This is a genomic window from Terriglobus sp. TAA 43, from assembly GCF_000800015.1.
In the GTDB taxonomy this organism is placed as follows: domain Bacteria; phylum Acidobacteriota; class Terriglobia; order Terriglobales; family Acidobacteriaceae; genus Terriglobus.
The window spans coordinates 1,093,970-1,209,312 of sequence record NZ_JUGR01000001.1 but is presented as its reverse complement, the minus strand read 5'-3'; the positions used below and the strand labels follow the sequence as shown (position 1 = coordinate 1,209,312).

Here is a 115,343-nt window from a genome sequence, read left to right as displayed (position 1 = left end):
AACTTCACCGGTAATGAATTCGCGGACTTCCTGATCGGTACGCCGAACACCACCTTCTATGACGTTGTGCAGTCGGACAACGACGGCAAAGCCAAGCACTATCACTTCTACGCGCAGGATCAATGGCGCGTGTCCGATAGCCTGACGCTGAGCTACGGCATTCGTTACGAATACCACCCGGCGTATCACGATCCGTCCGGCAACATCGGTAACTTCGATCCATCGATCGCGAAGTCGGGCCGCGTGATTTATCCAACGGGTAAGGGAGCACTGGTTTCCCAGGACTATCTCGCCAGCTTCAACTCCTGCGGACTGGGTCAGACCTCCGGCGTGCCAGCGCAAAATGGAGCGGCCTGCACACCGACGGTCGACAACACGCAGGCAGGGCTACCTGACGGTCTTCGTACCGCAGTTAAGTTTCGCTTTGCTCCGCGTTTCGGCTTTGCGTATCGGCCGTTCGGTAGCAATCGCACCGTTGTTCGCGGCGGCTACGGTCTCTATAACATCACGTTGCTTGGTTCCAACTTCTACTCGCTGACAGGCACGCTACAGTCCAACACGACGCAGTATGCCAACACGCAGACAGCAAGTGGTCCGTCCTATACCTGGCCTGCCATTTATGCAGGTGCCGGAACCAGCTCCAATGCTGTTAGCAACTACGGTCAGGCCTACTTCGGTACAGCGAATGATATTCACTGGAACGATCCGTATTCGCACCAGGTCTCGTTGTCGGTGGATCGCGATCTTGGAAAGGGCTATGGCCTGCGTGTTTCCTACATCGGCATGACGACGAAGCACCTTGTCTGGGCGCCGAACCTGAACGACCTGCCTTACTCAACGACAACCTCTGCATACAATCAGCCGTTGTCCGCGCGTCTGTTCCCGAACTGGGGTGTTATCAATACACGCTCTACGGGAGCCGACTCCAACTATCAGTCGGGCCAGATCAATTTCCATCGCGCTGCCAGCAATGGCCTGACGATTGATTCCACCTACACGTTGGCAAAGAACCTTGCCAACAATATGGGCCCAGGTTCCGCCAGCTTTGCTGGCGAAAGCGGCGGTTCACGTGCAAGCTATGGTCAGGATCCCAACGTGGATTTTGGTCAGGCCTACGGAACCCGCCGTCATCGTTGGAACACCACGCTCGTCTACGGATTGCCGTTTGGCCGTGGCAAGCAGTTTGGTGGAAAGATGAACCGCTACGCTGATCTGCTCGTTGGTGGATGGCAGTTGAGCAGCATCTTCGTTGTGGAGACGGGACCGTTCCTGTCGCCGTACTTCTCCAGCGGTCAGGGCGATCCTTCCGGTACCGGTTCGGGACTCAGCTCTTCCAAGATTGGCGCAGCTTATCCAGGACGTTCGCAGAAGGTGGACCGCGTGGTTGGAGTAAATGTTTCTCCCGCACAGCGTTCCGCAAACAAGTGGTTTAACTCTGCGGCATTCACTTGCCCCGGCACTCCCAACTGGGCGGCTGGAACACAGTGCCACACGGGACGCGGACAGGCAGGAGATCCAAATCCGATTGGTCGCTTCGGCAACGCGCAGAACGGCTCCGTCGTCGGACCCGGCCTGGTCAACCTGTCCACTGGTTTGAGCAAGCAGTTCAACATTACAGAGCGTGTATCACTGCGGGCCGAAGGAACGTTTACGAACGTGCTGAATCATACAAACCTTGGCAACCCCGCGATGAACATTGCCAGCACGACATTCGGTCAGATTACGACGACGACCGGTGTCGACTTCGGCGGCCCACGTACTGGACAGGTCTCCATGCGCCTGCAGTTCTAAGCGATTGGTAAAAACGACATACAGCGTAGTACTGAAGCGAGCCGGAGAACCTATCCGGCTCGCTTTACTCTGATAGCAGGGGAGTGGATGCATGAGTAGCAGAAGAGATTTTCTGAAGATGGCAGCGGCAACGGCGGGCTTGGGGATGACACCACCTGCAATTGGTCGTGCGCTTGCCATCGGGCCAGATAGCCGAACCGGCACGATTCAGGACGTAGAGCACGTCGTGATCCTGATGCAGGAGAATCGTTCCTTCGATCACTACTTCGGATCGCTGCGTGGTGTACGTGGTTTCAGTGATCCGCATCCGGCTCCCATGCCGAATGGAAAGAGCGTTTGGCATCAACCGACAGCACAGGTTAAGACAAAGCGCTATCACGATCGCGGCTTATCAGCCGACGCAACTCACGTACTGCCCTTCTATCTGAATCCAAAACAGACAACTGAATTTCAGGCCGGAACGGACCATGGCTGGAGCAGCGGTCACCTTGCGTGGAACCACGGCCACCATAACCAGTGGGTGAATCAGAAGCAGGACGTTTTAACGATGGGGTATCTGAAGCGTGAGGATGTGTCCTTCCATTACGCTCTGGCGGATGCCTTTACCTTGTGCGACGCGTATCACTGCTCCGTGCATTCGAATACGGCCCCGAACAGGATCTACCTGTGGAGTGGAACGGTCGATTCGCAAAACCGCCTTGGCAAGCGGAAGAATGGCCCAGGAATGGGAGAGCGCGGGGAGACCAACGGTTACACGTGGACCACGTATCCCGAACGTTTGCAGAAGGCTGGTGTGAGTTGGCGCGTGTATCAGGGTGGCACGGGCGTGCCGGGAACTCCCACGGACAACTACACAGACAACTCGCTCGAATTCTTCGCACAGTATCAGGTAAAAGAAGGAGCATCACCCAAAAGTGAGTTGGTGCAACGCGGCGTTACAGATCGCACGCTGGTGCAGTTTAAAGAAGATGTGCAGAAGGGAAACCTCCCGCAGGTAACCTGGGTTGTTGCGCCGTACAAGTACTGCGAGCACCCCGAAGCATCGCCGACCGATGGCGCATACTTCATCTCCTTGGTGCTTGACGCGCTCACGTCGAATCCCGAAGTGTGGAGCAAGACAGTCTTCTTCATCAACTACGACGAGAACGACGGTCTTTTCGATCACGTTGTCCCCCCGATGCCTCCATCAACGTTGCATGCCAATGGCAGTGGCATGATCTCAAACTCGCTTCAGTTGAATCTTGAGGATGAGTTTCTGAATCTCGATCTTCATCCCCACGAAATGCGTCCGTTGATTCCTGGTGCCGATCCGGGTGGACGTCAGCCCATCGGACTTGGGCCACGTGTTCCCATGCTCGTAGTTTCGCCTTGGAGCAGGGGTGGCTGGACATGCTCAGAGACTTTCGATCACACATCGGTCCTGCGTTTTCTTGAGAAGCGTTTTGGTGTGGAGGAACCGAATATCTCCGCGTGGCGACGTTCCATCTGTGGTGATCTCACCTCAGCCTTCGATTTCTCGAAGACGGCTGATCGTCGCATCGTGTCTTATCCCGCGCCGCAACCCATCGCGTCGTCGCATCAGCCATACAGCATTCCCGCAGTACAGAAAATGCCGGAACAGGAACCCGGCACGCGACCGGCACGCGCGATTGGTTATGCATTGGATACGCAGATTCGGCATGAAGATAAGAAGCTGTGGCTGGACCTGCGCAATGCAGGAAGCATCGGTGCGGCGTTCTATGTCTACGACCAGAAGACCCCGACAACACAGCCGCGCCGATACAGCGTCGCTGCGGGAGATACGTTGTCAGACTTCTGGGAAGTAGCCAACGACGATTCGTTTGACCTGCAGGTGCATGGTCCAAATGGTTTCTTTGCGCGCCACACAGGAATATCGCAGGCGAGCGGACTGCAGGTGGATATCCGTCAGGATCCTTCCAAACAGACACTGCAGGTAAATCTGAAGAATCCTTCAGGTACTCCTGTCAATGTGGCTTGGGAAGAAAGGCACACCAAGGCTGCAGGACATGCCGTGGCGGTTGCATCGCAAAGCAGCGCATCGTTTGCAGTTCCTCTCAGCGCCAGTTCGGGTTGGTACGAACTTTCAATCACCCACGCTGGTTCTCCTGCTGCATTGAAGCTGCAGCTTGCGGGTCATGTGGAGAGCGGTCACCCGAGTCAGACTCAGCCAATGCTTGGTTGACGTCGAAACAGAATAGATCGTGATTCCTGAACGATCAACGCAGGCACAAATCAAAGTACTTAGCGGCGGCTCGCTCATCCAGCAGATGTAGCAGTCGCCGCTTAAGCATTCACGCCATAAAGTGTCGTCTGCTAGCCTTCATAGTGTGAAGGTAAGTTATCTTGTTGATTCAACTCCCATTTTGGGGGCCACGCCAAATGCACGTAGTGATGAGTCGCTGCGCACATGGAGCAGTAATGCATTCGGGAACCGCATCCAAGATGGCATGAAGTGCGCATCATCCGCCGCCTTGAAATTTGCGGCCTTCCTGATTCTGAGTTCTTTGCCTGCAATCAGCCAGACATCTGCCGGAGCCACTGCGGCAGATACGGCCAAGACAATGCCTGCCGCAACAGCCGCCACGCCCACCATTGCCACGTCGCAGTCGGCGTCTCCGGCAAAATCGGCCACGCCTGCACAAACACTGCTGCAGCAGATCGCTACATTGCCACCGCTTGCAAATCCGGGGATTGATACCACGGCGCAAGGAAAGGCCATGCTGGAGCATCTGAATGACGTGCTTCGATTCTATCGCGCATCTACCACGCAGATTCAGAAGGTGGGCGAGCCGAGCGATGGGTTGTACGGTGAACAGGCAAGCCAGCATGCCGCACAGATTGGTCAGGCTGCGTTTCAATCTGCACGAAATCTCGCAGCGCTTTTCAACCGTCTCCAGGCCAACCGCACACAATCGGGCGGAACGCAAACAGCACCTACGGACGACGCCGACAATGACGACGAACAACCCCAGGAACCTACCACTGCACAGCGCTTAACAGCTGCGCGTGCACGGGTGCAGGCACGCATTGCCGATTTGGCCGCACAGGATGCGGCGCTGGATAAACAGATCAGTACAGCGAAGGGCAAGGCTCTTGCACCTCTGCAGCAACGCGATGAGCAGCTTGAAGGTCAGCTTGAATTGCAGAAGGCCATGCTTGACGCAATGACAAGAGTCTCTTCCATGGCAGATGCGCAGACAGCAACGGGGCTTGCTGGCGATGTGGAACGGCTATTGCGTGCTGCCCCAGAACTGGCTTCCGCTACAAGACCAGTGGCGGCGCCGCCCGTGCTAGAGAGCCTGTCGGCGGTGCGTGATTCGGGAGTCTCCACGCAGGCCATTGCATTGTTCCAACTGTTGGGCGCGCGCAAAGATATTGATAGCCGCATTCGTGATCTGGACGCATTGAAGAAGCAGGCTACGGATCTTCGTGCACCTCTTCTTTCTCTGTTGCGCTCCACGATTCAGCAGGGAAACGCAGCCATGCAGGCGCCTGCAAATCTTTCAGATGCTGAGGCGCTGCGGGCCACGCGCAAGCACTACGACACGCTGAGCTCCACCTTTCGCGTCTTGAGTACTGCAACACTACCCTCGTCGCAAGAAGTGTTGCTCCTGGAATCTGCGCGCGCAAACCTCACCGCGTGGCGCACTGTCGTCAATGCGGAGTACAGCACGCTCTTACGCGCATTGCTGGTACGTGTGGTGTCCATCGCAGTGGCTCTGCTTGTCTTGTTCATCGTCAGCGGAATATGGCAGCGGTTAACAGTAAAGTATGTGCGTGACATCCGGCGTCGCAGGCAGATTCTTATCATTCGCCGAATCGTTCTCGGATTTCTCACGGGCATGGTGCTGATCTTCGGCTTTGTCACGCAGTTCAGTTCCTTGGCCACGTTCGCAGGATTTATCACCGCAGGCATTGCCGTTGGGCTGCAGACGATTCTGCTTTCCGTTGCGGCATACTTCTTTATCGTGGGCCGCTACGGTGTGCGTGTGGGCGACCGTATTACGGTGGCAGGTGTAACGGGCGATGTGATTGAAGTAGGCTTGGTGCGCTTTTACATGTCAGAACTTACAGGCACAGGAACCGAACTGCATCTGACGGGCCGCGTAGCGGTATTTGCGAACTCGGTCCTGTTCCAAAGCGGCACGCCGCTTTACAAGCAGATGCCCGGCACAGAATATGCCTGGCACGAATTGACGGTAAGGCTAAAACCGGATGCTGATTACCGTGCTGCGACGGATGCCATCCTGAATGCTGTCACCGCAACCTACAACACCTATCGCGCGTCGATTGAAAGCCAGCATCAACGCGTGGAAGAGTGGATGGATACCGCGCTGGAAAAGCCAGGCATTGAGCCGCGCCTTCAGCTCACAGAGGCAGGTCTGCAGTACGCGGTGTTATTCCCGGTAGAAATCAAAAACGCGTCATCCACGGATGAGGCTATGATTCATACCCTGCTGCACGACATGGAGAATAATGACGCGATAAAGCATGGGATTGCTGGGTCTCCGCAGGTGAAGGCAGTAGTGAAGGGATGATGAAGGTCTCTCACCGAGCTCGTTGCATCGTAGGAAATTGAGATCAAAGATAATTTCATACGTTTCTCTGCTGAGAAAAAAGAGATGCCCTGCCATCGTCGTAACGATGGCAGGGCATAGTTATAGAAACGGCTGTTCCGCGATTAACGCGCTGCCTTCCACGTATAAGTAACCAGCGACGTTGCAGGTAACGATAGGTGCACCGTGCGTGCGCGCCACTGCACATTCACCGTCTTCGTCTCAGCGTTGTCGTTGTATGCGATCAAGACAATCGTCCCATCGGTATCTTGAAACGCTACCTGATCCACTCCATCCGTTGTCGTCGAAGATGCAATATGTACCGCGCCAGGATGCACATACTTACTGGCATGTGCGAGTGCATAGAAGTCCCCATTCCACGTGATCGATGATGGCTTCTGTGTTGAATCAATCGTCAGCAAGCCACGACAAGTTCCGCAGCCACCCGCATGAGGGTTGCCCTTCGGATCAAGCGCAATGCCCCACAGCGTAACAGCCTTTGCCCAGTGCTGCGTTGACGAAATCACGAGATGAGCCGTCACAGCCAGTGGCGCTTCCTTCTGCCACGTACCACCGGAGCACTCGGTCATCCAGATGCCCATCTGCGGATCTTTCGCGTGCATGTCATCCTGCACATCAGCCTTGCCGCCATAGCAATGCATAGCAGAGCCAGCCATGTAAGGTCGCGCAGAAGGATCAGCAATCACGCTAAGCGGATACTCTGGATGATCCCAGTTGTGGTCATACGCAAGCACGTGTGTTTTCAAGTTCGCTGCACGCAGAGCAGGACCAAGATCCTTGCCAATAAAGCGTGCTGCCTGATCTGCCAGCAATAGTGAACCAGGATAATTCTTCGTTTCATTCAGCGGCTCATTCTGAATCGTTAAATATTGTGGCGTAATGCCTTCCTTGGCAAACGCCTGAAGCGACCGCACAAGATACTTCGCAAACGCAGTCTCAGCATCTTGGCGCAATGCACCGCCATTCATCGTTGGCTTCGTCTTCATCCACGCGGGCATGCTCCACGGCGAAGCAATCAAAGTCATGCGCGGGTTTAGCTTCAACGCTTCACGAACGGTGGGGAAAACATCCGCGCGATCCTTTTCAACGGAGAAGTGCTGCATCTCCGGATCGCTCTGTCCTTCCGGCATGTCGTCATAGCTGTAATGCGTCCGCGAAAGATCGGTGCTGGCAATGGGAAGGCGCATTGCACTCAGGCCAATGCCGCGTTTCGGATCGAACAGGCGTGTCATCACATCGCTGCGTTGCTGCGGTGTCAGATCGTGTTGCAGAAGATAAGCGGAGCCCTCAACAAAGGCTGCACCGAAGCCATCGATTGTCTGGAAACGCTTTGTCTCGTCGACAGTTATGGTCGCGTCTGCATTTGCAGAAGAGCGTGTGAACTTCGCAGCAGGAAGTGGAGCGAGCATCTTACGAAGATCAACCGATGTCTGAACACCATGGACCGTCTGCGCGGCAGCGACGGAGAGAAGCAGGGACGACGAACACATCACCAAGAGGCGGTAGGGAATCACGCAGACATCCTTTGAACGAGTAGGAAAATAGTAGTGCAAGAAAGTATGGGCTGGCCGATGTTATGGCCAGCCCATTTGGGAAAAGGCTGCTGGTTTAGAAGTAGACCTTCGCTGCAAGCTGGATCACGCGCGGTCCGCCTGGTTCACTTGGATTGCGAACCGAGGTGGGCGTGCCCCACGAGTTGCTCTTGGCGATAGACAGCGGCGTGTACGTGTTAGTGCTGCTGTTGTACGAAGGCACTGTGATGTTCGCGCTGTAATCGCGACCATTGATGTTGGTGTGGTTCAGGATGTTGAAGAACTCACCGCGAAGCTGGATGTAACGGCCCTTGTCGCTCTTGCCCAGCGGGAAGTTCTTGAAGATCGAGTTATCCCACGTAACAAGAGCATCGTTGCGGATACTGCCCGGTGCGGACTGCGTCGGCTGACCAATGGTCGGCAGAAGCAGGTTGCCTCGTTCATCCACACCGACATATGCCGGTGCAATCTTGCTCCACTGACGAGCACCGGTCAGCACGTTTCCAGGAGACCACAGTGAATTGCGCACAGGGTTCCCACTCTGGAAATTAGCCAGACCGCTGATCTGATAACCATCCGTCACATAACCCAACCAACGCGGTCCACCAAAGTGCTGCGTGAACTTCGGCAGGTCATACACGTAGTTGATGGCGCCAATGTTGCGGCGATCAAAGCCTGCCGGACCATAGCTGTACTTCTTGGGGTTGAATGGATCCACGAAGGTTTCATCCGCGGTGGACGTCGTCATCGCCTTGGACCACGTGTAGGTTCCGCCGAAGGTCAGACCGCGTGCGAATCGACGCTGCACGGAAACCTGCAGTGAGTTATAACCCGCAGTGCCGTCGAACTTGTAGTACTCAAGCTGGTCATAGCCCTTGTACGGTGCAAGATAGTTCTGGTTGTATGCCTTGTCACCCGCGAAGGAGTAACCGGCAGCGGCATATTCCGGCGGCAGGTTCGGTTCCACGTTGGGCACAACGCCACCAGCGTACTGGCTTGGGTCCTGCGCTGCTTTGGTGAAGGTCGTGCCATACGGAATCTGGTTCAGATCGCGTGCCGTGACCTGGTGGCGCGACTGCGTTCCCACGTAGGCAACGTCGAGCGTAGTGCCAGGAGCCACTTCACGCTGAATACCCAGCGAGAAGCTGTACGTCGTCGGCACCTTTCCGGTGATGTCTGCGCCGTAGATGCCGCCCAGAACACCGGGGTTCGATTGTGCCGCGGTTGGAATGTTAGTGATGTTTGCGTTGTTGATCGTTGGCGTCGTCACCAGCGCGGGATTGCCGAACACGGTGTTGAATACCAGGTTGCCCTGCGAGCGGTCATGCGAGATACCGAAGCCGCCACGCAACACACCCTTGCGATCGTTGAACATGTCATAGCTGAAACCAACACGCGGCTCGTACTGAATGCCACGGCCGTTCCATCCGCCCTTCGGCAGCGTGCCGTTGTTGCTGTATGTCATGCCGTTCAGGCGATTGCCGGTGTTGCCCGTGATTGCGCCGCTGGTGGGATCAATCGTCACAGCACTTGCCGCGTTATAAGCCGACGGAGTGAACAATGCGATCTGGTTGTGCGCATCGAACTGCGGCGGAATCCATGCAAAGCGCATGCCGTAGTCCAGCGTCAGGCGTGGGCTGATCACCCATGTGTCCTGCGCGTAGAACTCCAGTTGGTTGTAACGGAAGTAGCCCGTAGGACGCGACGACGACTGATCGAAGCTGGTGAACGCACCGGCCAGCGCGCTGGCAAACGGCGAACCCTGATTGCTGTTGCTCGTCGAACCGTTCAAGCAGCCGGCAGGCGACGTCGAGCAGGAGTTAAAGCTGAACTGCCCGTTGGCATTACCCCATGCAATCTGATCCTTGCGCGAACGCTGATAGAAGACGCCAAACTTCATGGTGTGGTTCTTCAACGTCCAGGTAAGGTTGTCATTTGCATTGATGGTGGTGTTCGCCTGATGCCACGGTGTAGCACCCAGGTAGCTTGAAGGATAGTTTTGGCCATTGCCGCTGTACCCAAAGTCCGGGATCGACGAGTCAGAGGTAACAGGGAACAGCAGTGGCAGGTTGATGTTGTTTGCACCCACGCTGATGTTGCCGTTTACACCCTCGGTGACAGAGCGGTAGACGCTGGGGCCAACGCTGACCTCATTCACGATGGTCGGCGAAAGCGTGCTGGTCAGATCCACAGCCAGGTTCCAGCCGGGCTGACGGTTAGAGCAGCCGCCCGCGAACTGTAGGTTGCTGGAGCAGTTCAAGCCGCCAAAGCTGCCGAACGGGCCAACACTGCTGTCCTGGTTGTTGATGTAACGCGCAAACAGACGCTCGTTAGGAGAGATCTGCCAATCGATACGGCCAACATACTCCGTACGCGGATGCGAATAGCTAAGAGGATCCTGCCGGTTATAGGTGGACTGGCCGTTAACATTCGGCAGCGGATACAGATTCAGAATGCGCTGGATCTGCGCAAAGTTCGTAGCCTGTGCTGCGGTCAACTGGCCCGGTGTAACCGTGTTGTTCGCAAAAGGCAGTCCGGTGTTCGGGTTGTACACGGTGATCAGGTTGCCGTTGGAGTCGCGGCTCTGGCTGAAGTCACCATTGCGCTCCAGCGAGGTGGGAACGCGGTACTGATTCACGCTGCCCGGAATAAGCTGGCGATACCACTCGGTCGAGAAGAAGTAGTAAAGCTTGTCCTTCTTGATCGGCCCACCAATCTGCGCGCCTACCGTGTTGTACCGGTAAAGCTGCTGCGGTGTGTCGTTGTGGTTTTCAATCCACGAACGTGCGTTCATGCCTTCGTTGCGATGGAAGAAATGTACGTTGCCGTGGATATCGTTGGTGCCGCCCCGGGTGGTCACCACGATGGAACCGCCGCCTGCTTTGCCGAACTCGGCCTGGTAGTTGCTGGTCAGCACCTTCACTTCGGCAATGGCGTCGGTGTTCAGGGTCACCTGCGTGCCGCCGTTGTTGCCGGTATCCACATTGCTGGCGCCGTCCAGGGTGAACTCATGCTGATTGGCACGGGTGCCGTTGACGGAGTAGCTATCGAGACCGCCGGTGGCAGATGCGCCAAAGTTACCCGTACCAGAAACGCCGGGGATCACGCGGACGATGTCTAGAACGTTACGGCCATTCAGCGCGATGTCGTTCAACTGCTTACCGGTGATCAGATCGCTGCGCTCACCAGAGTTGGCCTGGATCTGCATCTGGCCGGTCTCAGCCGTGACGTTTACTGTGGTGCTCTCAGCACCCACTTGAAGCTGGAACGCTCCGGCGTTCAGACGGTCGGCGGAGTTCAGGATTACGCCATCCTTCTTCAACTGCTGGAAGCCGGTGCGCGTCACGGTGATGGTGTACGTTCCCGCCGGCAGGTTGGGGATGGAGAAGCTGCCGTTGCCGGTGGAGGTGACTGTGCGGGTAACGCCCAGAGCGGGCGCTTCAGCCTTCACGGTGGCGTCTGGTACCAGGGCTCCGGATGTATCCTGAACTGAGCCCAGAATGGTGCCCGACGTGACCTGAGCCCCCGCCGTCGAGACCGCACCGAGCGCCAGAACACATGCCACCGGAATGGGGCAGAGCCGGCTAAGCGGTCCTTGAATCATGGGATTACTGGCCAACAAGAATTTGGATCGAAACGATGTCACGGTTCTGCTACCTGCTTTCAACTGCTTTATCCGAACGCTCCACACGGTATGGACGCGAGTTAACGATTGTCCTGAGAGGGCGCCGAGAGTTCGCTGAGGTTTTTCTGATGGTTAACAAGTCATTCATCATCAATGATTTGATGAGTGCGTCAGCAGGCAAGTCGCGTTGAGTACCGAACACAGAGCGCCATTTCAGGCAGGCGATTGGATCGTTGAACCGGAGCTGAATTGCCTGCGGAAGGACGATCAGGAGAAGCATCTCGAGCCCAAAGTGATGAAGGTTCTGCTCGCGCTGGCAGACCACCCGAACCACGTCGTTGCCAAGGATGATCTGATCGCAGCGGTATGGCCGGGCACCTTCGTCAGCGACGACGTCCTCACCCGCTGCATCTCCGTACTGCGTCGTGTGACGCAGGATGACGCGACCATGCCGCACTTTATCCAGACGGTCCCCAAGGTGGGCTACCGCCTGCTCGCGCCCATCCATGAACTGCCTTCTGACCCGGTTAAGGAGCAGGATGAGGTATCGGTCCCCGCTCCCATCAGTGCCGAAATCCCAATCGCGATCCCTTCTGAACCGCTCCTCCCCGGGCAAGAGCGCCGCTTCGTACCGTACCCGGTGGTTCTCGCGGCGTTGGCAATTGTCGTGCTCGCGGTGGTGGCTCTGGCCGTGTGGCGTTTCCTCTGGGCCGGAACCCCGCGCGAGACCGTCCTGAAAACGCTGCCGTTCACCAGCCGCGACGGCGAACAATTACAGCCAGCCTTCTCGCCGGACGGCAAGACGATCGCCTACGTCGCCGTCCCGGAAGACGGTGGCGCGCAACATATATATATAAAGTCCATTACGGCCCAGACCTCCTCACCCGTGACATCAGGCCCAGGCGAAGACTTCAGCCCCACCTGGTCTCCCGATGGCACCCGCATTGCCTATCTTTCGAATTCCACCGAAGGCCTTGGCATCTACGTTGTGGACCTTCGAAGCCGCGCAACGCGCAGGGTCTTCGTTCCCCAATCCGCTTCACAGTGGGAGCAGGGCGCGTTAACGTGGTCGCCGGATGGTGAATCGCTTGCCTTCCCCGACCATGCGGGCAGTAACCCGTCTTCGTCCATCGTTCTGCTCAATATGAAGACGCTCCAGTCGCAGGTGCTCACCACCCCACCGGACGGTTGGGAAGGCGACCTGACCCCGGCGTTTTCGCCCGACGGCAAGCGCATAGCTTTCTCCCGCGCCAGTGAGACCGCCGTCCGCGACCTCTACTGGATCGCCGCCACCGGTGGGCCGGTCCACCAGATCACGCACGACAGCGCCGGGATCGACAGTCTCGCTTGGTTCCCGGACGGCAAATCAGTGGCCTTCTCCTCGAATCGGGGAGGCAAGAGCGCTCTGTGGCGTGTCTTCCTCCGTGGAGGTACACCCACCCGCATGCCCATTGGCACGGAAGACGCCGCCCAACCCACGGTCTCTCGTTCCGGCAATATCCTGCGCGTGGCGTACACACAAGGTTCCGCCATCTGGAGCATCATCGCTGTAACCCGCGGCGCGGAAGGCATCTCGCGCGAACTCCTTTCCTCCACGCAAGAGGACTCCGCACCGTCCTTCGCGCGCGACGGTCTCCGTTTTGCCTTCCAATCCCAACGTTCCGGCTTCCAGGAAATATGGATGGCCGCAGTCGACGGAACAGGCGCGCATCCTTTGACCCACGGCAACGGCCCACTCACCGGCAGCCCGTCGTGGGGGCATCAACACGACGAAGTCCTCTTCGACTCGCGAACCGGTGGCCACTCCCACATCTTCGCCATCCGCGCCACGGGCGGATCGCCCCAGCAACTCACAAACGGCGATTTCAACGACATCACACCGCGCTGGTCCAACGACGACAACACCGTCTACTTCCGCTCCAACCGCGGAGGCCGCTGGCAGCTCTGGCGAGTAGACCGCAACGGAGGATCGCCACAGCCCGTCACCACCGGCGACGGCATCGTCCCGCAGGAATCGCCAGACGGCAAGTTCCTGTACTTCGCCCGCGGTGGCGAAGCGGGCATCTGGCGCGTCCCCATCCAGGGCGGCCCAGAGACAGAGGTCGTGTCAGAACCCGCATCCGGATACTGGGGCTATTGGGAAGTCACGCCACACGGCATCGTCTTTCTGGACACCAGGCAAGCGTCCCTGCGTACGTACGATCCGGCCACCAAAAACACGACCAACTTCGCAAAGCTGAAGCGCTTACCGCCTCGATTCGCAGGCCTTTCCATGAACCCCAACGGCCAGCAGATTCTCCTAACAGACGAATCACACGCCAGCCGCCACCTCACACTCTCTGAGATGACAACCGGGCGGTAATCTCACCTTTCTCATCCAGCGGGGTTACTCCTCCCTCTGCTTTGCTTGTGTGTCGAATTTTCACTCCAGTAGAATCCCCGCTATGGCTGTTGAAACCTCACCGGACGTGCAGTTGGACATCGATCCGGCGATAGAGGAAGCGGTGCATCGCGCCCTCAACAGTCCGCAGTTCATGCGTGCGGAAACCCAACGCAAACTGCTGCATTACCTCTGGCTCAACCGCCATCTTCCGCTCAGCGAATACGCCATCGCAACCGAGGCGCTCGGCCGCAACAGCCACTTCGATCCCAACACCGACGCCAGCATCCGCGTTCACATCTCGCGTCTCCGCCGCAAGCTCAAGGACTACTACAGCGAAACCGGCGAGCATGAACTACTCGTCATTCCCACTGGCACGCACCAGTTGGTGCTGCAACCTCCAGCCCCGCCGGAAGAGCAGACGGACGCTCCCGTCGCCGAACCTGAGCCACCACCCACGGGCCTGGCCTGGATTCGCGTACACAAGGTCAACGTGCTCATGGTGTCCTGCATTGTGCTGGCGAATCTGTTAGTTGCCACAGCCGGATTGGCCATCTGGCAAAGCCGCCAATTAAAAGCCGCTGACCTGCGTCCGCCAGATAAGCCCAACAGCTTTTGGAAAGCCTTCCTGGAAGGCGATGCGCCGGTCAGGATCGTTCTCCCCACACCCATCTTCTTCAGCTTCAAAGAACGTCCGTCGCTTCGGATACGCTCGGTCCAGGTCAACTCGTTCGACGAGGTCAAGGACGATCCCAAGCTGCAAGAGCTGAGCAAGATGTGGGGACCGATCGGCCTTGAGCAGTCGTACACCGTTACCTGGGACACCCTCGCTGGCATTCAGATTTCGCGTTACCTCGACCGCATCGGGCAGGGCAGGCGGATCTCCTTCGAGGTCACCCGAGACTCATCGTTGCTCTCCCTCGAACAGGCGAACGTCATCGTGCTCGGAACCGACAACACACTCCGACCCATGAAGGAGTACACGGACACAATGAACTTCGTCATGACCCTCGGAGAAGATCGTGTCATCAATACGCACCCGGAACCCGGAGAGGAAGCGGCATACCGTCGTGTCTATAAGAACGACCCCATAGGTGGAATATCCGTGCGCCACGTGGAGCCATCCATCATCGCCCTGCTCCCCGGTCGCGCTCCCGGCCTCAAGGTCCTCATGCTTGAATCTCGAGATACCAGCGGCATGGTCTCGCTCCTCTCCTCCAACGCCGGATCGAATGCGGTTGAAGATATGTGGCGCAAACACGGCTCGCCGAAGTTCTTTGAGATGGTCACCATGACCGAACTGGAGGGCAACACGCCCCTTCGCAGCTGGCCCGTCACCATGCACGCCTACACCAAGGCGCCTCCGTCGAAGAGTATGTAAGTCACTGAATTCATTAGAAACATTCCCGTAACATACGCCTCGAAACGTCACGATTGCACACTTCAGATGGCAGTATGGTCAGCCATGATTGCATCCGCACGGTTTTTGGTTCCCTCGTTCCTCCTGTCCCTCGCAGCCTCTGCCTTTGCGGCGTCACCTGCTCCAAAGCCTGTCTCCGCCGATCTGGTGGTTTACGGCGGCACGGCGTCCGGCGTCATGACGGCCTACTCCGCAGCCAAGCAGGGACTCCACGTCGTCCTGCTCGAACCCACCCGCCATCTCGGCGGCATGGTCACCGGCGGCCTCTCCGCGACGGACTACGCCTATTTCCCCGTCATCGGCGGCTACACCCGCGAGTTCTATAAAGAGGCGGCTACCACCTACGGCAAGGGCGACCTCGACCACCCAACCGACTTCCTCTCGGAACCGAAAGTCGGCGAGGCCATCTTCAACCGCTGGCTCAAGGAAGCCAAGGTCGACGTCCGTTTCGGTGAACGCATCAAGGAGCACGGCGGCGTCGAAATGAAGGGCAAGCAGGTCACCGCTTTCGTCACTGAAGATGGCCAGCGTTGGGAAGGCAAAGTCTTCGCCGACTGCAGCTATGAAGGCGACGCCATGGCCGAGGCCCACGTCAGCTACGTGGTGGGTCGCGAAGGCGAAGAGGTCTACAACGAGAGCCTCGCCGGCGTCCGCCCGGAGACTCCGAAGCATCAGTTTCTGTGGAAGGTCAGCCCCTACGACGACTCCCACAAGCTCCTGCCGTACGTAGACCCCGGACCATTGGCCAAGGGCGGCAGCGGCGACAAGAAGGTTCAGGCCTATAACTTCCGCCTCATCCTCACGAACGATCCCGCGAACAAGCTGCCTTGGACGAAGCCTGCCGGGTACGACGCGAAGCAGTTCGCTCTGCTCACGCGCTACGTACAGAGCTACAAGGAGCACACGGGCAAAGATCCGGTGCTCGCCACCGTCACCAACCCCGTCTGCTTCGATCACGCCAAGTGCGACTTCAACAACAACGGCCCGTTCTCAACAGACTTCATCGGCAAGAGCTGGACCTATCCCGACGCCTCCTTCGTCGAGCGCCAGGCCATCTGGAAGGCGCACATGAAGTACACGCAGGACTTCTTCTACTTCCTGGCGACCGACCCTTCCGTACCGCAATCCCTCCGCGACGATACCAACAAGTGGGGCCGCGCCAAGGACGAGTTCACTGACTCCGACGGCTGGCCGCGTCAGCTATACATCCGCGAAGGTCGCCGCATGACTGGTGTCTACGTCATGCATCAGGCCGATCTCCAGACCGACCGCACCAAGCCTGACTCCATCGCCATGGGCAGCTACAACTCTGACTCGCACAACATTCAGCGTGTCGCCATGCCCGACGGTTCCGTGTTCAACGAAGGCGACGTTCAGGTGGCAGTGCAGCCTTACGAGATCAGTTTCGGCGCCATGTTGCCCAAGCCGGATCAGGTGACCAACCTGCTTGTCCCTGTGTGCCTGTCAGCATCCCACGTGGCCTATTCCTCGGTACGTATGGAACCCCAGTACATGATGATCGGGCAGGCAGCCGGAGTCACGGCGGCACTCGCCATCCAGGGCAACGTTCCCGTCCAGCAGGTGCCGGTTTCCAAGCTCCAGGACATCCTCCGGAAGGACGGAACCATCCTCCATTTGGACCAGCAAGCCCATCGTGCGCAGTCCCGCGTACACCCCCAACCCTAAGTAAAAGTGTTTTAAGTGGCTGATAATAAACGTCCGTAACAGTAACGTAACAGGCTGGAACTGGACGTTTGTTATCCCACTCAACAACACTCGCTGGCCTATCACCAAACGACGAAGATTCGTACGCGAACTTCGTTACCTTAACTAACTCTTACGAGGCCCTAGATGAAACATCTATCCAAGCTCTCCCTGGTTGCATGCCTTGCGGCGGGTTCAGTCGCCGCCATGGCGCAGGTTCAGAACGGAACCATCACTGGAACCATTACCGACACGACTGGCGCATTGGTACCCGATGCAGCCGTCACCATCTCTTCCAAAGCCACTGGTTTGGTCCTCCATGTTCAGTCGAACAAGTCCGGACTCTACACGGCGCCGCAGCTCATCCCAGGAACCTACACCGTCACGGTAGAACGCCCAGGCTTCCAGAAGACGATTTCCACCCTCGACCTCACCGTGGGACAAACGGCGCAGGTGGATCTCGCACTAAAGGTCGGCAACGAGAACGAAACGGTCGATGTCTCGGCAGAGAACGCGGCGGCTCTTGATAGTCAGACCTCGAATCTTGACTTCACCGTCCAGTCGAAGCAGGTAGACAACCTGCCACTGAATGGCCGCAATCCGTATGGTCTGGCGGTTCTCGCTCCTGGTATCGCTCCCGGAAACAACTTCGGTGTGGGCGTTACCGTTGCCCGTGGCGCTGTCGTCGCTGCGGCTACGAACAATTTCCAATCGAACGGCGGCCTCGGCGGATCGAACGAAATCCTTCTCGACGGTGTTTCACTCGTTGTTTGCTGCCAGGGGCAGCCAGCCGTTACGCCGTCCGTTGAGTTCGTCAACCAGTTCAAGGTTGTGACATCCAGCGCGCCGGCACAGTATGGACGTTCCAGCGGTGCTGTGCTGAACATCGTTTCCAAAAGTGGCACCAACTCGCTCCACGGCGACGTTTACGAATTCCTCCGCAACGACAAACTGGATGCTGCCAACTACTTCACGAAGCGCAACGGTGTGTATCCCTACCCCGGGCATAAAGACTTCCGTCCACCACATCGTGCGAACCAGTATGGCGTGCTCCTCACCGGTCCGGTTTACATTCCGAAGATCTACAACGGCAAGGACCGCACGTTCTTCACGTTCAACTACGAGGCGATTCGCAATCTGGCTCCCGGCGTTGGCAACACCACCGTGCCGACGGCTCTCATGCGTCAAGGCATCTTCACCGAAGGTTCCACGCCGATCTACGATCCAAACTCATCGAACTCGAACACCCAGGATCGTACCCCGATTGCAGCCGCCAGTTGCGGCGGCACCGCCTACGCTGCTGGATACTGCATCCCGGTTTCCACCTGGAATCCAGTAGCCGCCAAGTACCTTCAGTACATGCCTGCTCCAAACATTGCAGGCGCGGCATTGGGTGCGAACAACTACACCTACATCGCCAACACAACCAGCAAAGACGACCAGTACAACTTCCGTATTGATCAGAACATTGGCTCATCGCACCGTCTCTTTGTGCGCGGCACGCGCTCGAAGAATCTGTATACGAACAATGACAACTTCAACAGCCCCACCGGCCCTGGCGGCTGGACCCAGACGCTGGGTGCGTACCTGTTCGCTGTAGGCGATGTCTACACGGTGTCATCCAACAAGATCGTGCAGGTGTCATACGGTTTTGCCCGCCAAACGAACCTGCAGTTGGGCAACAACTTCTACAACTACAACGCGGGAGATTACGGCTATTCAAGCAATCTGCTCGGTCAGCAGCAGATCGCTGGTCTTCCTGTCGCCAGCTTCACAAACCTGGCTCAGATCGGCTTCCAGAGCAGCTTTAACAACTGGGCCCACTACACCCATTCGTTGAACGGAACCCTTCTCTGGACGCACGGCAAGCACACCATCACCACCGGCTACCAGGGCCGACTGAACATGGAAATGCAGTCGGGTCTCGGTAATCCCAATGGAGCCTTCTCGTTTGGAACGACGTTTACCGGCGCTGTAAGGCCGGGTGGCACCGTTGCAGGCACGCAGCAGGCCTTGGCATCGTGGGCAACGTTCCTGCTCGGCTATCCAACCGGTGGCAGCTTGCAGCGGCAGCTCACACAGGCGTTCAACCAGTTCGCACACGGCTTCTTTGTTCAGGACGATTGGCGCATCACACCGAACCTCACAATCAACGCGGGTGTTCGTTATGACCTGGAGACCGGCTTCAAAGATCGTCGTAACGCCTGGGCCGATTTTGATCCGACCGCGGCAAACCCCATCGGCGTAGCGGGCGGTGCTCAGTTCCTTGGAGCTGGCAACAATCCCTCGCGCACCTGGGCTACGTCGTATAAGGAGTTCGCGCCTCGCCTCGGTATGTCCTGGGCGGCAACGCCGACCACCGTTTTCCGCGGTGGCTATGGCCTGCTTTTCCTGCCCACCTCTGAGCGTGGATACAGCAACCCGAACATCGGATTCAGCCAGTCCACAAGCATTCCAACGTCTGCCACAGGCTTTACTCCTGTCGTGAAGACAGACAATCCCTTTACGAGCGGAGTGTTGCTGCCTGCCGGCGCCAGTGCGGGCTCACAGGTCAGCAATGGCACATCGATTTCGGGGCTTCAGTACCACAATCCTGTGTCGTACCAGCAGCAGTGGAACTTCGGTGTGCAGCAGGGCCTTGGCAACACGTTTACCTTGCAGCTGAACTATGTCGGTGGCCACGGTGTTCACCTGCCAATGAACGTTCGCTACAACGATCTGCAGCCGCAGTACTTCCTGCCCGTCGGCACAACGGATTTCACGCCGCTGACCAAGCAGGTAGCAAACCCGTTCTTCGGCAACCAATATGTCATCGCTCCGGGTGTTCTGAAGAACGCTACGGTGCAGCAGGTGCAGTTGAATGCACGGTTCCCCCAGTACACTTCGGGCGCCATCAATTCACTGCAGAACAACACCGCCAACGTCTCATACCAGGACATCGGCTCGACCACCTACAACGCCATGCAGGCAACGGTTAGCATTCATCGTCCGAACGGTGTGACCGGTTCGGTGTCGTATGTCTGGTCCAAGCTGCTGGGCAACGTCAGCGATCTCACCAACGGATTCCTCAACACCACGGGCAATCCGAATTACCAGAACTTCTACTTCCCGCAATACGAGCACAGCACACTGGCGACGGATCTTCGTCACCGCATCGTGGGCACTGCGAACTACGCCTTGCCGGTAGGCCGCGGCAAGCGCTTCGGTGGCGACATGCCTCGCTGGGCAGACATGATTGTTGGAGGCTGGGAGGTCAATACCATCATCCAGGTTTCCTCTGGCAATCCTCTCAGCATGGGTGTCAGCGGAACGGGTAACTGGGCAGGAACAAGGCCGATGTACAACTCCGGCGTCAGACCTCTCAACGGAGGCGGAACGAAGAGCCACATCTACGTCAGCGGCGGCACTGCAATTCCTTACCTGAACCCTGCGGCGTTCACACTGCCGACCAGCTTCCAGCTTGGCAATGTGCCTCGTTCGTGGTCGGCGATCCGTGGACCGCTGAACTTCTCGAATGATGCTTCCGTCGTCAAGCGGTTCGTGATCCACGATCAGGTTGGTTTGGAGCTGCGTGCGGAAGCCTTCAACGTGCTGAACAAGGTGCAGTTCTCGAACCCGAATGCAACCGTCAACTCAGGCGTGACCACATTCGGCTTCATCACGTCCCAGGCGAACCTGCCGCGTAACGTGCAGATCGCTGCCAAACTTCGTTTCTAAGTACCGAAACGATTGAACCATCCGTAGTGCCTTCCATCCACGGCCGCAGCCATCATGCTGCGGCCTTCTTTTTTTGAATATGCGTGCGGCCTGGATTCAGAAGGGTCGAATTGTTTGAGGCATAGTAACCACTTCGGCCCGATCAACTGTGCCCCGTTACAATGTGGGGAATATGCCCGCGAGGTCGTCCCGCTCCATAGTCCCCCTGGCGCTGTTTGCTGCGCTCATCGTTGTTGGATTGAATACATGGTTCGCTGTGTCGGCGGTTCGGTCGCTGATGCAAAGCGAAGCGTGGCTGGCGCATACGTGGGAAGTTATCGGCCAGGAGGAGCGTGTCATGCAGCTCCTGGACGACGCGGAAGGCTCCGTGCGCGGCTATGTGATGGCTCCAGAGCGGGAATCCATGCTCGCTCCTTACCGCGCTGCTCAGAGCGAGCTTCCTCAGCAATTGGAAGTCTTCCGTGATCTGACGGTAGACAACCCCGAACAGCAGAAAAATCTGGAAGCTCTGCGTGGCACCGTGGGGCGTCGCATGGCGCTGTTGCAGGACTTGCTGAACGCTCGAAAGACATCCGGTTTGGATGGTGCCGTGGCACTGATTAATTCCGGCGCGGGTGAAACAGAGATGCGCCGCGCGCGCCTGTTGCTCACCGCCATGGAAAACGAAGAGCGCAAGTTGCTCGCAAATCGTGCCATCGAAGTGCACCAGAGTGGTGTGCGAACCATGTTCGCGATTGGTCTCGCCTGCGTTCTCGACCTGCTGATGATCGGATCGGTCACATGGTATTTCGGGCAGGAACGCGAGCAGCGCCTGGCTGCAGAACAGTCAAAAGAAGAGGCGATTCGTTCCAAGGCGGAGGCAGAGCGGTCAGCTCAGGAAGTCCACCAGTTGAATACAGAGCTGGAGCATCGCGTTCAGGAGCGCACCGCCGAACTGGAAAGTACAAACAGGGAACTGGAAGCGTTTTCCTATTCCGTATCGCATGATCTTCGAGCGCCACTCCGAACCATCGACGGTTTTTCCCTGGCCCTGATGGAGGACTATTCCGAAGTTGTGGATGAGACAGGCAGGGACTACATCCGTCGTGTGCGCACCGGTGTGCAGCGCATGGGCCAGTTGATTGATGCGCTCCTGCAGCTATCTCGTATCACGCGGGCCGAGCTTGTTCGTGAAACGGTCTCTCCAGCCGAGATTGCTGACGGCGTCATCGATGTGTTGAAAGAAGAAAACCCTGAGCGCGATATCACCTTTACTGTGACTTCTGGCCCTGAAGCGCAGGCCGATCCGAAGCTGGTTCAGGTCGCGTTAGAAAATCTGCTGGGAAATGCGGTGAAGTTCACGTCGCGCAAAGAGCACGCGGAGATTTCCTTCGGGTGGGACGCAGAGAAGAAGGCATGGCGCGTCACAGACAACGGGGCCGGCTTTGATATGCATTATGCGGACAAGCTGTTCAACGCCTTCAACCGCTTACACGGCGACAAAGACTTCAAGGGCTCCGGTATTGGTTTGGCGACGGTTGCGCGTGTAATCCGGCGTCATCACGGGCGCATATGGGCGGATAGCGCCGTCGACAATGGCGCAACCTTCTGGTTTACGTTAGGATGACACCCATGCCCGACACGAGCCGTTCCATCCTACTTGTAGAAGACGATCCCGACCACGAACTTCTGACCATTCGTGCTCTGAAGAAGAGCAACATTGTGAATGAGGTCCGTGTAGCGCGTGACGGCGAAGAAGCACTGGATGCGCTTTTCGGGCCTGGAGCGACACGTCCTCAGCTTGTGCTACTAGATCTGAAACTGCCAAAGGTGGAAGGACTGGAAGTATTGCGTCGCATTCGCGAGGATGAGAATACGCGCATGTTGCCGGTTGTCGTTCTCACGTCGTCTGATGAAGAACGCGACGTGGTGCGCAGTTACAAGCTGGGAGTGAACAGTTACATTCGCAAGCCGGTGAATTTCACAGACTTTGCCGAGGCCACCCGTCAGCTTGGCATGTACTGGCTGGTGTTGAACGAATGCCCACCCCTGAGTTAGAGCCGCGGCGAATTTCGCTGCTGCTGGTGGAAGACAACCAGGATGATGCAGCACTGCTCGAACGTTTCCTCCGACGCAATGGATTTGCGCCGTCAGTGATGCGCGTCGAGACGGCCGCGGAGATGTCCGCAGCAATCGCCGCGCAGCGCCCCGATGTTGTTATTGCGGATTACAACCTTCCCAGCTTCAGCGGTCCGGAAGCGTTGGATCTTGTCCGTCAAACCGGTATTGATCTGCCGTTCGTCATGATGTCCGGCGCCATCTCGGAAGAGACCGCTGTCGAGTCAATGCGGCGTGGCGCTCAGGACTACGTTACAAAACAGAATCTCGCGCGGTTGATTCCTGTACTTGAGCGTGAACTCCGCGAGGCAGAAGCGCGGCGTTCACGTGTAGCTGCGGAACGCGCCCTTGAGCTTTCGGAGATGCGTTTTCATCGGCTGGTGGACGCAATGCCTCTTGGTCTGTTGATTGGCCAGAGCTCCGGGCGTATTACTTACGCGAATGATGCTGTGATTCGCCTGTTGGGATATGGCGAAATAGAGCTGATGACCGGCAAGATCAGTCTGACGGATATCTTTCCCGGACTACAGAAATCGTTTGCCGCTCTCAACAGCGATGAAATGAAAGAGCCCTTTGAGTTCGTCTGCCTCACCGCTTCTGGCGAGCAGATGGAAACTCTCGTCGCGTTGACCTTCCTGGATCGCGAGGGCGTCAATCGAACAGAAGAGAATCGCGAAATCGCCGTGTTCATCGCGGATCTTAGCCACCAGAAGAAGAGTGAAGAGGTCCTTCGAAGGACAGAGAAACTCGCTGTGGCAGGTCGCTTAGCGGCATCCATCGCTCATGAGATCAACAACCCTCTCGCAGCCATTACTAACTGCCTTTACCTCGTACAGCAGTCGCAGATGGACGAGATGGGACGTTCGTATCTGGAGATGGCGCAGAAGGAACTTGATCGCGTCGCCCAGATCACGGTTCAGACACTTCGTTTTCATCGTCAATCCAGCCGCCCTGTGCATACTGAACCGGGAGAGCTGATCGAAACTGTAGTGGCACTGTTTGAATCACGCATTCGTCGTCAGGGCATTACGATCACCAAGCGTTTCCGCAGCAAGGAGCCGCTCTTCGCGTATGAGGGCGAAGTGCGACAGGTGATCGTCAATCTACTGGGGAACGCAATCGATGCCATGCCCACGGGCGGACGTTTAGTGATCCGTACAGCTGAGGCCAATGATCAGGTGACGGGAACCAAGGGACTCATCCTTACGATTTCGGATACCGGAAGCGGCATGGATCAGGAGACGATCGAACATCTCTTTGAACCGTTCTTCTCCACCAAGGGAGTCACCGGAACCGGTTTGGGTTTATGGGTTTCGAAGGAGATTGTGGATCGCCACCACGGCAAAATCCATGTCCGAAGCCATAAAGCGCACGAAGAACAGCTCGGTGGCACCACGTTCCGCATCTTCCTGCCATTTGGCGGCGTGCCCGCATCCGCCTTGGATGGGAAAGCCACTGATTCGGCGGAACGTAGCGATGTAAGGACAGGTATTGTTGCCTGACGAGAGTACCCGCAGGGGCGTAGTAAGCGACGCTTCTGGAATGTTTGTCGTCTAAAACCAAGGGATGTCGCAACGCTTGACAGGAAGATTTCGGCTGGGGGTTCGTATTGCGCTGCATCTTGCAGCGGTTGCGGTGTCATGTGCCGCAGCCATGGGGCAGGCAGCCAGTCGCTTTGATCTGATGGGCCCCAGCATCAACGTGCATGTGCAACGCGGCGACCAGTCACTGCCCATTGCGATGGTGCCCAATCTTCAGGCGGGCGACAAGCTCACCATCCATGCAGAGCTACCGCGAACGCAGTCTGTCCACATGATTCTGATTGTGGCGTTCCTGCGTGGCAGCACGAACCCGCCTCCTGATAACTGGTTCACCCAACTCAAAACCTGGGACAAGAAGTTTGCCGAAGGGGTCACGGTGGCCGTGCCGCAGGAAGCACAGCAGGCGCTGATCTTCCTTGCACCAGAGACGGGCGGCGATTTCTCTACGTTGAAGTCGGCGGTCACAGGCCGTCCTGGCACCTTCGTCCGGGCCTCGCAGGATCTGAACGAGGCCTCCTTTGAACAGGCACGCATCGAGCGTTACCTGCAGGCATTGCAGCGTGTTCCCGATGGATCGTCGGAACAGTTGCTGGACCATTCCAAGAAATTGGCGTCCACTCTGAACCTGAAGCCGAATGATGATTGCTTCAAGAAACCTGCTGATCAACAGATGGCCTGCCTGCGGCAAACGGGTGGCCAGCTACTGCTGGACGACGGCCACGGGCAGACGCTGGCAGCCGCGCTCACTTCCGGCGATACCGCGAACCTGATCGGTGCCGTAGCGGGAACGCCCATGGCTACTGCGAACGGTGCGGGCATGTACTCCGCCTACGTTGGCACGGTCATTGATTTGGTGCGGCTCATGAGTGGTATTCATACCGCGCACTTTCAGTACATTCCAGCCATTGCATTTCCCGATGACGAGTCGCTCAATCTGCGTTTGAACACGGCGCCGTCGTTCCACAATCCGAAGTCGGTGATTGTGGTTGCGCTGCCGGCCATCCAGTCATCGGTAGCTCCTCCGCTGCGCCTTCAGGATGCGTTGCACGTCTCCTGCCTCCTGCAACCCAGAATGGTGTTGCCTCTGGAAGGTGCACCGCTGGTCTTCGCCACCAGCTTCGCGCACGATCTGCATCTGCACTTGAACAACGGCGCGACCTTGAACGGAAAGACCGACCTGCCTGTCGTGGCGGATGCCTTCGAAGGCGGCTTGGTGTTAACCGAAACACGTGGTCGCAAGCCTCTGCCAGTCGCTGCTCCTGAGGCCCGTGATGCTGATGCCTCGCGCGACAAGCCCGCGTCCGATCCAACGCCCGATCAAAGCACCACAACGCCTCTCATTGCCGACAAGGACGGCCCGTTGCAGATCACGGGCACACTACAGGGGATGTGGGGCTTCGATTCGTTCTCGGGCGTCACAGTGCCACTGCAGCGCCTTCCTGGTGGCGGCTGGACCGCTGCGGAACAGTCTGACCTGTTCACCGGTCGCGAGAACCAGCTTCGCCTCCACGCCGATGGAACGGCCTGCGCATCCACGATCGCCCTCGATCAGGGAGGACACGATAGTCCCCTCAAGTGGAAGCAGGCGGCTGACCGTAAGAACGTCCTCCAGGTGGGTGTGCCCCTTGAGAAGGCTGCACCCGGCAGCGTGCATCTTTTGGTGAAGCAGTTTGGCACGCCCGACATCGAGAAGGTTGCTGTAACGGCCTATTCCGACAAGACCCGGCTCGAAGCCATCCGCATTCACGCGGGCGACACCGCCGCCATGCTTGCAGGCACAGGACTCGGTGGCATCGTCTCGGTCAAGATTGCAGGCTCAGACTACAAGCCCAGTCCAGACGGCCCCTCGGCCGATGGCAAGTCATTGCAACTGATACGCGCGCAGGAAAAGCAGCTAGGCGACACCCGCACCAAACCCACCGCCTTCAACTCCGGCGACAGCGGCACCGCAGAAGCGAAGCTGGCCGATGGACGCACGCTCCCTGTGTCGTACAGCGTCGACACAGCGCGCCCCGCAGTGGACCTACTGCGTAAGACGTTGAAGGCGGACAGCGGCTCAGGCATCCCGCTGACCCTCAACAGCGAGAACGCCATCCCCCTCAACGCGAAGTTGACGCTGGCGCTGCGGTCTCGTTTCCCGGATCGCTTCCCCCGCAGCGAAAAGATCGAAGTGGCATTGGCAGACGGCTCGTTGAAGGCGACCCTATCCCTCGCCGACGGCTCTGTCGTTCTGCAGGATAGCCACACCGCTCTCGCCTTCCTCACGCCTGCAAAGACTTTCGGAGCCTCTGCCTTTGGCCCCATCCAGGCACGCGCGGTTGCCAACGACGGAACGGCTGGCGATTGGATCCCGCTAGGAACGCTGGTCCGTACACCCGTGATTACAGGCGTGACCTGCACACGCAGCACACCGAAAGAAGACCCCAACGACCCCGGATGCCAGATCACCGGCAAAGACCTGTATCTGCTGGGCTCTGTCGCCACCGACAACAGCTTCCAAAACGAGACGGAAGTACCGCTAGGCTTCGCAGGCGACTCCATCTCCGTGCCTCGCCCCGCAGACAACCACACGCTCTATCTCAAGCTGCGCGATGACCCCGACGTGGTCAGCACAGTGACAGCGATCGTGCCACCGTCACCGCGAAGGAGCGCCACTCCCGCAAGCGCAACCACCGCACCTGCGACAACGCCGCCTGCCAACGGCCCTCAACCCGATGCGGCAATACCGCAGGCCGCGGCCGCGCCCGCCCTGACCGGGACCGCGCAGCCGCAGTAAAACGCTACTGCGCTGCCTTCACCGTCAGCGATTGCAAATTACGAGCCCAGCGCGCGGGCCGCTTGTCTTCCGACAAAACCAGCTTGAACGCACCATCCTGCGCCAGCGCCGCACCATCCAGCGCATCGGCAACAATGCTCTGGCCACTGCGACAATCGGGATTGGTATCACAAAGCGTAATAGCCACCTGAAAGCCATCCGTAGCACCCGCAATGATCAGCGTCATGTTGCCCGACACCTTGGGACCCTCACCCTTCGCCGGAGCAACCATCGCCAGCAAATCCTTCACAGCAACGCCAGAGTAGCTCTCATCCTTGTTCGTATGGACGTTATGCACGTTCACCGTGACATGCGGCAACGCCTTGAAATCCGCAGGTGAAAGCGTCTTCGACGTACCCGAGAGCCCCGTCACCGTCAGCGAAGTGGAAGGCTGCGCCGCAGGCTTGTTCATCGCCATACCGCTTTGCGCGACTGCGGGATTGAAAGCACTCAGCAACGCGCACGAAAGCACCACAGACTTCATCATTTCGACACCCCAAACAGCACACCGTTCTGGTTATTCCGAATGCACCGCGTGTAGTTGTAAAGAAACGTATCGCGCTGACGTGTGTAGTCTTCAATCGTCTTGATGTGGCTCTGCTTCGGGTTCAGCAGGTAAATCGTCGACACCACATGCGTCGCGTCATCCATCAGCATGTAGATACCCAGCGTGTTGCCTGCAATCGCTTTGCGATCCAGCCCCGTAACGTTAAATGCGCTGATGCGCGCAGGCCGAGTCGTGTTCTTCGCAACGCCTTTGTCTGAAGCCACAATGTCATCAAAATCTTCCAGCAGATAGCGCTTGTTCAGCGCATAGTTGTCCGGCGGCAACAGCTCCACCTTCACGCTGACATAGGGATCAGCTCCGGGGTAGGCGAAGGTGATGCGACGACCAGCCAGTAGCGGAACGCTCTTTTCGCCCTGCTTCGTCTTTGCCGGGCGATCCCGCACGTCCGGCGGCATGGGCTGGACGTCCGTAACGGAAAGCCCATCAGGGAACGAGCAGGATTCGTAGGGGCGCAGTGCCGGATTTTCTTTCTGTGCGGCGGCGACTACGGGCGAAAACGCGATCAGGACGGCAAGAACGGTACGCAAAGATGCCATAGAGAGAACACTAACGGAGCAGGCATCGTATACTCAAGCCATGTCAGTCGTGAAGAACATTGCCGGCATTGCCAAGGGCATGAGCATCACTTTCAAGGAGATGCTGCAACCGTCTGAGGTTGAGAACTACCCCGACGGTCCGGGACCAATGCGCGGCGCCATCTTCCAGGAGCGTTTCCGCGGCAAGCACCAGCTTCAGCGCGACGAAAACGGCCTGGAAAAGTGCGTAGCCTGCTTCCTGTGCGCCGCGGCCTGCCCATCGAACTGCATTTACATCGAGGCAGCAGAGAACACTGAGGAACAGCGCATCTCCTCAGCCGAGCGCTACGCCAAGGTTTACAACATCGACTACAACCGCTGCATCTTCTGCGGCTACTGCGTTGAAGCGTGCCCCACCGACGCCATTACGCATGGCCATGGATTTGAGCTGGCCAGCCTCAACGCGACCAACCTTGTCATGCGTAAGGAAGATCTGCTCATGCCGACACCGGCGGGCGCATTGAAGCCTGGCAGCAGCGAAGATCAAGTCGAGTTGCTGTCGTAATCAGGGTTTTTGAGCGATAGCTGTCGAAAGAGCTTTCAGAGTTGAGATAGGGTGGGTCAGGTCAAAACCGTTCCACCCTTTCACTATTTTTCCGTCCTGAATCTCCACCCAGCTGATGCCGTTGAAGGCAATCGTTCTTCCCGTGGCTGAGAAGCCCATGCCGTCGCCAGTATGCGTCATGTTCACATGCCACCGGCTGGCCACCCTGTTGCCTTCCACAATCACGTCATCCACAACAACGCGAATATTGCTGAAGTTCGCGTGAAAGTGTTCGACGGTCTCCTTGAAGCGAGCAAATCCCACGGTTTCGCCGACGTTAGGAAAGTCATAGCAGACCACGTCGCGAGAAAGCATCTCATCCAGCGACGCTTCCTTGTAGTCGTTCCAAACGTCATCAAACCAGCGGTGCGTGAATTTATGAAGATCCTGTGCCATGGGTATCCTCCGTTGTGCGCAAGGTAGCACTTTCATAACGAATTCAACCATCAAAAATTGTTAGATTTCTGTTGAGGCATTTCATGACTGATAAGCAAGGTTCGGAGGCAATTTCGGCTTCCACTGATGTTTTTGACAGTAGCAACCCATTCTTTTCCGCAAGCACGCTGCCGTTTTATGCTCCGCCGTTTGACCTCATTCGCGACGAACATTACATGCCCGCATTTGAAGCGGGTATGGCGCAGGCGCGTTCAGAGGTTGATGCAATCATCGCGAATGCAGAAGGTCCATCCTTTCAGAACACGATTGTCGAGCTTGAGAAAACCGGCGAGTTGCTGAACCGCGTAGCGCATGCGTTTTACGCCGTGTCGGGCGCGCATACCAATCCAACCCTGCAGCAGTTGCAGCAGGAAGTAGCGCCCAGGCTCGCGGCACACAGCGACAGCATCAACCTTGACGAGCGTTTGTTTTCGCGCGTGAAGGCTGTCTACGACCAGCGCGAATCCCTCTCGCTCGATGCCGAATCGCTCCGCCTGCTGGAGCTCACCTACGACGGCTTTGTGAAGTCCGGTGCATTGCTTAGCGACCCCGACAAGAACACATTGAAGGCGCTCAATCAGGAACAGTCCACCCTGCAGGCAAAGTTCATTAACTGTGTGTTGGCCGCAATGAAGGAAGGCGGCTTACAGGTCGCATCGCGTGAAGAACTGGACGGCCTAAGCGATGCGGAAATTACCGAAGCAGCAGAAGCTGCAAAGAGCCGCGAACTTGAGGGCTTCTATCTCACGCTGCAGAACACCACGCAGCAGCCCGCGCTGGCGTCGCTGAAGAACCGCGAAACACGCCAGGCATTGTGGCAGGCCTCACTGTCACGCGCAGAAAAGGGCAATACCAGCGATACACGCGAAATGATCGCGCGTCTCGCGCAACTCCGCGCCCAGCGTGCACGCATGCTTAGTTATGAAAACTATGCAGCGTGGAAGCTGAGCGATCAGATGGCGCGTACACCCCACGCGGCCATCGCATTCCTCGACAATCTCGTTCCTGCTGCGCTCGCTGGTGCAAACGCAGAAGCCGCGGCTATGCAGGAACTGATCGGTAGCGAGTTTACGTTGGAGCCGTGGGACTGGGCCTTTTACGCAGAGCTGGTGCGTAAGGCGAAGTACGACATCAACGAAGACGAGGTAAAGCAGTACTTCGATCTGAACCGCGTTTTTGAAGACGGCGTTCTGTTTGCAGCAACGCAACTCTATGGCATCACCTTTGCCAAGCGTACAGACCTGCCCGTCTATCACCCTGACGTCGTCACCTACGAAGTCTTCAATGCCGACGGCTCACACCTCTCGCTCCTCTATTGCGACTTCTACCGTCGCGACTCCAAGCGCGGTGGCGCATGGATGAGTTCGCTCCTCACGCAATCAAAGCTGCTGGGATATGCACCCATCATCACCAACGTGTGCAACTACACCAAGCCCGTGGACGGCCAGCCATCGCTCATCGACAGCGACGAAGTGAACACGCTCTTCCATGAGTTCGGCCACGCACTCCACGGCATGTTGAGCGACGTCACCTACCCATCGCTCAGCGGAACATCCGTGCCGCGCGACTTCGTGGAATTCCCATCGCAGTTCAATGAACACTGGGCCTCGTATCCAGCCGTGTTTGCGAACTACGCGAAACACTGGAAGACAGGCGAAGCAATGCCGGAACAGCTACAGGCAAAGCTGAAGGCCACCAAGAACTTCAACGGCGGTCACGCGCTCACAGAGGTACTCGCCGCCGCAGAAGTCGATCTGCAGTGGCATACGCTGCCATCAAGCGAGTGTGCCCAACAGGCAGATGTATTTGAAGCAAAGGCCCTGGCAGAGAAGGGCGTGGATTTCGCGCTTGTACCGCCACGCTACCGCTCCACCTACTTCGCGCACATCTTCGGCGGAGGCTATGCAGCGGGCTACTACGCCTATCTGTGGGCCGAGATGCTCGACAGCGACGCCTACCACTGGTTCGAACAGAACGGAGGCCTCACCCGCGCTAACGGCGACCGCCTGCGCAACATGGTCCTCTCACGCGGCAACACAGCAGACCCCGCCGAGCTGTACCGCGAATGGGCAGGCCGCGACCCAGAAATAGGCCCCATGCTCCAACAACGCGGCATTCCGGACTCCGCCGCAGCTGCAGAGTAGTCAAGCCAGACAAACAACAAAACAACGGATGCCCAGATTCGCCATACGAATCTGGGCATCCGATTTGAGGGCGAGGCACCTGAAGCGATGCCGGGGCTACCGTGGCACGGCACGCTTATTTCACTAGGAGAAAGGCAATCATTCCCACGAACACGAACAATAGAACGCTCGGCAGAAGTCTCCATCTAAGTTCGTAGCCGCTCAAATTTGGCTCGTTGCGCATGATGCGTGTGGCATTAGCAACGCAGAAAAGTGCTCCGCAGCCGACGATGACCCACTGCTTCAATGGCATGGCAGCACGATAGCAGACGATTGCATTGTTGCAATTTAACCAGTCACTGCAATAAGCGCCAAAGGCGCGACCCGATATTAGCCTAGGCTAGACAGTCCTCTACGAAACAAAGGGCCAAAGGCCCGCTCTATTCCTTGTTTCAGCTGCCCAAACCGCGTGTAGATCGCCAGAGAACGGCAGCGAAGTGTTGTCAAGCCCCACTTTCGCCCAACATCAACAAATCAAAAGAAATAGAGTTGGCATGCTATTTCTTCCGAATCACTAAAATAGAAATAGACGGAAAATGGCCGCGCGAAAGCGCGGCCCTATCTCCTTTAGAAAGACGATTTTGCCCTTAACCCCAATGTTTAGACGATTTTACAGCCACTCAAAAAACCTAAACCCAATAGAAAGACGATTTTAGGAAAACGGGGGGAGGGGAGGGGTTACCCCTCCGGATCGTACCCAAGGTTAGGCCCAAGCCAGCGTTCCACTTCCGCAACTGTCCAGTTTTTGCGCTGCGCGTAGTCTTCCGCCTGATCGCGATCGATCTTGCCAAGCGAGAAGAAACGCGATTCCGGATGCGCGAAATAGATGCCGCTGATGCTGGAACCGGGCCACATGGCAAAGGACTCGGTGATCTCAATGCCAGTGTTCTCCTGCACGTTCAGCATTTCCCAGATGGTGCCTTTCTCCGTGTGATCGGGGCACGCAGGATAACCAGGAGCAGGACGGATGCCGCGATACTTCTCCCGGATCATGTCCTCCGCCGAAAGCCGCTCGCAACGGCCATAGCCCCACTCGTCACGCACCTGCTTATGCAGCGCTTCAGCAAAAGCTTCAGCAAGACGATCGGCGATTGCTTCCGCCATGATCGCGCTGTAATCGTCATGCTCTTCGCGGAACTTCATCACCAGTTCCTTCATGCCGATACCGCTTGTGACGGCAAACGCTCCAATGTGATCCGGAAGACCAGTCTCCTTAGGAGCGATGAAGTCCACCAGCGAACGGCAAGGCTCAGTGCCTTCACGGTGCGCCTGCTGACGCAGGAAGTGGAAGCGTGTAAGCACCTTGCTGCGTGACGCATCGGTGTACAACTCGACATCGTCACCAACAGCATTGGCAGGGAAGAGACCGTAAACACCGCGAGCCGTAATCAGCTTCTCCGTAACGATGCGGTCGAGCATCTTGTTGCCGTTGGCGAACAACTCACGTGCTTCCGCACCCTGCTTCTCGTCGTCCAGGATGCGCGGATAAAGCCCCTTCAATCCCCACGCGTGGAAGAAGGGCGACCAGTCAACGTATTCCCGCAGCGTCTCCAGCGAGAAGTCGTCCAGAACACGCACGCCAGTGAACTCAGGCGTAGCAATATCCTCACCACGCCACTCAATAGGCGAACGACGCTCGCGCGCTACGGCAACTGGCACCATGGGCTGCTTAGGCGCCGAATGCGCCTTACGCACCGCCTCATACTCAGCCTGGTGAAGCTCAATGAACTGTGCGCGGCCCTCCTCGCTCAATAGGCTCGTCGTGACCGGAACTGCGCGGCTCGCATCGGTGACGTGCACTACCGGCTGGTTGTAATGGGGCGCAATCTTGATAGCGGTATGCGCACGACTGGTGGTTGCGCCACCGATAAGCAGCGGCAGCGTGAAGTTCTGCCGCTCCATCTCCCGCGCCACATGCACCATCTCGTCGAGCGACGGCGTGATAAGGCCACTGAGCCCGATGATGTCCGCGCGCACTTCCTTCGCACGCTCGAGGATCTTCTCTGCCGGCACCATAACGCCCATATCGATCACTTCGAAGTTGTTGCAAGCCAACACAACACCGACGATGTTCTTACCAATGTCATGCACATCACCTTTGACAGTGGCGAGTACGATCTTGCCCTGCGCCTTGATCTCAACACCCGCTGCAGCAAGCGCGGCCTTCTCCTGCTCCATGAAGGGTGTCAGCCATGCAACCGCCTTCTTCATCACACGAGCGGACTTGACCACCTGCGGCAGGAACATCTTGCCTGCCCCGAACAGGTCACCCACGATGCTCATACCAGCCATCAGCGGACCCTCAATGACGAGCAGAGGCCGACCTAACTTCTGCCTTGCCTCTTCCGTGTCTCCTTCAATGTATGCGTCAATACCTTTGACCAGCGCGTGTGCAATGCGTTCTTCCACGGTGCCACTACGCCACTCTTCTACCTTCTTCTCCGCAGCTTCGGTGTTTGCTGATCCGGAAGCCTTCAGCTTCTCGCCAAAGTCGACAAGGCGCTCTGTCGCATCGGGACGGCGATTGAGTAGAACGTCTTCGACCAGTTCCTTCAGCTCTGGCTCGATCTCCTCATAGACCTCGAGCATGCCAGCATTGACGATGCCCATGTCCATGCCTGCAGAGATGGCGTAGTAGAGGAATGCCGAGTGCATCGCTTCGCGCACCTTGTTGTTGCCACGGAAGCTGAACGAGATATTGGAGACGCCGCCACTGACCTTGGCATGAGGAAGGTTCTGCTTGATCCAGCGCGTGGCGTTGATGAAGTCCACCGCGTAGTTATTGTGCTCATCCATACCGGTGGCAACGGTGAGGATGTTGGGGTCGAAGATGATATCTTCCGGTGGGAAGTGGACAACGTCCACAAGCAGACGATAAGCGCGTTCGCAGATGCGGATTTTGTCTTCGTATGTCGCGGCCTGACCCTGCTCATCAAAGGCCATGACGACAACCGCAGCGCCAAATTTACGCACGGTGCGCGCATTCTGCAGGAACTTCTCTTCGCCTTCCTTCAACGAGATGGAGTTGACGATGCCTTTGCCTTGCAGGCATTTCAATCCAGCCTCGATGACTTCCCACTTTGAGGAGTCCACCATGAAGGGAACCTTTGCTACTTCAGGTTCGCTGGCGAGGAGCTGCAGGAAGCGAGTCATGGCGGCGACGCCGTCGATCATGCCCTCGTCCATGCAGATGTCGATGACGTTGGCACCGTTCTCTACCTGCTGACGCGCAATGGCGACAGCCTCTTCGTACTTGCCTTCCTTGATGAGCTTGGCAAACTTTGGCGAACCGGCAACGTTGGTGCGTTCGCCCAGCATGATGAAGACACCGGGCTGTTGCGTGAAAGGTTGCGAGCCTGAAAGGCGCAGGGGGCGTTGCGAGATCATCGTGCTCCTGCCAGTTCCAATGCGTATTCGCGCGGATGTTTGCCGTCGAGGGCTTTAGCAATGGCGGCTATGTGTTCCGGTGTATTGCCACAGCATCCACCTGCAATGTTAATGAGGCCATTATTAGCGAAGTCGCCGAGGAAACGCGCCATGTCCTCTGGTTCCAGATCGAACCCTGTGGGCGACAGGGGATTGGGCAGGCCGGCGTTCGGATAGGCGCTGATGGCAGTGTGAGCTTTCGCTGAGAGTTCGCTAAGGAACGGGAACATGAGGTCCGGGCCAATAGAGCAATTCAGTCCGACAGACAGCGGATTTACATGACTCACCGCGTTCCAGAATGCTTCTACTGTCTGGGCGGAGATCATGGTCTCGCCACCGCGACCAACGGCTGCAGAAATCATCACCGGAAGCTCTACTTTGTCTTCGTCGAAGACTTCGCGGATGGCTACGAGCGCGGCCTTTGCATTGAGCGAGTCGAAGATGGTTTCCACGAGTAGGGTGTCGACTTTACCCGCAATCAGCGCGCGTGTCTGAAGCTTGTAGGCTTCGCGTACCTGATCGAAGGTCACGACGCGGAAGCCGGGATCGTCGGCATCCGGCGAATTGGACAACGATACCGTCAGAGGGCCAATGGCGCCTGCGACGAAACGCTGGCGGCCATCATCGCTGGCCACGTTATCGGCCCATTCGCGGCACTGTAGCGCTGAGACTTCGTTGATTTCCCATGCGAGATCGTTGAGGAACTTGTTCTCAAGAATCTTCTGGTAGAAGTCAGGGTCTTTGCGTCCGCCGTGTTCGCGCGGATCTTCCACAAAGAACTCGCTTTGCGCGATGCCCGTCGCGGAAAATGTGTTTGTTTCCACAATATCCGCGCCTGCGACCAAGAAGCGGCGATGGATGTCGCAGATCATCTCTGGCTGCGTGAGAGAAAAGAGATCACCGTTGTTCAGCAGGTCTTTGGGTGCGTCTTTGAAGCGTTCACCGCGCATGTCGGCTTCCGTCATCCCGTAGGTACGGATAGTGGTGCCCATGGCGCCATCGATGATGGCGATGCGCTCCTGGAGGACTTTACGCAGAGGATGTTGATCGCTGTTAGAAAACATGGCAAAGATTCGATGATACTGGAGTGCGGTGGGACGCGTCCGGCCGCTCTTCGTCTTGGGACGGCGGGCTTCTGTACACTAAAACTGCCTCTGAGCTTGCACTTCGATTTCGCAAGAGGCACGTAGCCAATGTCATCCGATATGCCTTTGATTCCTGCTGAGACCCCGTCAAAAAACATTCTGCATATATGCTCGCGCGAGACCTTACGTCCTTTGCGTGACCAAATCCTCCGACTTTCGGGCTTCGACGTGGATTCCACGCTTTCTACTGCCGAAGGGCTTTCGATGTTTTGGAGCAAGCTGTATGACCTGGTGCTGATCGACGTTGAGGGTGAGCAGAAGGTGAAGGCTGCGGAACAACTGTGCTCCGAAATTAAGACAGGGCAGCCCGAGCAGGTTGTCGCGTTTGTTTGCAATTGGCGTGTCGCCGTGCTGACAGACTGCCCTGACGAGATTTTGCGTACGGAGTTCGATCCTCACCGATTTGTATCGGGCGTTCGCAGCATCCTGTCCCATATCGAGAAGTAGCCAATAGATTCCGTGGTTTGCGAACCGTTGATTCTCGTTACCTCCACCTCCGCCCGGAACGGGGTTGCATGGACCTCAGCGCGTTGATATAAAGAAGCAACATCCTTTTCTGCAATGGCATCACGCAGATTCGGATTTCATGAAGAGTGGTTGAGGGATGAGCCCTGCGACGCCACGACAACCGGACGAGGTCTGTACCGGTGTCAACTCTCTCCTGGGGAACCGGGGAACATGAGATTCGGGATACAGCTTCTCCGCACCTTGGTCGGACCAGCAGTATGACCGTCTAATCAGACTTCCTTCCGCGCGGCGTTGTCCATCGCCATGGAACGCGCCAAATCCATAGAGAGCGTCGCATGCAGTGTCTTTCTTCCACCCTTGGAAGAGGGTTCTATGTCGTCTGCGTGTACACCGTACGAGCTTTACTCGAAGGAATCGGGCAAGAGCTATGGCAACCAGCCGCTGAGCATCTGCGACGAGTCGTTTACTCCGCTGGAAGTGCGCTACGACCTTGAGGCTGCAAAGCCACTGTTCACAAAGAAGATTGTTGAAGCAGGCCCGGACAACATGTGGCGTTATCGTTCGCTGCTGCCCATTCCTGAGGGATTTGAACCGGATCTGCCGGTTGGATTTACGCCGCTGGTGCGTGCGAAGAACCTGGGCAAGCGTCTTGGTTCGCAGAATCTTTACGTCAAGAACGATGCTGTTTGCTTTCCGACGCTGAGCTTCAAGGATCGCGTGGTGGCGGTTGCGCTGGCGAATGCGCGTGCGTTTGGCTTTGATGTGGTTGGCTGCTCATCTACGGGCAACCTGGCGAATTCGGTGGCAGCGCAGTCAGCACGCCTTGGCATGAAGGCTTGCATTCTGGTACCCGCTGATCTTGAGCCTGCGAAGATTTTGAACACCCTGATCTACGGCGCGCGCCTGGTGCGTATCGACGGCAACTATGACCACGTAAATCGCCTGTGCAGCCTGATCGCAGACCAGTACAACTGGGGCTTTGTGAATGTAAATCTGCGTCCTTACTACGCAGAAGGTTCAAAGTCTGTGGGCTTTGAAATTGCGGAACAACTTGGCTGGAAGCTGCCGGACAACGTTGTGGTTCCAATGGCCGGTGGTTCGCTGATCCGCAAGATCAAGAAGGCATTTGATGAGCTGGTGTACCTGGGCCTGGTAGAGAAGAAGCATGTGCGCTTCTTCGGTGCGCAGGCTACGGGCTGCTCGCCCATTGCACAGGCAGTGAAGAATAATACCGAAACCATCACGCCGCAGAAGCCTTCGACGATTGCGCGTTCGCTGGCGATTGGCAATCCTGCGGATGGTCCGTTTGCATCGCGCATGATTCGCGAGACGGGCGGATGGGCCGAGGATGTTTCGGACATTGAAGTGGTCAGCGGCATTCAGGAGCTTGCAGAGACGGAAGGCATCTTCACGGAGACTGCTGGTGGCGTCACTACTGCCGTAACAGCGAAGCTGATTGCGCAGGGTCGCATTGCAGCGGATGAACTGACCGTCGTCTGCATCACAGGCAATGGTCTGAAGACGACCGATTGCATTGCAGATCGCTTTACGTTGGGCCGCGCAGTACGTCCGCGCCTGGCGGACTTTGAAGAGTACATCAACGAGCTGGACGGAGTTGCTGCATCGACTGCAGAGCCGGAACTGGCACTTGCAGGAGGAAACTAAGTTGGCAATTCGAGTAATGCTTCCCGCCGCCTTTGCGCGGCACACGTCAGGAACAAAGCAGGTGCAGTCTGAGGCGGCTACGCTGCCCGCGCTGGTGGATGATCTGGGACTGAAGTTCCCGGAGCTGGGCACGCACATCAAGGACGAGGACGGCACGCTGCGTAAGTTCATCAACGTGTATGTCAACGATGAAGACATCCGCTTCCTAGGCGGCGATGCGTATCAGTTTCAGGATCGCGATGAGGTTATGTTCATCCCTTCGATCGCAGGTGGCTGCAAGTAGGATTTCTTTTTATGCAAACAGGAACGGGAGCCATATGGCTCCCGTTCCTGTTTGCCAACCTGTTTCTTTCGACTTAGACGCCGTGCATCAGCAGGACGATCAGCACAATGATTGCCAGCAGACCGAGCCCACCGCTCGGGTAGTAGCCCCAACCACGGCTGTAGGGAAGAATCGGGGAGGTGCCGAATGCGAGCAGAAGAAGAATGATGAGAAGAATCAACATGGGGGAAGTCTCCTTTCAAATTCGTGTGCGCAAGTTGCGCGACAGGAGACTAGATGCATGGTGCTTCGGAATACGTTTCCTCATCGAGCCCAATTTGATTTTGTGAAAGCGCATACAACCACTGCTCCCATGCATGCTTCTATTGGCAGGGTGATTTGTCCGCAGCTGCGGAGGAGGAAGGGTATATGTTTCTGGCAATTGCAGGTGTTTTGTTTCTGATCTGGCTGCTTGGTGAAATCTTTACCCATGGTGCGAGCCTGGCGATTCATATCCTGGCTATTGTGTGGGTGATTTCGCTGATCGGCGGCCTATTCAGCAGCAAGAAGTGACGCGTTGAGAACAAATAGAAAGGGCCGACATCCCGATGTCGGCCCTTCTGCTTTGTCTGATTGGTATCCCTACTGACGCGCCTCTGTAGCAGGACGCAGCGTGTTGGGAGGAGGCATTTTGTTGTTGAGGGCCTCGGGCTTTTCCTCTTCCAGTTTCGGTAGGGGGCCTTCGAGCGCCAGCTTTAGAACCTCGTCCATTTCTGCGGCGAAGTGCAGCTTCATCTCATCCTTGATGAGCTGCGGCAGTTCGGCGTAGTCCTTTTCGTTGTCCTTGGGCATGATGGCTTCACGGATACCGGCGCGATGTGCTGCGAGGAGTTTCTCCTTCAATCCGCCAATCGGGAGAACCTTGCCACGCAGGGTCACTTCGCCGGTCATCGCGATGTCGCGACGTACGGGAATCAGCGTTAGCGCAGAGGTGAGCGCAGTGGCCAGCGTGATGCCAGCGGAGGGGCCGTCCTTCGGGATAGCGCCTTCCGGAACGTGCACATGGATGTCGATGTTGCGGTAGAAGTCCTTGGGAAGGCCCAGGTGCTGCGCGCGCGAACGCACGTAGCTCAGCGCGGCCTGAGCCGACTCCTGCATCACATCGCCAAGCTGCCCAGTAGTGGTCAACTTGCCCTTGCCATCCAGAACCTGTACTTCGGTCTGCAGAATGCTGCCGCCGACCTCGGTCCAAGCCAAGCCGGTGACAAGACCGACTTCACTCTTCTCCTGGATGATCGAGTCGTGGAACTTCTGCGGGCCGAGGTAATCAGCAATGTTCTCCGCAGTGATCGATTCCTTCTTGTGCTTCGTGCCTTCCTTCACCACGCGACGTACAGCCTTACGGCAGACGTTGCCAATTTCGCGTTCCAGGTTACGAACGCCGGCTTCGCGGGTGTAGCCGCGGATAAGCTCCTTCAGTCCCTCGTCGTTGAACTCGATGTTGTCCGCCGTCAGGCCGGTGGCTTCCATTTGCTTCTTCACGAGGTACTGCTTGGCAATCTCCAGCTTTTCGACTTCGGTGTAGCCGTGCAGGCGCAGAATTTCCATGCGGTCTTGCAGCGGTCCCGGGATCGTGTGCAGCACGTTTGCCGTGGCCACGAAGAGTACCTGCGACAGGTCGTATTCCACGTCGAGGTAGTGGTCCTGGAAGGTGGCGTTTTGCTCGGGATCAAGAACTTCCAACAACGCTGCTGACGGATCGCCACGGAAGTCGCTGGCCATCTTGTCGACTTCGTCGAGCATGATGACAGGGTTCTTCGTTCCGGCCTTCTTCATCGACTGAATGATCTGGCCGGGCAGGGAACCGATGTACGTGCGGCGATGACCGCGAATCTCTGCTTCGTCACGCACGCCGCCAAGAGACATTCGGACGAACTTGCGTCCGGTAGCCTTGGCGATGCTCATGCCGAGCGATGTTTTACCCACACCCGGAGGTCCGACGAAGCAAAGGATGGAACCCTTAGGATTCTTCACTAACTGTCGTACTGCGAGGAACTCAAGGATGCGGTCCTTGATCTTCGGCAGTCCGTAGTGATCTTCGTTCAGGATGGTTTCCGCGTGTTCAATGTTGCGGATGTCCTTGGACTTCTTCTTCCACGGCACAGCCAGCAGCCAGTCAAGATAGTTGCGGCTGACGGTGGATTCCGCTGACATGGGCGGCATGGCCTCAAGCTTCTTTAACTCCTGGATAGCCTTATCAAAGGCTTCCTTTGGCATGCCCGCGGCTTCAATCTTCTTCTTCAGCTCGTCCCATTCGGACTTTTCGCCGCGGCCAAGCTCCTTCTGGATGGCCTTGATCTTCTCGTTGAGGTAGTACTCTTTCTGCGCGCGCTCCATCTGCCGCTTTACACGTGATTGCACGGTACGGTCCATGTTGAGCTTTTCGATCGCGATGTCGAGTACGTCAGCGATCTTGGTGAGGCGCTGTGCGGGATCGAAGAGATCGAGCAGTTCCTGTTTTTCTTCGATGGAGAGCTGCAGGTTCGCTGCGATGACGTCCGCGAGCTTTGTCGGGTCATCTGTGCGGATGCTGGCCACCATCGTCTCGTAGTTGAGGCTCTGCTGCAGCTTCAGATGTTGCTCGAAGCGCTGCTGCACAAGCTGCATCAATTGCTCAATCTGCGGTGTGATGACGAGTTCTGTTTTGCCTGTGCGCACGGTCGCGACGAAAAAACCGTCCTCATCGTTCAGTTCGATGGTGCGCGCGCGTTCGACACCTTCTACCAGCACCTTGATGTTGCCGTCTGGCATCTTCACAGACTGCACAATGTTGCCAATGGTGCCGGTCTCAAAGATGTCGTCGGAAGTCGGTTCGTCAATGCTTGCGTCATGTTGCGTTGCAAGGAAGATTTTGCGGTCGCCCGTGAGTGCTTCATCCAACGCGCGTACGCTGGATTCGCGGCCCACGACAAACGGGGTCATCATATGCGGGAAGATGACCATGTCGCGGATGGGCATCATGGGGAGCTTACGTACTTCGCCGTGGGGCTGATCAGTTTGTTTCGGCATGGGTCTCCCTCATTAGACGTGGCAACACAGCGCAGGATGCGACGTGGGACACTTCCGGTGATTGTACTGCCTTTAAGGCGTGTAAGTTGGTGTGGGAAATCACATACAAAACAAAACGCGGCGACCACAGAGGTCGCCGCGTTTTGCCTTCATATATCAACCGGCTTTTTCAAGTGGAAGGGGCAGAGCGACGGTACGGCTCTTCACCATTTCCGCCGTAATCTCCAACTCCTTGATCTTCTTGTTCGTTGGAACGGTGTACATCAGATCCAGCATCAGCTCTTCCAGAATCATGCGTAGACCACGTGCACCCACCTTGCGATTCAAGGCTTCATGCGCGATGGCCTGTGCAGCCTCTGGAGTCCAGGTGACCTTTACACCTTCAAACTCGAACAGCTTCGCGTACTGCTTCAGAATGGCATTGCGCGGACGAGTAAGGATGTCGATCAGCGCAGCTTCATCCAGTTCGTCCAGAATGCCCAACACGGGCAGACGGCCGACGAACTCGGGGATCAAGCCATACTTCAACAGATCCTGCGGTTCTGCCTGACGCAGCATCTCCGTATCGCGCTGTGGGCGGATCGGAGTAACCTCCGCTTCCTTGCCTTCGACCGTGGTCTTGAAGCCAAGCGCCTTCTTGCCGATACGGCGAGCGATCACCTTTTCCAACCCGACGAATGCGCCACCGCAGATGAACAGGATGTTCGTCGTATCAACGATGGTGAACTCCTGATGCGGGTGCTTGCGGCCGCCTTGCGGTGGAACATTGGCGACGGTGCCTTCCAGCATCTTCAGCAGTGCCTGCTGCACACCTTCGCCGCTAACGTCGCGAGTGATGGAGGGGTTCTCGTCTTTGCGGCCAATCTTATCGATTTCGTCGATGTAGATGATGCCCTGTTGCGCACGTGTCACGTCACCGTCGGCGGCCTGGAGCAGCTTCAGGATGATGTTTTCTACGTCTTCGCCCACATAGCCAGCTTCAGTGAGCGTGGTGGCGTCGACGATTGCAAAGGGAACATCCAGCATCTTGGCCAGCGTCTGTGCCAGCAGGGTCTTGCCGCTGCCGGTGGGGCCAACGAGAAGGATGTTTGACTTCGCAAGCTCCACATCGTTACCGCGTGTGCGGTTCATCTGGATGCGCTTGTAGTGGTTGTAGACCGCTACGGCGAGCTTCTTCTTAGTGAGATCCTGGCCGATGACGTACTCATCGAGGAACGCCTTCACCTCGTGCGGCTTCGGCAGATGGGCCGGGGCCGATCCAGGCGTGGTCTCAGCGCGGTCGTCTTCCAGAATGGAGTTGCAAACAGCAACGCACTCGTCGCAGATATACGCGCGTGGGTAATCCGATGGGGAAGAGATCAGCTTCGCTACTGCATCCTGCGACTTGTGGCAGAACGAGCACCGTAGCGAGTCGTCAGTGCCCTTGGAAGTCTTCATCGAGTCGAGAGCTCCTTGCCAGGGGGGAAGAATCCTGACAGAGAATAAGTTTACACCCCCTCAATAACCGCCGTGGTGATGGTAAGTACCCGTCCAGACGACATTTCGAACGAGAAATCCACACATTTCCCGGAATCTGGGTCCAGAAGCCTGGTCGTGAATCCTCGGCACTGGACGCGACGTCCAATGAGTTGACCGGAACCAAAGTGCGTCATTTCACGTATCTGTCTGCGTGCATAAGAGGTAAGAAGTTGAAGCGGATTAAGGGAATGTTTGCCGTTCTGATGATGGCTGCCGTTGTTAGCGCCCATGCGCTGCCGCGCGTTGGTGAAGATGCGGTGGTGAAACAGCTTGTTGATAACTTCCTGAAAGCAGAACAGGGCTACGACGCGGCATCGCTGGCGCGCATGATCAGCGAGAGCTACGTGGAGGTATCGCCCGCAGGTGAAGTGGATGAACACGATCGCTTTCTGAGCTTCTATACGCCAGAAAAGAAGACGGATTGGCCTCAGATGTCCACCAGCGACATCAGTGTGCGCATGTTTGGCGATACCGCGATTGAGATTGTGAAGTTCACCTACCAGATGCCCCAGCCAGACGGCGGCACTCGTTCCATGGAGATGCGCGGCTCGTTTATTGCGCAGCGAGAGAACGGTACGTGGAAGCTGCTGGGCGCACATTACACGGGTATTCGGGCACCGCATTCAAAGTAATTGCACCCACTTCGTATAGTGAACACATGTACTTACCGCCACACTTTGAAGTGTCGGATCTATCTGCCATCCATCAAGCTATGGAGGCTGTAGGTCTTGCGAACCTGGTGACGTGGAACGGGACTGAACTGCTTTCAACGCCTTTGCCATTGATCCTTGTGCGTGACGAAGGCGAGTTCGGGACGCTCTACGGACATCTGGCGAAGGCAAATCCGCAAGCGAGTGCTCCGGTGGTCGGAGAAGCCCTTGCGCTGTTTTCTGGTGTGGACGCTTACATCACGCCCAGTTGGTATGCCACCAAGCAGGAAACGGGCAAGGTGGTTCCTACATGGAATTACGAAACCATTCACGCCTACGGTATGCCGGAGTTCTTTCAGGACGAGGTGCGCCTGTTGGATTTGGTAACGCTGCTCACGCAGCATCATGAAGGCAAGATCGGCGGCGAGTGGCAGGTAAGTGATGCGCCGGACGATTTCATCCGCGGCCAGTTGAGAGCCATCGTCGGTTTTCGTATGGCGATTACGCGGCTGCAAGGGAAGCGAAAGATGAGTCAGAACCGTCCGCTTGCGGATCGCGAGGGAGTTGCAGCCGGGTTACGGGAACGGGGCAGAGATGACGTAGCAGACTATATTCCCTTGAGCAAATAAGAAAGCCCGGCGATTGCCGGGCTTCTTCGTTTCTGCGATTGAGCGTTACGAACGTGGACGCGTGATGATGTCGTCGATCAGGCCGTAGTCCTTAGCCTGGTCTGCGCCCATGGTAAAGTCGCGATCGGTATCGCGTTCGATCTGATCGAAGCTCTGGCCGGTGTGCTCTGCCATGATCTTGTTCATGCGCTCGCGCAGACGCAGAATCTCGCGGGCATGAATGTCGATCTCGGTGGCCTGTCCCTGAATGCCGTGGCCCATGATCAGCGGCTGGTGAATGAGGATGCGCGAGTTCGGCAGAGCGAAACGCTTACCCTTCTTACCCGCCATCAGCAGGAAGGCGCCCATGCTGGCGGCCTGGCCGATGCACAACGTGGATACGTCGTTCTTGATGTACTGCATGGTGTCGTAGATCGCCATGCCGGCGCTTACCGATCCGCCCGGAGAGTTGATGTAAAGCTGAATATCCTTTTCCGGATCTTCACCGGACAGGAAGAGCAACTGCGCAATGATCAGGTTTGCAACGTTGTCATCGATCGGAGTTCCCAGAAAGATGATGTTGTCGCGCAGCAGACGGCTGTAAATGTCATAGGAGCGTTCGCCCCGGCTCGTCTGCTCGAGCACCATTGGAATCAGACCCATGTATCTCCTCGTTTCCGTTGTTGCTCTTGATGCTTCGCAAGTCACATCGACTCACGCTTCGCCGCACTTCGCTGCGTGCCAAAATGCGTGTCCATAGAATAACGGCTTTAGCCGCTGAGGGAGTCTTCCCGCAGCTGCTAAAGCCGTTTTCTTTTGAACCAGAGTTAAGCCAGCTTCTCGTACAGAGCGGTCGCGGTAGCTTCGCGGCGCATCTGCTCACGCATACGCTGCAGCGAACCATCCTGCGTCATCTGCTGACGGATCACATCCTGCGGCTGACGCGTCTGGAAGCTCATGATCATGAGCTCGCGCTCCACGTCATCGTCCTTCACCTGAACATTGGTCGCATCTGCGATCTTGTCCAGGATGAGCGATGCCTTTACTTCCTTGATGGCTTCGTCACGCTGTGCGGCGCGCAGGCTGTTGAAGTCAAGCTGCTGCATCTGCTCGCGCGTCATGCCCTGCTGCGCAAGTGCGCGCAGGCCGCGATCCAGGCGGACGTCGATCTGCTGCTGCACGAAGGCTTCGGGAACGGGGAAGGTGAACTTCTCGACCAGAGCATCGACAAGCTTGCCCTTATCTTCGTTCTCTGCGTTCTGCTTCTTGCCCGACGTTGCGTTCTCACGCAGTCCGGTCAGGAAGGCATCCCAGCTCTCGTACTCGCCAAGCTGTTTCGCGAACTCATCGTTCTTTTCGGGATAAACCTTGCGCTTGATCGACTTCAACGTAACGCTGTAATCAATCGTCAGGCCAGCCAGGCGAACGTCGCCGAAGTCGCTGGGGTAGTTCACTTCCAGCTCAAACTCCGCGCCGACCTTCTTGCCGCGCAGGGCATCGCTGAATGCAGGCAGAGTGTTCTTGCCGCCGATTTCTACCAGAACGTCTTCGCCGTCGATCTCGTCGGCTTCCTGCACGGTGGTGTCACCTTCTGGCTTGCGGCGAACGCCCTTGAAGCTGATCTCTGCCCAGTCACCATCAACCAGTTCGCGATCCTCTTCCACCGGTTCAATGGTGGCGTGTGCATCCAGAACGCGATCGAGTTCGATGTCGAATTCTTGCTCGGTCAACTCAGGGGCAGACTTGGCCACGGTCACCGTCTCGTATCCGCTGATATCGAAGCCGGGCATGACTTCAAACTGTGCACGGAAGCGCAGCGGCTGGCCTTCGTTCAGATTCAGCTCTACGATCTGCGGCTGGGAAACCGGGCTAAGGCCCTTGGACTCCATCTCGGTGCGGAAGCGGTCCTGCACCAGCATGTCCATGACTTCCTGGCGGACTTCACGAGCGAAACGATTGCGGATGGTTGCCTCAGGCACCTTGCCCGGACGGAAGCCGGGAATGCGTGCCTGCTTGGCGTAACGCTTAACGACCTTGCCGAAGGCCTTGTCCACATCGGCGGCCGGAACTTCCACGCTGATTTCTTTGGTCAGCTCGGGGTTCAGCGCGGGGCCGTGGGTGTGGTTGTGACCAGCGTGATCGTGGTCGTGCGTGTGCTGTTCTGCCGTCTCCACGGGGGTGGTCTCGGCCACTGCTTCTACTGTCTCGTTCGGAGTCAAAATCGGTGCCTTCTGGATGGGTCTCTGCGGCGTGCTGCGGCGGTGTGGCCGCATGCGGATTTGCCGTCATCCACCATCGTACGGACAGCGGCGGAGAGGGTCAAACCCGATGTGATTAATTGCTGGCCGGGGAGTAGGAATTGTTCGGCGCTACCTGGATTCTCAGATGCCACTGGAGGGTCTCTCCGGGGCCTATGAGCGTTTTGGTCCCGTCCGGCCCTTCCGTGCTGAAAGTCAAAGAAACCGCGCTTGCGTCCTTGGGTACGTCCACTCGAAAATTCCGGATGCTTGACGTCAATGCCATCAACCGCAAGGTGTAGCCGTCTGCAAGGTTGTGCAGCCGAAGCTCTGGACCGCTGCTCAGGTAGGAGTACTTCAGGCCGTGCCATGTCCGATGCAAATCGCGCGTATCCAACGGGATTTCTGCGGCTTTCTCAGCGTTTTCTGCCGTTTCCGGAGGGGTGATGCGCAGACTGCCCAGTCCCTTTGTAGGGATGGCGAACTGCGGGCTCCAGGAGAGCACTACGGATTTGGGTTCACCGGTGACGTTTTTCGTCGTGATCGAGAGGTCGTAACCGCGGTCCGAGATTGTTGTTGAGACTTGCGTTTGGAGGCCGGACGGAGGTGGTGCGATACCGTCCGCGCCGGGTGCAGGTTCGGCAGAGAAGCCGGCAGTGGCACCCGTACCGTCCGGAGTCATCTCATTGTGGGCGTCCTGAGCTGCCTGCATGGCCAGAACTTCCTGTCCCTCTGAAGAGTCCGCCGGTGAAAAAACTTTGAGGGAGATCGGAGAGTATTTCAGAGATGCTTTGGGCGCTCCAGTATTCGGCATCAGCAGCGGCGATAGGGAGGGAATCGGAGTCCCAACAAGCAGATCCTGTGGATCGCGGCCCGGAAGGTCCAGCGACAACTGCAAAATCCCCATGCCTACGCCGGGCATCACCGAGAGACCCACGAACTGCGGTGTAACGCCGGAGGCAGGTGAGATGCGATGAACTTCGATGACGTCTTGCCCGCCGGGACGAGGCAACACTCCGCTTTCAGGAGGAACTTCGACGGTGCTGAGTTTGTGGAGTCTTCCGTGCAAATGCGCTACCCAGACAATGCCGAGAACCCCGAGTACAACCGCAAGAATCAGAGCTGTCAGCAAGCCGGAACTCGCTAGGCTAAATCGCTTCTTGCGCCGTCGTTCGCCGTTATTGGAGCTGCTCACAGGATTCCTTTGCTCTGGGGATGCACCGCGTTTTCAGAGGCTCCGAACGCAGGTGTGCCACCACTCACGCTACCATCATGTGGTCTACCATGCCATCGAAGCTCCAGAAGTCCGTACCTACAAGTCGCTCTGCCGTCGCCGAGTTTGCCGTTTTGAATGAACAGATTGTGTCCTGCGCGCGTTGTCCTCGCCTGCGCGAGTATTGCACCGCCCTTGGAGAGACGAAGCGGCGCGCGTACATGGATTGGGATTACTGGGCGCGTCCTGTACCGGGTTTTGGAGATGTAAACGCACGCGTGTTGATTGTGGGGCTCGCTCCTGGGGCTCACGGAGCCAATCGGACCGGACGCCCTTTCACCGGCGATGGCGCGGGTTATTTCATGTATCCCGTGTTGTATGAGACCGGGTTTGCCACGCAACCTGATGCGACGTCACGAAATGACGGCCTGAAACTGCGCGGATGTCGGATTTGTTCTATCTGCCGTTGCGCCCCGCCGGGAGACAAGCCGACGCCCCAGGAGATTCGTAATTGCGCACCGTTTCTGGCGACGGAGATTCAGACGTTGCGTAAGTTGCGCGTCGTCGTCGCGCTTGGACGGATTGCCTTTGATGGATATCTGAATTTTCTTATCTCGCAGGGAGTCATCACGTCGCGTCGCGAGTATGGGTTTGCGCATGGAGCGGAACACAAACTTCCGAATGGCATTACGTTGATCGCCAGCTACCATCCCTCGCTGCGCAACACGAACACGGGCCGACTGGATAAAGCGATGTTCACACGCATTTTTGTGCGGACCCGCGAACTCGCCGGGCTTTCATGATCGGTTGCCGCCAGAACAACCTGTACCATCCGTTGTTCATCACACGATAAAGGAACGGGTTTTACGAATTGTGCTGCAGTCCGATGTGCGCAGTGCAGCAGACAAAAGGGAAGCGAGGCACTTTCGACCATGAATAACAAGAGTTTCTGGGCCGCCTTTATCACCGGTCTTACTGTAGGCGCAGTTGTGGCTTTGGTATATGCACCGCATGATGGGAAAACCACACGTAAGAAGATTGGCCGCGCTTACGGCGATGCGGAAGACGCTCTGGAAGACGCCGCAGACTACGTGAAAGACAGGGCAGAGCGTCTGTCAAAAGAGGCCTCACACGCTTACAAGAAAGGCGTGAAGCAGCTTGACGAGGTCTATTCCAAGGCTTCCGACGCACTGGACGATATCTATTCCGAAGCGAAAGATCGGCTCGCATCCGCTGCTGATTCGGCGATTGATGGCGTGGAGACCGCATCGAAGAAAGTTCGCGCGATGGTGTAGTTGCGTTACCGAAACGCAAAAAGCAATCGAGCCCATCGCTTTTGGCGGGGCTCGATTGCTTTTTGAATCGCTTCTGGCTGTCTGTTAGTCTCATAAGTACGCATGCGCGCTTGTTGTCAATACCGCAACTGTTGTCCGGCCTGTTCCGTGGCCGTGTGTTGTCGCGTGCGATAGTTTCACCCTTCTCGCCGGAACGCCTCACCCCACACTCAAAGCACTGAATCGCACGGTTTCGCCGCGCACATTTCTTGTCACACAGGGATTCAATGGGAACAGCTTCACTGTTATCGCCGCAGGCCCCCGCATCACCGCAACCGCCGCGGCTTAGTCATTTGCGTCTGTTAGAGGCGGAGAGCATTCACATTCTGCGTGAAGTAGCCGCGGAGTTTGAAAAGCCAGTAATGCTGTACTCCATCGGTAAGGACTCGTCCGTAATGCTGCGATTGGCGCAGAAGGCGTTCTATCCCGGGCCAATCCCATTTCCCTTGCTCCACATCGATACTGGATACAAGTTCCACGAGATGCTTGAGTTCCGCGACAACATGGCGAAGAGCATTGGCGCTGAGTTGCTGGTTTGGCGCAACGAGCCTGCGCTGGCAGCCGGAACAAATCCCATCGCACTGGATACCAAGCGCTGCTGCGGTTTGTTGAAGACGCAGGCGTTGCTGGATGGTCTGAGCCACTATGGCTTCACTGCTGCCTTTGGCGGTGCTCGTCGCGATGAAGAAAAGTCGCGCGCAAAGGAACGAATCTACTCGTTCCGCGATAAGGCTGGTCAGTGGGATCCGAAGAACCAGCGGCCTGAGCTTTGGAATCTGTACAACTCGCGCATCCACCCGGGCGAAAGTATTCGCGTGTTCCCGCTCAGCAATTGGACTGAGATGGATGTGTGGCAATACATCCACGAAGAAAACATTCCAGTCGTGGACCTGTACTTCGCGAAGGAACGCCCCATGTATATACGTGGCGACGCGCTTCTGCCCATTGAACAGGACTTCGTTGCACGCTTGGGTGAGAAGCCGCAGATGGTGAAGTGCCGCCTGCGTTCGTTGGGATGCAGCCCCTGCACCGGCGCTATTCGCAGCGAGGCTGACACCATCCCAAAAATCATCGAAGAGATTCTCGGCTTCAAGTCGTCGGAGCGCGCGAACCGTGTGATTGACCACGATCAGGAAGGTTCCATGGAGATCAAGAAGCGCGAGGGATATTTCTAAAATGAGCGCTAAGAATAACCTCGTGGAATTGGCTGCCAACGGCGCGCCTGCTGGTGAGCCAGAAGTCTGGAATGAAAACGTGGATGTGTATACGCCACTGAAAGGCCAGACGCCGGAACCTGAGCCTGTGGTGGTATCGCCATCATTCGCTGAGAACTTCAATGTCGATGACTACCTTGCTGAAGAACGCGGCAAGGACCTGTTGCGCTTCTCCACTGCTGGCTCAGTGGATGATGGAAAGTCCACGCTGATTGGACGTCTGTTGTACGACACGCAATCGGTCTATGACGACCAGGTACGTTCCATTGAAGGCAAAGGCACCACGGCTCCGGGCGTGCTCGATCTCGCTCTGCTGACCGATGGCCTGCGTGCAGAACGCGAACAGGGCATCACGATTGATGTTGCCTACCGCTACTTCTCGACGCCGCGCCGCAAGTTCATCATTGCGGATACGCCGGGCCACGAGCAGTACACACGCAACATGGCAACAGGCGCCAGCACGGCTGACGTTGCTGTAGTCCTTGTGGATGCACGTAAGGGCGTGCTGATTCAGTCGCGCCGCCATGCGTACATTACAGCGCTGCTCGGCGTGCGGCAGGTGATTGTCGCAGTCAACAAGATGGATCTTGTGGGTTACAGCGAGGCTGTCTTCACGCAGATCACGCAGGATTTCCGCGACTTCTTTTACGGCCTGGATATAGATGGCCACACCGATACGGTGCTGCACTTTGTGCCGGTGAGCGCGCTTGAAGGTGACAACGTGGTTCACGCCAGCGCGAAGACGCCGTGGTATAGCGGCCAACCGCTGCTTGGATTGCTGGAATCCATCCCGTCGTCGCAGGTCATTACGGAGGCGCCATTCCGTATGCATGTGCAGCGTGTGGTGCGTCCGAACCTTGATTTCCGTGGGTTTGCAGGACAGATTGCTTCTGGCACGATTCGCATTGGCGATGAACTGGTCGCTCTGCCTTCAGGGAAGAGAAGCCGCGTAAGCCGCATCGTTACCTTCGACGGCGATCTTGCGGATGCGTTTGCGCCGTTGTCGGTCACGGTGGTGCTTGAAGATGAAATCGACATTAGCCGTGGCGATCTGCTGGCTGCTTCCGCATCGCTTCCGCATGTGGCGTCGCGGTTTAATGCTTCGCTTGTGTGGATGAATGAGACGCCGCTGGACACCACGCGTCGCTACCTGCTGAAGCAGGGAAGCCGCAGCGTTCCAGCACTTGTTCCTGAGGTATTGAATGCAGTAAATCTCACGGCTGCTTCCGCATCGCAGACAGAAAGCGCATCGCTCCACCTAAACGGTATTGGCGCGGTTGTCGTGGAGACGCTGCAGCCTATCGCATTTGACAGCTATGCTGCTGATCGTCACACAGGCAGCTTTGTGCTGATTGATTCGCAGAGCAATGCGACTGTGGCTGCGGGCATGATTCGTGGCGCTGCATCGATCTCGTCAGCGCATGGCGCACACCATGTGACAGACGTGATCCTGAAGCCAGCACATGCGTTGCGTCTGGAAGGCACACGCGAAGCACTCGATCTTGCACTGGATGCGCTGCGTCAGGCTGGCGTGCTGAAGGAGGATGCGTAATGGACACCACTACTCCCGGCATCGTCTCACGTGAGCACGAGAAAGAGATCCTTCGCGCCGAGCGCGAAACAGAACGTCATGGCGGCGCACCGGTAGTCACCGGCGATGGCAATCTTCCAGAGTTGCGGCCGGAGTTGCTGGCGCAGCTTGCGCATGTGCGTGAAATGTTGCGCACGGAGTTGGAAGGTATCGGCGAAGGCGAAGCATGCCTGACGTGTTCGTTTCAGGCAGAGGATGTGCTGCTGCTGCATCTTGCGATGGAGCTTCGTCCGAACATCCCAGTTCTATTTCTGGAAACGGGCTATCACTTCCCTGAAACGTACGAGTACCGCGACCGCATGGCGCGTGAGTGGAACCTCAACCTGACGAATCTGCTGCCGAAGAAGACAGTTGCAGAGCAGGAGTCGGAGTTTGGTTTGCTCTATCAAACCGAGCCGAATCGCTGCTGCGGTTTGCGCAAGGTGGAGCCGCTGTTCGATGCGGTTGCAAATTACAAAGTCTGGCTTACTGGCTTGCGCCGTGAACAGGCGCGCAGCCGCACTGCATTGCAAGAGATTGACGACTTCGCGGTGAAGCCGGGCATCATTGTGCGCAAGCTCAGCCCCTTCGCGGATTGGACCACGCGCGATGTGTGGCAGCTTAGCGCGCACTTCAATATTCCTCTGTTGCCCTTGTACGACCTGGGGTACACGTCCATTGGATGTCAGCCATGTACCACCCTCCCCACGGACCCGAACGATCCTCGCTCGGGCCGTTGGGGAGGAAAGAAGGTGGAATGCGGCATCCATATCCAGGCCACGGACACGGCCAATCCGGATGCTGCGCACTGATTCTTAGGAAGACGAACGATTTTCCTGGCTGCGTAATTCTTCCGCAGTCTGTTCACGAAAGCAGACGATGCATTACCTGATTGGATTTGTCATTGCGATGTTCATCGCTTTGACGGGCGTGGGAGCCGGCACCATCACCACGCCGTTGCTCATCCTGTTCCTTGGAGTACCAACAGCGGTCGCTGTTACCACCGGACTTGTGTTTTCGGCGGTTGTAAAGCTGTTCCTGGTGCCAACGCAGATCGTCCGCAAACAGGTGAACTGGCATGTGTTGGGATGGATGCTGCTGGGCGGATTGCCCGGCGTTCTGCTAGGGTCGCTGTTCCTCGCACATCTGGTGAGTAAGGGTTCGCAGCACATCATGAACGGCTTGTTGGGTGCGGTGCTTGTACTGACGGCGGTCTACCAGATCATCTTTTCGTTCCGCCCCATCTCGCAACGCGAAAAGCCGCGTGATTGCCGCTTCTGCATGCCCTTGTTGATGTTCCCCGTGGGTGCTGAAGTAGGCTTTTCGTCTGCCGGTGCAGGCGCTCTGGGCACTGCTGCTCTCTTGTCGTTGACGAGCCTTGCTCCCGCTCAGGTAGTGGGGACAGATATCCTGTTCGGCTTTGTTCTATCGCTGGTCGGCAGCGGTGCGCACATGTTCAGCGGAGCACATGATGCCTCGCTGCTGAAGGAACTAGTCATCGGCGGCATCTTCGGCGTGATGGTGGGAACGTGGTCCGCAAGGTTTATTCCCAAGCGCCCACTGCGTTTCGCGCTGTGGGTGTGGCTGCTGATCATCGGGGCGCAGTTCATCTACAACAACGCGATTCATCCGATTCGCTAAGTTACATTCGCGAATACTTTTAAGGGCATGGCTTTCGCCATGCCCTTTTCATTGATGTGTAGCAGGTTACGTCCGCTGATATATCTAGCTGTTATTGCAGCCATGTTGATAGACGATTGGCTTGCGCCACTCTTCCATCGTGGCGAACAGGATGCAGGTACGACCTGTTTCCGTATCAAGGCGCCAGGTCAGATTGCCTTGGCGATACACCTGATACTTTCCGTTGCCGGTGAACGCCATGCCATTCGTTGGGTTTGCAGAGATGGTGTCGGTCGCAGGTGCTGTCGCTGCGGGGGCGGCTGAAGTTACAGGAGCGGCAGCGCTGGTAACGCTACCAGTCATCGGCGGCTGCACATTTGTTGTGGGCTGCACAATGTTGCGCTTGGAAGTGTCGGAGGGCGTCGTGACAATGCTGGAGGACGAAGACGGCGTGGAATTCGATTCGTCCGTCAGTGCGCTCGTATCGTCAAACCGGACACTGCCGTCACCCATCTGGGTAGTGCGCCTGTGATACGCATACCAGGCGGCCGCAGCAATCAAAACGACAATGACGACGCCAATAAGCTTCTTACCCATATCGCTTCCAAGGTACCACCGCCGGGATGTCGGTGCGTCATGGAACTCTTCAACAGCGCCTACATCTTCCGTGTTGTTACTCTCCGGGAGAGGCTCTTCCGTGTAGGGCTGTGTCGCCATCTGCATCATCTTGTCGGTGAATGAGATACAAGTCGATAGGAAATTGCTCTTAGGAATCCGACCAGATTCCCCCAAATGGGTGAGCGTAGAATTTGGATGTGTTTAAGTATTCCATCGTCGTTCCATTTCACAATGAAGAAGAGAATGTCACCGCGCTTTATGACCAGTTGAAAGAGGTCATGGAACACCTGGGCGATAACTTCGAATTTATCTTTGTGGATGATGGATCGCGTGATCGCACCTATCGCCTACTTGAAGAGATTGCGGCGGTGGACAGCCGCGTTCTGGTGATCAAGTTGCGCCGTAATTTTGGCCAGACTTCTGCGCTGGCTGCCGGGTTTGACAATGCGCAAGGGGATTATGTGCTGGCCATGGATGGCGATTTGCAGCACGACCCCCGCGAGATACCGAACTTCCTGGCCAAACTGGAAGAAGGATACGATGTAGTAAGTGGCTGGCGTGCGCAGCGCGCAGACAGTTTTGTGATGCGCCGTATTCCTTCACGCGCGGCGAACTGGCTGGTGGCCAAACTGAGCGGAGTGAAGATCCATGATTTCGGAACGACGTTTAAGGCTTATCGTCGCGAAGTGATCCAGAGCATTCCGTTATATGGGCAGATGCACCGCTTCATCCCTGCGTTGGCATCCTGGTGGGGAGCCTCCATCTGCGAAATTCCCATTTCGAACCCACCTCGGGGCGCGGGAAAAAGCCACTATGGAATCACTCGCACCTTCCGCGTGTTTTTCGATTTGCTGACCATTCGGTTCCTGTTGAAGTACATGACGCGGCCGTTGCACTTTTTCGGTAGCCTCGGGGCGCTCAGCGTGCTGGTCGGCATGACGATGTCGCTTGGATTGCTGCTGATAAAGGTGATTCGTGGCGGCGCAATACTGAATCAACATGGGCCTTGGTTCATTGTGGCTTCTGTCTTGATCGTGGCGGGTGTGCAGTTGATTGGGATTGGCCTGCTTGGCGAGCTCCAAGTGCGCCATTTCTACTCGCCACAGAACCGCGCGCCGTACGCAGTGGAACGAATGGTTCGGCTGCGATCATCGGAAGAGACAATGCAGTCGTAAACAACAAACGAAAACGTCCGCGAAGCCTTCGCGGACGTTTTCGTTTTGGTCGTTTTTTAGAAGTTGAACGAGATCTGTCCAGTTACAGTTCGCGGCGAAACATAGTGCGTTCCGCTAAAGGTCGACAGGAAGTTATACAGCGCTGTCTTGTTGGTGAGGTTTGTGGCTGTGACGGAAAGGTTCGTCTTCAGGCGATCCTTGTGCAATACGTTGTCCCAACCAAGCTGGCCGTCGAACAGGGTACGGGGAGCAATGCGCGGCGGATTCTTGTCGTCATTCTCCGTTCCGGGAGCCGGAATCTTCACCAGCGGAGAATAAAGCTGGCCAGGGGCGCAGCTGGTGATGGGGTTCGCAAGGGTCGCACGAACATTGCCGCAGGTCAGCTGAATCTGTTGCTGCTGATCGGGTGTGAAGCCCAATGCCGTTTCAGGATCCGTTACGGAGCCAGCCACCAGACCGCTCTCATAGCGCCAGGTCAGACCGAAGTACGGGCCGTGCTTGTACTGGTACTGCAAGTTGGTGGACTGCTGGAAAGCCTGGTCGTGGTCAATACGAAACACACTGCTGGTGTTGATCGTTGGATCGTTTGAGAGTACGCCGCCAACCTCGGGGCCAAAGAAGCGCGAACGTGTGTGTCCCAACACCGAATACGCGGAAACGCCGTGGTACGTCGGCATCGTGACTTTGATACCGAAGCCATCGATCTTGGACTTCTGCCACTGGATAGGAAAGGCCAGCGGGGAATTCAGTACAACGTCAAAGTCAAAGTCACGGTCCGTGTACTTCCAGAAATACTCACCGTTCACGACCAGGTAGCGGCCAAATGACTGCTCAAATCCAGCGGTGTACTGATTACGTGAGGCGGGCTTCAGCGCGACGTCTTTAAGCTGGTCGCCCGACGTGCTCTGTAATCCACCGACGCCTGTCGTGCTGCTGACGATCAGGTTTTCGTTATACGGAGTAAGGAAGAATTGTCCCCAACCCAGCCGCAGGACCGTGCCACTGGGATGCACGTGATACGCGACATTGATACGTGGTTCCACCTTGGAGCGGGTGCTCAAGCCGTTGTAGTTGTCCGCGCGCACGCCCAACTGTACGTTCCAGTCGTGCCACATGATGTTGTCCGACAGATATACGGCTTCCTGCTTGATGTCGGTATGGCCGTGGAAACGATAGATGGAACCACCACGAGTCAGATCGTACGGTGCAAGCCCTGGTGCGTAGCTGTCGTTGGCCGTGAAGTCGTTGCCCACACCGCATTGCGTGGGGCTAGTGATGGAGGGATCCGTGACAGGATTGCCGTCAGCATCAACGCACGGTGCATTAAACGTCGCATCCGTAACGCCGAGGCCGAATCCTTCCGTTAGGAAGGTGTGGTATAAGGTCGCTCCAGCTTTCAACGTGTGAATGCCCTTGTTGAGCGTGTAGTCCGCGCGGAGGCCGGCATTTTGCAGGCGGCGTGATTGCGACAGCGTTACGGGCGTGTCGTTGAAGACGTCATTGCTGGGGTAGTAGTGGAAGTTGTCCTGGCGCAGATACGGGGAAACCGTGATCAGGCTGTTGGGACTGATGGTGTGTGTCCAGCTTGGCGCAATGTTGAAAGAGATGATCTTTGCGCGCTGATCCTGGTTGGGCTGGTCATACTGGTTGGGTTGCTGGAACCATGAACGCGAGAACGACAGGTTCAGTTGCAGGGCATCCACGTCAGTGGGGTGATAGTCGCTTCGATTGAAGATGTTGATGCTGTTGCCAACGTCATGCACCGGACGATATTCCGGGCTATCCAGATAGCGACCGCTGCGATAGCCGTCGATGGAAAGGAAGTCGCCTACCGTTTTGCCGCCAAAGCCGACAGCAAGTGATGGCGTGACCGAACCGAACGTGCCGTAGCTTAGTCCAACCGTGCCCGTAGGCTTGGCCAGTCCCACGCCGGAGCGCGTGGTGGTTTCCACCACCAGGCTAGTCTTATCGCCATACTCTGCGGGCGCAATGCCGTTGATCACGTTAACCGACTGGATGATGTTCGGTGATGGCTGATTGCCAAAGACGCGGCTCTGCTGATCGCTGATCGGCTGACCGTCAATCGCGAAAGTCGTGTCGGCGTGTTCGCCAAGCGGATGGAAGAGGCCGTTCGAATCCGATGCGATGCCGGGCGTGCTCAGCGTGACAAGGCTGGAGAGTGGCGACGAGGTGCTGACCAGCGGCAGTTTCGTAAACAGATCGCGGTCAATCGTCGTGGACTGCTGTGCGGAGGTATTCAGTACATCGTCCGACTCGACGGTTATCTCCTGCGACGCTGCGCCGACCTTCAGTTGCAGATCGAGTTGCGTTGCGTTGCCGGTGCGTACCTGGACATCGCTTGTCGTGCTGGAGAAACCAGTTGCCGAAACTTCAATGTGGTAGCGATTGAACGGCAGATTTGTGAAGGTATAACGGCCAGTGGTATCACTCTTCGCGGTGCGGCTAAGGCCGCTGACGGGATTGGCAATGAGAACGGTAGCGTTGGGGATCGCTGCGCCGCTGGCGTCGGTGACGATGCCGGACACGGTGCCAGCGGTGGATTGAGCAACAGCAGGAATACCAGCGGCGATAGCGGCTACTGGAAGGGAGAGCATGAGGGCAAACTGGCCCATGCGCATGGAGAACTCCTCAAAATGTTGAAAGCAAATCAGCGTGAATGCTGCATCAAGGCAGCAAAGCGGCAGCGGTACGCTGCCGAGCGACGCGAATTAACGGGCTGGAGGAGGCCGCGAGAAAAGGGAAGGATGCCATCCGGTAACTGTTCCGGAAAGCTCCAACAACACTGGCGGTCGCGGATGCGCTTGACGCGGCGCGCCAAGTATCAGGACCGCCATCACCACAATGGTGGTGATGGCTACGCAAAGGGCGCAGGTGTCTGGTGCATCCGTGTTCAGTGCATGAAGAACGAAATTGCCGGACGATCCTGTGGCGCCTGCCAGCGGAGCCTTCAAGGCCTCCGAGTGGCCGAAAACGGTGTGGGCCACCGAGAAGAGCAGAAGAAACAGACACAGCACAGCACATGCGCGTTGGAAACGCGTGGTGCTGTTTGCGGCTTGTAACTCTGTCATCATCTTTGCGTGCTCTGATTGTAGATTACACAATGCCGGACGGCGCCTGTTCGGGCAGAGCGACTTTTCCTCCAGTACACTCGACTCCATGCTTGAGTCGGCTCTGTTCCGCCTGATGACCGTCGCCGTTCTGATTCTGGCGAACGCGTTCTTCGTTGCGGCGGAGTTTGCGATTGTGTCAGTTCGCGAAACGCGTCTGGAACACATGGTGCGCAACGGGCGCGTTGGCGCTGCGACGGCTCTGCGACTGAAGCAGGAAATAGATGACTTCCTGGCGGCAAACCAGCTTGGCGTAACGCTGTGTTCGCTGGCGCTTGGCTATCTGGGTGAGAGTGCCGTGGCCCAGGTGTTGGAGCAGCTTTTTGGGCAGGCCACTTTCCTGCAACGGTGGAAGGTGTTCGCGCTGCACGAGACTGCCATCAGCCACATTGTGGCGATTGTGCTCGCATTTTCTATCATCACCTACCTGGAAGTTCTGTTGGGCGAGCAGGTGCCGAAATCGATTGCTCTGCAGCGCAGTGAGCGCCTTGCGTTGGCAGTTGCTGGGCCTATGGATGTCTTCATCCGCATTACGCAACCTGCGGTGCGCTTCCTGAAAGGTTCCACCGCGCTGGTGCTGCGTATGTTTCGCATGCCGTTGCGCAGCGAAGGCGGAGAAGTGCACTCGCCGGAAGAGTTGAAGATGGTGGCCACGGCAACACGTCGCAACGGCCTGCTGCCTGAGTTTCAGGAACAGATGATTCATCACGCCATCGACCTGAATCACGTAACCGTGCGCGAGATTATGACGCCGCGCGGACGCATCTTCGCGTTGCCGGCTGATATGCCCGTGGAGCTTGCATCGGCCCGCATCATTGAAGAGCAGCACTCGCGCGTGCCGGTATATGACCCTGTGTTGGGAACCGAGCACATCATCGGCGTGGTGTACTCCAAAGACATCTCACGGTTGATGCACTATCGCCGTGACAACCGTCTACCTGCTGTCTTACAGGCGCCTTCCGTGCCACTGCGCAACGTGGTGCGTGACGTAATGGTCGTCCCGGAAACGAAGCTTGCCGTCGAAGTTTTGCAAGAGTTCCAGCATCGTCGACGTCAGATTGCCATTGTGGTGGATGAGTTCGGTTCTACGGTGGGATTGGTTACCGCGGAAGATGTTCTGGAGCAGGTGGTAGGAGAGCTGCAGGATGAGTTCGACTTGGCGGCACGCAACCTTCCTACGCCGGATCAACACGGCAACGTGGATCTGGATGGCACGGTGACGCTGCGCGATTTGACCACCCAATTGCATTGGCACTTTCCGCGTGAAGCGGGCATTGAGACGCTGGCAGGTTTCATGCTGGCGCAGCTTGGCCATCTGCCCAAAACTGGCGAGGATGTGGTCTACGGTGGACACGTGTTTCGTGTGTTGGAAATGAACGGTCGTCGCATCAGCCGTATCCGTGTGCAAACCACGCCTGTCGCACAAGGTGAAGCCGTTGAATCGGTGCAGGAAGAGCGCAACGAGGCATGAAATCCGTGTGGCCCATTGTGAAACGTGTGCTGCTCACCCTGCCGGTGTTGTGGATCATCGTATCGTTAGTTTTCCTACTGATTCATCTGGTGCCGGGCGATCCCGTGGCGCAGATGATGGGAGAGGGCGCGAGTTCCACAGACCTGTCTGCCTTTCGTCATCAACTTGGGCTTGATTTGCCATTGCACACGCAGTATCTGCTGTATTGGAAGGGCGTCCTGCACGGTGATCTCGGCCGTTCCATCCGGTTGAAAGATTCAGTGACCGCGCTGGTGCTGGCGCGTTATCCATACACGTTGCTCATGTCGCTGACGTCGCTGTTGCTGGCGATTCTGCTTGCCGTGCCCGCGGGTGTCGGGTCGGCTTTGCATCGTGGCAAAGCAACGGACCGCATCCTTGGGGGAGTTTCGCTGGTGGGATTGTCATTTCCCAATTTCGCCCTGGGTCCGATTCTGATTCTGGTATTTTCGATTGGGTTCGGATGGCTTCCGGTTTCCGGTGCAGGTACAGGACCCTTGTTGGGGCCAAGTACGCTGCTCCATCTTGTTTTGCCTTCGATTACGTTGGGCCTCTCATTGGCCGCCATTCTCACCCGCATGGTGCGCACCTCCATGCTGGAAGAGCTTGGGCAGGACTATATCCGTACCGCGCGCGCAAAGGGATTGCCCGAACGTACGGTCGTTTACAAACATGCGTTGCGTAATGCTCTGGTGCCGGTACTAACGGTGATTGGGTTGCAGTTTGGTTCGCTGTTGGCGGGCGCGATTGTGACGGAAACGATCTTCTCGTGGCCTGGTATCGGGCGTTTGACGCTTTCCGCTATCTCCAATCGCGACTATGCCCTGGTGCAGGGCTGCACGTTAACCATTGGCCTGACGTACCTTGCAGCGAACCTGCTTACGGACCTGCTGTACACACTGGCTAATCCGCGGCTGCGACGTTCGTAGCTGGAAGCGGTAGACTCGTCCAGGTATGCGTTCTTTCATCGCAGCTGCGACCGCCTCGTTGCTCCTCTCGTCTTCTCTTGCTGCACAGCAGGCAAAGCCGAATGGTGCGCAGAATCTGAAGGGATTTACCGTACCCGACGAGCCTGCAAACCCGCAGCCTGCGGCACTGGTCTTTCACGATTCGAAGTACCACGTTTCCTACAGGGTTCCGGCCGGATGGGATACGGAGCGCAAAGACGGCGTCCTGTCTGACTTGGCAAAGGATGTCCGCAGCGCAAACAGAAGCATGCAGGTACGAGGTGTTTCTGCCATCAACTACAACCCGTATCCGCCAACGACCTTTTCCGGTGCGCTGTTCTATTACTCCGTCGTGCCGAACGCGAATGCGCAAAGCTGTGGCGCATTGGCGACCACCGGAAAGCTGAAGCCGAAGCCCGACGTGACGACTGCCGGCATAACGTTCAAGCACGGGCAGGATCAACATGGCGGCGTGTGTACGGAATCGCGCAATGAAGTCTTCACCGCGCTAAAGGGCAATACATGCTTGCGCTTTGATCTGGTGGTAAACACGTTTTGTGGAGAGTCCAGCGGTGCGGTGGAGATGAACTCGCAGCAGCTTGGCGATGTGAATACGCGGCTGGCAAACATCCTTGGATCGATTCACATCGATCGGTAAGAGAACTAACTATCCAGCGTGACGAACTCCACGCGCGTGTCGTTGCCGCTCAAATGGAGAAGGGCCATCGAGACAGGCAGGCGAAAGCGCCTCGGACCGATGCTGCCGGGATTGAGATAGAGAACACCGTTGCGTTCCTCAGTAGCGGGTTTGTGAGTATGGCCACTCACCACCACGCGGACACCGGCCGCTTCCGGCTTGATATCCAGGTCGTGGATGGAGTGCACCATGTAAATGGATGTGCCGCCAATTTCGATCAGGTCAGTGGCAGAGAGTGCTGCGCATGGTCCGGTGGTATCCACATTGCCGCGGATCGCAGTAACGGGTGCAATGTGCGCCAGGCGATGAAGGATATTGATATCGCCCACATCGCCCGCGTGCAGAATGCAGTCCACACCCTCCAGCAGGGGAGGGACTTCCGGGCGCAGGAGTCCGTGCGTATCAGAAATCACACCCACGCGGACCGTTCCATTCATGATTTCAGTGTGATGCATGGTTAGCCTCTGTGGTTATGACGAGTTAGGTTCCGGCTCTCGCTCTGCGGCGGCGGCAGACCCATAATCAATGATGCGATGCAGGCGTCCACGACAAGCAGCCGCAACTCCGAACTCCTCCGCGAATACATGACCATGCTGCGCGTGGAAAAGGGGCTTCGCCCGCTAACCTGCGAGGCGTATCTGCGTGATCTAGAACAGTTTTGCGAGCATCTGGAAGTAACCGATGGCCAGCTTGCTTCGGCGAAGCGGGAAGACGTGGCGGCGTGGATGGAGCATCTGCGTACCCATGACCGCACGGATCGCTCCATTGCGCGTAAGTTGAGCTGCCTGCGTGGCTTCTACAAGTGGATGTTGCTGGACAAACGCATGAGCCACGATCCCACGGTAAACATTGAAGCGCCAAGCACATGGAAGGTGTTGCCAAAGTCGCTGGCGGAAGAAGATGTATCGCGCATGTTGGAGATGACCGGCGTGGCCGCGCATCATCCGCAGGCTGATGCACTTTCGCTTCGTGATCATGCGCTGATGGAACTGTTATACGCAGGCGGGCTCCGCGCCGGTGAGATTGTTACGCTGAGAGTGGAAGACCTGCATCTGGACCAACAACGTGCGCAGGTGCGCGGCAAGGGCGATAAGGAACGCATCGTACCGTTGGGCGCGACTGCGTGCCGGGCAATTGAAGAGTATTTGCAGCGTGGACGTCCGCAGCTTGCAGGCAAGGGATTGCAACGGACGTTATTTCTCTCCGTGCGCGGGAAACCACTAACGACGCAGGTGGTGTGGTCGATTGTGAAGTCGACGAACTCACAGGCCAGCCCGCATAAACTTCGCCACAGTTGTGCCACGCACATGGTGGAACACGGAGCTGATCTGCGCAGCGTGCAGACACTGCTGGGCCATGCCGACATCAGCACCACGCAGGTGTACACGCATCTTGCGCTGGGTCGTTTGAAAGAGGTGCATCGACTGCACCATCCGCGTGCTCGCCGCCATAGTGCGGAGGTGCGTGCATCATGAGCCTGTCCGATCTAAGCAGTCGCTACGTCACCGTGTTGGAGACTGAGCGCGGCGCCAGCGAGCACACTGTTCGTGCTTACACACGTGAAGTGCAGAACTTCGCTGCGTGGCTGGTGGAAACGCTTGGCGAAGAGGGCGATATCCGACGGGTGGAGCACACGCATGTGCGCGCGTATCTGGCAGTCCTGTATGACCGTGGATTGACGAAGGCATCGGCAGCACGTGCGCTTGCGGCAGTTCGGTCGTGGTTTCGTTGGATGGCCAAAGAGGGCGTCGTCGAACAGAATCCGGCGACGCTGGTTGCCACTCCGAAGCTGCCGAAGCATCTTCCACGGGTGCCGTCTGCGGAAGAGGTCAATCGCGTTCTGGATGCCATTGAGAACGTAAGAGCAACGCCGCGTTCGGCGAAGAAAGCTGGCAAGAAATCTGCGAAGTTGGCAGACAAGGAATACACCGGGTGGCCAGAGCGCGACCGCGTGATCTGGGAGCTGCTCTACGGCTGCGGAATCCGTAATTCAGAGCTGGTCGGCATCAATCTGCGTGACATTTATTGGTCCAACGACGCGATCCTGGTTCGCGGCAAAGGTCGCAAAGAGCGTTATGTGCCTTTAGGCGATGCTGCGGCAGAAGCTGTTCGCGGCTATCTGCCACATCGGGAAGCGAAACTAAGGAATGGCAAAGCGGCGCTCATCGCAGACGGCCCACTGCTCATCAACCAGTCCGCGCGTGGTTCGGCGCGCCTGACGACGCGTTCTGTGGGAAGAATTGTGAAGGCCATCGCCATCCAGCGCGGTCTACCGGCTGATGTTCACCCTCACACGCTGCGCCACGCCTTCGGCACGCACATGCTGGAGGAGGGAGCCGACCTGCGAGCGATTCAGGAACTCCTTGGCCATGAACGGCTTTCCACCACGCAACGGTATACACAGCTCACCGTAGGCCAGGTGCAGCAGGTGTACGACGAGACCCACCCGCGGGCTAATTGAGACGACGTCTGGATCGCGCTTTGTCGGTCACAAGAAATACCAGTGAAGCGAAAAACGAAGCGAGAGCCACGAAGCAAAGCAGGGCCGTAATTCCGGAAGGACACATCCCGTCGCCGCGGACTGCGACGCCAATAAAAGCGAGTACGCACACCACAAAGCAGACGACACCCTTTGTGCCAGTGGACATGCGCGCATGAGTCTAATCCTAAAGCCATTTTCGGCAGCTGATGCGCCAAAACGTACGTTCGTCTAAACTAGGAAGCACATGCGTTCCCGCGCCGTTCATCTCGCGTGTCTATTGCTGCTGCTTTCGAGCCTGGCAGTGTCAGACGCGCGTGCCAGCAGCGTGGAACCCACGCGGACTCCTGGCGGCGTCTTTGTACGCAACCTGCTGCTGCAGGCGGCGATTGAAGAGTCTGAGCCCGCTACATCTGGTCCGGCGAACGCGGAATCCCATGACTTTGCGGCTTCGGTGTCATCCGAACACCGCGTCGTGCGTCCGGTACATGATGCCGTGGCGCAGACAGCGCACGTACACGCTGTGACGGGAAGCAGCCTGTAGCGCGCTGCTGATAGGAGTGCACTTCTTTCTCGCGGATGCTGCGGCACCGCGCCCTCTTGATCGCGCTATTTTTCGTATCAGCAAGGACGACCCCTGTGTTTAACAAGACTCTCGCCAAACTGTTTGGCACCTCCAACGAACGCGCTGTGAAGCGCATGCAGCCCATCCTCGATCAGATCAACGGTTTCGAACCTGCACTACAGGCATTGACCGACGAACAGCTCCGCGCCAAGACGGTGGAGTTCCGCGAACGCATCGCCACGCGCACTGCTGACATTGCCGATCGCGACGAACGCATCGCCGCGGAGAAGGTGGTTCTCGACGAACTCCTGCCGGAAGCCTTCGCTGTGGTCCGCGAGGCAGGCCGTCGCGTGGTGGGTATGCGTCACTTTGACGTGCAGATGATCGGTGGCACCGTCCTGCATCAGGGCAAGATTGCCGAAATGCGTACCGGTGAAGGTAAGACGCTGGTCGCCACGCTGCCTTGCTACCTGAATGCCCTGGCTGGTCGCGGTGTTCACGTCGTTACCGTGAACGACTACCTGGCCAAGCGTGACGCCGAGTGGATGGGCAAGATTTACGGCTTCCTCGGCATGACGGTCGGCGTCATCGTTCATGATCTGGATGACCGCGAACGCCGTGCTGCGTATGCCGCGGACATCACCTACGGCACCAACAACGAGTTCGGCTTCGACTACCTTCGCGACAACATGAAGTTTGAATTGAGCGAGCTGGTACAGCGTGGTCACTACATGTCCATCGTTGACGAAGTGGACTCGATCCTGATTGACGAAGCGCGTACGCCGCTCATCATCAGCGGTCCCACGGACCAGACCACGGACAAGTACGAGCGTGTGAACGTGATCATCCCTGAGCTTGAGCTGGGTGAGTTCACGGAGACGCTGGAGCAGAAGATTTACACCGGCGACTTCACGGTGGACGAAAAGGCTCGCTCCATCACAGTGACGGACGAGGGTTGGGAAAAGATCGAAGGCCTGCTCGGTATTGGCAATATCGCCGATCCTGAGAACTGGGATCTGAAGCATCACGTTGAGACAGCCATCAAGGCTCACAACCTCTACAAGCGTGACGTAGAGTACGTGGTGAAGGACGGCGAAATTATCATCGTCGACGAGTTCACGGGCCGCCTGATGCCGGGCCGCCGCTGGTCCGATGGTCTGCACCAGGCAGTGGAAGCGAAGGAAGGCGTCAGCATCCGCAAGGAAGACCAGACGCTCGCTACCATCACCTTCCAGAACTACTTCCGTATGTACAAGAAGCTGGCCGGCATGACCGGTACGGCGGAGACGGAAGCGGCGGAATTCGACAACATCTACAAGCTCGAAATCACGGTCATCCCCACCAACCGCGTGATGCAGCGCATCGAGTATCCGGACATTGTGTATCGCACGGCGAAGGAAAAGTACTTTGCCGTGGCCGACGAGATTGATCGTCTTCATGCGCTTAAGCAGCCTGTGCTGGTGGGTACGACCTCGATTGAGAAGTCTGAACTTCTGAGCGAAATTCTGAAGCGCAAGAACGTGCGACACGTTGTTTTGAACGCTAAGTTCCACGAGCGTGAAGCGGAGATCGTCGCGCAGGCCGGACGCCTTGGCATGGTCACCATCGCCACCAACATGGCAGGCCGTGGTACGGATATTCTGCTGGGCGGCAACGCCGAGTTCATGGCGCGTCAGGAACTGGCGAAGAGCGGTGTTGCGAAGTCGCTGGCAACGGTGGAGGGAACGATCGCTCCCGTCGCTGCGCCGGGCATGTACCGCTTCTATTACCAGAACGAAGAACACGAGTGCACGCAGGCAGAGTGGGACAACGCATTGGAGCATTTTGCGACGGACTGCAAGCGTGAGCACGAAGCCGTTCTGGAGGCGGGTGGCCTCTTCATCATCGGTACGGAGCGTCACGAAAGCCGTCGTGTAGACAACCAGCTTCGCGGACGTGCAGGCCGTCAAGGTGATCCTGGTGCGGCTCGCTTTTATCTGTCGTTAGAAGACGATCTGATGCGCATCTTCGCGCGTGAATGGGTCAGCACGCTGCTGCAGCGCCTCGGTATGGAAGAGGGTGTGCCGATTGAAAGCGGCATGATCACCAACCGTATTGCAGCTGCGCAGAAGGCCGTAGAAACGCAGAACTTTGAATCGCGTAAGCACGTACTGGAATACGACGATGTCATGAACAAGCAGCGTGAAGCGGTCTATGGCCTGCGTCACAATCTGCTTGAGGGCGTGGATCAGAAGGACCTCGTCCTGGAGGACTACACCGCTACGGCGCTGTCGAACATCCTGGATGAGACCGCTCCTGCCAATGTTCACGCGGATCAGTGGAATGTGACTGAGATGAAGGCGAAGCTTGTCGACATCTTCGGTACGGACTTCCCGCAGGTGGACGCTTCCGTGCTCAATCGCCATGAGCTTGGCGACACGCTTTTTGAGGGGTTGAAGCAGCGCTTTGAGGTGAAGGAACAGATCCTTGGGCCAGATACGCTGCGTTATCACGAGCGCGTGATCATGCTGAGCACGCTGGACGGTCTTTGGAAGGACCATCTTCTTGCGATGGATCATCTGAAGGAAGGCATCGGCCTGCGTGGTTATGCGCAGCAGGATCCGCTGGTGGCCTACAAGAAGGAATCGTTCGAGATGTTTGAGGCCATGATGCAGCGCTTCCAGGAAGACACGCTGCGCAACCTCTACCGCATGCAGATCGTCGGCCCAGATGGCATTCCCATCGAGTCGTTGGAGCAGCTTCAGGCTCTTCGCAGTATGGCAGCCCAGCCGGTAGCTCCTCCTCCTCCGCAGCTTCCTCAGACACCACCGCCCATGCGCATGAGTGGTGGCAGCGAAGTGGAAGAGCAGCCACGTCAGCCGGAAGCGCCACAGTTCCCAACGAGCCGCGGGCCGCAACGGCAACAGTATGCCCCACAAAAAGCGACCAGCGGACAGAAGCCAAAACGCCGCCGTTAACAAGAAATGAAGACGCCGCAAGCAGTGCTTGCGGCGTTTCTCTTTTGCAGAAAGGTGATCGCTTACCAGCGGCGCGCGAAATGCTATTGAGCGGCCTTCTGGCGGTGTGCAGTATTTTGCTGCGGAGAGTTTACGAATCGCATCAGATCGAGCACCGAATGCGGGGAAACTGTTTTTTCCGCGGACGGAGCCAGCTGCTGATAAACCCGCTGAATTTGTTGCGGAGTCATGCCGAGCGTGCTGTGTAAATCGTCATAGATCGACAAGACGTGGCTGTCTGGACCATACCTTTGCAGCAGACGCCATGCCTGATACGCGGCATCTTTGTCTATGCCTTCCTTTTCGGCCTCATCACGGAATAGTTCCAGTGGAGCTTTTCGGTGTTTCGTTTCGCGCTGTTCCACTGTTTTTTCGCTGCCGGCGGACGGGGATTCCATCCGATGCTTTGCGCGTCGAAGGCCGATCATTCCTGCGAGAATCCACAAAACGATGCCCAGTAGGAGGACCAGCGGAAGTAAGGGAAGCCAGGGCAGCATCGATTTGAAGAACACGGGCATAGTGTCCGAGTTCACGATCGAGCGGTCCACTTCGTTTTCAATACTGCCGACTGCAAAGGAATAGGTCACGAGAATGCTCGAAAGCACCGCAAGAGCAATGCCCGCCGGAATCCTTCGTTTGCGGGAGGCGCGACGACTTGTCCTCTTCACAACTCGGCTTTCGCCAGTGGAGGGAATCGCTGCATTGTCGATTGGAACCGAGAGCAATGGCCGGTTCGTGATGTCTCGTGTTTCGCTTTGGGACACTTGTGCGATCGGAGTAACGACAGAATGCTCCGCGGAAACACGAAGAGGCGTGGTTTCTTGCGTGCTTGCTACTCCGCCATCGCCAGCCTCTCGGATTGCAGGACTGATGGAGGGACGTGCCGCGGCAGAGATACCCGAACGTCGGGACAGTCGCGATCGCGAAATGCCGGAAGGGCGCGCGTAGCCGGGTTTGGGATCATCGTACGAGGGCCGATTCTGGCCGCCCTCGGATGCTGAAATCGAAGCCGTTTGCGGGAGGAGCAATTCTCGCAACGGACGATCTGCCGTCTGCATGGGCGGTGCAGTTTCTGCGCTTCGTGCAACGTCTTGCTTCGTGACTGGCTCTGCACGAAGAGATGAGGCACTCACTGTCGGCCCGGGCGGGACGGGAGCATTGACGTCTTCTGCGAAATAAGAAACATTCGGAGCAAGCGCGATGTCTTCCGCAAGACTTTCCGCTGGATAAGACGCTGCTTTGGGCTGTCGGGGAAGCCTGCGCGGTAGGGAAAAGCTGGCGTGGGTTTCATCCATGGGCGCAGAGGTATAACGTTCTTTGAACGTATCAGACCACGGGCTGCTTGCCCACTGCGCGGCTAGAGGGTGAAGTCCTTGCTTCTGTCTTTCGTAGCAGTCTGTGCCCGCCGCACCGTTGAAATTCGCGCAACGGGACGGCTTGTGGAATCCATCAACGATTGGCGTTTGGCCGCCTGCACTGCGTTCAGCAAATCCATAACGGAGACAATGTTGGTCCGGGCCCCCACAGGTTTCTTGCGGTCCGTATTGCGAAGAAGATTTCCGTATAAGTCCTGCACTTGTTCCGCAGTCATATGCAGATCCTCGATGAGGCGATCATCCAGTCGGGCGCGCATGCTGCTGGCGTAATAGGGCAGGAGAAACTGATAAGCCTGCGTCGAAATTCTCGGGCGAATGCCCCTGGCTTCCGTGATCTTGCGGAATTGTTCCAGCGTAATGACTTCACGGCCGGCCAAAGCACGGGTCTTCTTCGCGCCCCGAATCCGTCGATAGAGAAACAGAAGTGCCGCGAACAAAATCAACCCCACTCCGATCAGTCCGATCGCGGGGTAGACCAACTCCACAATTTTGACGACGACATCGGTCCAGCTCTGTGCGGAGGCGTTGAGACTGGAAAGGAAACGATCCGCGGAGGATGCAAAACCCACGACGTTGAAGACATACCCCAGAAACAGCACAGCACCCACCACGGTGATGAGTGCGCCTAAGGCGGATTTTCCGGGTCTATGGTCTTGACGACGGCGCCTGATCTGAGGGTCGGTACTACGACGGCGTGGCGCGCTATCCATGGCGCGACGACCGGAGTGATGTTCAGCTGAATTGTCTGTTGAGCGACGTCCGCCGGTGGGGATGGCGCGACGTTCACGTGCAATCGGTGGATCAGGCAGAGACATGAAAACCCCTCTCGGGAGGGAAAGCGTACCGCAACACGCAAACCCTACGTGAAGGGAGACTCAAAGTAAAGAGAAAATGCTATCGCTGCCCCGAAGCAGAAATGGACTTACGTCCCGTGCACGCAGCCAGAATACGCTGCACCGTGCGCTCTCGCACTTCGTCGGTCAGGTCGTAAACCTGATGATTCTTATAGACATGAATGGTCTGGCGGGTGGTGTCCACAAGAATTTCGCAGTGGTGGCACTCGCACAGATGTGACTGAATTTCCGTCAGCAGCTCAGGCTCGACCTGTCCGTCGAAATAATCCGTCATTTGGGCCAGAAATTCCGTGCAGGTCATCGGACGCCTCCGCGGGTCTGTGTGTGCGTATCGAATTGACCAAAGAGCAGCTTCACGGTCTGACGCTCCCATCCTTACGCTTCAGGTATCGGCTCAAACGCTCACGCAGTTGAAGCCTTGCCCGTAGCAATCTCGACTTAACCGCCGGGACACTCAATCCGAGTGCCTCTGCCGTTTCTTCCGTCGACAAGTTTTCGATGTCGCGGAGGGTGAAAACGGTGCGGAAACCTGGCGACAAACCTGAAATCGTCCTCTGCAGGATGTCTCCAAGCTCGGAAGAACTGTACTGCTGCTCGGGATCGGGTGTCCAATCGGCGAAATCGCGAGGGATGGAACCCTCTTCCGTCTGCACTTCCTGGTCCATGGAGACGGTGCGGCTGGTCTTGCGTTTCCGCAGCCGCATCAGGCTCTCGTTGACGGCAATCCGTGTCAGCCAGGTGGAGAACTTGCTGTTTCCCTGAAACTGGTCCAGCTTGCCATACGCCTTCATGAAGACGTCCTGCGTAATGTCTTCAGCATCTTCGCGGTTCTGCGTGATGTGCTGCGCTACACGGAAGATCTGGCGGTCATATTGCCGCACCAGCTTCTCAAACGCAGCGGCATCGCCGCCGCGCGCAGCTTCCACCAACGCAACGTCGGGGTGCACTTCTTCTGTTCCGGTCTGTTCGGCTACCGTTGGCATGCGTCCCAGTCAGTGTACTTGGCGCCATTCTTCCCATCAACCAAACAACGTACATTCATGCGGAATAGGCTCGATTTCCACGATTCGGATGTGATTGGCTTCATTGCCACTAACTCGCTCAACCGCTATACTGATGAAGTCGGAGAGTTGGCAGAGCCCGGTTGAATGCACCTGACTCGAAATCAGACATAGGAGCAATCCTATCGGGGGTTCGAATCCCTCACTCTCCGCCATTACCCCCCCTAAATACTTTCAATTCAATGCCTGCGCGTGCTGTTACCTCCTGCGTGGGGACTTTAGAGCGCTGACGCTTTCCTATCGGGATAATCTGCTTCTTCGCCATAACTTCGCTAGTAGTTACCCAGCCTTTGGTCTCGAAGCCATTCTGAATCCATACAACGTTGACGGGAGTCGTATCTGAGTCAATTCTTTTCAGAGGATCTATGTCAAAGGCATGGAATCATACCCGAGTTGCCGAGAAGCTTGGCGTCGTATATCCCCTGATTCAGGGACCGCTCGGCGGCTTTCCATCGCAACGTCTGACGGCTGCAGTATCCAACTTCGGAGGGCTCGGTTCTTTCGGAGCTCACGGGCTTGAACCGGCAGTGATCAACGAGCGAATTGCCGAGATTCGTTCTATGACCTCAAAGCCGTTCGCCATGAATCTTTGGGTTTCTATGGAAGATCAGGGCGCTCATACTTCGGATGATGCCGCCTTTCAAAAGGCGCTGTGGCATCTGGCCCCGCATATCAAGAAAGTTGGCGGATCGGCGCCGAATTACTCCCCATACAAGGGGATCCGATTTGAAGACCAGGCTCGCGCTTTGTTCGATGGCGGCGTTCCCGTCTTTTCGTTCATCTACGGCGTCCCTCCCCGAGAGATTCTCGATGAGGCGCGCAGGAAAGGCGTGATCACCATCGGCACAGCGACCACGCCTAACGAAGCATCAGCACTGGAACAAGCTGGTGTCGATTTGGTTGTTGCGTCAGGCTTCGAGGCAGGTGGGCATAGAGGATCATTCCTGCGCTCATCCGAGGACTCTCTTACCGGCACCATCTCCCTCGTTCCGCAGACGGTAGATCAAGTAAGTATTCCCGTCATCGCAGCAGGAGGCATTGCTGACACACGTGGCATAGCCGCCGCCTTCGCGCTTGGGGCTGGAGGGGTTCAGATGGGAACGGTTTTCTTAACGTGTGAGGAGTCGGGTGCGCATCCGGTTCACCGCGAGGCCATTCTCAGTGGCAAGGCTAAACACACGTCGCTGACTCGAGGCTTCACGGGAAGGCTCGCTCGTGGCATCCAGAATGAACTCCTTGAGACGCTCAATCAGCCCGGCGTGGAGATTTTGCCTTACCCGCTACAGAGGGGGCTGATGCGTAGCCTGGCACTCCCAGCACAGGAGGCGAGGGATGCTGAACTGCTTGCTCTTTGGGCTGGTCAAAGTGCGAATCTTGCTCGATGCACCAACGTGGAAGAGTTGCTGACAACACTTGTTGATAGCGCGGCAGAAAAGATCAACCGGTCGTGATTGAGAGCTGAGTCAGTTTCCAGAAGCGGGGTTACTCGCGAGTGGCCAGCGGAAGTCCACTCATCTATCCGCAAAATATTCACGACACGACGCACATCATCCTGCCCCGACCTGTCTTCTAATGGGCAAAAGTCATTTCCTCAAGATTGAGGTGGGGTTCTTATGCAGATCGGAATGATCGGACTCGGCAGGATGGGAAGCAACATGGTGCGGCGGCTCGTGAACGCTGGGCATGAGTGCGTGATCTATGCGCGAACACCTGCCACTGTTGCGAAGGTCGCAGCGTACGGTGCCACAGGCGTGGCTTCCATTGAAGAACTTATCGAACGTCTCACACCGCCGCGCGCGTTGTGGCTGATGGTGCCCGCAGGTGCAGTCGACGATACCGTTGCGCAGATTCTTCCGCACTTTAGCGCCAACGACATCCTGATCGATGGCGGAAACTCGTACTACGTTGACGACATCCGCCGTGCGAAGGAAGTTGCTCAATCCGGTGTGAAATGGGTCGATGTTGGAACGAGCGGAGGCGTCTTCGGCCTCGAACGTGGGTATTGCCTGATGATCGGTGGCGACGAAGCATCCGTGAAATCGCTGGATCCTATCTTCAAATCGCTTGCTCCAGGACGTGGCAGCGTGGATCGCACGCCGGGTCGAGAAAAACTCCCCGCCAGCACCGCGGAAGATGGCTACCTACACTGCGGGCCTTCGGGTGCAGGGCACTTCGTCAAGATGGTTCATAACGGCATCGAATACGGGATCATGGGCGCGTACGCCGAAGGGCTGAACATCCTGAAGCACGCAAACGCAGGTAAAACGGTTGATTCAACCGACGCGGAAACCACTCCGATGCGGAATCCCGAACTGTATCAATACGACTTTGCATTGCCGGAGATTGCCGAGGTCTGGCGTCGTGGCAGTGTCGTGTCGTCGTGGCTGCTCGATCTGACGGCTACTGCGCTGGCCGCATCACCGGAGTTGACGGAGTTCGGCGGAAGGGTCTCGGATTCTGGTGAAGGACGTTGGACGTCGATCGCTGCCATTGATGAAGGCGTTCCGGCAGACATCCTCACCACGGCCCTCTACGCCCGGTTCACCTCCCGCGAAGGCAGCATCTTCGCTGACAAATTGCTGTCCGCAATGCGGTTTCAGTTCGGCGGTCATGAAGAGAAGAAAGCATAGGCGGAAAACTGGCCAGATGGGTGCGTCCATGCGAGACGGCACCGGTCTGGGGACGTTTGGGTGGCGGATGATGACCCGCTCTGTTACAACAGAGCAACACCGTGTCCAACATTGCCTCCTCACCTGAATCGGCCGAGACGACAGAGTTCGTCAAAGGCCTCGGATTGTTCTCTGCGACTGCCATCGTCATGGGTTCGATGGTGGGCAGTGGCATCTTCATTGTTCCGGCAGAGATGGCGCGGGGCGTGCAATCGCCAGCCCTATTGATCGCTGCGTGGCTGGTAACGGCTGCGATGACGCTGATCGGTGCGCTGAGCTATGGCGAGCTTGCCGCCATGATGCCGAAGGCGGGCGGTCAGTATGTGTATCTGCGCGAAGGTTTGGGGCCCATGTGGGGCTTTCTGTACGGCTGGACGCTGTTTCTGGTCATTCAGTGTGGCACGATCGCCGCAGTGGCCGTGGCTTTCGGCAAGTTTCTGGGCGTATTTGTGCCTAGCGTTTCGGCCAGCAACTGGATCTGGCATATTGCGCATGTTCCGGCATGGCCCGTTGGGCCAATGGTGCTGGGCAACATGGAAGTGGGGCTTTCGACGGCGAACTTTGCCGCGATCATCATTCTGACCCTGCTGACCCTCCTGAACAGCTTTGGCGTCAAGTTGGGCGCGTTGATTCAGAACATCTTCACCAGCGCCAAGATTTTCGCGTTGCTGATGGTGGTTGGGCTTGGGCTGATGGCGAAGAACGCCACCGCCATCGCGGCGAACTTTGCCAACGGCAACTTCTGGGCCGGTGCAGGTGTACATACGCTGCATCCGGTGCAGGTGGGAGTTGGCGGACCAACGGCGATGGTCGGTTTCCTGACCGTGATTGCCGTAGTACAGGTCGGATCGTTGTTCTCCAGTGACGCGTGGAATAACGTCACCTTTACTGCAGGCGAGATCACGAATCCGAAGCGGAATCTGCCGCTGTCGCTTGCGATTGGCACGGGTGTGGTTCTGTTGTTGTATATCGCAGTGAACTTCATCTACTTGGCGGTTTTGCCGCTGCATGGTGTGGCCGACGGCGGCACAATTCTGCAACGGGGCATCCAGTTTGCCAGCGAAGACCGCGTGGCTACGGCGGTGATGGAGCAGGCATTTGCCGGGTATGGCGCGCGGATCATGGCGCTGGCGGTGATGATCAGCACGTTTGGCTGTGCGAATGGCATGCTGTTGAGCGGCGCTCGCGTGTATTACACGATGAGCCAGGACGGTCTGTTTTTTAAGGCGGCTGGAAAGCTTTCACCCAAGTCAAAAGCTCCGGTAGTGAGCCTCTGGGTGCAGTGGGCATGGACCTGCCTGCTCTGCCTTTCGGGGTCGTACGGGCAACTGCTGGATTATGTGATCTTTGCGGTGCTGGTGTTTTATATCCTGACGATTGTGGCGCTGTTCCGGCTTCGCAAAACGCGTCCAGATGCGGAACGACCGTACCGGGCCATTGGATATCCCGTCTTGCCGGGGTTGTACATCGTGATGGCAAGCTTCATCTGTGTTGTACTCTTGCGATATAAGCCGCAATACACTTGGCCGGGGCTGATCCTGGTGCTGCTGGGACTCCCGGTGTATTTCCTTTGGCGGGGACGCTCTGCGTCTGCTGCAGCGTAGTTTGATTTTGTTCTAGAGGTAACCCGACTGATGGCGAATCTTTTTGCCCGTAAAACCATGGATGTCCTGCTCGCGGAGGCACGCGAAGAGGGCGCCCACACACTGCAACGGTCGCTTGGGCCGTTTGCTTTGACTTCGCTGGGTGTTGGCGCGGTCATCGGCGCGGGCATCTTTGTGCTTGCGGGCATCGGCGCGCACAATGCGGGACCGGCCTTGATCCTGTCCTATGTACTGAGCGGCCTGGGCTGTGTGTTTGCGGGACTCTGCTATGCGGAGTTCGCTGCAATGATTCCGCTAGCGGGTTCTGCCTACACCTATGCGTATGCAACGCTGGGCGAGATTTTCGCGTGGATTATCGGCTGGGACCTGACGCTGGAATATGCGATGGGTGCCTCGACGGTGTCAGGTGGATGGTCGAATCACTTCATCGAATTCCTGAACATCTTCGGCATCAAGTTTCCCTTGTGGCTGGCGTATGACCACTGGACCGGTCTGCGTACCGCGACTGACCAGGTGGCACGTGCGATGTTGCATGCGCAGCACCCGGAACTGATTGCGGGAACGAAGGCCTTTTCTGATGCGCTTGAGGCGCTGAAGCTGGCCGCTCCGGCTGCATTGACGGAACAGGCACATACTTTGTTGAATGCGCCTCATCTGTTCGGCATGGAGATTGGATTCAACCTGCCAGCGTTCATTATCGCCTTGATCATTACGGCGATTCTGGTGGTGGGAATTCAGGAATCGGCGAAGTTCAACGCGGGCATCGTCGTGATGAAGGTCGCAGTAGTGCTGTTCGTCATCGGCCTGGGATCGCATTACATCAGCCACTCAAACTGGGGTGGTGACTGGCACACTTTCGCACCCATGGGTGTGGGCGGCATTGGTACTGCAGCCGGACTGATCTTCTTCAGCTATATTGGCTTCGATGCGGTGTCGACAACGGCACAGGAAGCCAAGAACCCGCAGCGCGATCTGCCTATCGGCATCATTCTTTCGCTGATTATCTGCACCGTGCTGTACATCGGCGTCGCGGCCGTACTGACGGGCATGGTCTACTGGCCCGACATCAACATTGAGGCACCGGTGGTGAGCGCGTTCCTGTCGCATAACCTGGCATGGGCTGCGAACATCATTACGGTCGGCGCACTGGCGGGCCTTACCAGCGTCATGTTGGTGATGCTGCTGGGACAGTCGCGTGTGCTGTATGCAATGGCGAAGGACGGTCTGCTGCCAAACAAGTTCTTTGGCTCTATCCATCCGAAGTTCCGCACCCCCTGGAAGGCCACCATCCTTGCAGGCGTGCTGGCAGCGATTGTGGGTTCCGTTACGCCAATCGACGATATTGGCAAGATGGTGAACATTGGAACGTTGCTGGCGTTCGTGATCGTGTGCATTGCGATCATGGTGCTGCGCAAGACCGATCCAGATCGTGAGCGCCCGTTCCGCGCACCGCTGGTATGGCCGATTCCGGTAGTTCCGGTGCTCGGTGTATTGTTCAACGGCTACATGATGTACAAGCTGGGCATCTGGAACTGGGTCCGTCTGATCGGATGGCTGGTGATCGGTATGGTGGTGTACTTCACCTACTCGCGCAAGAACAGCCGCGTGCAGTTGGGACTGCCTGATCCCGAACCGGTTGACCACCTGTAAACAACTGAAGTATGGAAAAGCCCTCCAAATCGGAGGGCTTTTCCTTTGGCTAGTGGGAAGCCCAGGTTTTGTCGCTGGAGTTGCAGAGAGTTTCTAAGGAGCAATCGACGCACTTTGGCTTGCGCGCTTCGCAGATCTGACGGCCGTGATAAATCAGTTCGTGCGAGAAGCTGATCCAGTGATCCTGTGGGATGATCTGCATCAAGTCGCGCTCTACTTTCACTGCGTCATCGTTGGTGGTGAGTTCCAGTCGACGGGACAAGCGCAGAACGTGCGTGTCTACGACAACTCCAGTGGGGATACCGAACCATGTGCCCAGGACTACGTTGCTGGTCTTGCGTGCAGCGCCAGGAATGCGCAGCATCTCATCCATGGTTTGAGGGACGTGGCCGCCAAATTCTTCCGTGACAATCTTCGCTGCGCCCACGAGTGACTTGGCCTTCATGCGGAAGAAGGAGAGGGAAGCGATGATTGGCTGGATGGCTTCTGGTGTAGCTTGCGCCATGTCCTGCGGTGTGGGATAAGCATTAAACAGCGCAGGAGTGACCATGTTCACGCGTACATCGGTGCATTGCGCCGAGAGAATTGTGGCGACCAGCAGTTCCCACGCGTTGTGGTGATTCAGAGCGCAGGTAGCGTTGGGGTAAGTGCGGTCCAGCGCGTCAATGATGGCGCGCACGCGCTCCGGGGCGAGCGGATTCTTCGTCTTGCCCAAGGCTTTCTTTGGCGAGACGGGTTCGCTCGTGGCGATTTTACGCGCAGAGACGGCCTTTGCCGCTGATGGGGAAGCGGCTTTCACGGGGGCTTGTTTCTTTTTCGTTGCTTTGACTGGCACGAGAGCAGTGTAATCCGGCCGAGGGGACATGGCTATGGATGCTCGCATGGTTGTCATGTTGCATGTGCCAGATGTGATCGGGACTGCATCTTGGTATGCCGAGCTTGGATTTACTGTGCATGACATTGGCCGGGACGGCGATGAAGCTGTGTGGGCGTTACTGTCGTGGCGTGGTGCGGAGTTGACGCTGAGCGCAGGGGGCCACCCACCGCAGCATATACGCAGAAGTGCCGATCTTTATATCCACACGGAGGACGTGGATGGGCTTTTTGATTCCATGCGGAACAAGGCAGAGGTGGTTGAAGATCCTCACGACACGTTTTACGGTCAACGTGAGTTTATTTTGCGTGATTGCAATGGCTTCTGGATCACGTTTGGCGAGCCTGCGCGGAAAGCGTAAGCGATAAAAAGGGCATGACGTAAGCCATACCCTTTCTCTCTCGTGTTTTTGCAGAGGTTACTTAGCCGATGCGATCGAGCATCTCTTCGGGCGTCACGCGGACGCAGGAGAAGATCGGGAAGTCCTTCAGCGTGTACATGCTGGCTTCGGTTTCGCGAAGCTGCTGTACGAGGTCGACGAAGTCTTCCGGGAAGTTGGTTTCGAAGGCCACCACGAACTCCTGATCGTCGATGCCGAAGGAGTACGTCGTGTTGAGCTTCACGCGCGGATACGCGAGGCCGACGCGGATGTGTTCGTCCATCAGTCGACGGCGCTCTTCCATCGAAAGCATGTACCACGGGCGCGTCTTCCAGAAGGGATAGACGAAGATGTACTTGTGACCACCGGGGCGAATGGCGCCGCGGCTTTCTGCTTCGCTCTCGTCTTCGCGATCGATCTGGTACTGCGAACGCTTCGTCATGGAGAGGAAGTGATGCGGGATTTCGAGGTAGCCACCGAGCGGTGTGGAGAGCAGTTCGCTGCGCATGCGGTTCATCTCTTCCACGGAGTAGCAGATGGACCAGACGAGCATGTCCACATCGCCGCGCGTACCCACGGTGGAGTAGGTCATGGTGAGGAACGCGCCTGGCTTCTGCCACTTTTCAATGACGGCATTGAAGGCAGCCTTTTGAGCAGCCTTTTCAGCAGCGGGAAGGCGTTTCCACTCCGGCAGAATGCGGTAGAAGGAAAAGGCTACGATCTGGCGTTTGACGGGCGCTCCACCGCCATGTGTGTGTTGCGGACGGCCCGAGGGCTGCGATCCGTAACCGGCCGGAGGTCCGGCGACGGGAGTGACGGTGTGGGCGGCGGTTGTTTCGGGCGCGTTCGTTTCTGCCATGCCTTAAGAATATCAGCCGGGTATACTCAGCGAAGTTTCCCCAAACTCGCGAGCCATTGAAAGAAAGCCGACATGACCGAAAAGATCATTGACTTCCTGCTGCCCTACGTCACTCACCTGATCACCGCGATTGGATATCCCGGCGTAGCGCTGCTGATGGCGATTGAGTCCGCCTGCATTCCTCTGCCAAGCGAAATCATCATGCCGTTTGCTGGATTTGTAGTCAGCCTGGGCAAGATGAATCTCTATCTTGCTGCAACGGCTGGCGCGATTGGCTGCAATCTTGGGTCAGTGATTGCGTATTGGATTGGTGCTTACGGCGGTCGTCCGCTGGTGGAGCGGTTTGGTCGTTACGTGCTGATGAGCCACAAGGATCTGGACCGCGTGGATCACTACTTCAAGAAGTATGGCGAGATCACGGTGTTGATCGGACGTCTGCTGCCGGTGGTGCGCACGTTTATTGCGCTACCCGCTGGGATTGCACGTATGCCGCAGCTTCGCTTCCACATCTACACGTTCATCGGCTCATGGCCGTGGTGCTTTGCGTTGGCTTATGTGGGCATGAAAGCGGGTGCAAGCTGGAACGATCCGCACAGCACACTGAAGCGGATTCTGCACAAGGCAGATGCGGCCATCATCCTGGTGATTCTTGTTGCAATCGTCTGGTTCGTGTGGACGCACCTGAAGAATCGCAACGCGCCCGTTGAGGCTTAGTTCAAATGGGTTGGGCGTGACGAATTAGATCGCGTTGCGAATGGTAATGGAGGAGCCTCGTTGGCAGAGATGCCACGAGGCTTTTTTGTTTCATTCGACTTGTTGTTCGCTACGGGGATTGCTGTTTTTGTGCGCAACAGGACAATGTCAACGCGCCGATTGGCGGCGCGGCCTTCGGCGGTGTTGTTGCCTGCGATGGGGTGAAATTCACCGTAGCCCGCAAGAGTGAAGTTCGCGGGTGAGTTGATGCTGCTCATCATGAGAACCTGCGCGATGGATGCAGCGCGTGCCGTGGATAGTTCCCAGTTGGAACGGAATTGTGCCGTGTGTATGGGCTGATTGTCCGTGTGCCCTTCAATGCGTGTAGGGCCGATGGGAAGCGCTCGCGCAATCTTTGTCAGAATCGCTAGTGCAGAGGGCTTTACCTCTGCGTTCCCTGAGTCGAAGAAGCCCGCGCTGTCGAGCGACAACGTTGTTCCCTCGTCGTTGTTACGGATGGTGACCATGTGTTGCTGCACTGCGGCAGCGAGTGCGCTTGCAATCTCGTCTCTGGCGGCATCCTCCTTTCCCTCGCCTTTGCTGCCCTCGATAAGAGGTGTCTCGATGGGCATCTCCAGCGGCATGGGTGCGCCGTTGCTGGTGCCTGCTCCTGGCGCAAGTGGTGGTGTCTTCGCATGAGCATCGAAGCCGCCAGTCTGTTGGAACGCAGTCTGCATCGCCATGGCCATCTTGGCTGCCTTCTTCTTGTCACTGGAACTGGATGCAAACATCACAACGAAGAAGGCGAAGAGCAGTGTGAGGAGGTCAGCCCAGGAAACGAGCCATCGTTCATGATTTACGTGCTCGGCATGCTTCTTCTTGCCCATGGCTATGCAGCCTCTGTGTGGCCGTGAGCAAGGAAGGTTTTCAGCTTAGTTTCAATCATGCGTGGATTCAGGCCTTCCAGGATGCTGATGACGCCTTCGAGCATCATCTCCTGCATCATCAAGTGTTCCTTATGGCGGATCTTTAGCTTGCCCGCAGCAGGAAGACAGAAGAGATTCGCGAGCGCGACACCGTAAATCGTGGCGACGAACGCGACAGCGATGCCTTTACCCACTTCGTCGATGTTGTCGAGGTGCTGCATTACCTGAATGAGTCCAAGCACAGCGCCGATGATGCCGACGGTAGGTGAAAAGGCGCCCGCGGATTCCAGTACAGCGGGAATTTTCTCTTCCATCTCGCTCTTGTTGTCGATCTCGAGCTGCATGATCTTGCGGACTTCGCTGGACTCAGTGCCATCCACGGCGAGCATCAGGCCTTGTTTCAAGAAAGGATCTTTGACGGTGGCGAGATCCGCGTCGAGCGAGACGATCCCGCTTTTACGAGCCTTATTTGCAAATTCGACAATCTGCTTCAACACTGCATCTTCATCCGCACCTTTGTGCAGGAAGACACCAACAACGCCCTTGGCGGAAGCGATGAGGACATTCAGGGGGAATTGCACAGCACATGCGCCGATAGTGCCTCCGAGGACGATCATGGCAGCCGTAAGTTGGGTGATTTGGCCGAGGTTGCCGCCTTCCATCATCATGGCGCCAAGGATGGCAACGAGGGCGATGACAATGCCTCCGATGCTTGCGATATCCATTGTGTGTCTCCATCTCCGAAAAAGTTAGGAGTGATGCTGTGCTGCGTGCAGTGCAAGGTGCGCACTGATCGCAGCATCGGCAGAAGGCCATGCGTTGTGCAACACGTTGGAGCGATATTGCATTGTGCGCGTAAGAACGTCGGCACAGGTTTCCAGAACGACGATCTTTTCGCCTGTGACGAGTGTGAGTGTGGTGTCAGGTATAGCTTCGGCCAGTTTGATCAGATCGCTATTCACAACAAAGATATGGCCGTTGAGGCGGGTTAGTTCAATCATGACGAACCTTCTGTATTCGTTCTTTGTATCGGCAGGAAGAGGAAAGAAATGAATTTCCGTTCCATATATGCACGAAAGCCGCAGACTGCGATGTCACAAAGCGGAACAGGAAAGTTTTTTCTCAAGGGATATGAGGAGGCGCCGATGAGTGTGTTGAGCGCCAGGGAAACGGCGTTGGGAACTCACTTCACAATCTCGCTGAATCAGGAGAAACGCACATGTCCCTCGGTGTACTAAATAACATTTCGGCCATCTACGCTCAGAACAACTTGAGCGCAACCCAAAACAACCTTTCCAAGACGTTGCAGCAGTTGTCGTCGGGCTCACGTATTAACAGTGGTGCAGATGACGCTGCAGGCCTTGCTGTTGCAGATGGTCTTGCCGCAAACGAAACTGCGTTGGCGCAGTCCAGCCGCAATGCAAGCGACGCTACCGGTCTGTTGCAGACGGCAGACGGCGCTCTTTCACAGGTGACTTCGCTTCTGAACCGCGCAGTCACACTCGCAACGCAGGCCGCCAACGGTACGCTGAGCTCCTCGCAGGTGTCGTCTGCAAACCAGGAGTATCAGAACATCCTGACGCAGATTAACAACATCGGCACCACCACAAACTTCAACGGAACGTCTGTGTTCTCCAGCACGGCACGTAACTTCTTCGTATCCGATGGCACGACGGCTGGATCGGCAACGTACAGCGACACCGTGGGCACCCTGTCCACCAGCAGCGTGGGAACATCTGCAGCCACAAGCACGTCTGCGGCGGTTTCTCTGACCACACCATCCACATCGTCGTCATCTGCAGCTTCAACGACGACGCTGACGCTCGGAGCCACGACAAACACGGTGTCGGGAACTCTGGCACTGGCTGTGGGCACGGGTAGCTCGCACAGCATTACCATTGCGTCGGGCACCTCGATGTCTGCTCTCGCAACGCAGATCAACGCCGATACCACCTATCAGGGTGCTGGTATCACTGCTGCTTATAATTCCACCACGGGGGCGCTGACCATCTCTGGCCCGACGGCTGCATCGAGCGATCTGGACACCACCGGCAGCAGCCTCAGTGATACGACTCCTGCCAGCGGTACGGGTTCAGGCGTAGACTTCACCGCTTCCACCGTGAGCGCGCTGACGGCAAGCTCTGCAAAGAACGTGCTGACGGCACTGACGACGGCCATCGGCGATGTGGCCTTCCAGCGCGGCACCATCGGCGCGAACATCAACCAGCTTGCCTCTGCACAGTCCGTTGCGAGCAATGAACAGACGAACCTGACGGCGGCCGAGGACAACATCCGCGCCACCGACTATGGTCAGGCTGCTTCGAACCTGTCGAAGTACCAGGTGCTGTCGCAGACCGGTATCAGCGCTCTGGCCCAGGCCAACAGCGTGCAGCAGGAAGTAACGAAGCTGCTGCAGTAATCGTAGGAAGCAGATGGCGCGGGCAGTGTACCTACTGTCCGCGCCATTCTTATGCGCGACTAAGAATGCTGTGCTGTACGTGGCCCTTAGCGTGCGAATGGTTTTGTGTCAGGAGGGTTCCGCGTGTCCGTTGTCGGGATTAATTTCGGATCGGCCACCAGTGGTGATGGTTTTGATGTAACCAGCACGGTGAACAGCATCATGACGAACATGCGTACGCCCGAGACCGCATGGGCGACGCGCACAACCACTTTGCAGTCGCAGGACACGGTTTTGAGCACACTGGGAACGGACCTTTCGTCGCTCTCGAGTGCGCTGGCAACGCTTACATCCTTCGATGGTGCCTTCGCTCAAAAAGAAGGCGCAACTAGTGACAGCAGCGTGGTTTCGCTAACGGATGCGACTCCGCTCTCCGCCGCGGGAACTCATACGCTGATCGTTTCGCAGCTGGCAACAACAAGCCAGCAGCATTCCAGTGCTGTGGCGACAGGAGCAACACTCAGCGGCTCTCTCAGCATTCAGGTGGGTAGTGGAGCAGCAACCACCATCACTATCGATTCGACAAACAACACCATGTCCACACTCGCGAAGTCGATCAACGATCTGGATGTGGGTGTGACAGCGACAGTGATTACAGATAGTTCAGGTTCCTATCTTTCGCTGACAAGCAATACGAGTGGCGCAATTGGCAACATGACGCTGGATACGTCAGGCCTGACCGATTCCAATGGCAACGGCATCTCCATGAAAGCCACGGCCACGGGTGCCGATGCGGCGTATACGCTCGATGGTATTTCGTTGACGAGCAGTTCCAACACAGTAGCTAGTGCGCTGTCGGGCATCACCTTTCAACTCGTAGGTACATCCAGCACGAACGTGACGATGGAGATTGTGAACGATACAGGCTCGATTGCGACTTCGTTGAACACCTTCATTACCGCATACAACACGCTGACGTCAGCGCTCTCCGGTCAGGAGACGAAAGACTCTTCCGGTAATGCGGAACCCTTGTTCGGAGATCAGATTCTGTCCCTGATCCAGTCGCAGCTCTCAACTGCGCTTGCGTACTCGACGGGGAACAGTGGCAAAACCAGCAATCTTGCTCAACTTGGCATCAGCGTCGGCACAAACGGGCAGTTGAGCCTGGATACATCTGCACTCAACAGCGCGCTTTCGACAAACTTCACGGGAATCTCAAACTTCTTCATGAACGTCGGTGACTTCGGACAGAACCTTACGGCGGTTTTGAGCGGGCTGGGAAACAGCGGCAACGGCGCGTTGGCATTGCGTGCGGCACAGAACACTTCGGAAGAATCGTCGTTGGCGGATAACAAGACGAAGCTGGAGGCGCGGCTGGCGACCTACCAGACCTTGCTTACGGCCGAACTGAATGCAGCGAATGAAATCTTGCAGGCGATTCCACAACAGTTGAACGAGATCAAACAGATCTACGCCGCGATCACCGGCTATGGCCAATCCAGCTAGGAGGAACTGAGATGAACTATCAGGAACAGGCGCTCTCCGGAGCCACGGGAGTGGAACTGATTGTGGCGTTGTACGACGGCTGGATCCGTTTTCTGTATCGTGCAGCAGCGGCGTGCGAGGCTGATGATGTGATCGAACGCCGCTACGCGGTAAAGCGTGCGCTGGACATTCTTATGTACCTGGAGGCCCGTCTTCGGCCAGATATCGGGGGCGAACCGGCGAAGGCCCTCTCGGATTTCTATGCGGCAATGTTCACGATGACACTGGAGGCGTCGCACTCGGGATCAGCAGAGGAAATGCGGAACGTCATTGCCTGTGTGCGCAACGTCAAAGAGGCGTGGGCGGTGGTCGCGAAAGATCCGGCGGCAAATCGCGCGTTACCGCGGGAATTGCGGACTGCTGCCGAACGCCGCGGACTTCCTGTGGCTGTACCTCAGCAACAATCGATGAGCAGCGGCCAGCCTCGCTGGAGCGCGTAAGTAACTCATAATAAAAGCGGTAACGGGTTCAGTAGTCCTGGTGCAAAGCCGCGGAGATTGACACTCTATCCTGAAACGCTTTACGTCGCGTGAATGGTGATACTCTTCACACAAATGGGGTGTTTTTATACGCCCCGTGGATGACGCTGTCGTAGTTGCTGGCCCGAAATGTCCGATTAACGACATAAAAATTCGGTTTTCGGCCAAAAGAGAAACCTAATTGGGTCTTGAAGCGTCAGACAAAATGACAGGATTTGTCGTATCCGGCACGTTGAGGTGAGTTTTGAGCAAAATGCTGAGTTCGTGGAAAGAGATCGCCCACTTCTTTGGTAAGGGTGTACGCACCGTCCAGCGGTGGGAGAAGACTCTTGATCTGCCGATCCATCGTCCGCCGGGTGCGCCCAGCAACGTGGTTTTGGCCCGGACCAGTGACCTGGAAGAGTGGATGCACCGCGGTTCCGTATCGCGTACGGAATTGGAAGGCGCACCGGCTACTGGATCGGTTGCTGGTTTGTCCTCATTGGAGCGTGAAGTATCGCGTCTGGCCAGCCTGAATGGGGTTGCTAGCGAACGAGTGGACGCCAGTGCCAGCACAGAAGAGCGCGTTGCGTCGATGACAGGCGTGGTGTTGAAGGTGAATGAAAAGCTGGCCTCTGGTTCGGCTGTTCATCGTGCCGCTTAGACCTAACGTTTGATTGGGAAGATAAGGGTGTCCGCTTCGGCGGGCATCTTTTCGTTTTAGGGCTTATCTGCGCGATACCATGAGACTTGTTCGGGCCGCCTGGAGCGGTCCAAGGGAGTGACTGTCGCATGGCTTATCGCGACCTGCGCGAGTGGTTGACGCGCCTGGAAAAAAGCGGGGAATTGAAGCGTATCCGCGTCGAAGTGGATACGGATCTTGAGATGGCAGAGATTGCTGACCGCGCCGCGAAGATGAACGGCGGCAAGGGCGGTCCGGCGCTGTTGTTTGAGAACGTGAAAGGCTATCCCGGCGCGAAGGTTCTGATGAACCAGTTCGGTAGCCTGCGTAAGATGCAGATGGCGCTGGAGTGCGATTCACTGGATGCCATCGCTGACCGTTTGCAGTCACTTCTGAAGCCCGAAGTGCCGACCGGCTTTATGGACAAGCTGAAGATGCTTCCCATGCTGGCGGAGGTGGGATCGTTCTTCCCGAAGGTTGTTGATCGCAAGCAGGCTTCATGCAAGGAAGTAGTAAAGACGGGCGACCAGATCAATCTGTCAGAACTGCCCATTCTGCGTACGTGGCCCGGTGACGCGGGGCGATTCATTACGTTGCCGCTGGTGATGACGCGCGATCCGCGTTCCGGCAAACGCAACGTAGGCATGTATCGAATGCAGGTGTATGACGAACGCACCACGGGCATGCACTGGCAGCGGCAGAAGAATGCTGCGGAGCATCTGCGTGATCGCTTGCGTGCGACAGCGACAACCGATGCGGAACGCGTGAAGCTAATGGCAATGACTGCAGGGGGTACGACGGCAGCGGAAGACTCCACATCGTTGAATGGTGTGACGCTCTCGAAAATTCGCGGTGAACGGATGGAAGTGGCTGTTGCCATCGGTGCCGATCCGGCACTGACTTTCAGCGCAATTGTCCCTGCACCGCCGGAGATTGAAGAGTTTCTGATTGCCGGATTCCTGCGCGGTAAACCTGTGGAGTTAGTGAAGGCTGAGACAGTTGACCTGGAAGTGCCTGCTCATGCGGAGTACATCCTGGAAGGCTACGTCGATCTTGCAGAACTGCGCATGGAAGGACCGTTCGGCGATCACACCGGGTTCTACACCATGCCTGAGGAGTATCCGGTCTTTCATCTGACAGCGATCACGCATCGCAAAGACCCGATCTATGCAGCCACGATCGTCGGCAAGCCTCCGATGGAAGATGCATGGATGGCGAAGGCTGTCGAGCGCATCTTCCTGCCGCTGATCAAGCTGACGATGCCGGAGATTGTGGACATTAACCTGCCGCCCGAAGGCGTGGCACATAACCTTATGCTGATCTCGATCCGCAAGAGTTATGCGGGACAGGCGCGCAAGGTGATGAACGGCATCTGGGCACTTGGGCAGGCGATGTTTACCAAGTGCATCGTGGTTGTCGATGAAGATTGCGATGTGCAGGACGTGGGCGAAGTGGTATTGCGCGTCGCGAACAACATTGACCCGGAGCGCGACATTCAATTTACGTTGGGGCCAGTGGATTCGCTGGATCACGCATCGCGCCTGCCGAACTTCGGTAGCAAGATGGGCATTGATGCCACTCGGAAGTGGGCTGCGGAAGGATTCACTCGTCCGTGGCCAGAGATGCTGGAGATGCCTGAACCTGTGAAGAAGAGAGTGGATGAGATATGGCGTTCGCTTGGAATCGAGTAGCGATTGTTCTGGCAGGTTCTTTGCTGTTGGCACATGCGCAAACAGCAAAGACGAATCTGGATGAGAGCAAGGTGCAGCCGTACACGCTGCCATCGGCACTGACGACGCCGGATGGTAAGACGGTTCGCACAGTGGAGGATTGGCAGCAACAACGTACGTATCTCCTGAAGACATTTGCTGAGAATGTCTATGGCCGTATGCCTGCCGCTCCTGCAGGAACTCACTATCGCGTAGAGTCTGTCGATAAGAATGCGCTGGGTGGGACGGCGGTGCGTTCGGAGGTCAGCGTGTTTCTTGGCCCCTCGGACGATGCCCCAGTGATGCACGTGTTGCTCTATCTTCCGGCACATGCTGCAGGGAAAGCGCCTGTGTTTGTTGGGTTGAACTTTCTTGGAAATCACTCGACCACCACTGATCCGAACATCACCATTCAGCCGAACTGGCTGGCGGCGCAGAAGAGTAATGACAAGCCGCCGGTGCGTGGAGATCAGGCGAGCCGATGGCCCTACGCAGACCTGGTTGGCGCGGGATATGGCGTAGCGACGGCCTGGTATGGCGACGTGGAAGTGGACACGCCTGATGGTTGGAAGACGGGAGTTCGCATCACGTTGGCCGATTCGCTGCACATTCAGCCGCAGGAGTGGGCTGCCATCGGTGTATGGGCCTGGGGCATGAGTCGCATTCAGGATTATCTTTTGACGCGGCCCGAGGTCGATTCGCACCGAATTATCGCAACCGGACATTCGCGCTTAGGAAAGGCTTGCCTGTGGGCCGGCGCGAACGATACGCGGTTTGCGATGGTGGTTTCGAACGACTCCGGGGAAGGTGGTGCAGCGCTTGCGCGCCGTAACTTCGGTGAGACCACGGAAGATTTGAATCGAGCCTTCCCCCACTGGTTCATTCCTCAGTTCCGAAACTTCAACGGCAAGGCGGATTCATTGCCGATCGATCAACATGAATTGCTTTCATTGATCGCACCGCGCCCGTTATATGTGGCCAGTGCAACCGAAGATAAGTGGGCTGATCCAAAGGGCGAGTTCCTATCAGCGCAGGAAGCGGGCAAGGTGTATGCGCTGTATGGGCTGCGCGGCGTATCGGGAAGCTTTCCACCGCCAGTGAATACTTCTATTGGCGATCGGATTGGTTATCACCTGAGGACAGGGAAGCACGACATTACGCCGTTCGACTGGACGCAGTATGTTGCGTTTGCGAATCGAAACCTGAAGCCAACGGCTTCGGCTCATTGAAGCTGTATCCAGAGAAAGACAGAAGGGAGGCCACGTGGCCTCCCTTCCGTCTTTGTGATGATGTTGGACTACATGATAGCGAGTGCTGCGCCTTCAGCCTGCTCTTCGCCTTCCTGGGCCACAGGACGATAGAAGAGCTGGTTGTTATCGAGGTAGACCTCGAGGAACGATGGGCGCTGGGTGATCTGGCCAGCGATGAGCGCCTCCGACAGCGGGTCTTCGATGTAACGCTGTAGAGCGCGGCGGAGCGGACGTGCGCCGTAGCTGCGGTCTGTGAGCGTCTTGTCAAGAATCCACTTCTTCGCGTCGTCATTGACGCTGATGGTGATGGCCTTGTGCACCAGATTGGTGTTTAGGGTCTGCACCAGAAGTTCCAGAATCTGCATCAGGTCGCTGTCAGAGAGTGCCGTGAAGACGATGATCTCGTCGAGACGGTTGATGAATTCGGGGTTGAAGGTGCGCTTGACCTCGCCCTTCACCATCTCCTCCATCTTCTCCAGCATGACCTCGTTCTTGTTCGACTGGAAGCCGAGGCCCTCACGCTTCATGAGGTGCTTGGCGCCGATGTTCGACGTCATGATGAGGATCGTGTTCTTGAAGTCGACCGTGTTGCCGAGGCCGTCCGTCAGGTGGCCGTCTTCAAAGACCTGCAGCAGCAGGTTGAAGACATCCGGATGCGCCTTTTCGACTTCGTCGAGCAGGACGACGGAGTATGGCTGACGCTTGACGCGCTCGGTGAGCTGACCGCCCTCCTCGTAACCAACGTATCCCGGAGGCGAACCGATCAACTTGCTGACCGAGTGCTTCTCCATGAACTCCGACATATCGAAGCGGATGAGCGCCTTGTCTGACCCGAAGAGGAACTGGGCCAGAGTGCGCGCCATCTCCGTCTTGCCGACGCCGGTGGGGCCGAGGAAGAGGAACGAACCGATGGGGCGCGAGGGGTTCTTGAGGCCTGCACGTGAGCGGCGGATCGCGCGGGAGAGGGCACTGATCGCCTTGTCCTGCGAGATAACGCGTTTGTGCAGCTCTTCTTCCACGCGAAGCAGCTTCTGCTGCTCTTCTTCCTTGAGTGAAGTGATCGGCACGCCGGTCCAGCGGCTGACGACGTCCTCAATATCTTCCTTGGTGACCACGCCTGCGGACGAGTCGTCGAGGTGGTAGCGTTCGCGGAGTGCGCGGAGGTTTTCACGCTCCTTTCGCTCCTCGTCAGAGTAGAAGCGTGCCTTCTCAAACTCGTGGTTTGCAATGGCGTTTTCCATGCGGTGCACGATGAACTTGATGCGCTTCTGGACTTCAGTTAGCTCTTCCGGAAGCGTGGTCTGGCGCAGCTTCACGCGCGCACCAGCCTCGTCGATGAGGTCGATCGCCTTGTCCGGAAGGAAGCGGTCCGGGATGTAACGATTGGAGTGCGTGACGGAGTAAGTGATCGCGTCGTCGGTGTAGGTGACGGCGTGGAACTTCTCGTACTTCTCCTTGATGCCCATGATGATCTTGATGGCATCTTCTTCGTTTGGCGGCGGCACCTTCACGGCCTGGAAGCGGCGTTCCAGCGAGCGATCCTTTTCGATGCTCTTACGGAATTCCGCAGGTGTCGTCGCGCCGATGCACTGAATCTCGCCACGCGAAAGTGCGGGCTTGAGGATGTTCGCAGCGTCGAGCGAGCCTTCGGCCGAGCCCGCGCCGACGAGGGTGTGAAGTTCGTCGATGAAGACGATGGAGTTCTGGTTCTCCATCAGTTCTTTCATGATGGTTTTCAGGCGCTCTTCAAATTGGCCGCGGTACTTGGTGCCAGCGACGATGAGCGAAAGATCCAGCGACAGGACGCGCTTGTCTGCAAGGAAGCTGGGGACTTCGCCGTCAGCAATCTTCTGCGCCAGGCCTTCGACGATGGCGGTCTTGCCAACACCGGGTTCGCCGATGAGCACCGGATTGTTCTTCGTGCGGCGGCAGAGGATCTGAATGACGCGTTCCACTTCGCCATCGCGGCCCACCAGCGGATCAAGCTGCTGGTCCATGGCGGCCTGCGTCAGATCGCGAGAGAACTCAGCCAGCATGGACTGCTCGCCGTTCTGCTGCTGCTGGCGCTGCTGCTTGCTGGACGATGCCTGCGGCGTGGGCTTTTCCTGCGTGGTGCGCTGCAGTTCCTCGCGGATGGTGGGCAGGCGCAGGCCGCGCTCCATCAGGATTTCCGCGGCGAAGCACTTCTCTTCGCGCAGCAAACCGAGGAGCAGGTGCTCCGTGCCGATGTGCTTGTGCGAGAGGCGCTCAGCCTCTTCCGCAGCGTAGGCGAGGACGCGCTTGCACTCATTCGACAGCGGCAGGTCGACCGACGTCGACACCTTCTCGCGAATGGTGGTGTGGCCTTCAATCTGTTTACGAATGGATTCCACCGATGCGTGCGAACGGAGGAACCGGTTGGTCAGCGCCTTGTCTTCGCGGAGCAGGCCAAGAAGCAGGTGCTCCGTCTCAATGTAAGGTGAGCCGAACTGGCTTGCTTCGTAACGCGCAAAGAAGATAACGCGCCGCGCTTTTTCGGTATAACGCTCGAACATGCTCCCCCTAGCTCCTCCGTCGTGACGTGCCGCCACGCAGAAGGCCATTGGTTCACTGCCCGTTCCCGCATCCGCCAAAAAGCGCCATGATGCGGGAACCCCTGGAACAAACCCCGCCGAATGCACGCCGCCGAGGTTATTCCCACATCTTTTGTGCATCCAGTGTACCCGACTGGCCGGTACGCCGTACTGCCCTGAAACTTAGGCAAAACGATAACAGGAGAAGCACTGCTCCTGAAATGTCCTTATTGGACGCAACCTGTGGGAAAAAGGTGCAGTACTCGCACCGTTCTGGCCGTGCTTCGCGCATCTTCGCTGGCTGGAACGAATTATCGGCTAGACAGGCATTTCGGAGGGGATCAGACGCCCTTCGTGAAGGACCAGGGTCCGGTCGCAGCGGGCAGCGATCTGGTGGTTGTGCGTGACCATGACGGTGGTTGTGCCGTGGGTGGCGTGCAGGCGGCTCAGCAGATCGAAGATCGTGTCGCCGGTGGCGGCGTCGAGGTTGCCGGTGGGTTCGTCGGCCAGCAGCAATTTAGGCTCTGTGACCAGGGCACGGGCGAGGGAGACGCGTTGCTGCTCGCCGCCGGAAAGTTCGCCAGAACGGTGGGAGGCGCGGGCTGCAAGTCCCACTTCCGCCAGCCAGCGGCGGGCTTGTTCGCGGGAGGAGGACTGGGAGTTTCCGCGGGCGAGCAGCGGCATGGCTACATTCTCTTCTGCGGTGAACTCCGGCAGCAGGTAGTGTGCCTGCCAGACGTAGCCGATGGTGCGGTTGCGGAAATTGGCCTGGTCGTCGGCCTTGAGCGAGGTGAGGGGAGTGCCGTCAATGAGGACATCGCCAGAGGTGGGACTGTCCATGGCCGCGAGCATGTGCAGCAGCGTGGATTTGCCTGCGCCGCTTGCGCCGATGATGGCGAGCATTTCTCCGGTGGCGACGGTGAAGCTGAGGTCACGGAAGAGGGTGAGTGTGCCGGTGCCGGTGGTGTAGCTCTTGGTGAGGTCTTGCACGACGACGATCGGATTGGCAGCGGCTTGCATCTATTCTCATCCTATGCGGAATGTGGATGAGTTTGTGGCGGGATCGCTGGACGATGTGAAGGGACATGCACTGCGAGCGCTTTGGCACGCCGCGCATGGCAACTGGAATGCCGCGCATGAGGAAGCGCAGGAAGGCGAAGATCGTAACTCGGCGTGGGTGCATGCACTGCTGCATCGCGAAGAAGGCGACCAGTCAAACGCCGAGTATTGGTATCGGCGGGCCGGTCGCCCTGTGTTTCGTGGTTCGATTGCGCAGGAGCGGGTGGAGATGATCTCCGCATTGCTCTCACAGTAGGTTCTGCATCCTGCTTTACTGCTGGGTGGCGTCTACGAGTTGTTGCATCGGTTTCAGAATGACGAAGTCGACCAGCTCCGTATGCTTGCCTGCCTCGGCAAGGATTTGCTTTTGCGTTGCAATCCACGCAGTGTCGTTGAGTCGACGTGATTGCAGACGTTCCAACGCCTCAAGTCCCATCGTGGCCAGTTGATGGAACTGCTGGCGACGCTGTTGTTCCTCTGCCACGAGTGGGCTGTGCTGCGCAATGTCATCCACCGTGTTGGCGGCGGACTGCCATTGTTGTAAAACCGATTTCAACTCTGCATAAGCGGCTGCGCGCTGGTTGTTGGTGCCGGGATCAAGGTAGTTGCTGACCATGCGTCCGAATTCGTAGCGCATTGGCGGGTCAGGCACAGTGAAGTCCACGAGGCGTCCGAAGGGCGTCGACGGGCCGGTGTGCTGCTCTGCATAGCGCTCGTGGAAGTCGACGGGTTGCAGTACGGAGTCAAACGTGGCGAGCGCCTGTTGCTCCGCCGGATTCGGTCCTGCGAGTTGGCGGAGACCGCGCTGTGGGCCGCTTATGTTTTGCAAGCCGAGAGCGTCGAGACGAAGCTGCATGGGGCCGAGGCGGCGGTACATGTCGGCTACGTCGCGTGTGGTGGCAGGGGACCAGAAGCGTTCCGCAATAACGGCACCGCGCGGCCAGATTCGCGAGTCAATGGCGAGGTCGTCCACCTGCTCGCCCCACATGCAGATTTCGCCACCGAGTACGAGCTTTGCCTGCGCGGGAGTGAGGTTGCTGCCTGCAGGGATGGGGTCGTAGGAATAGACCTCTTCCGCAGAACGCATGTGGTCTAGATAGAACGGCTGCGACAGGAATCCCTGATGCCCTTGTTTGGCGGCATTGATCAGGAACTCTGGGCCATGCCAGTTCTGAATGATGACATCGGGCGGCAGATCAGGCTGCAGGATCTCGTCCCAACCGACCATTTTCTTGTGGTACTTCGTCACGATGGTTTGCAGACGGTGATTGAAGGCGGTTTGCAGTGCTTCAGCCGACGGGATGTTGTGCGCCTTCATGTAGGCCTGGATGTCGGCGTTCGCGCCCCAGTCCTTGCCGTTGTTCTCGTCACCGCCGATGTGCATGTACTCGTCAGGGAAGAGCGCAGTCATCTCCGCGAAGTAGGCGTCGAGGAACTTATAGGTGGATTCCTTCGTCGGGTCAAAGACAGGATCTTTCACACCATTGCTGTCAGCGATGGTGTAGGTTGCGCCGGACTTGCGGCTGCCCAATTCGGGATAAGCAACCATCCACGTTGTGGTGTGACCGGGCATGTCGAACTCTGGCAGTACGCGGATGCCACGGTCGGTGGCGTAGGCAATGACTTGCTTGATCTGTTCCTGCGTGTAGTACTGGCCGTTAGAACCGAGTTGATGCAGCTTGGGGAATCGCTTGCTCTCAATGCGGAAGCCCTGATCTTCCGTCAGGTGCCAGTGGAGTACGTTGAGCTTGGTCGCGGCCATGCCGTCGATGGTGCGTAGAACGGTGTCGACGGAAAGGAAGTGACGGCCGGGATCGATCATGAGGCCACGCCACGGGAAGCGCGGCGCATCGTCAATGGTGGCAGTGGGAAAGAAGAAGTCTTTGCCGCTGCCTTGAAGGAGTTGGAAGAGTGTCTCCATGCCGTACATGGCGCCGAAGATGGTCTTGGCGTGGAGCTGGATGCCGTTGGCTTCCACTTTCAGCGAGTAGCTTTCGTCCTGGCCGAAGACGGGGCGTGTTGCCGTACTGTCATCCACCGTGATGTGAAGCGTTGGCGTGCCTGCGCCTGAGGTGAGTTGGAGTGCGGTCTTGGCTTGCAGGCGCTGCAGTAGACGTTCAGTGGCTCGTTGCAGGATGGGATTGTGCGAGGCGCCAGTCTCGATGCGGAAGCTGTCTGTGAGTAGGAGACGGCCATTCGCCACCGTGATGTGCTGCGGCTGCGGCATGAGTGTGTTGATAAAGGTGGATTGGGCAGGAGTGGCGAGGCATGTGATTGCAAGTAACGATGCGGCGACGAACTTCATGAATTGCTTCTCCTGCTGAATACCTGGCGGTTTACCCGTCTTCGAGCTGCCGTTTGCGGCTGCGGGTTGAGTGTACTTGGTGACGGCCTTCTTGCGCGCTGCATCGCGGCGGAATACATCGTCTGGTCTTTCTGGTGAACTGCCCTGATACTGGGTGCAGCTCATCCCAAACAGTTCATCTCTCGCCTTGAAGGAAGATCTCCTATGAAGCGTTTTCTTGCTGCTACCGCTGTTCTGTTCAGCGTTGCTACTTGTGGAATGGCGCAGTCGTCCTACACGCTTGAGGCCAAGCCGGACACCGTGGCGTGGGGCTATTACTCCGGTATGGCGAAGCCGGCGCTCACTGTACACAGCGGAGACACGGTCACGATGCAGACGCTCTCCACCTGCGGGCCGCGGGAACGCATGGAACGCGGCGGTGTGAAGCCGGAGGATATTCCACCGTATACGGACGCCATTTACAAAGAGGTGAAGGACCGTGGCCCAGGAGGCCATATTCTCACTGGGCCAGTTGCGATTGCTGAGGCTGAACCGGGAGATGTGCTTGAAGTCCAGATTCTGAAGATCAACCTTGATACAAACTTCGCGTGCAACGGGTTTAGTCTGCACCGCGGCTTTCTTCCCATGGAATTTCCCTTTAGCCGCAGCCGCATCATCCCGCTCGATCGCGAAAAAATGATTGGACACTTTGCTTCTGGCATCGATATTCCGCTTCATCCGTTCTTTGGGAGCATGGGCGTTGCACCATCGGGTGGGAAGATCGACTCTGCCCCACCTTTTGCGCATGCAGGCAATATGGACAACAAGGAGCTGGTGGCTGGCACCACTCTGTATATTCCTGTTGCGGCTAAAGGCGCGTTGTTTGAGGCGGGAGATGGACACGCTGCGCAGGGAAACGGCGAAGTGGACATCACTGCGTTGGAAACCTACCTGACAGGCACCTTCCGATTTGTAGTGCACAAAAAACAGACGCTGAAATGGCCGCGCGCTGAAACGCCCGATTACTACATCACGATGGGATTCAGCCCGGACCTGAAGGAAGCCACGGAACACGCACTGCGTGACATGATCGATTTCCTGGTGGAGACAAAAGGGATGAAGCCGGAAGACGCTTACATGCTTGCGAGCGTTGCTGTCGATCTGGATATCACCCAACTTGTCGACGGGAATGTGGGCGTGCACGCCATGTATCCCAAGAAAATCTTTACCGCTACGAAGTGACCCCAACTTTGGGGTCACCGGCGCGGAGTTGATTTTGTTGAAACGTGCTGACGTTACGCGGATGTGGCGATTTGTGAGGCGGTACGTACCTGCCACTTGCCTCGCGTGAAGTCAGGCACGTCGACCGGCGCGCTGCCGCGTGCGACAGACTGCACGCTGAGCGGATAGATGCAGCCCCACGCCGCGCAATCGTAAACATCCATGTCTGGTGCGAGGCCCTGCTTCAGACATTGCACCAGGCGGTAGAGCATGATGTAGTCCATACCACCGTGGCCACCGGATTTGCGGGCGGCGTCGCCTTCTTTGCTCCAGAGCGGATGTTCGTACTGCTTCCATGCGTCGAGTGTGCCGTAGGCTTCGCCACCTTTTTGGCCTTCCACGTAGATGCGTGGTGGATAGTCTTCGAACAGACCCTTGGTTCCTGTGAGCATGTTCACGCGGCTGTACGGGCGCGGGTTCACCACATCGTGCTTCACGGTGATGGTGCGTCCCTTTTCCGTCTTGACCATGGAGACGTTCATGTCGCCGCAGACATACTTCTCTTTCCACTTGGGATCGTTCGAGGGGATGTGTTCTTTGCGATAAAGTTCGAGGCCACGTTGCATGGTGCTCATGCTGACCAAGTGGTGGAAGCGGTCGCCGCGCTGCACCTGCATGCAGTTGGCGATGGGTCCGAGACCATGCGTGGGGTACAGGTTGCCGTCACGCTTTGTGTGGTCTTCGCGACGCCACAGGCCTTCACCCTCGTTGGCGAAGAGAATTTCGCGGAGGTCATGCAGATACGCGCCTTCACCGTAGAGCAACTCACCGAGCGCGCCCGCGTGCGCCATGCGCAGGATGAGCGTTTCGTTATAGCCGTAACAGCAGTTCTCAAGGATCATGCAGTGGCGCCGCGTGCGCTCGGAGGTGTCGATGACCTTCCAGCAGTCTTCGATGGTGGTGACACCGGGAACTTCCATGGCAGCGTGCTTGCCGCTTTCCATGGCGGCGATGCTGATGGGCGCGTGCCAGACCCATGAAGTGGAAACGATGACCAGGTCGATGTCCGTGCGCTTCATCAGTTTTTCGTAGCTGTGGTCATTGCCGTAGAAGATTTCTGGCGTGCCTTTGCCTGCCTTGCTGGCAATCTGCTGCGCGGCACGAACCTTGCTTTCCACGATGTCGCAAAGCGCAACGATCTGTGCATCCGTGGCGACGAGGTTTTTCAGCAGCGATGTGCCGCGGCCTCCAAGGCCAACAATGGCGATGCGCGCGTTGCTCTTTGCAAACGGGACGTTGATCATTGTTTGCGCATTGGTGACGGGCGCAGCGTGCATCTGTGCAGCAAGGGCAAGACCCACCGTGGTGGCGGTGCCGAGCCGGAGGAAGTCGCGGCGCGAGCTATCGATGGGGGGCAAAGACTCTGACATCTGTTCGTCTCCTGTATCAACGGATGTGCGACAGTATCGCAGGAGTGCGAGCGTTCTGTCAGAGAAGCTGAGCTTCAGACAGCTTGATTCGGGGAAGAAACCTGTGAGCACCGCTTGCGTTGCGCGCGCCGAAACGCATTTTTTGAGGATGTTAGGCGGCGTTAGATTCGATGGCTGCGAGCAGCTTCTGTTTCAGTGCCGGCAGGTCATCAAGTTCTAAAGGAGCGTCGTCCTGCGTGAGGTAGAAGACGTCGATCGCGGTGTCGCCTTCGGTGTCGATGACGGCTACTTCGATGCTGCACCGTGCTTCACCCAGCGTGGTGCTGATGGCATAGAGCAGTCCGGCAAGATCCTGTGCGACGACTTGCAGGATCGTTGAGTGTGTTGAGGATTCCGTGTCGAACTCGACAGAGGTCGCTACCTCCACGAGCGGTGTGCGGCGACGCGAACGCTTGCGGTTCGCAATCATCTTTTCGGCAACTGCGGGATCGGCAATGGCATCGTGCAGATCGCGGATAAGGTGATCGCGTTCGCCAGGGTTCATCTCAAGTGTGCGGAAGCTATCGGTGAAGCGGAAGCTGTCCACGACGATTCCGTGCGCGTTTGAGAACGCGTCTGCCGTAATGATGTTCATACCCCATGCGGCTAGAACGCCAGCGATGCGTGCAAAGAGTAATTGGCGATCTGGTGTGACGAGCGTGATGTCGCTGTGCGCAGACGTCCAGTGGAAGTCGACCTGCACGGCGTCGTCTGTGAGGCGCTTGCTCATGGTGTAGTGCGTGCGAATTTGTTCCGGGCTGCGCGTGCGCAGATAGCGCTGCGGGAAGCCTTCCACAAACTGGAGAACCTCACGGCTCTCACCGGGAAGCAACTGCGTAATGCGACGGACAAGTTCGCTGGAGACGCGCGAATCGAATCGCTCGTCGTCGATGTTGCGATCAAGGAAGTTGGATGTGGCGATGTAAAGCCGCCACAAGTTTTCGGCCTTCCAGGGTGTGAGTGCGTCCGGGTGAACAGCCTGAATATCTGCATAGGTGAAGAGCGTGATCATGCGCAGCTCTTCGGGTGTCTGTACTTTTTCTGCGAACGTGCGGATGGTTTCTGCGTCGAAGATGTCACGGCGCAGGGCAGACGACATATCGAGATGATTCTGAATGAGGCCGAGGACAAGCCCGGATTCAAACTCGTCCATCTCAAGGCGACTGACAACACTTTGCGCAAGACGCATGCTTTCGGTGGCATGCTCACCGGTGGAGCGGCCTTTGCCGGTGTCATGCAGCAGTGACGCGAGATAGAGCAAGTCTGGATGTTGCAGATCGTGCAGGATGACTGCGAAGCGCTTCTTCCATTCCGCCATGGGCGACTGCTCCGGCGCGGGCAGGCCGTGCAGTGTGTCGATAAGGACGAAGGTGTGTTCGTCGACGGTGTAGCGATGGTAGGCGTCCCGAATAACGAGCGCGTCAATGCCGTGGAACTCAGGGATGAGCAGCTCAAGGATGCCGAGCGCGTGCATGGAACGTAGCGCAAGGCCAGCGTGTTCGCCGAGGAAGATGAGGCGGAGTTTGAGCCAGAGTGCGGCGCCCTCGTCGAGTTGTGAGGAGAGAAGCGGCAAGGCTTCTTCCAGGCGTTGCTCGGCGGTGCTGCTAAGGCGCGTGCCCGTTTCCGCAACGGATTGGAAGGCACGCATCATTACATCGGAATCGGCTGCCGGATCATAGTCGGGAGTCGCTGCGTCCAGCACGATCCGGCCACGTTCTACGCGCATGCCAAGGTTGTCTGTAACAGGGCGACGGGTGAGAAAGTCGCGGGTCTGCTTCAGGATGGAGCGGGCGCGGGGCATTGCGTCGGCTTGTTGTTCCAACTGCCTTGCAATGACGCGCGCGTGACGGAAGTAAAGCTGCATCCAGTGGGCAGCATCGCGCGGAGGGCCGTTGGGCACGCCGATGCCTTCAGCTGCCGCTGCATCCTGTGTTTTCCAGTCGAGCGCGTTGCTGTCGCGGTTGGAGCGAATGTGAAGGAAGCAGCGGATGGAAGAGAGGAAGGCGAAGGCTTCGCGGAACTCAAGCGAGGATGTCGGCTGCGCGTTGGTTAGTTTGGCTAACCAACCACAGACGTTCGCATCGCGCAGTCCGCCGGGGCATTCCTTGATGTTGGGCTCCAGATGGAAGAGAGTGTTGCCGTAGCGCGCGTGGCGCTCCTGTGTGAGTTCGAGGAGCCGCTGTGACAGGTTGCGGCGCTCGCGTTCGAGCAGCTTTGGAATGCAGTCGTCCAGCAGCTTAGCCGTGAGCGCTGTGTCGCCAGCGATCGAGCGTGCGTCGAGCAGAGAGAGTGTGAACTCTGCGTTTTCCGGGTCATAGTTATCGCATTCTGCGAGCACACGCGTCGTGGCAGAGACGCGGATGCCGGTGTCCCACAGCGCCTGATTGATCTGGCGAATAACAGGCTTTGCAGACTTTTCCTTGTCCGCGTCGGCGACGACGAACAACAGATCAAGGTCAGAGGCAGGGAAGAGCTCCTGGCGTCCGTAGCCACCAACCGCGAGGGCTGCAATGCCTGTGCCGAGTTCCTGCGCATGCTGGTGCCAGAGAACGTTAACCAAATCGTCTGCGGCAGAGGCGCGTGCGCGTATCAATCCAACGCCGGATTCGGCGCGGTCGGCGAAGGCAGCCTTCAGCGCTGCCATGCGTCCCTGATAGGCGAGGCGTGCGGACTCTGCGCTGGTCATGAATTTCACAATAGCAGCGAGTGGGCGACTGAGCTAGTCATCAAAATAAGACTTCTGTGGGAGGGGAGCGGCTAATGCACAAACCGAAAAGACAACGCAGCGGTCGCAGATGATATCTGCGACCGCTGCGTTGTTTCTTGTATTGAGGCTTACAGTGCGTTTTCGCCGCGGTCTTCGTTGCGGATACGAATTGCGTCGTCAACACGGGTGATGAAGATCTTGCCGTCGCCGATGGAACCTGTCTGAGCTGCGCCGATAATCGCGTTCACGGCTTTTTCTGCGAGTTCGTCGGAAACGACGGTTTCGAGCTTGATCTTGGGTAGTAGATCGACCGCGTATTCACGGCCGCGGTAGAACTCGGTGTGGCCCTTCTGACGGCCGTGGCCGCGGGCTTCCAGGATAGTGATGCCTTCGATGCCGGCTTCAATGAGCGCTTCCTTAACAGCGTCAAGCTTGCCCGGCTGGATGATTGCTTCAATCTTTTGCATGGTCTTTCCAATCCTTCTTCGCAAGTACGATGCGAACGCTGGTCATTGTGCTTGAAAGGATGGGGTGCTGTCGCCCCCTGTTTCATGAAACGACAGCACCCATGCTGATTCCCCTTAGTAGGCTGGCTCCGCGTGGTAGCCCTCTTCGCCGTGTTGGGAGAGGTCCAGACCGGTCGCTTCATCCTCGGCGGAGACGCGCAGGCCGATGGTCTTATCCACGATGACGAGCAGCACCAACGTACCCACAATGGAGATGACCCAAGCGAGGCCAACACCGACTGCCTGATTCAGCAGCTGATGCGCATTGCCTTCCAGAAGGCCCGTGGCGTGCCCCTTGCCCAGGATGGGATTGATGGCGGAGTTGGCGAAGATGCCCGTGAGGAGGGCACCGAAAGTACCGCCCGCCCCGTGAACGCCGAAGGCGTCTAGCGAATCGTCGTAGCCGAACTTGTTCTTTACGATGAAGACCATCAGGAAGCAGAAGATGCCGGTAAGCAGGCCGATCCAGAGTGCGGAAAGGGGCGTAACGAAACCAGCGGCTGGTGTGATGCCGACGAGGCCAGCCACTGCTCCTGAGATCGCACCGAGCGCGGTAGGCTTGCCGTGCTTGATCCATTCTGCGATGGTCCAGCCGCAGGCTGCAGCGGCTGCACCGAAGTGCGTTGCAACAAAGGCAGAGGTGGCCAGCGAGCTTGCGTTCAGAGCGGAACCGGCGTTGAAACCAAACCAGCCTACCCAGAGCAATGCAGCGCCGATGAAGCTAAGCACCAGCGAGTGTGGTGGCATGGGCTCCTTGGGGAAGCCGCGACGCTTGCCGAGATAGAGGCAGAACACCAGTGCGGAGACGCCGCTGGTGACGTGAACGACGGTGCCACCTGCGAAGTCCAGGCAGGGGAACTTACCACCAAGAGCTGCGTTCAGCAGGCCGCCCTTGCCCCAGACCATGTGTGCCATGGGGCTGTAGACGAAGATGGCCCATAGCACCAGAAACGCGAGGATGCCAGAGAATTTGACACGCTCTGCAATCGATCCCGTGATGAGAGCAGGAGTGATGATGGCGAACATGAGCTGGTAGACCATGAAGGTCTGCAGCGGGATCGTCGTCACATACGTGCCGTCTGGGATGAGCCCAACGCCATGCAGGAAGGCGTTATGAAAGGAGCCGATGAAGCTGCCAAGGACGCCTGTGTTCTCACCGAAGGCCAGCGAGTAGCCGCAGACAGCCCACAGCACGGTGATGACGCCCATCATGGCGAAGGTCTGCATCATGGTGCCAAGGATGTTCTTGCGGCGGACCAGACCGCCGTAGAACAGCGCGAGACCGGGAGCGCTCATCATGAGTACCAGAGCGGCACTGACAAGCATCCATCCGTTGTCGCCAGCGGATTGCGCTGCAGCGACCGACGTGGCCAGGTCAGCGTTCTGCTTTTCCAGTGCAGCGATGCGAGCGTCGGCCGCAGGAGCCGCGGCGGAGACGCCGTGTTCCGGGGCTGGCACAGTCTGGGCCATGGAAGGCAGGGTGAAGGCGGTGGCGACGAACAAAACCACGGAGAGGAGTCGACAGAGGGCTCGGCCTGGTACACGCATGAGGCAAGATTCCTGACGGATGAGGTAAGGAGGTCAGCCACATCGCAGGGTAGCGCGATGCGGTTGTTCATCGCGGCCTTGCAGAGCCATGATGAATCGGTGCGTTTGCGATGGTTCGTTTCGTTTACTGTACAGGACAGTTACGGAGAGGTGACAGATTTTGTATTTGGGATGTGGCCGAGGCGCAGTTTTGCGTGTCGTCGTAGTGCTGGGAATGGGCATGCAGGCGGTTGCGCAGAAGGGATGCCCGGCGATGACGTTTGAAGGCGAGGTGCAGGCAGGGAAGAGCTTTCATCATGCTCTGGGGCCGCAGCAGAGCTTTCTGCTGGAGAACATTGCCTCGGGGTGGATTGTTCGTGTCCTCCCTGCGTCGGGAACGCGTGGGTCGCATGATTTTGCGGAGTTGGCTACGCCGCCGTACCGTTCACCGAACCCCTTGCTGATCTCGACGGATTTCAGTTTTCGAGCTCAGGATGCTGTGGCGTGGAATCCACGAGAGTTTCACTTCTTTACCTCGGCGCAGCAGATGTCGATTGCAACGAAGGCTTACGACGCAACGTTGAAAGAGCCTAATCGCCCCGCCGCAGGAGCGGCGCTGTTTCCTCTGTTGGCCGAGTCATGCACTGCCTCGCTGCAGATTCTGGATGCACGGATTGCGGGCGGATCGGCAGATCAGGCCTTGATGGCGGCTACCGTGGCCCAGCATTTTTCACAGACGGCCCACACCGTGGACACCAGCGCACCTCCATCGAAATTAGGGCGAATCTTGTGGATGCGTTTCCGGGTAAAGGTGGAGAGGGAGCAAAGGAGGGTGGGGAAATAAGTGAAGAGGTGCTGTTAATACGTCCAGTTGACTCGAAAACTGTCGTTATTTATGACAGGTTTACCGAAGCTGGCGCATCCACATCCAGCTTCGTGACATAGAATGAAGCACATGAAGACATCCCCGGAAGAGACTTCCAGTAGCGGACGCCCTGCAGCACCGCAGGCATCCGACCGTTATCTTTTCGGCTCACTGGATTCGATGGGCAAGAATCAGGAAAAACTGCGCGAGGTGAACTGGGGACCGGAGCAGCCGGAAGGCGTGGTTCTGGCCAGCATGGACGCTGCGGTGAACTGGGTGCGAAAGAATTCGGTCTGGCCCATGACCTTCGGACTGGCCTGCTGTGCCATCGAGATGATGAGCATGGGCGGTTCGCGTTATGACATCGCTCGTTTCGGCGCCGAAGTATTTCGTCCTTCGCCACGTCAGAGCGACTTGATGGTAGTGGCTGGCCGCGTGTCGCAGAAAATGGCACCGGTGATCCGCAGACTCTATGAGCAGATGCCCGAGCCGAAGTGGGTCATTAGCATGGGCGCGTGCGCTACCAGTGGCGGGGTGTTTAACAACTATGCACTACTTCAGGGAGTGAACCAGATCGTTCCGGTCGACATTTATGTGCCGGGATGCCCGCCGCGCCCTGAACAGCTTCTCTATGCCATTACTTTGCTGCAGGAAAAAATTCAGCGGGAGCGAGGCAGCATTAAAGAGAGTTTGAACATCGCATAGAGAATACAAGGATTGCGCCATTTGCCGGCTAAGGTTTACTGACTTGATTCGGCAGGAGACGCTTTAAACGTAAGGCTGATGTAAACCAGCATCAGTTGAATAGGGTGAATCGGTTATTGTGCAGATATTTCTTTCAGTAAAAGAGATGCTGCTATACACTTCAATCGCATTCGTTACCAAGTGAGCCTTGGTTATGAGCTCACAAATAGTGGCATTAGATATTCCGCGGAGGATAAGTCGCATGTTTTCTCAGCCGTTTCGCAAACTGGGCAGGTCACTTCTGGCCGCCAGCGCAGTCAGCCTGGGCGCTGCAAGCCTGGGTGCGCAAACAACCCCGGCCGCGCCGGCACCGCAGGGCCTGAACCCATCGCGCGTTGATGTGTTTCTTGGCTATTCGTACTGGAGCGGTCATGGATCGCTGAAGCCCCAGGGGATCTCGTATTCGTCGATCGACAAGGGAGCGATTGGTAGCGCTGCGTACTACTTCAATAAGTACGCCGGTGTTGAAGTCTCCACGGCATGGCATCCCAGTGGCAAGAACGATGCTCTGCTGCCCTTGGTGACCGCTGGTCCGATCTTCCGGTTGCCGACCGAGTCGGTGACGTTCTTCGGTCACGCGATGGCTGGCGCTGCTCGTCTCGGTGGTCCGAACTCCGATGTGAATGCCAGCCCGTTCTATGCTCACGGCTATCAGTGGGGCCCGGCCCTTGTTGCTGGCGGTGGTATGGACTACAACCTCCCCTGGCACAATGGAGCATTCGGTATCCGTCTGTTCCAAGCTGATTACACCTACATCCACGAGGATTACGGCCCAGCCAACGGCAACTTTGGTGGCCGCGCAAACATCAGCTCCGCGCAGCTCTCGTCCGGCATCCTGCTGCACTTCGGCCACATCGTACCGCCGCCGCCTGTAACGTACTCCTGCGTTGCCAGCCCCTCGAGCGTGTACGCGGGTGACCCGATCACTGTGACTGGAACCGCCGCAAACGTAAACCCGAAGAAGACCGCGACCTATGCGTGGACCTCTGACGGTGGCAAGATCTCCGGCACCAGCAACACGGCTACCGTCGACACGACCGGTCTGAATCCTGGCAGCTACAACGCCAAGGGCACTGTGACCGAGAGCATGAAGGCTGGTCGGTTTGCAGAGTGCGCGGCTCCTTTCACCATCAACCCGCTGCCTGCTCTGGCTCTGACCTGCTCGGCTTCGCCGTCGTCGGTTCAGCCTGGTGGATCGTCCACGATCACTTCGGTGGTTTCGGACTCCTACGGCAAGCCGGTGAACTACACCTACAGCTATAGCTCGACCACCGGTTCGGTCTCGGGTAGCGGCACCACTGCCACCCTGTCGACCACTGGCGCAGCTCCGGGCACGATCACTGTTACCTGCAACGTCTCCGATGACAAGGGCCGCAACGCCTCTGCCACGACGACGGTCAGTGTGATCGCACCGCCGCCACCGCCGCCGGCACCGCAGGCCAGCGCACTTTGCTCGATCACGTTCGACAAGGACACACGTCGTCCGGGTCGCGTGGACAACGAAGCAAAGGCCTGCCTGGACGATATCGCTCTGAACCTGCAGCGCGATTCGTCAGCGAAGCTGGCTCTGACCGGCAACGCAGCACCCAGCAAGAAGGTGAAGAACGCCGACAAGCTGGCTGCTGAGCGCGCTGTGAACACGAAGGCTTACCTGGTAGGCGAGAAGGGTGTTGACGCATCCCGTATCTCGGTCTACACGGGTACGGCTGGTGCAAACACGGTAACCTCTGAGCTGATCCCGGCTGGCGCTTCCACGCCGTCCGATCTGGGCACCTCGGTGGATGAGAGCACGGTAAAGGTTCAGCCCCGCACCGCTCCGGCCCGTAAGCACAAGAAGTAGTTCATCAACCCAATACCCAGAAGGGCTGGCCGAAAGGCCAGCCCTTCTGCTTGTTTGCAGGAAATCTCAGACTGCCTGGAAGCACCAGTTGAGGGTCGCGCGCATATCGGTGTCGCTTCATGGAGAGCTTCAATATTGGCCAGAAGGCCTCATGGCTTCCATGAAAGTGCTCCGTTTTCACCGCACGCAAACATTCCACTCCTGGCAATAAATGACAGTGTCGCGGCAGATACCTCAAAGGTATCTGTTTACTGGTTAGGCAACTAGAATTGACCCAGGCTCATTCGAATAGGAAAACCATGAAGTCTTTTTTTCGCCTTTGTGCGCCTCTCGCCTTGTCCGCTTCCTTCCTCTCCCTTGCCACGGCGCAGTCCAAATGGCTGCCTTATGGCCCTTACGGAGGAGACGCGCGAGCGTTTGCGCAGGATCCGCATGACCACAGCCACATCTACCTGGGAACGGTAAGTGGCACTGTCTACGACACGCATGACGGTGGCAATACCTGGAAGTTCCTCGCTGATGTAGGTAAGCGCGATGACTTGGTGTTTGACAACCTGATCGTCGATCCCACAAACGCCAATCGCGTTCTCGCTGCAGGATGGGTTCTCAGCAGCGCCGATGGTGGTCTGTACATCAGCAATGATGCTGGCAAGACCTGGACCGAAAACGCCGACATGAAGGGGAAATCCATCCGCTCCATGACCGTTGCGCCTTCGAACCCAAAGTTGATGCTGATTGGAACTGTGCAGGAAGGCGTGTACCGAAGCGAAGATGGTGGCGACCACTGGAAGCTGATCAGCCCGCCGGGTAGCCGCGAACTTCATGAAGTGGAATCCGTCGCATTCGATCCCAAAGACCCGAACCGGATGTATGCGGGAACGTGGCATTTGCCTTGGCGTACCTCCGATGGTGGAGCGACGTGGCAGAACATGAAGGAGGGCATCATTGATGACTCTGACGTGTTTTCTATCATCGTCGACCCGACCAATCCTTCGAATGTGTATCTCTCAGCCTGTTCGGGTATCTATCGCTCAAACGACCAGGGCATGAAGTACGCGAAGGTGCAGGGCATCCCCTCTACGGCGCGACGTACGCGTGTGTTGATGGAAGACCCGAAGACTCCTAACACTGTCTTTGCTGGAACGACAGAAGGGCTGTGGAGGACCACGGATGCTGGCCACACCTTCGCACGTTATGGTGATCCGAGCTGGATCATCAACGATGTGAACATCGATCCACAGAACAGCAACCGCGTGTTGCTGGCTACAGATCGTACGGGTGTGCTGATTTCCAATGATGGTGGGCAAACCTTTGCACCGGCGAATACCGGCTTCACGCAGAGGCAGATCACGGCCGTCGCGCAGGACCGTAAGGATCCTGCTCACGTCTACGTTGGCGTGATTAACGACAAGATGGCCGGCGGCGTGTTTGAAAGCCAGGATGGCGGTCTTTCGTGGGTGCAGAAGAGTGCTGGGCTGAATGGCTCGGATGTCTTCTCTCTGACTCAGGCTCCCGATGGCACCATGCTGGCGGGAACCCGGCACGGCATCATGCGTTGGGACGGGAATGCCTGGAAGACATCGGGACTGACTCTGGCGCTGGCTCCGTTGCCCGATCCGGATGCAGCGAAGAAAGCGGCAGTAACAACTTCGAAGGGGCGCACCGGTAAGACGGCCGCTGCGGCGCGTGCTCGCAGCACCCCGCCGAAGATTGCACCTACACGGAACACCCCGCCTCGTGAAGCGGACTCCGGCGTGTTTGCATTTGCTGCGAACGGTAATACGGTGTTTGCTGCGACGGAAGAGGGCTTGCTGAACTCTACGGATAACGGTCTGACCTGGAACCATATTCGCTCTGCTACGGGAGAACCCTGGCGCATTGTGAAATCTGAAGGCACACGTGTGGTGGTGGCGGACCTGCATAAGATTGCCATCTCCACGGATAGCGGTGCGAACTTCCATGTGATCCAGGCTCCGACTGAACTGACGTATCTGACGTCAGTCGCCGTAGACGACGGCGGTCGGGTCTGGGTGGGGGGCCGTGAGGGTGTCTGGCTGTCCGAGAACGATGGCAGTTCGTGGCATACGCAGCAAGGTTTGTATGTTCCGAATGTTTCGGGCATCCACTATGACAGTGAGGGGAAGCGTGTTCTTGTGACGGCGAATCGTCCCAGCACACTGGTTTTCAGTGTCAACACTAAGAACATGAAGGTGACGTTCCAGGATGCAGGTTGGCCACTGCGTACGACTCGCGCTGTGGGCGATCACCTGATTGGAATTACCCCGTTCGACGGCATTGTGCTGGCACCGCGCATGGTCGACTCGCCTGAGAAGCCACTAGAAGCACAGCGGCGTTAAACGGAACAACATAACCAGAAGAAAACGGGGAGGACATTTGTCCTCCCTCGTTTTGTTTTGCAGAGGAGAAAATCTTCCTCTGCTGACATGCTCCTGACACAATGGTGGCAGGAGCATTTTCTTACCTTGGGACTCGTGGTCAGCGAACACACGGTTCTGACCCAAGGAGAAGAATGTCATGAGCAAGTTTGCAAACAATGCAATTACCTGGTTCGAAATTCCTACGGCCGATCTGGACCGCGCCAAGAAGTTTTATGAAACCGTGCTCAATGTTCAATTGATTCCGTATGGCGAATCCAGCATGGTGTTCCCGCGCGGCGAAGAGGGTGTTAGCGGATGCCTGGTGTATCGCGAAGTCAGCAAGCCAACTGCTGATGGTACAACTGTGTTTCTGAATGCGGACGGGAAGCTCGACGTCAGTGTGAAGCGTGCAGAAGGATTGGGGGCGAAGATCACAGTTCCTCGCACCGAAATTCCGGGTGGCTTTGGCTTCTTTGCGTGCCTGATCGATTCAGAAGGGAATCACGTTGGTCTGCACAGCACTCATTTCTAACGCGATGAAAGGCAGCGTGCGATGAGGCGAGCCGACCGTCTTTTTCGCATCGTGCAACTGCTGCGTGCCGGTCGCCTGAAGACTGCTCATGCTCTTGCAGAGCGGCTTCAGGTATCGGAGCGCACGATCTATCGCGATGTTCGTGACCTCCAGCTTGCAGGCCAGCCGATTGAAGGCGAAGCGGGCGTCGGATATACGTTGCGGCGTGAGTTTGATCTGCCACCCCTTATGTTTACTGCAGATGAGTTGACGGCGCTGGTGGTGGGCGCTCGCCTGGTGCAGGCGTGGGGCGGGGAAGAGTCGTTCGTTGCCGCAAAGAATGCACTGGCGCGCATCGAGGCAGTGTTGCCGCCAGAACTGAGCGAGCATCTCGATTCCATCGCACTGTATGCGTCGCCGTTTGCGATGAGCAAAGAGCATCGCCGCTTACTGGATTTGTTGCATCGAGCATGCCGAGGAAAGACCGTCGTTGAGTTCTGGTACACGCGGCTGGGCGAAGAGCTTTCGCAGGCAGAGCACCGTTCGGTACGCCCTCTTGCGCTCGCATTCTGGAGTGGTTTCTGGACACTGGCTGCATGGTGCGAACTGCGCAATGATTTTCGTACCTTTCGCATGGACCGCATTCATGGCGAAATCGTCACGGAACGCGTATTCGCTCAGAAACGCGGTCAGCGGTTGGAGGATTTCCTCCGTATGGTCCGAGCGAGGTATCCGGAACAGAAAGGCAAGTCCGCCCGACATATTTTGTGACGAAATGTGCCGGATATGACTTCCTGGTACGACACCGGGCCCGAGGAATACACTAGAGTTATGACCGAATCGCCCACTGGCCGCCCCCGCCACGAGTTTCAGACCGATGATGCTACGCTGCGTCCCATTGCCGAAAAGGTGCTGGCGCAGGAGCGGTTGACTGCGGACGACGGGCTGGCTCTGTATCGGTCGCCCGACATTCTGGCCGTGGGCTGGCTTGCGAACCTGGTGCGCGAGCGCATGCATGGCGATCTGACGTACTTCAATGTGAATCGCCATATCAATCCGACGAACGTCTGCGTGGCCACATGCCGCCTATGCGCCTTTGCGCGCAAGAAGGGCGAGGCCGGCACATACACCATGGCTCTGGAAGAGGCATGGGAGAGCGCAGGCAAGGGCTACAGCGAAGCGATCACCGAATTTCATATCGTAGGTGGTCTGCATCCGGACCTACCGTTTGAATACTTCCTTGACCTGGTGAAGGGACTGAAGGAACGCTTCCCGAAGGTTCACATCAAGGCGTTCACCATGGTGGAAGTCGCGTTTCTGGCGAAGCGTGCAAAACTGTCCATTCCAGACACGCTGGTAAAGATGAAGGAAGCGGGCGTGGATTCGTGTCCTGGTGGCGGCGCGGAGATTTTTGCGGACCGCGTGCGTCACATCATCTGCGATCACAAGATTGATGGCAGCGAGTGGTTGGAGACGGCCGAGATGGTGCACAACGCCGGTCTGCGCTCGAATGCCACAATGCTGTACGGCCACGTAGAAAACGAAGAAGACCGCGTGGATCACATCCTGAAGCTGCGTGCAGTACAGGATCGTACAGGCGGATTCCAGACATTTATCCCGCTGGCATTTCACCCGGAAAATACAGTGCTAGGACACCTGCCGAAGACCACCGGCTTTGACGATATGCGTCAGATTGCCGTGGGTCGTTTGCTGCTGGATAACTTCGCGCACATCAAGAGCTACTGGCAGATGGTAACGCCGAAGATGGCTCAGATTTCGCTGCGCTTTGGCGCGGACGATATCGACGGCACCGTTGTGGAAGAGCGTATCTATCACGAGGCTGGCGCGACCACGCCTCAGGGTATGCGCCGTGCGGACCTTGAGCGACTCATCCGCGAAGCAGGCCGCGAGCCCGTGGAACGCGACACGCTGTATAACCGGGTGACGCGCACCGAAGATACGTTCGTTATCAGCGTGTAAGCGCTTCAGCTTTGTTAGTGACTGAGCTGCTCACGTCTGAGCAGCTCTTTTTTGCGTTCTACACCCCAACGATATCCCGAGAGTGCGCCATCGCTCTTCACGACACGGTGGCAGGGGATTGCGACGGCGAGTGCGTTTGAGGCGCATGCCTGCGCGACGGCGCGAACTGAGCGTGGATTGCCGATGCGTTGTGCAATCTCCGCATAGCTCGCTGTTTCACCTGCTGGGATGGCCTGCAGCGCTTGCCAGACACGTTGCTGGAAGGCTGTGCCACAGATGTCCAGAGGTAGATCGATGCGATTGCTGCGCGGTTGTTCGGTGAGTGCGACGATCTTCTCCAGTGTTTCGGAAAAGACAGCATCACCCGGCACTAGCGATGCTTGAGGGAAGCGTTGTTTCAGATCGTCGATCAACGTTTCTGCGTCGTCGCCCATAAGGATCGCGCAGATACCGCGCGGGCTGCGTGCCACCAGAATCATTCCCAGTGTGGATGGACCGACGGCGTAAGTGATGTCCGTGTCCTGGCCGCCTTTACGGAACTGCGTGGGTGTCATTCCCAGTGTGTTTGCGGCTGCCTGATAGAAGCGGCTTGAAGAGCTGAAACCTGTTTCGTAGATGGATTCGGTCACGGTGGCACTCCCTTTCAGGTGTTTCAGCATTTGCTTTGAGCGGCAGGCGTTGGCGTATTGCCGCGGTGTGAGTCCAGTGGCTGCACGGAACTGGCGGTGCAAATGGAACTGGCTGAGGCCTGCCTGCCGCGCCAGTGCTTCGAGTTGCGGTATCGAATCTCCTGCTGCGATGGCACTCTCGATTGCACGGCATATGCTCGCGATGGCTTCCGTGGATGGATTGGCATTCTGGTCTGGCTTACAACGTTGGCATGGGCGGAACCCGGCGCGTATGGCATCCTGCGCGTTTGCGTGGAAACGCACGTTTTCAGGTCGCGGCGTGCGGGAAGAGCACCCCGGACGGCAGAAGACTCCCGTGCTGCGGACGGAATAGAAAAATGTGCCGTCGGCCTGACGATCGCGACGGACAATCGCATCCCAGCGGGTGTCGCTCAGGACGGCTTGCACTTCCGGCGGGGCTGCTTTCGTATTGGCTACTTTCCGATTCATGTGCGCCTTCCTTTCTATCGTTTCATGTGTGGGACTGGCCGGTACGCTTCTTCTGGAATGCTGGCCAGCGTGGAGTTTGAAAGTTCGCCCGAGAGGCCGTAAAACCGGCAGAAACTCATCATGAGCGGTCGCCAGCGATCCGGATCTATGTGGTTGTCTCGGCCGGGAACCAGCAGCGACGGGGCGGCGTGCATTCGGACGATGCGGACCTCGAATGCCAGCGCGCCGGGAGCTTTGTCTGGACGATGGCCGAAGTCGTGAACCTGCTCCAGAACGGCTTCCATCTGAAGAGGGCACTCTGCTACTCGAACAGCCATGACGCTTTCGGAAGACTGTTCTGTGAGGCCGCTGATGCCGAATTTGTCCTTGTGGTGCCGATAGCCCATGGACTGTTTATGTGGCGGAACTGGATCGGAGCCGGTCAGCTTGGCCAGCCGGTCCACATGGTGCACCATCGCGTCGGACGGTAGGTTCAGAACGCATTCCCTCTCACGTAGAAGGTTCTGGGCGGTGTGTCCTTTGGCGCCAAGGCCCAGCATGCAGTTCCACCCCAGCCACCACGCGGAGGACATGGGCGCAAGGTTACTTGAACCGTCTGCATTGCGCGTGCTGACGAGGACTACGGGCGTTCCAATGTAAAGAATCGATGGTTCCACGGCGATGTGCATGTTGTGATCATGCTCGGCAGGACATCATCGCCACACTCCGTTTCTTGCTGTGTAATTCGCTTTTCTGCGCGGTGGCCACGTATTCGATAGGCTTGATGTATGGATTGGCGTACCCGTTTGCTGCACGCGAAGCCCGAGCTTCCTGAGAACTTTGAATCACTTGCCTCCGCGACGCATCGCGGATCGACCGTTGTCTTTCCTTCGATGGAAGGCATACGCGATGGTTGGCGGCAGAGCGAGATTGGTTATTCCTACGGCATTTATGGCACGCCCACTGCGATGGAACTGGCTGGGCGCATTGCTGCAATGGAAGGTGCGCGGCATACATTTCTGGTTCCCAGCGGGCAGTCGGCGATTGCGCTGGTCGACCTGGCCTTCACGAAGACAGGCGATCATGTACTGATTCCGGTGCAGGCTTACGGGCCAAATGTGGAAGCAGCGAAGAATCTTCTTAGCCGCTATGGTGTGGAGGCGGAGCTTTATGACGCCACGATTGGTGGCGGCATTGCATCGTTGATCCGCGACAACACGACGTTGATCTGGTGCGAGAGTCCCGGCTCCATCACGATGGAGGTGCAGGATGTGCCCGCGATTGTTGCCGCAGCACATGCACGTGGCGTTGTGGTGGCGATTGATAACACCTATGCCGCGGGTGTTTTGTTTGACGCGTTTGCGCATGGCGTGGATGTGAGTGTGCAGGCGCTTACGAAGTATGTAGGCGGTCATAGCGACCTGTTGCTTGGTTCGGTTTCAGTGACAACGGAAGATGGCTATGAGCGTGTCGGAACCACGCGACGGATGCTGGGGCTGAGTGTTTCGCCCGATGAATGCTCGTTGGCGCTGCGTGGTCTGCAGACGCTCGCAGTACGGCTGGAGAAGATGGAGCGCTCCACGCTGGAGATTGCAAAGTGGCTTTCGGAGCGCAGTGAGGTTGATGTAGTGCTGCATCCTGCGCTGCCTTCGTGCCCAGGACATGAAATCTGGAAGCGTGACTTTACGGGATCGGCAAGCGTGTTTTCCATGCTGTTTTCGCCGCGCTATTCGCCAGAGCAGGTGAATGCGTTTGTCGATCGTTTGAGCCTCTTCAAGATTGGTTGGAGCTGGGGAGGTGTGACTAGCCTTGTCATGGCCTATCCCACTCTGACGCGCATCGACGCGAATCATCATGGAAGGATTGTGCGTCTGAACATCGGACTGGAAGAGCCCGTGGATCTGATTGCAGATCTGGAGCGCTCGCTTTCCTTGCTGGGATGATTCGTTGACAGAACAAGCATTACCGCAACCGCCGACGAGCCGATTTGCGCACACCATGCGTGCGCTGCGGCATCGCAACTACAGGCTTTACCTGTCCGGGCAGTGCGTGTCGTTGATGGGCACGTGGATGACCCGGCTGGCGCTGTCGTGGCTCACGTACCGGTTGACGCATTCGGCATTCCTGCTGGGCATGGTCGGCTTTGCCGGGCAGATTCTTACGTTTGTTTTGGCGCCGTTCGCGGGGGTGTGGGTAGACCGCATGGATCGCCGCGAGCTGCTGGTGATAACGCAGGTTGCGGCCGCTGTACAGTCGCTTGCGCTTGCGGCTTTGACGCTGACGAAGGTCATCACCATTCAGGAGATCCTTGCGCTGGCTGCGTTTCAGGGATTAATCGATGCATTCGATATGCCGGCGCGGCAATCGTTTGTGACCAAGATGGTGCCGGACAAGGAAGACCTGAGCAATGCGATTGCGTTGAATTCGTCCATGGTGAATGTGGCGCGGTTGGTGGGGCCTTCCGTAGCTGCGATTGTGATTGCGCATCTGGGCGAAGGTTGGTGCTTCAGCATTGATGGTGTTTCGTATCTTGCGGTGATTGCTTCGTTGTTGCTGATGCGAATCAAGCCGGATGTGCCGGGAGATCATCATCGTCCGGCTATGGCGGAGCAGATGCGTGAAGGATGGGGCTATGTGAGTCGCTTCATCCCTGTACGAAACATCCTGCTGTTGTTTGCTATTACAAGTTTGATGGGCATGTCGCAGATGGCATTGTTGCCGTTGTTTGCAGTGCAGGTGTTGCATGGTGGCCCGCGCATGCTGGGACTGTTAGCCACGGCGAATGCTGTTGGTGCTTTGGTGGCTGCAGTTTTGTTGGCATCGCGGAAGAACGCGGTTGGATTGCTACGTTACGTGCAATGTGGTGGAGCACTGTTTGGCGCGGCACTCATCGTGTTTGGCATTTCGCACTGGGTTGCTTTGTCACTGCTGGCCATGATGGCGATGGGCTTTGGCATTATGACCGGGATGGGCGGTAGCAATACGATCATCCAGACGCTTTCGCCCGAAAATAAGCGTGGCCGTGTAATGAGTTTCTATACGATGGCCTTCATCGGCATGACGCCTTTTGGAAGCCTGCTTGCAGGCGCACTTGCGCATCGAATAGGTGCCCCGCATACGCTGTTGTTCAGCGGTGTATGCGTGCTGCTGGCGGGCGCGTGGTTCTGGTCACAGACAGCTGCCATGCGGCTGGGTATGCGCGCAAGATATGAGGAGCTGGGCATTCTACAACCGAAGAAAGAGGCGGCATGACGAAGCAGCGCTGCAAGTGGAGTGAACGCGATCCGTTGGAGACGGTGTACCACGATGAAGAGTGGGGTGTCCCGGTACACGATGGCCGAATGCTCTGGGAATGTCTGATGCTGGAAGGCTTTCAGGCAGGGTTGTCGTGGACCATTATCCTGCGCAAGCGCGAGAACTTTCGCGAAGCCTTCCTCGACTTCGATCCCAAGAAGGTGGCAAAGTTCGGCGAGCGGGAGATTGAGATTCTGCTCGCGAATCCAGGCATTGTGCGTTCACGCGCAAAGATTGAAGCAACCATCAAAGGTGCGCAGATTTACCTGGATATGCAGAAAAAGGGCGAGGATTTTGCCGATTTCTGTTGGAGTTTTACCAAGGGGAAAGTACTGCGCGGTGATGGAACGGTCGTCGCTGAGACTGAACTCTCACGCACGATCTCTAAGGAGCTGAAACGGCGCGGGTTCAAGTTCGTTGGACCGTCGATTACGTATGCGTGGATGCAGGCCGTGGGCATTGTGAATGATCACGTGGCGCATTGCTTCCGCCGCAAACAGGTGTGAATCCACTATCCTGAAGTGGTATGCCAAAGATTGCTTTTCTGGAATGCTCGCGATGTCAGCATCGCGAAAGTGCGGATATGCCGCGGACGGTTTGCCCTGTGTGTGCCGGTACGTACTATGTGCGTTATGACCTTTCCGAGTTGAAGGGAACCGCCGTTCGCGACAGCCTGCCACAGACTGACAGCATGTGGCGTTATG

General features: G+C 57.3%; 93 protein-coding genes, 1 tRNA gene and 1 riboswitch (2 of these 95 running past the window's edge). Of the genes, 59 read left to right on the top strand and 35 right to left on the bottom strand.

Going from position 1 to position 115,343, the window contains the following annotated elements; all coding sequences use genetic code 11:
* The 3 genes from M504_RS05080 to M504_RS05070 all read left to right on the top strand — a co-directional run.
* A protein-coding gene (locus M504_RS05080) for a TonB-dependent receptor (protein WP_047488727.1) crosses the window boundary here: on the top strand, window positions 1-1,791 show its 3' portion. 1,707 nt of this gene lie to the left of the window's left edge; the window shows 1,791 of its 3,498 coding nt (coding positions 1,708-3,498); its start codon lies off the left edge, out of view; its stop codon occupies window positions 1,789-1,791.
* Window positions 1,792-1,882: 91 nt separating this feature from the next.
* Window positions 1,883-3,994, top strand: coding sequence for a phosphocholine-specific phospholipase C (locus tag M504_RS05075; protein WP_047488724.1), 2,112 nt, complete (start codon window positions 1,883-1,885; stop codon window positions 3,992-3,994).
* Window positions 3,995-4,259: 265 nt separating this feature from the next.
* Window positions 4,260-6,350: a mechanosensitive ion channel family protein gene (locus M504_RS05070; protein WP_084214382.1), complete on the top strand. Its 2,091-nt coding sequence runs from the start codon at window positions 4,260-4,262 to the stop codon at window positions 6,348-6,350.
* A gap of 143 nt (window positions 6,351-6,493) precedes the next feature.
* On the opposite strand, the gene M504_RS05065 is transcribed toward M504_RS05070, so the two are convergent.
* Both M504_RS05065 and M504_RS05060 read right to left on the bottom strand, forming a co-directional pair.
* Window positions 6,494-7,903, bottom strand: a complete 1,410-nt coding sequence (locus M504_RS05065) for a glycoside hydrolase family 30 beta sandwich domain-containing protein (RefSeq protein ID WP_156993546.1) — start codon at window positions 7,901-7,903, stop codon at window positions 6,494-6,496.
* Between the two features lie 94 nt (window positions 7,904-7,997).
* Complete coding sequence (locus tag M504_RS05060; protein ID WP_156993543.1) at window positions 7,998-11,525, bottom strand: carboxypeptidase regulatory-like domain-containing protein; 3,528 nt, start codon at window positions 11,523-11,525, stop codon at window positions 7,998-8,000.
* 208 nt (window positions 11,526-11,733) lie between these two features.
* Between M504_RS05060 and M504_RS05055 the strand changes: the two genes are divergently transcribed.
* The 8 genes from M504_RS05055 to M504_RS05020 all read left to right on the top strand — a co-directional run bounded on the left by M504_RS05055 (window position 11,734) and on the right by M504_RS05020 (window position 27,181).
* Entirely contained in the window at window positions 11,734-13,908 is a 2,175-nt protein-coding gene (locus M504_RS05055; RefSeq protein ID WP_047488716.1) for a DPP IV N-terminal domain-containing protein, read from the top strand.
* 82 nt (window positions 13,909-13,990) lie between these two features.
* Entirely contained in the window at window positions 13,991-15,307 is a 1,317-nt protein-coding gene (locus tag M504_RS05050; RefSeq protein WP_047488714.1) for a helix-turn-helix domain-containing protein, read from the top strand.
* An 84-nt stretch (window positions 15,308-15,391) separates the two neighbouring features.
* Window positions 15,392-17,032 (top strand): FAD-dependent oxidoreductase, encoded by a 1,641-nt coding sequence (locus M504_RS05045; RefSeq protein WP_047493526.1) that lies wholly within the window; start codon window positions 15,392-15,394, stop codon window positions 17,030-17,032.
* Window positions 17,033-17,197: 165 nt separating this feature from the next.
* Entirely contained in the window at window positions 17,198-20,767 is a 3,570-nt protein-coding gene (locus tag M504_RS05040; protein ID WP_047488711.1) for a TonB-dependent receptor, read from the top strand.
* Window positions 20,768-20,939: 172 nt separating this feature from the next.
* Window positions 20,940-22,373: a CHASE3 domain-containing protein gene (locus M504_RS05035; RefSeq protein WP_047488708.1), complete on the top strand. Its 1,434-nt coding sequence runs from the start codon at window positions 20,940-20,942 to the stop codon at window positions 22,371-22,373.
* Window positions 22,374-22,378: 5 nt separating this feature from the next.
* Complete coding sequence (locus M504_RS05030; protein WP_047493522.1) at window positions 22,379-22,804, top strand: response regulator; 426 nt, start codon at window positions 22,379-22,381, stop codon at window positions 22,802-22,804.
* Complete coding sequence (locus tag M504_RS05025) at window positions 22,786-24,366, top strand: hybrid sensor histidine kinase/response regulator (protein WP_047488705.1); 1,581 nt, start codon at window positions 22,786-22,788, stop codon at window positions 24,364-24,366. The genes M504_RS05030 and M504_RS05025 overlap by 19 nt, the downstream gene beginning before the upstream one ends.
* Before the next feature lie 76 nt (window positions 24,367-24,442).
* Entirely contained in the window at window positions 24,443-27,181 is a 2,739-nt protein-coding gene (locus M504_RS05020) for a hypothetical protein (RefSeq protein WP_156993540.1), read from the top strand.
* 4 nt (window positions 27,182-27,185) lie between these two features.
* Here the strand turns inward: M504_RS05020 and M504_RS05015 are convergent, their stop codons facing one another.
* Both M504_RS05015 and M504_RS05010 read right to left on the bottom strand, forming a co-directional pair.
* The gene (locus tag M504_RS05015; protein WP_052200419.1) at window positions 27,186-27,707 is read right to left on the bottom strand and encodes a hypothetical protein; all 522 of its coding nucleotides are present in this window, start codon (window positions 27,705-27,707) and stop codon (window positions 27,186-27,188) included.
* Window positions 27,704-28,324 carry a hypothetical protein gene (locus M504_RS05010; protein ID WP_047488702.1) on the bottom strand — a complete coding sequence of 207 codons (621 nt, stop codon included), beginning with the start codon at window positions 28,322-28,324 and terminating at the stop codon, window positions 27,704-27,706. Before M504_RS05010 ends, M504_RS05015 begins: the two co-directional genes overlap by 4 nt.
* On the opposite strand from M504_RS05010, the gene nuoI reads away from it, so the two are divergent.
* Entirely contained in the window at window positions 28,323-28,868 is a 546-nt protein-coding gene (gene nuoI, locus M504_RS05005; RefSeq protein WP_255347729.1) for an NADH-quinone oxidoreductase subunit NuoI, read from the top strand. The two genes, M504_RS05010 and nuoI, sit on opposite strands and share 2 nt — an antisense overlap.
* Here the strand turns inward: nuoI and M504_RS05000 are convergent, their stop codons facing one another.
* Window positions 28,869-29,303, bottom strand: a complete 435-nt coding sequence (locus M504_RS05000) for an ester cyclase (protein ID WP_047488695.1) — start codon at window positions 29,301-29,303, stop codon at window positions 28,869-28,871.
* Window positions 29,304-29,386: 83 nt separating this feature from the next.
* Between M504_RS05000 and M504_RS04995 the strand changes: the two genes are divergently transcribed.
* Window positions 29,387-31,486, top strand: a complete 2,100-nt coding sequence (locus tag M504_RS04995) for a M3 family metallopeptidase (protein WP_047488692.1) — start codon at window positions 29,387-29,389, stop codon at window positions 31,484-31,486.
* A 717-nt stretch (window positions 31,487-32,203) separates the two neighbouring features.
* Here M504_RS04995 and metH read toward each other — a convergent pair.
* Together metH and M504_RS04985 are read right to left on the bottom strand one after the other, a co-directional pair.
* Window positions 32,204-34,912 carry a methionine synthase gene (gene metH / locus M504_RS04990; protein ID WP_047488688.1) on the bottom strand — a complete coding sequence of 903 codons (2,709 nt, stop codon included), beginning with the start codon at window positions 34,910-34,912 and terminating at the stop codon, window positions 32,204-32,206.
* On the bottom strand, window positions 34,909-36,015 hold the full coding sequence (locus tag M504_RS04985; protein ID WP_047488685.1) for a homocysteine S-methyltransferase family protein: 1,107 nt from the start codon (window positions 36,013-36,015) through the stop codon (window positions 34,909-34,911). Before M504_RS04985 ends, metH begins: the two co-directional genes overlap by 4 nt.
* Before the next feature lie 285 nt (window positions 36,016-36,300).
* Between M504_RS04985 and M504_RS22465 the strand changes: the two genes are divergently transcribed.
* From M504_RS22465 to M504_RS04970, 3 genes are all read left to right on the top strand, one after another.
* Window positions 36,301-36,543 (top strand): hypothetical protein, encoded by a 243-nt coding sequence (locus M504_RS22465; RefSeq protein ID WP_232296159.1) that lies wholly within the window; start codon window positions 36,301-36,303, stop codon window positions 36,541-36,543.
* Window positions 36,544-36,677: 134 nt separating this feature from the next.
* Window positions 36,678-36,781, top strand: a riboswitch (SAM riboswitch).
* Window positions 36,782-36,936: 155 nt separating this feature from the next.
* A complete protein-coding gene (thrC, locus tag M504_RS04975; RefSeq protein ID WP_047488682.1) occupies window positions 36,937-38,229 on the top strand; it encodes a threonine synthase in 1,293 nt (430 codons plus the stop codon).
* A gap of 1 nt (window position 38,230) precedes the next feature.
* Window positions 38,231-38,512 (top strand): MoaD/ThiS family protein, encoded by a 282-nt coding sequence (locus tag M504_RS04970; RefSeq protein WP_047488678.1) that lies wholly within the window; start codon window positions 38,231-38,233, stop codon window positions 38,510-38,512.
* Between the two features lie 73 nt (window positions 38,513-38,585).
* Here M504_RS04970 and M504_RS21715 read toward each other — a convergent pair whose 3' ends face one another.
* The gene (locus M504_RS21715; RefSeq protein ID WP_083345151.1) at window positions 38,586-38,735 is read right to left on the bottom strand and encodes a DUF3309 family protein; all 150 of its coding nucleotides are present in this window, start codon (window positions 38,733-38,735) and stop codon (window positions 38,586-38,588) included.
* Window positions 38,736-38,920: 185 nt separating this feature from the next.
* On the opposite strand from M504_RS21715, the gene M504_RS22005 reads away from it, so the two are divergent.
* Entirely contained in the window at window positions 38,921-39,064 is a 144-nt protein-coding gene (locus tag M504_RS22005; RefSeq protein ID WP_156785087.1) for a hypothetical protein, read from the top strand.
* Window positions 39,065-39,133: 69 nt separating this feature from the next.
* Here M504_RS22005 and lon read toward each other — a convergent pair whose 3' ends face one another.
* Both lon and clpX read right to left on the bottom strand, forming a co-directional pair.
* A complete protein-coding gene (lon, locus tag M504_RS04965; protein ID WP_047488675.1) occupies window positions 39,134-41,560 on the bottom strand; it encodes an endopeptidase La in 2,427 nt (808 codons plus the stop codon).
* A gap of 156 nt (window positions 41,561-41,716) precedes the next feature.
* Window positions 41,717-42,997 (bottom strand): ATP-dependent Clp protease ATP-binding subunit ClpX, encoded by a 1,281-nt coding sequence (gene clpX, locus M504_RS04960; protein ID WP_047488672.1) that lies wholly within the window; start codon window positions 42,995-42,997, stop codon window positions 41,717-41,719.
* Between the two features lie 251 nt (window positions 42,998-43,248).
* Here clpX and M504_RS04955 point away from each other — a divergent pair, with 251 nt between their 5' ends.
* The gene (locus M504_RS04955) at window positions 43,249-43,710 is read left to right on the top strand and encodes a nuclear transport factor 2 family protein (RefSeq protein ID WP_156993537.1); all 462 of its coding nucleotides are present in this window, start codon (window positions 43,249-43,251) and stop codon (window positions 43,708-43,710) included.
* Window positions 43,711-43,736: 26 nt separating this feature from the next.
* Window positions 43,737-44,357 carry an FMN-binding negative transcriptional regulator gene (locus M504_RS04950; RefSeq protein ID WP_047488665.1) on the top strand — a complete coding sequence of 207 codons (621 nt, stop codon included), beginning with the start codon at window positions 43,737-43,739 and terminating at the stop codon, window positions 44,355-44,357.
* Between the two features lie 45 nt (window positions 44,358-44,402).
* Here the strand turns inward: M504_RS04950 and clpP are convergent, their stop codons facing one another.
* From clpP to M504_RS04935, 3 genes are all read right to left on the bottom strand, one after another.
* Window positions 44,403-44,999, bottom strand: a complete 597-nt coding sequence (gene clpP / locus M504_RS04945; RefSeq protein WP_047488661.1) for an ATP-dependent Clp endopeptidase proteolytic subunit ClpP — start codon at window positions 44,997-44,999, stop codon at window positions 44,403-44,405.
* A gap of 164 nt (window positions 45,000-45,163) precedes the next feature.
* On the bottom strand, window positions 45,164-46,609 hold the full coding sequence (gene tig, locus M504_RS04940; RefSeq protein WP_198137524.1) for a trigger factor: 1,446 nt from the start codon (window positions 46,607-46,609) through the stop codon (window positions 45,164-45,166).
* 61 nt (window positions 46,610-46,670) lie between these two features.
* Complete coding sequence (locus M504_RS04935; protein WP_047488659.1) at window positions 46,671-47,768, bottom strand: hypothetical protein; 1,098 nt, start codon at window positions 47,766-47,768, stop codon at window positions 46,671-46,673.
* Window positions 47,769-47,857: 89 nt separating this feature from the next.
* On the opposite strand from M504_RS04935, the gene M504_RS04930 reads away from it, so the two are divergent.
* From M504_RS04930 to M504_RS04905, 6 genes are all read left to right on the top strand, one after another.
* Window positions 47,858-48,589 (top strand): uracil-DNA glycosylase, encoded by a 732-nt coding sequence (locus tag M504_RS04930; RefSeq protein ID WP_052200797.1) that lies wholly within the window; start codon window positions 47,858-47,860, stop codon window positions 48,587-48,589.
* 129 nt (window positions 48,590-48,718) lie between these two features.
* Window positions 48,719-49,081 (top strand): YtxH domain-containing protein, encoded by a 363-nt coding sequence (locus tag M504_RS21090; RefSeq protein ID WP_052200417.1) that lies wholly within the window; start codon window positions 48,719-48,721, stop codon window positions 49,079-49,081.
* A gap of 266 nt (window positions 49,082-49,347) precedes the next feature.
* Complete coding sequence (gene cysD, locus M504_RS04920) at window positions 49,348-50,295, top strand: sulfate adenylyltransferase subunit CysD (RefSeq protein ID WP_052200415.1); 948 nt, start codon at window positions 49,348-49,350, stop codon at window positions 50,293-50,295.
* 1 nt (window position 50,296) lies between these two features.
* Complete coding sequence (cysN, locus tag M504_RS04915; RefSeq protein ID WP_052200412.1) at window positions 50,297-51,886, top strand: sulfate adenylyltransferase subunit CysN; 1,590 nt, start codon at window positions 50,297-50,299, stop codon at window positions 51,884-51,886.
* The gene (locus M504_RS04910; RefSeq protein ID WP_232296158.1) at window positions 51,886-52,716 is read left to right on the top strand and encodes a phosphoadenylyl-sulfate reductase; all 831 of its coding nucleotides are present in this window, start codon (window positions 51,886-51,888) and stop codon (window positions 52,714-52,716) included. The genes cysN and M504_RS04910 overlap by 1 nt, the downstream gene beginning before the upstream one ends.
* A gap of 67 nt (window positions 52,717-52,783) precedes the next feature.
* Complete coding sequence (locus M504_RS04905) at window positions 52,784-53,545, top strand: sulfite exporter TauE/SafE family protein (RefSeq protein ID WP_047488653.1); 762 nt, start codon at window positions 52,784-52,786, stop codon at window positions 53,543-53,545.
* A gap of 84 nt (window positions 53,546-53,629) precedes the next feature.
* Here M504_RS04905 and M504_RS04900 read toward each other — a convergent pair whose 3' ends face one another.
* Window positions 53,630-54,241 (bottom strand): hypothetical protein, encoded by a 612-nt coding sequence (locus tag M504_RS04900; protein WP_156993534.1) that lies wholly within the window; start codon window positions 54,239-54,241, stop codon window positions 53,630-53,632.
* Window positions 54,242-54,339: 98 nt separating this feature from the next.
* Here M504_RS04900 and M504_RS04895 point away from each other — a divergent pair, with 98 nt between their 5' ends.
* Complete coding sequence (locus M504_RS04895; protein ID WP_047488647.1) at window positions 54,340-55,317, top strand: glycosyltransferase family 2 protein; 978 nt, start codon at window positions 54,340-54,342, stop codon at window positions 55,315-55,317.
* A gap of 56 nt (window positions 55,318-55,373) precedes the next feature.
* Here the strand turns inward: M504_RS04895 and M504_RS04890 are convergent, their stop codons facing one another.
* Entirely contained in the window at window positions 55,374-57,950 is a 2,577-nt protein-coding gene (locus tag M504_RS04890; RefSeq protein ID WP_232296157.1) for a TonB-dependent receptor, read from the bottom strand.
* Window positions 57,951-58,046: 96 nt separating this feature from the next.
* A complete protein-coding gene (locus M504_RS04885) occupies window positions 58,047-58,409 on the bottom strand; it encodes a hypothetical protein (RefSeq protein ID WP_156993531.1) in 363 nt (120 codons plus the stop codon).
* Window positions 58,410-58,494: 85 nt separating this feature from the next.
* On the opposite strand from M504_RS04885, the gene M504_RS04880 reads away from it, so the two are divergent.
* Genes M504_RS04880 through M504_RS04870 form a run of 3 tightly spaced genes read left to right on the top strand, consistent with a single transcriptional unit; the run spans window position 58,495 to window position 61,539 of the window.
* Window positions 58,495-59,916: a hemolysin family protein gene (locus tag M504_RS04880; protein WP_047488640.1), complete on the top strand. Its 1,422-nt coding sequence runs from the start codon at window positions 58,495-58,497 to the stop codon at window positions 59,914-59,916.
* Window positions 59,913-60,863: an ABC transporter permease gene (locus M504_RS04875; RefSeq protein ID WP_047488637.1), complete on the top strand. Its 951-nt coding sequence runs from the start codon at window positions 59,913-59,915 to the stop codon at window positions 60,861-60,863. Before M504_RS04880 ends, M504_RS04875 begins: the two co-directional genes overlap by 4 nt.
* A gap of 25 nt (window positions 60,864-60,888) precedes the next feature.
* Window positions 60,889-61,539: a hypothetical protein gene (locus M504_RS04870; RefSeq protein ID WP_047488634.1), complete on the top strand. Its 651-nt coding sequence runs from the start codon at window positions 60,889-60,891 to the stop codon at window positions 61,537-61,539.
* A gap of 5 nt (window positions 61,540-61,544) precedes the next feature.
* On the opposite strand, the gene M504_RS04865 is transcribed toward M504_RS04870, so the two are convergent.
* Window positions 61,545-62,033, bottom strand: a complete 489-nt coding sequence (locus M504_RS04865; protein ID WP_232296156.1) for a metallophosphoesterase family protein — start codon at window positions 62,031-62,033, stop codon at window positions 61,545-61,547.
* A gap of 78 nt (window positions 62,034-62,111) precedes the next feature.
* Here M504_RS04865 and M504_RS04860 point away from each other — a divergent pair, with 78 nt between their 5' ends.
* From M504_RS04860 to secA, 4 genes are all read left to right on the top strand, one after another.
* Window positions 62,112-63,053: a tyrosine recombinase gene (locus M504_RS04860; protein ID WP_047488631.1), complete on the top strand. Its 942-nt coding sequence runs from the start codon at window positions 62,112-62,114 to the stop codon at window positions 63,051-63,053.
* Window positions 63,050-64,039, top strand: a complete 990-nt coding sequence (locus M504_RS04855; RefSeq protein ID WP_047488628.1) for a tyrosine-type recombinase/integrase — start codon at window positions 63,050-63,052, stop codon at window positions 64,037-64,039. Before M504_RS04860 ends, M504_RS04855 begins: the two co-directional genes overlap by 4 nt.
* A gap of 265 nt (window positions 64,040-64,304) precedes the next feature.
* Entirely contained in the window at window positions 64,305-64,601 is a 297-nt protein-coding gene (locus M504_RS04850; protein WP_047488625.1) for a hypothetical protein, read from the top strand.
* A 95-nt stretch (window positions 64,602-64,696) separates the two neighbouring features.
* Window positions 64,697-67,579, top strand: a complete 2,883-nt coding sequence (gene secA, locus M504_RS04845) for a preprotein translocase subunit SecA (RefSeq protein WP_047488622.1) — start codon at window positions 64,697-64,699, stop codon at window positions 67,577-67,579.
* A gap of 83 nt (window positions 67,580-67,662) precedes the next feature.
* Here secA and M504_RS22000 read toward each other — a convergent pair whose 3' ends face one another.
* The 4 genes from M504_RS22000 to M504_RS04825 all read right to left on the bottom strand — a co-directional run bounded on the left by M504_RS22000 (window position 67,663) and on the right by M504_RS04825 (window position 70,831).
* Window positions 67,663-68,286: a hypothetical protein gene (locus tag M504_RS22000; RefSeq protein ID WP_198137523.1), complete on the bottom strand. Its 624-nt coding sequence runs from the start codon at window positions 68,284-68,286 to the stop codon at window positions 67,663-67,665.
* A 689-nt stretch (window positions 68,287-68,975) separates the two neighbouring features.
* Window positions 68,976-69,809: a hypothetical protein gene (locus M504_RS04835; RefSeq protein ID WP_047488616.1), complete on the bottom strand. Its 834-nt coding sequence runs from the start codon at window positions 69,807-69,809 to the stop codon at window positions 68,976-68,978.
* Between the two features lie 79 nt (window positions 69,810-69,888).
* On the bottom strand, window positions 69,889-70,149 hold the full coding sequence (locus M504_RS04830; RefSeq protein WP_047488613.1) for an anti-sigma factor: 261 nt from the start codon (window positions 70,147-70,149) through the stop codon (window positions 69,889-69,891).
* Between the two features lie 52 nt (window positions 70,150-70,201).
* Window positions 70,202-70,831, bottom strand: a complete 630-nt coding sequence (locus M504_RS04825; RefSeq protein ID WP_047488609.1) for an RNA polymerase sigma factor — start codon at window positions 70,829-70,831, stop codon at window positions 70,202-70,204.
* A 141-nt stretch (window positions 70,832-70,972) separates the two neighbouring features.
* Between M504_RS04825 and M504_RS04820 the strand changes: the two genes are divergently transcribed.
* The 5 genes from M504_RS04820 (at window position 70,973) to M504_RS04800 (ending at window position 76,832) form a co-directional block, all read left to right on the top strand.
* Window positions 70,973-71,064: transfer RNA gene (locus M504_RS04820), tRNA-Ser, on the top strand.
* A gap of 210 nt (window positions 71,065-71,274) precedes the next feature.
* Complete coding sequence (locus M504_RS04815; RefSeq protein WP_047488605.1) at window positions 71,275-72,360, top strand: nitronate monooxygenase family protein; 1,086 nt, start codon at window positions 71,275-71,277, stop codon at window positions 72,358-72,360.
* Window positions 72,361-72,522: 162 nt separating this feature from the next.
* Complete coding sequence (gene gnd, locus M504_RS04810; RefSeq protein ID WP_047488603.1) at window positions 72,523-73,539, top strand: phosphogluconate dehydrogenase (NAD(+)-dependent, decarboxylating); 1,017 nt, start codon at window positions 72,523-72,525, stop codon at window positions 73,537-73,539.
* A 101-nt stretch (window positions 73,540-73,640) separates the two neighbouring features.
* Window positions 73,641-75,182: an APC family permease gene (locus M504_RS04805; protein ID WP_052200409.1), complete on the top strand. Its 1,542-nt coding sequence runs from the start codon at window positions 73,641-73,643 to the stop codon at window positions 75,180-75,182.
* Window positions 75,183-75,212: 30 nt separating this feature from the next.
* A complete protein-coding gene (locus M504_RS04800; protein WP_047488599.1) occupies window positions 75,213-76,832 on the top strand; it encodes an amino acid permease in 1,620 nt (539 codons plus the stop codon).
* Between the two features lie 49 nt (window positions 76,833-76,881).
* On the opposite strand, the gene nth is transcribed toward M504_RS04800, so the two are convergent.
* Window positions 76,882-77,631 carry an endonuclease III gene (gene nth / locus M504_RS04795; RefSeq protein ID WP_047493492.1) on the bottom strand — a complete coding sequence of 250 codons (750 nt, stop codon included), beginning with the start codon at window positions 77,629-77,631 and terminating at the stop codon, window positions 76,882-76,884.
* A gap of 64 nt (window positions 77,632-77,695) precedes the next feature.
* Here nth and M504_RS04790 point away from each other — a divergent pair, with 64 nt between their 5' ends.
* Window positions 77,696-78,067 carry a glyoxalase/bleomycin resistance/extradiol dioxygenase family protein gene (locus M504_RS04790; protein WP_047488596.1) on the top strand — a complete coding sequence of 124 codons (372 nt, stop codon included), beginning with the start codon at window positions 77,696-77,698 and terminating at the stop codon, window positions 78,065-78,067.
* A gap of 61 nt (window positions 78,068-78,128) precedes the next feature.
* Here M504_RS04790 and M504_RS04785 read toward each other — a convergent pair whose 3' ends face one another.
* Window positions 78,129-78,944, bottom strand: a complete 816-nt coding sequence (locus M504_RS04785; protein WP_047488594.1) for a chlorite dismutase family protein — start codon at window positions 78,942-78,944, stop codon at window positions 78,129-78,131.
* A gap of 72 nt (window positions 78,945-79,016) precedes the next feature.
* On the opposite strand from M504_RS04785, the gene M504_RS04780 reads away from it, so the two are divergent.
* On the top strand, window positions 79,017-79,658 hold the full coding sequence (locus M504_RS04780) for a DedA family protein (RefSeq protein ID WP_047488592.1): 642 nt from the start codon (window positions 79,017-79,019) through the stop codon (window positions 79,656-79,658).
* On the opposite strand, the gene M504_RS04775 is transcribed toward M504_RS04780, so the two are convergent.
* From M504_RS04775 to M504_RS04765, 3 genes are read right to left on the bottom strand one after another with little or no spacing between them, the layout of a single operon-like run.
* Window positions 79,655-80,524 carry a flagellar motor protein MotB gene (locus M504_RS04775; RefSeq protein ID WP_084214093.1) on the bottom strand — a complete coding sequence of 290 codons (870 nt, stop codon included), beginning with the start codon at window positions 80,522-80,524 and terminating at the stop codon, window positions 79,655-79,657. The two genes, M504_RS04780 and M504_RS04775, sit on opposite strands and share 4 nt — an antisense overlap.
* A 2-nt stretch (window positions 80,525-80,526) precedes the next feature.
* Window positions 80,527-81,288 carry a flagellar motor protein gene (locus M504_RS04770; RefSeq protein ID WP_047488589.1) on the bottom strand — a complete coding sequence of 254 codons (762 nt, stop codon included), beginning with the start codon at window positions 81,286-81,288 and terminating at the stop codon, window positions 80,527-80,529.
* Between the two features lie 24 nt (window positions 81,289-81,312).
* Window positions 81,313-81,564 carry a flagellar FlbD family protein gene (locus tag M504_RS04765; protein WP_047488586.1) on the bottom strand — a complete coding sequence of 84 codons (252 nt, stop codon included), beginning with the start codon at window positions 81,562-81,564 and terminating at the stop codon, window positions 81,313-81,315.
* A 218-nt stretch (window positions 81,565-81,782) separates the two neighbouring features.
* On the opposite strand from M504_RS04765, the gene M504_RS04755 reads away from it, so the two are divergent.
* From M504_RS04755 to M504_RS04730, 6 genes are all read left to right on the top strand, one after another.
* Window positions 81,783-82,982 (top strand): flagellin, encoded by a 1,200-nt coding sequence (locus tag M504_RS04755; RefSeq protein WP_047488581.1) that lies wholly within the window; start codon window positions 81,783-81,785, stop codon window positions 82,980-82,982.
* A 123-nt stretch (window positions 82,983-83,105) separates the two neighbouring features.
* On the top strand, window positions 83,106-84,467 hold the full coding sequence (fliD, locus tag M504_RS04750; RefSeq protein WP_047488578.1) for a flagellar filament capping protein FliD: 1,362 nt from the start codon (window positions 83,106-83,108) through the stop codon (window positions 84,465-84,467).
* A gap of 11 nt (window positions 84,468-84,478) precedes the next feature.
* Entirely contained in the window at window positions 84,479-84,946 is a 468-nt protein-coding gene (gene fliS, locus M504_RS04745; protein WP_047488575.1) for a flagellar export chaperone FliS, read from the top strand.
* A 283-nt stretch (window positions 84,947-85,229) separates the two neighbouring features.
* Entirely contained in the window at window positions 85,230-85,628 is a 399-nt protein-coding gene (locus M504_RS04740; RefSeq protein ID WP_156993525.1) for a hypothetical protein, read from the top strand.
* Between the two features lie 128 nt (window positions 85,629-85,756).
* Complete coding sequence (locus M504_RS04735; protein ID WP_047488569.1) at window positions 85,757-87,337, top strand: UbiD family decarboxylase; 1,581 nt, start codon at window positions 85,757-85,759, stop codon at window positions 87,335-87,337.
* Window positions 87,313-88,584, top strand: coding sequence for a hypothetical protein (locus M504_RS04730; protein ID WP_047488567.1), 1,272 nt, complete (start codon window positions 87,313-87,315; stop codon window positions 88,582-88,584). The genes M504_RS04735 and M504_RS04730 overlap by 25 nt, the downstream gene beginning before the upstream one ends.
* A 68-nt stretch (window positions 88,585-88,652) precedes the next feature.
* Here the strand turns inward: M504_RS04730 and M504_RS04725 are convergent, their stop codons facing one another.
* Together M504_RS04725 and M504_RS04720 are read right to left on the bottom strand one after the other, a co-directional pair.
* Window positions 88,653-91,139 (bottom strand): ATP-dependent Clp protease ATP-binding subunit, encoded by a 2,487-nt coding sequence (locus M504_RS04725; RefSeq protein WP_047488564.1) that lies wholly within the window; start codon window positions 91,137-91,139, stop codon window positions 88,653-88,655.
* 336 nt (window positions 91,140-91,475) lie between these two features.
* The gene (locus M504_RS04720) at window positions 91,476-92,177 is read right to left on the bottom strand and encodes an ABC transporter ATP-binding protein (protein WP_047488561.1); all 702 of its coding nucleotides are present in this window, start codon (window positions 92,175-92,177) and stop codon (window positions 91,476-91,478) included.
* Window positions 92,178-92,190: 13 nt separating this feature from the next.
* Between M504_RS04720 and M504_RS04715 the strand changes: the two genes are divergently transcribed.
* Window positions 92,191-92,472: a hypothetical protein gene (locus M504_RS04715; RefSeq protein ID WP_052200407.1), complete on the top strand. Its 282-nt coding sequence runs from the start codon at window positions 92,191-92,193 to the stop codon at window positions 92,470-92,472.
* A gap of 15 nt (window positions 92,473-92,487) precedes the next feature.
* Here M504_RS04715 and M504_RS04710 read toward each other — a convergent pair whose 3' ends face one another.
* A complete protein-coding gene (locus M504_RS04710; protein ID WP_156993522.1) occupies window positions 92,488-94,686 on the bottom strand; it encodes a beta-N-acetylhexosaminidase in 2,199 nt (732 codons plus the stop codon).
* Window positions 94,687-94,725: 39 nt separating this feature from the next.
* Between M504_RS04710 and M504_RS04705 the strand changes: the two genes are divergently transcribed.
* Entirely contained in the window at window positions 94,726-95,742 is a 1,017-nt protein-coding gene (locus M504_RS04705) for an acetamidase/formamidase family protein (protein WP_047488559.1), read from the top strand.
* 53 nt (window positions 95,743-95,795) lie between these two features.
* Here M504_RS04705 and M504_RS04700 read toward each other — a convergent pair whose 3' ends face one another.
* From M504_RS04700 to M504_RS04685, 4 genes are all read right to left on the bottom strand, one after another.
* Window positions 95,796-97,151, bottom strand: a complete 1,356-nt coding sequence (locus M504_RS04700) for a Gfo/Idh/MocA family protein (protein WP_047488556.1) — start codon at window positions 97,149-97,151, stop codon at window positions 95,796-95,798.
* Window positions 97,152-97,302: 151 nt separating this feature from the next.
* The gene (locus M504_RS04695) at window positions 97,303-99,876 is read right to left on the bottom strand and encodes an HD domain-containing protein (RefSeq protein WP_047488554.1); all 2,574 of its coding nucleotides are present in this window, start codon (window positions 99,874-99,876) and stop codon (window positions 97,303-97,305) included.
* A gap of 149 nt (window positions 99,877-100,025) precedes the next feature.
* Complete coding sequence (locus M504_RS04690) at window positions 100,026-100,364, bottom strand: P-II family nitrogen regulator (RefSeq protein WP_047488552.1); 339 nt, start codon at window positions 100,362-100,364, stop codon at window positions 100,026-100,028.
* A 114-nt stretch (window positions 100,365-100,478) separates the two neighbouring features.
* Window positions 100,479-101,873 carry an ammonium transporter gene (locus M504_RS04685; RefSeq protein ID WP_047493480.1) on the bottom strand — a complete coding sequence of 465 codons (1,395 nt, stop codon included), beginning with the start codon at window positions 101,871-101,873 and terminating at the stop codon, window positions 100,479-100,481.
* A 268-nt stretch (window positions 101,874-102,141) separates the two neighbouring features.
* Here M504_RS04685 and M504_RS04680 point away from each other — a divergent pair, with 268 nt between their 5' ends.
* The 7 genes from M504_RS04680 to mqnE all read left to right on the top strand — a co-directional run bounded on the left by M504_RS04680 (window position 102,142) and on the right by mqnE (window position 110,248).
* Entirely contained in the window at window positions 102,142-102,774 is a 633-nt protein-coding gene (locus M504_RS04680; RefSeq protein ID WP_198137522.1) for a hypothetical protein, read from the top strand.
* Window positions 102,775-102,975: 201 nt separating this feature from the next.
* Window positions 102,976-103,500, top strand: coding sequence for an NADH-quinone oxidoreductase subunit B (locus tag M504_RS04675; protein WP_232296300.1), 525 nt, complete (start codon window positions 102,976-102,978; stop codon window positions 103,498-103,500).
* A 241-nt stretch (window positions 103,501-103,741) separates the two neighbouring features.
* Entirely contained in the window at window positions 103,742-105,379 is a 1,638-nt protein-coding gene (locus tag M504_RS04670; RefSeq protein ID WP_047488546.1) for an OmpA family protein, read from the top strand.
* 299 nt (window positions 105,380-105,678) lie between these two features.
* The gene (locus tag M504_RS04665; RefSeq protein ID WP_047488544.1) at window positions 105,679-107,736 is read left to right on the top strand and encodes a hypothetical protein; all 2,058 of its coding nucleotides are present in this window, start codon (window positions 105,679-105,681) and stop codon (window positions 107,734-107,736) included.
* A 178-nt stretch (window positions 107,737-107,914) separates the two neighbouring features.
* Window positions 107,915-108,289 (top strand): VOC family protein, encoded by a 375-nt coding sequence (locus tag M504_RS04660; protein WP_047488541.1) that lies wholly within the window; start codon window positions 107,915-107,917, stop codon window positions 108,287-108,289.
* 21 nt (window positions 108,290-108,310) lie between these two features.
* Window positions 108,311-109,039, top strand: a complete 729-nt coding sequence (locus M504_RS04655; protein ID WP_047488538.1) for a YafY family protein — start codon at window positions 108,311-108,313, stop codon at window positions 109,037-109,039.
* Between the two features lie 60 nt (window positions 109,040-109,099).
* Window positions 109,100-110,248, top strand: a complete 1,149-nt coding sequence (mqnE, locus tag M504_RS04650) for an aminofutalosine synthase MqnE (protein ID WP_047488535.1) — start codon at window positions 109,100-109,102, stop codon at window positions 110,246-110,248.
* Between the two features lie 14 nt (window positions 110,249-110,262).
* Here the strand turns inward: mqnE and ada are convergent, their stop codons facing one another.
* Complete coding sequence (gene ada, locus M504_RS04645; protein ID WP_052200404.1) at window positions 110,263-111,366, bottom strand: bifunctional DNA-binding transcriptional regulator/O6-methylguanine-DNA methyltransferase Ada; 1,104 nt, start codon at window positions 111,364-111,366, stop codon at window positions 110,263-110,265.
* A gap of 14 nt (window positions 111,367-111,380) precedes the next feature.
* Entirely contained in the window at window positions 111,381-112,034 is a 654-nt protein-coding gene (locus M504_RS04640; RefSeq protein WP_047488531.1) for a flavin reductase family protein, read from the bottom strand.
* 99 nt (window positions 112,035-112,133) lie between these two features.
* Here M504_RS04640 and M504_RS04635 point away from each other — a divergent pair, with 99 nt between their 5' ends.
* The 4 genes in view from M504_RS04635 to M504_RS04620 are tightly spaced (at most 20 nt apart) and all read left to right on the top strand, a layout consistent with a single transcriptional unit that may run on beyond the window.
* Window positions 112,134-113,288 (top strand): cystathionine beta-lyase, encoded by a 1,155-nt coding sequence (locus M504_RS04635; protein WP_047488529.1) that lies wholly within the window; start codon window positions 112,134-112,136, stop codon window positions 113,286-113,288.
* 4 nt (window positions 113,289-113,292) lie between these two features.
* Window positions 113,293-114,597 carry an MFS transporter gene (locus M504_RS04630; protein WP_232296155.1) on the top strand — a complete coding sequence of 435 codons (1,305 nt, stop codon included), beginning with the start codon at window positions 113,293-113,295 and terminating at the stop codon, window positions 114,595-114,597.
* A complete protein-coding gene (locus tag M504_RS04625) occupies window positions 114,594-115,145 on the top strand; it encodes a DNA-3-methyladenine glycosylase I (protein ID WP_047488527.1) in 552 nt (183 codons plus the stop codon). The genes M504_RS04630 and M504_RS04625 overlap by 4 nt, the downstream gene beginning before the upstream one ends.
* Before the next feature lie 20 nt (window positions 115,146-115,165).
* Window positions 115,166-115,343, top strand: the 5' portion of a protein-coding gene (locus M504_RS04620; RefSeq protein ID WP_047488525.1) for a threonine synthase. The gene runs 986 nt beyond the window's last position; 178 of the gene's 1,164 nt are visible here — the first part of the coding sequence; the start codon lies at window positions 115,166-115,168; its stop codon lies off the right edge, out of view.

Coding starts and splice junctions, on each gene's coding strand:
- M504_RS05075 (WP_047488724.1), top strand. CDS start 1,883: ATGAGTAGCAGAAGAGATTTTCTGAAGATGGCAGCGGCAACGGCGGGC.
- M504_RS05070 (WP_084214382.1), top strand. CDS start 4,260: ATGAAGTGCGCATCATCCGCCGCCTTGAAATTTGCGGCCTTCCTGATT.
- M504_RS05060 (WP_156993543.1), bottom strand. CDS start 11,525: ATGATTCAAGGACCGCTTAGCCGGCTCTGCCCCATTCCGGTGGCATGT.
- M504_RS05050 (WP_047488714.1), top strand. CDS start 13,991: ATGGCTGTTGAAACCTCACCGGACGTGCAGTTGGACATCGATCCGGCG.
- M504_RS05045 (WP_047493526.1), top strand. CDS start 15,392: ATGATTGCATCCGCACGGTTTTTGGTTCCCTCGTTCCTCCTGTCCCTC.
- M504_RS05040 (WP_047488711.1), top strand. CDS start 17,198: ATGAAACATCTATCCAAGCTCTCCCTGGTTGCATGCCTTGCGGCGGGT.
- M504_RS05035 (WP_047488708.1), top strand. CDS start 20,940: ATGCCCGCGAGGTCGTCCCGCTCCATAGTCCCCCTGGCGCTGTTTGCT.
- M504_RS05030 (WP_047493522.1), top strand. CDS start 22,379: ATGCCCGACACGAGCCGTTCCATCCTACTTGTAGAAGACGATCCCGAC.
- M504_RS05025 (WP_047488705.1), top strand. CDS start 22,786: ATGCCCACCCCTGAGTTAGAGCCGCGGCGAATTTCGCTGCTGCTGGTG.
- M504_RS05015 (WP_052200419.1), bottom strand. CDS start 27,707: ATGATGAAGTCTGTGGTGCTTTCGTGCGCGTTGCTGAGTGCTTTCAAT.
- M504_RS05010 (WP_047488702.1), bottom strand. CDS start 28,324: ATGGCATCTTTGCGTACCGTTCTTGCCGTCCTGATCGCGTTTTCGCCC.
- M504_RS05000 (WP_047488695.1), bottom strand. CDS start 29,303: ATGGCACAGGATCTTCATAAATTCACGCACCGCTGGTTTGATGACGTT.
- M504_RS04995 (WP_047488692.1), top strand. CDS start 29,387: ATGACTGATAAGCAAGGTTCGGAGGCAATTTCGGCTTCCACTGATGTT.
- metH (WP_047488688.1), bottom strand. CDS start 34,912: ATGATCTCGCAACGCCCCCTGCGCCTTTCAGGCTCGCAACCTTTCACG.
- M504_RS04985 (WP_047488685.1), bottom strand. CDS start 36,015: ATGTTTTCTAACAGCGATCAACATCCTCTGCGTAAAGTCCTCCAGGAG.
- M504_RS22465 (WP_232296159.1), top strand. CDS start 36,301: ATGTTTTGGAGCAAGCTGTATGACCTGGTGCTGATCGACGTTGAGGGT.
- thrC (WP_047488682.1), top strand. CDS start 36,937: ATGTCGTCTGCGTGTACACCGTACGAGCTTTACTCGAAGGAATCGGGC.
- M504_RS21715 (WP_083345151.1), bottom strand. CDS start 38,735: ATGTTGATTCTTCTCATCATTCTTCTTCTGCTCGCATTCGGCACCTCC.
- M504_RS22005 (WP_156785087.1), top strand. CDS start 38,921: ATGTTTCTGGCAATTGCAGGTGTTTTGTTTCTGATCTGGCTGCTTGGT.
- lon (WP_047488675.1), bottom strand. CDS start 41,560: ATGCCGAAACAAACTGATCAGCCCCACGGCGAAGTACGTAAGCTCCCC.
- clpX (WP_047488672.1), bottom strand. CDS start 42,997: ATGAAGACTTCCAAGGGCACTGACGACTCGCTACGGTGCTCGTTCTGC.
- M504_RS04950 (WP_047488665.1), top strand. CDS start 43,737: ATGTACTTACCGCCACACTTTGAAGTGTCGGATCTATCTGCCATCCAT.
- clpP (WP_047488661.1), bottom strand. CDS start 44,999: ATGGGTCTGATTCCAATGGTGCTCGAGCAGACGAGCCGGGGCGAACGC.
- tig (WP_198137524.1), bottom strand. CDS start 46,609: ATGCGGCCACACCGCCGCAGCACGCCGCAGAGACCCATCCAGAAGGCA.
- M504_RS04930 (WP_052200797.1), top strand. CDS start 47,858: ATGCCATCGAAGCTCCAGAAGTCCGTACCTACAAGTCGCTCTGCCGTC.
- M504_RS21090 (WP_052200417.1), top strand. CDS start 48,719: ATGAATAACAAGAGTTTCTGGGCCGCCTTTATCACCGGTCTTACTGTA.
- cysD (WP_052200415.1), top strand. CDS start 49,348: ATGGGAACAGCTTCACTGTTATCGCCGCAGGCCCCCGCATCACCGCAA.
- cysN (WP_052200412.1), top strand. CDS start 50,297: ATGAGCGCTAAGAATAACCTCGTGGAATTGGCTGCCAACGGCGCGCCT.
- M504_RS04910 (WP_232296158.1), top strand. CDS start 51,886: ATGGACACCACTACTCCCGGCATCGTCTCACGTGAGCACGAGAAAGAG.
- M504_RS04905 (WP_047488653.1), top strand. CDS start 52,784: ATGCATTACCTGATTGGATTTGTCATTGCGATGTTCATCGCTTTGACG.
- M504_RS04900 (WP_156993534.1), bottom strand. CDS start 54,241: ATGGCGACACAGCCCTACACGGAAGAGCCTCTCCCGGAGAGTAACAAC.
- M504_RS04890 (WP_232296157.1), bottom strand. CDS start 57,950: ATGGGCCAGTTTGCCCTCATGCTCTCCCTTCCAGTAGCCGCTATCGCC.
- M504_RS04885 (WP_156993531.1), bottom strand. CDS start 58,409: ATGATGACAGAGTTACAAGCCGCAAACAGCACCACGCGTTTCCAACGC.
- M504_RS04880 (WP_047488640.1), top strand. CDS start 58,495: ATGCTTGAGTCGGCTCTGTTCCGCCTGATGACCGTCGCCGTTCTGATT.
- M504_RS04875 (WP_047488637.1), top strand. CDS start 59,913: ATGAAATCCGTGTGGCCCATTGTGAAACGTGTGCTGCTCACCCTGCCG.
- M504_RS04870 (WP_047488634.1), top strand. CDS start 60,889: ATGCGTTCTTTCATCGCAGCTGCGACCGCCTCGTTGCTCCTCTCGTCT.
- M504_RS04865 (WP_232296156.1), bottom strand. CDS start 62,033: ATGCATCACACTGAAATCATGAATGGAACGGTCCGCGTGGGTGTGATT.
- M504_RS04860 (WP_047488631.1), top strand. CDS start 62,112: ATGCAGGCGTCCACGACAAGCAGCCGCAACTCCGAACTCCTCCGCGAA.
- M504_RS04855 (WP_047488628.1), top strand. CDS start 63,050: ATGAGCCTGTCCGATCTAAGCAGTCGCTACGTCACCGTGTTGGAGACT.
- M504_RS04850 (WP_047488625.1), top strand. CDS start 64,305: ATGCGTTCCCGCGCCGTTCATCTCGCGTGTCTATTGCTGCTGCTTTCG.
- M504_RS04835 (WP_047488616.1), bottom strand. CDS start 69,809: ATGTCTCTGCCTGATCCACCGATTGCACGTGAACGTCGCGCCATCCCC.
- M504_RS04830 (WP_047488613.1), bottom strand. CDS start 70,149: ATGACCTGCACGGAATTTCTGGCCCAAATGACGGATTATTTCGACGGA.
- M504_RS04825 (WP_047488609.1), bottom strand. CDS start 70,831: ATGCCAACGGTAGCCGAACAGACCGGAACAGAAGAAGTGCACCCCGAC.
- M504_RS04815 (WP_047488605.1), top strand. CDS start 71,275: ATGTCAAAGGCATGGAATCATACCCGAGTTGCCGAGAAGCTTGGCGTC.
- gnd (WP_047488603.1), top strand. CDS start 72,523: ATGCAGATCGGAATGATCGGACTCGGCAGGATGGGAAGCAACATGGTG.
- M504_RS04800 (WP_047488599.1), top strand. CDS start 75,213: ATGGCGAATCTTTTTGCCCGTAAAACCATGGATGTCCTGCTCGCGGAG.
- M504_RS04790 (WP_047488596.1), top strand. CDS start 77,696: ATGGCTATGGATGCTCGCATGGTTGTCATGTTGCATGTGCCAGATGTG.
- M504_RS04785 (WP_047488594.1), bottom strand. CDS start 78,944: ATGGCAGAAACGAACGCGCCCGAAACAACCGCCGCCCACACCGTCACT.
- M504_RS04780 (WP_047488592.1), top strand. CDS start 79,017: ATGACCGAAAAGATCATTGACTTCCTGCTGCCCTACGTCACTCACCTG.
- M504_RS04775 (WP_084214093.1), bottom strand. CDS start 80,524: ATGGGCAAGAAGAAGCATGCCGAGCACGTAAATCATGAACGATGGCTC.
- M504_RS04770 (WP_047488589.1), bottom strand. CDS start 81,288: ATGGATATCGCAAGCATCGGAGGCATTGTCATCGCCCTCGTTGCCATC.
- M504_RS04765 (WP_047488586.1), bottom strand. CDS start 81,564: ATGATTGAACTAACCCGCCTCAACGGCCATATCTTTGTTGTGAATAGC.
- M504_RS04755 (WP_047488581.1), top strand. CDS start 81,783: ATGTCCCTCGGTGTACTAAATAACATTTCGGCCATCTACGCTCAGAAC.
- fliS (WP_047488575.1), top strand. CDS start 84,479: ATGAACTATCAGGAACAGGCGCTCTCCGGAGCCACGGGAGTGGAACTG.
- M504_RS04735 (WP_047488569.1), top strand. CDS start 85,757: ATGGCTTATCGCGACCTGCGCGAGTGGTTGACGCGCCTGGAAAAAAGC.
- M504_RS04730 (WP_047488567.1), top strand. CDS start 87,313: ATGGCGTTCGCTTGGAATCGAGTAGCGATTGTTCTGGCAGGTTCTTTG.
- M504_RS04725 (WP_047488564.1), bottom strand. CDS start 91,139: ATGTTCGAGCGTTATACCGAAAAAGCGCGGCGCGTTATCTTCTTTGCG.
- M504_RS04720 (WP_047488561.1), bottom strand. CDS start 92,177: ATGCAAGCCGCTGCCAATCCGATCGTCGTCGTGCAAGACCTCACCAAG.
- M504_RS04715 (WP_052200407.1), top strand. CDS start 92,191: ATGCGGAATGTGGATGAGTTTGTGGCGGGATCGCTGGACGATGTGAAG.
- M504_RS04710 (WP_156993522.1), bottom strand. CDS start 94,686: ATGAGCTGCACCCAGTATCAGGGCAGTTCACCAGAAAGACCAGACGAT.
- M504_RS04705 (WP_047488559.1), top strand. CDS start 94,726: ATGAAGCGTTTTCTTGCTGCTACCGCTGTTCTGTTCAGCGTTGCTACT.
- M504_RS04700 (WP_047488556.1), bottom strand. CDS start 97,151: ATGTCAGAGTCTTTGCCCCCCATCGATAGCTCGCGCCGCGACTTCCTC.
- M504_RS04695 (WP_047488554.1), bottom strand. CDS start 99,876: ATGACCAGCGCAGAGTCCGCACGCCTCGCCTATCAGGGACGCATGGCA.
- M504_RS04690 (WP_047488552.1), bottom strand. CDS start 100,364: ATGCAAAAGATTGAAGCAATCATCCAGCCGGGCAAGCTTGACGCTGTT.
- M504_RS04685 (WP_047493480.1), bottom strand. CDS start 101,873: ATGGCCCAGACTGTGCCAGCCCCGGAACACGGCGTCTCCGCCGCGGCT.
- M504_RS04675 (WP_232296300.1), top strand. CDS start 102,976: ATGGGCAAGAATCAGGAAAAACTGCGCGAGGTGAACTGGGGACCGGAG.
- M504_RS04670 (WP_047488546.1), top strand. CDS start 103,742: ATGTTTTCTCAGCCGTTTCGCAAACTGGGCAGGTCACTTCTGGCCGCC.
- M504_RS04665 (WP_047488544.1), top strand. CDS start 105,679: ATGAAGTCTTTTTTTCGCCTTTGTGCGCCTCTCGCCTTGTCCGCTTCC.
- M504_RS04660 (WP_047488541.1), top strand. CDS start 107,915: ATGAGCAAGTTTGCAAACAATGCAATTACCTGGTTCGAAATTCCTACG.
- M504_RS04655 (WP_047488538.1), top strand. CDS start 108,311: ATGAGGCGAGCCGACCGTCTTTTTCGCATCGTGCAACTGCTGCGTGCC.
- mqnE (WP_047488535.1), top strand. CDS start 109,100: ATGACCGAATCGCCCACTGGCCGCCCCCGCCACGAGTTTCAGACCGAT.
- ada (WP_052200404.1), bottom strand. CDS start 111,366: ATGAATCGGAAAGTAGCCAATACGAAAGCAGCCCCGCCGGAAGTGCAA.
- M504_RS04640 (WP_047488531.1), bottom strand. CDS start 112,034: ATGCACATCGCCGTGGAACCATCGATTCTTTACATTGGAACGCCCGTA.
- M504_RS04635 (WP_047488529.1), top strand. CDS start 112,134: ATGGATTGGCGTACCCGTTTGCTGCACGCGAAGCCCGAGCTTCCTGAG.
- M504_RS04625 (WP_047488527.1), top strand. CDS start 114,594: ATGACGAAGCAGCGCTGCAAGTGGAGTGAACGCGATCCGTTGGAGACG.